At 64.2% G+C, this 90559-nt stretch carries 85 protein-coding genes, 4 tRNA genes, 2 pseudogenes and 1 riboswitch; of the genes and pseudogenes, 52 read left to right on the top strand and 39 right to left on the bottom strand.

Translation table 11 applies throughout. The annotated features are described in order from the left end of the window. From MJ602_RS14780 to MJ602_RS14765, 4 genes and pseudogenes are all read left to right on the top strand, one after another. Positions 1-166, top strand: a pseudogene (locus MJ602_RS14780) (aminotransferase class I/II-fold pyridoxal phosphate-dependent enzyme); the annotation flags it as partial. A gap of 61 nt (positions 167-227) precedes the next feature. After that, positions 228-731, top strand: coding sequence for a DnaA ATPase domain-containing protein (locus tag MJ602_RS14775; RefSeq protein ID WP_162016628.1), 504 nt, complete (start codon positions 228-230; stop codon positions 729-731). Between the two features lie 285 nt (positions 732-1016). Beyond that, a complete protein-coding gene (locus tag MJ602_RS14770; RefSeq protein WP_243021577.1) occupies positions 1017-1811 on the top strand; it encodes a PP2C family protein-serine/threonine phosphatase in 795 nt (264 codons plus the stop codon). Beyond that, the gene (locus tag MJ602_RS14765) at positions 1808-2248 is read left to right on the top strand and encodes a tunnelling fold family protein (protein WP_243021576.1); all 441 of its coding nucleotides are present in this window, start codon (positions 1808-1810) and stop codon (positions 2246-2248) included. Before MJ602_RS14770 ends, MJ602_RS14765 begins: the two co-directional genes overlap by 4 nt. A gap of 87 nt (positions 2249-2335) precedes the next feature. Here the strand turns inward: MJ602_RS14765 and MJ602_RS14760 are convergent, their stop codons facing one another. Further along, a complete protein-coding gene (locus MJ602_RS14760; RefSeq protein WP_243021575.1) occupies positions 2336-2644 on the bottom strand; it encodes a cyclic-phosphate processing receiver domain-containing protein in 309 nt (102 codons plus the stop codon). Between the two features lie 230 nt (positions 2645-2874). On the opposite strand from MJ602_RS14760, the gene MJ602_RS14755 reads away from it, so the two are divergent. The 3 genes from MJ602_RS14755 to cobT all read left to right on the top strand — a co-directional run bounded on the left by MJ602_RS14755 (position 2875) and on the right by cobT (position 6589). Continuing rightward, a complete protein-coding gene (locus tag MJ602_RS14755) occupies positions 2875-4410 on the top strand; it encodes a cobyric acid synthase (RefSeq protein ID WP_243021579.1) in 1536 nt (511 codons plus the stop codon). 21 nt (positions 4411-4431) lie between these two features. Continuing rightward, a riboswitch (cobalamin riboswitch) is annotated at positions 4432-4622 on the top strand. 46 nt (positions 4623-4668) lie between these two features. Then, positions 4669-5430, top strand: coding sequence for a 5,6-dimethylbenzimidazole synthase (gene bluB, locus MJ602_RS14750; RefSeq protein ID WP_243021574.1), 762 nt, complete (start codon positions 4669-4671; stop codon positions 5428-5430). Positions 5431-5527: 97 nt separating this feature from the next. Then, on the top strand, positions 5528-6589 hold the full coding sequence (gene cobT / locus MJ602_RS14745; RefSeq protein ID WP_243021573.1) for a nicotinate-nucleotide--dimethylbenzimidazole phosphoribosyltransferase: 1062 nt from the start codon (positions 5528-5530) through the stop codon (positions 6587-6589). A gap of 252 nt (positions 6590-6841) precedes the next feature. Here the strand turns inward: cobT and MJ602_RS16845 are convergent, their stop codons facing one another. The 3 genes from MJ602_RS16845 to MJ602_RS14735 all read right to left on the bottom strand — a co-directional run bounded on the left by MJ602_RS16845 (position 6842) and on the right by MJ602_RS14735 (position 8337). Then, positions 6842-7162: a DUF4160 domain-containing protein gene (locus MJ602_RS16845; protein WP_423246717.1), complete on the bottom strand. Its 321-nt coding sequence runs from the start codon at positions 7160-7162 to the stop codon at positions 6842-6844. 157 nt (positions 7163-7319) lie between these two features. Further along, entirely contained in the window at positions 7320-7919 is a 600-nt protein-coding gene (locus MJ602_RS14740) for a DUF6988 family protein (RefSeq protein ID WP_243021572.1), read from the bottom strand. A 73-nt stretch (positions 7920-7992) separates the two neighbouring features. Continuing rightward, positions 7993-8337, bottom strand: a complete 345-nt coding sequence (locus tag MJ602_RS14735) for a hypothetical protein (RefSeq protein WP_243021571.1) — start codon at positions 8335-8337, stop codon at positions 7993-7995. 158 nt (positions 8338-8495) lie between these two features. Here MJ602_RS14735 and MJ602_RS14730 point away from each other — a divergent pair. Next, positions 8496-8723: pseudogene (locus MJ602_RS14730) on the top strand (IS110 family transposase); the annotation flags it as partial. 259 nt (positions 8724-8982) lie between these two features. Here MJ602_RS14730 and MJ602_RS14725 read toward each other — a convergent pair. The 3 genes from MJ602_RS14725 to nth form a co-directional block, all read right to left on the bottom strand. Continuing rightward, complete coding sequence (locus MJ602_RS14725; RefSeq protein WP_243021570.1) at positions 8983-9396, bottom strand: VOC family protein; 414 nt, start codon at positions 9394-9396, stop codon at positions 8983-8985. Between the two features lie 110 nt (positions 9397-9506). Then, complete coding sequence (locus MJ602_RS14720; protein ID WP_243021569.1) at positions 9507-10640, bottom strand: GGDEF domain-containing protein; 1134 nt, start codon at positions 10638-10640, stop codon at positions 9507-9509. A 132-nt stretch (positions 10641-10772) separates the two neighbouring features. Further along, the gene (gene nth / locus MJ602_RS14715; RefSeq protein WP_243021568.1) at positions 10773-11423 is read right to left on the bottom strand and encodes an endonuclease III; all 651 of its coding nucleotides are present in this window, start codon (positions 11421-11423) and stop codon (positions 10773-10775) included. Positions 11424-11538: 115 nt separating this feature from the next. On the opposite strand from nth, the gene MJ602_RS14710 reads away from it, so the two are divergent. Then, positions 11539-12729: an aminotransferase-like domain-containing protein gene (locus MJ602_RS14710; RefSeq protein ID WP_243021567.1), complete on the top strand. Its 1191-nt coding sequence runs from the start codon at positions 11539-11541 to the stop codon at positions 12727-12729. Positions 12730-12740: 11 nt separating this feature from the next. On the opposite strand, the gene MJ602_RS14705 is transcribed toward MJ602_RS14710, so the two are convergent. Next, entirely contained in the window at positions 12741-13991 is a 1251-nt protein-coding gene (locus MJ602_RS14705; protein WP_243021566.1) for a sensor domain-containing diguanylate cyclase, read from the bottom strand. A gap of 145 nt (positions 13992-14136) precedes the next feature. Between MJ602_RS14705 and MJ602_RS14700 the strand changes: the two genes are divergently transcribed. After that, on the top strand, positions 14137-14610 hold the full coding sequence (locus MJ602_RS14700; protein WP_162016617.1) for a DUF2721 domain-containing protein: 474 nt from the start codon (positions 14137-14139) through the stop codon (positions 14608-14610). Between the two features lie 32 nt (positions 14611-14642). Here MJ602_RS14700 and ytfE read toward each other — a convergent pair whose 3' ends face one another. Beyond that, positions 14643-15380: an iron-sulfur cluster repair protein YtfE gene (gene ytfE / locus MJ602_RS14695; RefSeq protein WP_243021565.1), complete on the bottom strand. Its 738-nt coding sequence runs from the start codon at positions 15378-15380 to the stop codon at positions 14643-14645. Positions 15381-15474: 94 nt separating this feature from the next. Here ytfE and MJ602_RS14690 point away from each other — a divergent pair, with 94 nt between their 5' ends. Next, on the top strand, positions 15475-15954 hold the full coding sequence (locus tag MJ602_RS14690; protein WP_162016615.1) for an RrF2 family transcriptional regulator: 480 nt from the start codon (positions 15475-15477) through the stop codon (positions 15952-15954). A 28-nt stretch (positions 15955-15982) separates the two neighbouring features. Here the strand turns inward: MJ602_RS14690 and MJ602_RS14685 are convergent, their stop codons facing one another. Beyond that, positions 15983-16519 (bottom strand): redoxin domain-containing protein, encoded by a 537-nt coding sequence (locus MJ602_RS14685; protein WP_243021564.1) that lies wholly within the window; start codon positions 16517-16519, stop codon positions 15983-15985. Position 16520: 1 nt separating this feature from the next. After that, positions 16521-17237, bottom strand: a complete 717-nt coding sequence (gene serB, locus MJ602_RS14680) for a phosphoserine phosphatase SerB (protein ID WP_243021563.1) — start codon at positions 17235-17237, stop codon at positions 16521-16523. 261 nt (positions 17238-17498) lie between these two features. Between serB and MJ602_RS14675 the strand changes: the two genes are divergently transcribed. Then, the gene (locus MJ602_RS14675; RefSeq protein ID WP_243021562.1) at positions 17499-18326 is read left to right on the top strand and encodes a type IV pili methyl-accepting chemotaxis transducer N-terminal domain-containing protein; all 828 of its coding nucleotides are present in this window, start codon (positions 17499-17501) and stop codon (positions 18324-18326) included. A 117-nt stretch (positions 18327-18443) separates the two neighbouring features. Further along, positions 18444-19037, top strand: coding sequence for a c-type cytochrome (locus MJ602_RS14670; protein WP_243021561.1), 594 nt, complete (start codon positions 18444-18446; stop codon positions 19035-19037). Positions 19038-19051: 14 nt separating this feature from the next. Here the strand turns inward: MJ602_RS14670 and MJ602_RS14665 are convergent, their stop codons facing one another. Further along, positions 19052-19717: a hypothetical protein gene (locus MJ602_RS14665; protein ID WP_243021560.1), complete on the bottom strand. Its 666-nt coding sequence runs from the start codon at positions 19715-19717 to the stop codon at positions 19052-19054. Between the two features lie 77 nt (positions 19718-19794). Continuing rightward, the gene (gene mfd / locus MJ602_RS14660) at positions 19795-23271 is read right to left on the bottom strand and encodes a transcription-repair coupling factor (protein WP_243021559.1); all 3477 of its coding nucleotides are present in this window, start codon (positions 23269-23271) and stop codon (positions 19795-19797) included. Between the two features lie 76 nt (positions 23272-23347). On the opposite strand from mfd, the gene ispD reads away from it, so the two are divergent. Further along, a complete protein-coding gene (gene ispD, locus MJ602_RS14655; RefSeq protein ID WP_243021558.1) occupies positions 23348-24181 on the top strand; it encodes a 2-C-methyl-D-erythritol 4-phosphate cytidylyltransferase in 834 nt (277 codons plus the stop codon). Continuing rightward, positions 24178-24657, top strand: coding sequence for a 2-C-methyl-D-erythritol 2,4-cyclodiphosphate synthase (gene ispF / locus MJ602_RS14650; protein ID WP_243021557.1), 480 nt, complete (start codon positions 24178-24180; stop codon positions 24655-24657). The genes ispD and ispF overlap by 4 nt, the downstream gene beginning before the upstream one ends. Before the next feature lie 183 nt (positions 24658-24840). Here ispF and MJ602_RS14645 read toward each other — a convergent pair whose 3' ends face one another. Continuing rightward, a complete protein-coding gene (locus tag MJ602_RS14645) occupies positions 24841-26322 on the bottom strand; it encodes an ATP-binding protein (RefSeq protein WP_162016606.1) in 1482 nt (493 codons plus the stop codon). 28 nt (positions 26323-26350) lie between these two features. Next, positions 26351-27145, bottom strand: coding sequence for an osmolarity response regulator transcription factor OmpR (gene ompR / locus MJ602_RS14640; RefSeq protein WP_243021556.1), 795 nt, complete (start codon positions 27143-27145; stop codon positions 26351-26353). 219 nt (positions 27146-27364) lie between these two features. Here ompR and MJ602_RS14635 point away from each other — a divergent pair, with 219 nt between their 5' ends. Continuing rightward, on the top strand, positions 27365-28078 hold the full coding sequence (locus MJ602_RS14635; RefSeq protein ID WP_243021555.1) for an SIMPL domain-containing protein: 714 nt from the start codon (positions 27365-27367) through the stop codon (positions 28076-28078). A gap of 286 nt (positions 28079-28364) precedes the next feature. On the opposite strand, the gene MJ602_RS14630 is transcribed toward MJ602_RS14635, so the two are convergent. Beyond that, positions 28365-29153: a 3-hydroxybutyrate dehydrogenase gene (locus MJ602_RS14630; protein WP_162016603.1), complete on the bottom strand. Its 789-nt coding sequence runs from the start codon at positions 29151-29153 to the stop codon at positions 28365-28367. Between the two features lie 71 nt (positions 29154-29224). Between MJ602_RS14630 and MJ602_RS14625 the strand changes: the two genes are divergently transcribed. The 3 genes from MJ602_RS14625 to MJ602_RS14615 all read left to right on the top strand — a co-directional run bounded on the left by MJ602_RS14625 (position 29225) and on the right by MJ602_RS14615 (position 32550). Then, a complete protein-coding gene (locus tag MJ602_RS14625; protein ID WP_243021554.1) occupies positions 29225-30151 on the top strand; it encodes an alpha/beta fold hydrolase in 927 nt (308 codons plus the stop codon). 29 nt (positions 30152-30180) lie between these two features. Continuing rightward, a complete protein-coding gene (locus MJ602_RS14620) occupies positions 30181-32397 on the top strand; it encodes a RelA/SpoT family protein (protein WP_423246716.1) in 2217 nt (738 codons plus the stop codon). A 76-nt stretch (positions 32398-32473) separates the two neighbouring features. Further along, positions 32474-32550 (top strand) — tRNA-Val (locus tag MJ602_RS14615). Between the two features lie 89 nt (positions 32551-32639). Here the strand turns inward: MJ602_RS14615 and MJ602_RS14610 are convergent. Together MJ602_RS14610 and MJ602_RS14605 are read right to left on the bottom strand one after the other, a co-directional pair. Next, a complete protein-coding gene (locus tag MJ602_RS14610) occupies positions 32640-33824 on the bottom strand; it encodes an acetate/propionate family kinase (protein WP_243021552.1) in 1185 nt (394 codons plus the stop codon). An 11-nt stretch (positions 33825-33835) separates the two neighbouring features. Beyond that, complete coding sequence (locus MJ602_RS14605) at positions 33836-35257, bottom strand: bifunctional enoyl-CoA hydratase/phosphate acetyltransferase (protein ID WP_243021551.1); 1422 nt, start codon at positions 35255-35257, stop codon at positions 33836-33838. Between the two features lie 177 nt (positions 35258-35434). Here MJ602_RS14605 and phaR point away from each other — a divergent pair, with 177 nt between their 5' ends. Both phaR and rimO read left to right on the top strand, forming a co-directional pair. After that, positions 35435-35971: a polyhydroxyalkanoate synthesis repressor PhaR gene (gene phaR / locus MJ602_RS14600; RefSeq protein WP_162016598.1), complete on the top strand. Its 537-nt coding sequence runs from the start codon at positions 35435-35437 to the stop codon at positions 35969-35971. Between the two features lie 49 nt (positions 35972-36020). Continuing rightward, the gene (rimO, locus tag MJ602_RS14595) at positions 36021-37412 is read left to right on the top strand and encodes a 30S ribosomal protein S12 methylthiotransferase RimO (RefSeq protein WP_243021550.1); all 1392 of its coding nucleotides are present in this window, start codon (positions 36021-36023) and stop codon (positions 37410-37412) included. Between the two features lie 111 nt (positions 37413-37523). Here the strand turns inward: rimO and efp are convergent, their stop codons facing one another. Then, positions 37524-38078: an elongation factor P gene (gene efp, locus MJ602_RS14590; RefSeq protein ID WP_162016596.1), complete on the bottom strand. Its 555-nt coding sequence runs from the start codon at positions 38076-38078 to the stop codon at positions 37524-37526. Positions 38079-38219: 141 nt separating this feature from the next. After that, complete coding sequence (gene earP, locus MJ602_RS14585) at positions 38220-39347, bottom strand: elongation factor P maturation arginine rhamnosyltransferase EarP (RefSeq protein WP_243021549.1); 1128 nt, start codon at positions 39345-39347, stop codon at positions 38220-38222. A gap of 29 nt (positions 39348-39376) precedes the next feature. Between earP and uvrC the strand changes: the two genes are divergently transcribed. The 6 genes from uvrC to MJ602_RS14555 all read left to right on the top strand — a co-directional run bounded on the left by uvrC (position 39377) and on the right by MJ602_RS14555 (position 44696). Further along, positions 39377-41317, top strand: a complete 1941-nt coding sequence (gene uvrC / locus MJ602_RS14580; RefSeq protein ID WP_243021548.1) for an excinuclease ABC subunit UvrC — start codon at positions 39377-39379, stop codon at positions 41315-41317. A gap of 59 nt (positions 41318-41376) precedes the next feature. Continuing rightward, entirely contained in the window at positions 41377-41946 is a 570-nt protein-coding gene (gene pgsA / locus MJ602_RS14575; protein ID WP_243021547.1) for a CDP-diacylglycerol--glycerol-3-phosphate 3-phosphatidyltransferase, read from the top strand. 289 nt (positions 41947-42235) lie between these two features. Further along, on the top strand, positions 42236-42508 hold the full coding sequence (locus MJ602_RS14570) for an HU family DNA-binding protein (RefSeq protein ID WP_005793966.1): 273 nt from the start codon (positions 42236-42238) through the stop codon (positions 42506-42508). Positions 42509-42524: 16 nt separating this feature from the next. Beyond that, positions 42525-42600 (top strand) — tRNA-Val (locus MJ602_RS14565). A 57-nt stretch (positions 42601-42657) separates the two neighbouring features. Then, positions 42658-44580 carry a SurA N-terminal domain-containing protein gene (locus tag MJ602_RS14560; RefSeq protein ID WP_243021546.1) on the top strand — a complete coding sequence of 641 codons (1923 nt, stop codon included), beginning with the start codon at positions 42658-42660 and terminating at the stop codon, positions 44578-44580. Positions 44581-44620: 40 nt separating this feature from the next. Further along, positions 44621-44696, top strand: a tRNA-His gene (locus tag MJ602_RS14555). A 111-nt stretch (positions 44697-44807) separates the two neighbouring features. Here the strand turns inward: MJ602_RS14555 and MJ602_RS14550 are convergent. The 10 genes from MJ602_RS14550 to MJ602_RS14505 all read right to left on the bottom strand — a co-directional run bounded on the left by MJ602_RS14550 (position 44808) and on the right by MJ602_RS14505 (position 54502). Further along, positions 44808-45443 carry a riboflavin synthase gene (locus tag MJ602_RS14550; RefSeq protein ID WP_243021545.1) on the bottom strand — a complete coding sequence of 212 codons (636 nt, stop codon included), beginning with the start codon at positions 45441-45443 and terminating at the stop codon, positions 44808-44810. Between the two features lie 26 nt (positions 45444-45469). Further along, positions 45470-46603: a bifunctional diaminohydroxyphosphoribosylaminopyrimidine deaminase/5-amino-6-(5-phosphoribosylamino)uracil reductase RibD gene (gene ribD / locus MJ602_RS14545; RefSeq protein ID WP_243021544.1), complete on the bottom strand. Its 1134-nt coding sequence runs from the start codon at positions 46601-46603 to the stop codon at positions 45470-45472. A gap of 31 nt (positions 46604-46634) precedes the next feature. Beyond that, complete coding sequence (locus tag MJ602_RS14540) at positions 46635-47045, bottom strand: type IV pilin protein (RefSeq protein WP_243021543.1); 411 nt, start codon at positions 47043-47045, stop codon at positions 46635-46637. A 29-nt stretch (positions 47046-47074) separates the two neighbouring features. Continuing rightward, on the bottom strand, positions 47075-50611 hold the full coding sequence (locus MJ602_RS14535; protein ID WP_243021542.1) for a pilus assembly protein: 3537 nt from the start codon (positions 50609-50611) through the stop codon (positions 47075-47077). An 11-nt stretch (positions 50612-50622) separates the two neighbouring features. Further along, positions 50623-51354 carry a pilus assembly PilX family protein gene (locus tag MJ602_RS14530; RefSeq protein ID WP_243021541.1) on the bottom strand — a complete coding sequence of 244 codons (732 nt, stop codon included), beginning with the start codon at positions 51352-51354 and terminating at the stop codon, positions 50623-50625. 17 nt (positions 51355-51371) lie between these two features. Next, complete coding sequence (locus tag MJ602_RS14525; RefSeq protein ID WP_243021540.1) at positions 51372-52226, bottom strand: PilW family protein; 855 nt, start codon at positions 52224-52226, stop codon at positions 51372-51374. Between the two features lie 48 nt (positions 52227-52274). After that, positions 52275-52910, bottom strand: a complete 636-nt coding sequence (gene pilV, locus MJ602_RS14520) for a type IV pilus modification protein PilV (protein WP_243021539.1) — start codon at positions 52908-52910, stop codon at positions 52275-52277. Further along, positions 52901-53479, bottom strand: coding sequence for a GspH/FimT family pseudopilin (locus MJ602_RS14515; protein ID WP_243021538.1), 579 nt, complete (start codon positions 53477-53479; stop codon positions 52901-52903). Before MJ602_RS14515 ends, pilV begins: the two co-directional genes overlap by 10 nt. A gap of 15 nt (positions 53480-53494) precedes the next feature. Further along, positions 53495-54127 (bottom strand): GspH/FimT family pseudopilin, encoded by a 633-nt coding sequence (locus MJ602_RS14510; protein ID WP_279236336.1) that lies wholly within the window; start codon positions 54125-54127, stop codon positions 53495-53497. Positions 54128-54232: 105 nt separating this feature from the next. Beyond that, positions 54233-54502: a hypothetical protein gene (locus MJ602_RS14505; RefSeq protein WP_162014696.1), complete on the bottom strand. Its 270-nt coding sequence runs from the start codon at positions 54500-54502 to the stop codon at positions 54233-54235. Between the two features lie 168 nt (positions 54503-54670). Here MJ602_RS14505 and rpsO point away from each other — a divergent pair, with 168 nt between their 5' ends. From rpsO to MJ602_RS14395, 22 genes are all read left to right on the top strand, one after another. Further along, complete coding sequence (rpsO, locus tag MJ602_RS14500; protein ID WP_162016583.1) at positions 54671-54937, top strand: 30S ribosomal protein S15; 267 nt, start codon at positions 54671-54673, stop codon at positions 54935-54937. Positions 54938-55133: 196 nt separating this feature from the next. Next, positions 55134-57374, top strand: coding sequence for a polyribonucleotide nucleotidyltransferase (gene pnp / locus MJ602_RS14495; RefSeq protein WP_243021537.1), 2241 nt, complete (start codon positions 55134-55136; stop codon positions 57372-57374). Positions 57375-57464: 90 nt separating this feature from the next. Then, positions 57465-58451 carry an NAD(P)H-quinone oxidoreductase gene (locus MJ602_RS14490; RefSeq protein WP_243021536.1) on the top strand — a complete coding sequence of 329 codons (987 nt, stop codon included), beginning with the start codon at positions 57465-57467 and terminating at the stop codon, positions 58449-58451. Between the two features lie 2 nt (positions 58452-58453). Further along, positions 58454-59200 (top strand): triose-phosphate isomerase, encoded by a 747-nt coding sequence (gene tpiA, locus MJ602_RS14485; RefSeq protein ID WP_243021535.1) that lies wholly within the window; start codon positions 58454-58456, stop codon positions 59198-59200. A 41-nt stretch (positions 59201-59241) separates the two neighbouring features. After that, positions 59242-59637, top strand: coding sequence for a preprotein translocase subunit SecG (secG, locus tag MJ602_RS14480; RefSeq protein ID WP_243021534.1), 396 nt, complete (start codon positions 59242-59244; stop codon positions 59635-59637). Between the two features lie 112 nt (positions 59638-59749). Continuing rightward, positions 59750-59834 (top strand) — tRNA-Leu (locus tag MJ602_RS14475). A gap of 81 nt (positions 59835-59915) precedes the next feature. Next, complete coding sequence (locus tag MJ602_RS14470; protein ID WP_162016578.1) at positions 59916-60275, top strand: NADH-quinone oxidoreductase subunit A; 360 nt, start codon at positions 59916-59918, stop codon at positions 60273-60275. Between the two features lie 24 nt (positions 60276-60299). Beyond that, positions 60300-60779 (top strand): NuoB/complex I 20 kDa subunit family protein, encoded by a 480-nt coding sequence (locus MJ602_RS14465; RefSeq protein ID WP_005793239.1) that lies wholly within the window; start codon positions 60300-60302, stop codon positions 60777-60779. 10 nt (positions 60780-60789) lie between these two features. Further along, positions 60790-61398, top strand: coding sequence for an NADH-quinone oxidoreductase subunit C (locus tag MJ602_RS14460; RefSeq protein WP_243021533.1), 609 nt, complete (start codon positions 60790-60792; stop codon positions 61396-61398). Positions 61399-61425: 27 nt separating this feature from the next. After that, the gene (locus tag MJ602_RS14455; protein ID WP_162016576.1) at positions 61426-62679 is read left to right on the top strand and encodes an NADH-quinone oxidoreductase subunit D; all 1254 of its coding nucleotides are present in this window, start codon (positions 61426-61428) and stop codon (positions 62677-62679) included. Next, positions 62676-63164, top strand: a complete 489-nt coding sequence (nuoE, locus tag MJ602_RS14450; protein ID WP_162016575.1) for an NADH-quinone oxidoreductase subunit NuoE — start codon at positions 62676-62678, stop codon at positions 63162-63164. Before MJ602_RS14455 ends, nuoE begins: the two co-directional genes overlap by 4 nt. Continuing rightward, on the top strand, positions 63164-64519 hold the full coding sequence (gene nuoF, locus MJ602_RS14445) for an NADH-quinone oxidoreductase subunit NuoF (protein WP_243021532.1): 1356 nt from the start codon (positions 63164-63166) through the stop codon (positions 64517-64519). Before nuoE ends, nuoF begins: the two co-directional genes overlap by 1 nt. 15 nt (positions 64520-64534) lie before the next feature. Further along, the gene (nuoG, locus tag MJ602_RS14440; RefSeq protein ID WP_243021531.1) at positions 64535-66679 is read left to right on the top strand and encodes an NADH-quinone oxidoreductase subunit NuoG; all 2145 of its coding nucleotides are present in this window, start codon (positions 64535-64537) and stop codon (positions 66677-66679) included. Next, positions 66676-67752 carry an NADH-quinone oxidoreductase subunit NuoH gene (gene nuoH / locus MJ602_RS14435; protein WP_162016572.1) on the top strand — a complete coding sequence of 359 codons (1077 nt, stop codon included), beginning with the start codon at positions 66676-66678 and terminating at the stop codon, positions 67750-67752. Before nuoG ends, nuoH begins: the two co-directional genes overlap by 4 nt. Before the next feature lie 15 nt (positions 67753-67767). Continuing rightward, entirely contained in the window at positions 67768-68277 is a 510-nt protein-coding gene (nuoI, locus tag MJ602_RS14430; RefSeq protein WP_162016571.1) for an NADH-quinone oxidoreductase subunit NuoI, read from the top strand. A 29-nt stretch (positions 68278-68306) separates the two neighbouring features. Next, positions 68307-68972: an NADH-quinone oxidoreductase subunit J gene (locus tag MJ602_RS14425; RefSeq protein WP_243021530.1), complete on the top strand. Its 666-nt coding sequence runs from the start codon at positions 68307-68309 to the stop codon at positions 68970-68972. Next, positions 68969-69277 carry an NADH-quinone oxidoreductase subunit NuoK gene (nuoK, locus tag MJ602_RS14420; protein WP_162016569.1) on the top strand — a complete coding sequence of 103 codons (309 nt, stop codon included), beginning with the start codon at positions 68969-68971 and terminating at the stop codon, positions 69275-69277. The genes MJ602_RS14425 and nuoK overlap by 4 nt, the downstream gene beginning before the upstream one ends. A 26-nt stretch (positions 69278-69303) precedes the next feature. Beyond that, positions 69304-71340 carry an NADH-quinone oxidoreductase subunit L gene (gene nuoL, locus MJ602_RS14415; protein ID WP_243021529.1) on the top strand — a complete coding sequence of 679 codons (2037 nt, stop codon included), beginning with the start codon at positions 69304-69306 and terminating at the stop codon, positions 71338-71340. 13 nt (positions 71341-71353) lie between these two features. Further along, positions 71354-72829: an NADH-quinone oxidoreductase subunit M gene (locus MJ602_RS14410; protein WP_243021528.1), complete on the top strand. Its 1476-nt coding sequence runs from the start codon at positions 71354-71356 to the stop codon at positions 72827-72829. A 24-nt stretch (positions 72830-72853) separates the two neighbouring features. Further along, positions 72854-74347: an NADH-quinone oxidoreductase subunit NuoN gene (gene nuoN / locus MJ602_RS14405; RefSeq protein WP_243021527.1), complete on the top strand. Its 1494-nt coding sequence runs from the start codon at positions 72854-72856 to the stop codon at positions 74345-74347. Between the two features lie 16 nt (positions 74348-74363). Beyond that, positions 74364-74663: a DUF2818 family protein gene (locus MJ602_RS14400; protein ID WP_243021526.1), complete on the top strand. Its 300-nt coding sequence runs from the start codon at positions 74364-74366 to the stop codon at positions 74661-74663. A 24-nt stretch (positions 74664-74687) separates the two neighbouring features. After that, positions 74688-75161 carry a DUF1178 family protein gene (locus tag MJ602_RS14395; RefSeq protein ID WP_243021525.1) on the top strand — a complete coding sequence of 158 codons (474 nt, stop codon included), beginning with the start codon at positions 74688-74690 and terminating at the stop codon, positions 75159-75161. 28 nt (positions 75162-75189) lie between these two features. On the opposite strand, the gene MJ602_RS14390 is transcribed toward MJ602_RS14395, so the two are convergent. From MJ602_RS14390 to MJ602_RS14370, 5 genes are all read right to left on the bottom strand, one after another. Beyond that, complete coding sequence (locus tag MJ602_RS14390; RefSeq protein ID WP_243021524.1) at positions 75190-77013, bottom strand: ABC transporter transmembrane domain-containing protein; 1824 nt, start codon at positions 77011-77013, stop codon at positions 75190-75192. Positions 77014-77055: 42 nt separating this feature from the next. Further along, on the bottom strand, positions 77056-78162 hold the full coding sequence (locus MJ602_RS14385) for a lipocalin-like domain-containing protein (RefSeq protein WP_243021523.1): 1107 nt from the start codon (positions 78160-78162) through the stop codon (positions 77056-77058). A 7-nt stretch (positions 78163-78169) separates the two neighbouring features. Continuing rightward, positions 78170-79267, bottom strand: a complete 1098-nt coding sequence (locus MJ602_RS14380) for a PLP-dependent cysteine synthase family protein (protein ID WP_243021522.1) — start codon at positions 79265-79267, stop codon at positions 78170-78172. A 74-nt stretch (positions 79268-79341) separates the two neighbouring features. Continuing rightward, entirely contained in the window at positions 79342-79698 is a 357-nt protein-coding gene (locus MJ602_RS14375) for a hypothetical protein (RefSeq protein WP_162016560.1), read from the bottom strand. An 85-nt stretch (positions 79699-79783) separates the two neighbouring features. Beyond that, positions 79784-82369, bottom strand: a complete 2586-nt coding sequence (locus tag MJ602_RS14370; protein WP_423246715.1) for an FtsX-like permease family protein — start codon at positions 82367-82369, stop codon at positions 79784-79786. Positions 82370-82522: 153 nt separating this feature from the next. On the opposite strand from MJ602_RS14370, the gene MJ602_RS14365 reads away from it, so the two are divergent. Both MJ602_RS14365 and MJ602_RS14360 read left to right on the top strand, forming a co-directional pair. Beyond that, complete coding sequence (locus MJ602_RS14365) at positions 82523-82951, top strand: Hsp20/alpha crystallin family protein (RefSeq protein WP_162016558.1); 429 nt, start codon at positions 82523-82525, stop codon at positions 82949-82951. Between the two features lie 62 nt (positions 82952-83013). After that, positions 83014-84714, top strand: coding sequence for a serine hydrolase (locus tag MJ602_RS14360; protein ID WP_243021520.1), 1701 nt, complete (start codon positions 83014-83016; stop codon positions 84712-84714). 12 nt (positions 84715-84726) lie between these two features. On the opposite strand, the gene MJ602_RS14355 is transcribed toward MJ602_RS14360, so the two are convergent. The 4 genes from MJ602_RS14355 to gdhA all read right to left on the bottom strand — a co-directional run bounded on the left by MJ602_RS14355 (position 84727) and on the right by gdhA (position 89041). Beyond that, the gene (locus tag MJ602_RS14355) at positions 84727-85374 is read right to left on the bottom strand and encodes an ABC transporter ATP-binding protein (protein ID WP_243021519.1); all 648 of its coding nucleotides are present in this window, start codon (positions 85372-85374) and stop codon (positions 84727-84729) included. Next, positions 85371-86378, bottom strand: a complete 1008-nt coding sequence (gene miaA / locus MJ602_RS14350; RefSeq protein ID WP_243021518.1) for a tRNA (adenosine(37)-N6)-dimethylallyltransferase MiaA — start codon at positions 86376-86378, stop codon at positions 85371-85373. Before miaA ends, MJ602_RS14355 begins: the two co-directional genes overlap by 4 nt. Beyond that, positions 86356-87609, bottom strand: coding sequence for a multidrug effflux MFS transporter (locus tag MJ602_RS14345; RefSeq protein WP_162016555.1), 1254 nt, complete (start codon positions 87607-87609; stop codon positions 86356-86358). Before MJ602_RS14345 ends, miaA begins: the two co-directional genes overlap by 23 nt. Before the next feature lie 88 nt (positions 87610-87697). Next, a complete protein-coding gene (gene gdhA / locus MJ602_RS14340) occupies positions 87698-89041 on the bottom strand; it encodes an NADP-specific glutamate dehydrogenase (RefSeq protein WP_243021517.1) in 1344 nt (447 codons plus the stop codon). A gap of 239 nt (positions 89042-89280) precedes the next feature. On the opposite strand from gdhA, the gene MJ602_RS14335 reads away from it, so the two are divergent. After that, positions 89281-90450, top strand: a complete 1170-nt coding sequence (locus tag MJ602_RS14335; protein WP_243021516.1) for a glycerophosphodiester phosphodiesterase — start codon at positions 89281-89283, stop codon at positions 90448-90450. Positions 90451-90559 lie beyond the last annotated feature (109 nt).

The following is a 90559-nucleotide window of genomic DNA, read 5'->3' as shown; positions in this document are numbered from 1 at the left end:
GGCCGATCTGCCCTCGCTGCTGCACGCCCTGCGCGCGCAGGGCATCAAGCTGCGCGACTGCGCCTCGTTCGGCCTACCGGGCGTGGTGCGTATGGGCGTGCTGGCGCTGGAGTCGCAGGATGCGCTGCACCAGGCCTGGGAGCGATTCGCCGCAGTGGCTGCTTAGCGGCGCAATTTGTCGCAGGCCGCGCCTAAGCTGCGCATTTGAGCAGCAGGAGGATCGCACCATGCTTTACCACCCCCGGCGCCAGTGGACGCTGGCCAGCTTTGTACCCCGGCGTAGCAGCCAGCATGCGCGTGCGGCAGGCATCCGCTTTGTGGCGCAAGAGCGCCCCGCACTCCGCACCCTGGTGTTGGCAGGGCCGCCGGGCAGCGGCAAAACCCACTTGCTCCATGCCCTGGCGCAGCATGCGCGTTGCAACGGGGCCATTGACAGCATTGCCTGCCTGTCGGCCACGCAATGGGCGCAGGAAGTGGCCGCCGGGCTGCACTTTGCAGACATGGGCCGCGTACTGCAGCACTTTGCCGGTCAGGACTTGCTTGCACTGGACGACGCCGACCGCCTGTGGGGCTTGCCCCAAGCACGGCAGGCTTTTGCCGAGCTGTTGCGCGAGCGCCAGGCGCTAGGCTTGCGCACCTTGCTGACCGCCACGCTGTACCCGGCATCGCCCCGCAACCCGCAGCCGCTGTGCGACCTGCTGGCCCAGCAAACTGCTGTGCGCCTGCATTGATGGCTTGGCCTCTCAGGCGGATGCAGACGGTGGCAAGGCGGTCCATGAGCCCCTCTTGATTTCGAACACCGAGGCAGATTCGGGTGCCATGGACACCAAAGCGCAGGCCTGTTGCACATCGCCAGGGGTGTGGGCCATCACGCGCAGCCTGTCGCACGCGGCGATGACTCTGCGTGCTCGTGGCCAGTGGTCGTCTTTGTGCGACACATTTTGTCGTACCCATCGCGATAATGGCAACGAGCGACTCTCGGGCCGTTTCCGGTCGCCACCACAGAAAGGATTGCGATGATTCTGGACATTGCCTACACCCAGCACCAAGGCACAGACTGGCGCTACCCCGTGCAGCAGGATGCGCTTTGGAACAGTGTGGAAGTCATTCAGTCACGCAACCTGCATCCCGCTGGCTTGCAAACACAGGCCGACGTAGTCTCCCTGGCCGTGGCCGATGGCTTGGGTGGTACCCCCCAGGCAGAGCGTGCCAGCCGTGCGGTGTTGGCGGAATTGGCCGCAGCAATACAAGGCGGCGTAACGTTTGATAAAGGCCTGGTGCGGCGTATTCACGGCCGCCTGTGTGATCGGCTGGCCTTTGGCGAAACCATCGGATCGGCTACCACGCTGGCGGCGGTACAAATCCAGGGTGAGCAATGCTCGGTCATGAACGTGGGTGACAGCCGGGTGTACCGCCTTTCCTCACAGGGCGAGTGGCAGCAACTGTCACGCGACCACACCGTCCTCAACGGCATGATTGCGCGTGGCGAGGCCGAAGAAGACGAGGAATACGCCACCGTCTACAACACGCTGGACTCTTGCCTGGCGGCAGACAGCGAGGATGCCGACTTTGACATCCACCAATGCGCTGCCCCCTTTTTGCCGGGTGATGCCTTGCTGCTGTGTACCGATGGCGTGCACGACACCTTGGACAGTGCATCGCTGCAGCAACTGATCGTGCCGGGCACCTCTGCGCTGGCGCAAGCCCAGATACTGCGCAAAGCGGTGCTCAGGGCCGGGGCGCCGGACAATTTCTCGTTGATTTTTTGTCAGTCACAATCATCTTCAAACCGACCATTCTTTGCACCATGAGCTATTCGCACTCCAATCCCCATCCAGTAAACGAAGGGCGCAAGCGCAGGCTGTATCGGCTTGCGCAGTTGATCCACGATCTTTGGGAAGAAGGGGCGAGCTTGGATACGCGCTTTTTCAAGCATCCCTACATTCACAACAGCTATGCGATCAAAGGACAGACAAGCGACATTGCTTCCTACCATGAGCATCTCGTCCCCTGCGTGTATTTGCGCGATGAATGCACCGAACGCTTTCGGCAAGGGTGGACTGTGGAGAGGGTGGCGGAATTTCTGGACGAGTATTTGTGGATAGCCAAGATAGAAAAACCAGCGCAGGTTGCTCTTGTCAATGAAAAATACAAAACAACGATGCCTGATGGTTGGAAGTTCGGGCCTGATGACGATGTGTGCGCAAGATTGACGGCCGTCGGTCTTGCCCTTCAGAAGATGATTTGACTGCCAAGCTGCTGTCGCAGTGACGCAGAGCAATCCCAGCATTTTTGCACCTCGCACCACATACGAATCTGTGCTCTCTTGAAGGGGTCAAGAGTTCACCGCATCGGTGTATTTGAAGTTCAGGCCGTCTGCACTGGTGTATCCGGCAGCATGCAGCGCGGCGGACATTTTGCTGCGGGCCGTCAGGTTGGTCGTGACAAGCTGCACACGCTGGGGCAAGCAGTCATGCCCTATGGCCCAGTGCAGCACGTCCAGGCCCGTTTGTTCAGTGCCCAGGTCATGGTCCAGGCACAGGCATGCCCAGGGGCCACTGGCCAGCAGGCGCTGCCCCGCCTCGGGCGTGCGGGCAATGGCGTCGGTGTTGAGATCGCGCACGTCGTCAATCAGTAGCCACATGGTTCGCTCCGTTTCTGCTGGGCCCAGTCTGGACTGGGGTGGCTCCAGCGTGGAAGGGGAATGCAGGAAACATTTTCTTCAGTGCTGCGACAAAAGGTGTCGTTACCATGGCTGCGCCGCAACGTAACAGAGAGCCTGATGGCGAAAGAACCTTGTGCGCAGCGGGTATCGTTGCGCCCATGGCAACAATCACCCACTCCACTGCAAACACACGACGGGCCCGCTGCGTGATGGTGCTGGGCACCACCAGCGGCGCCGGCAAAAGCTGGCTCACCACCGCGCTGTGCCGCTACTACAGCAACCTGGGCCTGAAGGTGGCGCCGTTCAAGGCGCAGAACATGAGCAACAACGCGCGCGTGGTCGAGGGCATCGACGGCGCCTGGGGCGAGATCGGCAGCGCGCAGTACTTCCAGGCCCTGGCCGCGCGCGCCGTGCCCGGCGTGCGCATGAACCCGCTCTTGCTCAAGCCCGAGGCCGACACGCACAGCCAGGTCGTGCTGCTGGGGCAGGTGAATGCCGAGCTCACCGCGCTGCCTTGGCGTGGCCGCAGCGCCGTGGTGTGGCCGCAGATTGCCGCCGCGCTGGACGAACTGCGCGCCGAGAACGACGTGGTGGTGATCGAAGGTGCTGGTTCGCCTGCCGAGACCAACCTGCACGCCAGCGACATCGTGAACATGCGCGTGGCGCGCCATGCCGGTGCCCGTTGCCTGCTCGTCACCGACATCGACCGGGGCGGCGCCTTTGCCCACCTCTACGGCACCTGGGCGCTGCTGCCCGAGGACGAGCGCGCGCTGATCCACGGCTTCGTGCTCAACAAGTTCCGGGGCGACGCCAGCCTGCTCGCGCCCGCGCCGCAGCACCTGCAGGAGCGCACCGGCGTGCCCACCGTGGCCACCATCCCCATGCAGTGGCACCACGGCCTGCCCGAAGAGGATGGCGTGTTTGATATGACCCCCACGCTCGGCACTGGCGTGTCCTCGCTGCCCCCCGAGGGGGCTCTCGCGGCTAGGGGCGGCCCGTCGCCGCTCAATCGACCGCACACCACGCCCGGCGCCGTGCACACCACCGTGGCCGTGGTGGCCTATCCGCGCATCAGCAACCTCGACGAATTCCAGCCGCTCAAGAACGTGCCCGGCCTGCGCCTGCAATGGGTGCGCAGCCCGGCCGACGTGGTGGGCCTGCGGCCAACGGACTGGATCGTGCTGCCCGGCTCCAAGGCCACCGCCGCCGACCTGGCCTGGCTGCGCGCGCAGGGGCTGGACCAATCCATCGCCGCGCACGCGAGGCAGGGTGGCACCGTGCTGGGCGTGTGCGGCGGCCTGCAGATGCTGGGCGAGGCGCTGATCGACCCCGCAGGCATCGACGGCAACGGCCCCGGCCTGGGCCTGCTGCCGCTGGTCACCGTGTTCGAGCCCGCCAAGACCGTGCAGCGCACCAGCGCGGCCTTCGGGCAGCTTACCGGCGCCTGGGCGCCTCTCTCGGGCGTGCGTGCTGAGGGCTACGAAATCCACCACGGCCAGACCGCACAGCACCCCGCCATGGCCGCCAAGGGCGACGTGGCGCGCGAGGTCATGCCCGGCATCGCCTGGCAGAGCCCGGCGGGCAATGTGCTGGGCGTGTACCTGCACGGTTTGTTCGAGGACGCCGCCGTGCTGCACGCCCTGTTTGGCGCCCAGGCACCCACGCTCGATGCCGTGTTCGACGGCCTGGCCGATGGCGTGGCCCGGCACTTTGCCCCGGGCGTGCTGGATGCGCTGATCGCGTAAGCCTTGCGCAGTGGGCGGCTGCTATCATCCCGCCCCTCAGGTGCCCAATGCCATGATGGCAAAGGGAGAATCGGGAAGGCGGTGCAAATCCGCCGCGTGCCCAACGCTGTAAGGACGATGCCGCGCACAAACGCCACTGGCTGCCCAGCCGGGAAGGTGTGCCAAGGCAGACGACTCCAAGCCAGAAGACCGGCCTGAGCACTTCTTGGCGCTGCAAGGCCGGGCAGCGCTGCCACTATTCACGCACAGGGGACTGCCATGAATACCAGCGCAGTGGCGCAAGCCACGCCCAGCGCGCACGCCTTCACGCAAGAAGCGCGCGACGCCATCTACCACGCCATCTTTTCACGCCGCGATGTGCGCGGGCAGTTTCTGCCCACGCCCGTGCCCGACGAGGTGCTGAGCCGCATCCTCACCGCCGCGCACCACGCGCCCTCGGTGGGCTTCATGCAGCCCTGGAACTTCCTGGTGGTGCGCTCGCCCGACACCAAGCGCCGCGTGCACGCGGCCTTCGCCAAGGCCCACGCCGAGGCCGCCGGCATGTTCGAGGGCGACAGGCGCGCCACCTACCAAAAGCTCAAGCTCGAAGGCATCGTCGAGTCGCCCATCGGCATCTGCATCACCTGCGACCGCGAGCGCACTGGCCCGGTGGTGGTGGGGCGCACCCACATGAAGACCATGGACCTGTACAGCAGCGTCTGCGCCGTGCAAAACCTGTGGCTGGCCGCGCGCGCCGAAGGGCTGGGCGTGGGCTGGGTCAGCATCTTCCACCAGGCCGATCTGCAAGAGGCGCTGGGCATTCCCAAGGGCATCACGCCCATCGCCTACCTGTGCGTCGGCTACGTGAGCCACTTCCACGCCAAGCCCGAGCTGGAAACCGCTGGCTGGCTGCCGCGCCTGCCCATGGAAGACCTCGTGTACTTCGACCAATGGGGCCAGCGCGACGACCAGCAGCCCCTCATCGCCCACCTGCAGCGCGACCAGGCCGCCGCCCAGCGCGGGCGCGAAGCCATAGCCTGACCCCGCCGCGCCGGGCTGCCTCGGCGCGTACCGCCCTTCCATGCGTGGCCCTCTGTGTACGGGCCGCGCCAAACCCTCCTAAAAAGTGGAACACGCCATGACCGCCCCTTTGCCCCTGATTGCCGACATCGCCAACGCATCCCTCACCCAGGCCCTGCAACACAAGCTCAACAACAAGACCAAGCCGCTCGGCTCGCTCGGGCGCCTGGAAAGCCTGGCGCTCACGCTGGGCCAGATCCAGGGCACCGAGTCGCCCCGGCTGGAGCAGCCGCAGATGGTCGTCTTCGCCGGTGACCACGGCCTGGCCGCGCGCGGCGTGTCGGCTTTCCCGAGCGACGTGACCTGGCAGATGGTGGAAAACTTCCTCGCCGGCGGCGCCGCTGTCAGCGTGCTGGCGCGCCAGCACGGCCTGGCGCTCACCGTGGTGGACTGCGGCGTGGCGCGCGACATCGCCCCGCGCGAAGCCGCCACTGGCCAGCCGCGCCTGCTGCTGCGCAAGGTGGCCCCCGGCACGAACGACGCCAGCCAAGGCCCGGCCATGAGCGCCGCGCAATGCGCCCAGGCGCTGAACCACGGTATCGAACTGGTGCGCGACCTGCCGGGCAATGTGCTGCTGCTGGGCGAAATGGGCATCGCCAACACCTCGGTGGCTTCGCTGCTGCTGGCGCGCCTGTGCGGCCTGTCGCTGGCCGAATGCACGGGCGCCGGCACCGGGCTGGACGCCGCAGGCATTGAACGCAAGCGCGCCGTGCTGCAGCAGGCGCTGGACGCCAACGCCGCCGCCACCACGCCGCTCGACGCCCTGGCCGCCCTCGGTGGCTACGAGGTGGCCACCATGGTCGGCGCCGTGCTGCAGGCCGCGCAAGAGCGCCGCGTGATCCTGGTGGACGGTTTCATCACCAGCGCCGCCGTGCTCGTCGCCAGCCGCCTGCAGCCCCATGTGCTGCAACGCTGCGTGTTCGCCCACCGCGCGGGCGAGCGCGGCCACCAGCTCATGCTGGCGCAGATGCAGGCCGAGCCGCTGCTCGACCTGGGCCTGCGTCTGGGCGAAGGCTCCGGCGCCGCGCTGGCCTGGCCGCTGCTGTCATCGGCCTGCGCCATCCTGCGCGAGATGGCGAGTTTTGAGGCGGCGGGGGTGTCGGGGCAGACCGTGGCGTGATGGGCGGACCTGGCGTTGCCCCCAAGTGGAGGCAACGGAAAGCGCTAACAGCTATTGAATCAATAGCTGTTAGCGCTTGTGGGATATGCCCTGCAGGGTGATTTGACTCTAGATCTGCGCGATGTGTTTGGGCCCGAAAAGGAGTGAAGCGGCGTCGTTTGTGGGGCAGCTTTCGGCCAGGAGCAGCCACTCAACGCCTGATTTCAACGGACGCCGAAGGCACTCCGCTGCAAAGAACTGTTAAACCGCGCATCACTCATTGATGGGGCCTACAGGGCAATTTGTCGGGCGAGTGTCGTTCCACGCGGTAACCAGCAGGGGGCGGCTTCGGTCGTACCACCACTTAACGAGACGCTGTTCTCTCCCGTCTATGTTGCCGCGGAGGAACTGGCACTGGTCGATCGTGAACACTGCCTCGACGTCAGGACTCTTCACATGGAAGTGAGGTGGAGCATGTTCGTCGGCATAAACGTGAATTTGCAGCGCGCCGGCACGCGCAACGAGTTGGCGAATGTTGTAGAGAGAGCCATCAGTCCAGATTGAGTACCCGCCACAAAGCAACTCGGAAAGCACCTTCGCTGATTGGTCGAGAGATTCCGCTTCTCTCGCCCCCCGTTCAAGCTCTTCGTATGGGTTCACAGCGATTTAACGTAAAAATGACTGGACCACCAACATTGGCGGCGAAGCCGCATCCTGCTGTTGTGGCTCCGTGCGATTGACAAGTTAAGACTCATTTCCCGGTACGCTCCTTGAACTTCGCGAGCACGTCCTCCGCGACTTTGTCATTGTTCGCGAGATAGGCGACACCCACTACTGCCAATGCACCGAAGGTCTCGGCGAAGGAGAGTACCTCCTGAATCTCACAGGGTTCGTAGTTCGGCTCAATCGCCTCATCCGTTCCCCATCGTTGTACATGCAGCCCGCCAGTGTGCGTGTACGCGCACATTGCGTCCCAAGAATTGGCTTTGACGCGAGAGAGAATTTTCTCTGCGAACGCAGGTGTCTTCTCCAGGGATTCCAGCAGCCTTCCCATCTTGGGCGGCTCTTCACCCTTCGAGAAGGCTTCCACTTCCTCGTCCGTTGCGCACAACGCGAGCCACTCTCCACGCACATAAGCCTCGAACTCGCAGCGCAGAAGGGCGAAGCTGGAAGCAAACAGCGAGTGATCTAGCAAGACCACGATGGCGTGATGATGATCCTGTGCAATGGCCAGGCAACTCGCCGCCACCCGTACTCGAAGATTGCCGGGCATCTCGCATTCGTCAATGGAACGCCCAAGCCAGTTCAGATAGTCAGCCGCACTGCTGTCGAGTTTGAAGGTGGTGGCCATGAGTCATAACGTTTGACATGAGAGGCCAGGCCCGGCTTGCCGGGACTGGTCCTCTCGATGGAAGGGTTGGGCGTCATTGTGTGGGAGCCTCCGGCCCTGCTATTGCCTTTTCGAATTTGCCTTGCGCATTGAACTTCAAGCCCAGCTGGCCCACCCAGACATAGCCTTCCTTCTCGTACGGTTCGGTTCGATCGTTCGGCATGCGGGCGGCTGCGACTATTTGCTCCCGCGAAGCTCCCGCTTCGGCGACAACAGGTAGGACGGCGAGTGTTTGAGTAAGCAACTCGGAAGTCACTTCTTGGGATGCTCGTGCATAGGTTTGCGTGATGCCTGCGTCGAGTACCCGCGATGCCCACCAGAGGTTTGAGCCAACCAAGACAAACGCGAGAGCGCTGATGGTGATAGCTGCTTTGCTCACTCTGGGGTGCCTCCTGCGCGTGCGTTCATGACGCCCAACGAATGAAAGGGACTTCCCCGTCCCGAGTGATCCGCACAGTTGCGAAGTACGGCATCAAAGTGCCACGATGGGAAGTTCGATCTCTCATCAATTCACTCGTTTTTTGGAAGGGGAAGTCCATGTCTGCCATTGTCACCATCGGTATCGATCTCGCCAAGAACGTCTTTGCTGTTCATGGCGTTGATGTCACAGGCAAGCCAGCGCTGGTGTGTCCCAGTGTGCCGCGTGCCAAGCTGCTCGAACTCATCGCGACATTGCCGCCGTGCTTCATCGGCATGGAGGCGTGCTCCTGTGGCTACCATTGGGCGCGTGAGTTCCAGAAGTTTGGCCACACCGTGCGCCTGATGGTAGCGGGCAGCGGCTGAACTGCCGCTTTTGGGCGTGTTGCCCAATGTCGGCTCAGGGTTCTTGCAGACCCCCATGCCCAGCTCAGTCCTTGCTATTGCGTGAGGAGAGGCACCAAACGCGTCGGAGGCCACTGCCTACGGAAATGAAATGCGCCAGTAGCTATGAAATCAATAGCGTCCGGCGCAATGAGAACGGCTGCTACGGGTCAATTTGAATCAAAATTCTGCTGCTCATTGCAGCCGAGACATGTAGTCCCGCCTACCCCGGCAAATGGCACACCGCCTCGATGTTGTTGCCTTCCGGATCGATGACAAAAGTGCCGTAGTAGTGCGCGTGGTACTCGGGGCGCAGGCCGGGGGCGCCGTTGTCCTTGCCGCCGGCGGCGATGGCGGCGGCGTAGAAGGCGTCCACCTGGGCGCGGGTCTGGGCCTTCCAGGCCAGGTGGCAGCCGGTGGTGGCTGGTGGGCCGCCATAGGGGGAGGGGCCGTCGATGAACCACACGTCGGCCTTCTTGCCGTCGGGTTCGGCGGGGTCGGGGTAGGCGAAGCCGAGGATGTTCATGCCGTAGTTGCCTTCAAAGCAAACGCTGTAGCCCAGGGGCGCAAGGGCGGCGCTGTAGAACGCTTTGGCGCGCTGGATGTCGGTGACGCGGAAGGTCATGTGGTCAAGCATGGGATGCTCCTTTGGGATGGGCGTGCGCGATTCGCACCATCAATACTGTAATTGCATACAGTATTGATTGGCAAGCGGCTTGTGGCCTCGGGCTGGCGGCGTAGGCCGCCTCAGGCCGTGCAGGTCTGGTTGCGTCCCTGCGCCTTGGCCTGGTAGAGGGCTTTGTCGGCGCGGGCCAGCATGGCGTCAAGCGTGTCGCCGGGGCCATGCCAGGTGGTCACGCCGATGCTGAGCTGGCAGTCCAGTGCGTGGCCCGAGGCGGTGGCGGTGTGGATGCGCTGGGCCACGCTGCGGGCGTCGTCGATGTCGGTTTCGGGCAGCAGCACCATGAATTCCTCGCCGCCGTAGCGGCCCAGCCGGTCGGCGCGGCGCAGCACGGCCTGGGTGCGCTCGACGAAGTGCACCAGCACCGCGTCGCCGTGCTGGTGGCCCAGGGTGTCGTTTACGGTCTTGAAGTGGTCCAGGTCCAGCATCATGATGGCCGGGCCCCGACCGGTGCGCTGGCTGCGCGCCAGTTCTTCCTCGAAGCGCTCAAGCAGCGCGCGGCGGTTGAGCGTGTGGGTCAGGGCGTCGTGCGTGGCCAGGTGATTCAGCTCGGTGGTCAGGCGGTCGGTGGCCATGAGCACGGCGCCAATGGACAGCATCAGCACGGTGAGCACATAGGCGCCGATGTACAGGGTTTGGTAGAGCGAAGGCTCCATCAGGTCGCTGCCGGCACGGCCAACCAAGGTGGTGGAGAGCCGTACGGCCAGCACCGCGATGTGCAGCGCCAGCACCACCTCCACCAGCCGCACCGGAAAGCGTTTGCCGCCATGGTGCAGCAGAAAGCGCAGGTTGGCGGCATAGATGCAGATCATCAGCGCGGTGAAGCTCCCGAGCCGCAGGGGGTAGCTGGGGTGGCCATAGGTGAGCCAGGTGAACAGCAGCGCCGAGAGGGCCGCAACGGTGCCCCACAGGCGCCAGCCGCCCCCGTGGCCAAGGAAGCGGCGGCAGCCGACGTAGAAGGCCGTGGTGCCCAGCAGCAGCAGGGTGTTGGCGATCACCATGGAGAACAGGTCGGGGAACACGCCGCGCCCGCTGAACATCACGGTGGCCAAGAGCCATGTCATGGGGGCGCTGGCCCAGTAGCCTATGCCCTGGATGCTGGGTGGGTAGTAGCGCCGCATGAAATACAGCACCACGGCCATCAGCGAGGCCATGAGGCCCGCCATGGCGATCAGCGAGCGCGGGTCGAGGTTTGTCATCGGGCGGGATCGGTGCGCTTGGTGTGGCTTTTCGATCTCAGTATAGCCAGCGCCGCCGCTGGCCGCTGCGCAAGGACATCTGGGCCAATTTGGCTTGCAGCGCCCGTATCGCTGGCGCCACAAGCTATGGTTTCAATAGCGCACAGGCGCGGCTGGCGTCTTGGGCTGAAAGTCACAGAACGGGGCCACCAGGCATTCCCAGCAGCGCGGCTTGCGCGCCTGGCAGACGTAGCGGCCCAGCAGGATGAGCCAGTGGTGCGAGTCCACCGCATAGGCAGCGGGCACGCGCGCGAGCAACTGCTTCTCGACTTCCAGCGGGTTCTTGCCGGGCGCCAGGCCGGTGCGGTTGCTGACGCGGAAGATGTGCGTGTCCACCGCCATGGTGGGCTGGCCGAAGGCGACGTTGAGCACCACGTTGGCCGTCTTGCGGCCCACGCCGGGCAAGGCTTCGAGCGCCTCGCGCGTGCGCGGCACCTCGCCGCCGTGCTGCTGCACCAGGATGCGGCAGGTCTCCATCAGGTGGCGGGCCTTGCTCTTGTACAGGCCAATGGTCTTGATGTAGCCCTCCAGCCCTTCGAGGCCCAGGTCCAGGATGGCCTGTGGCGTGTTTGCCACCGGGAACAGCTTGCGCGTGGCCTTGTTCACTCCCACGTCGGTGGCCTGGGCCGACAGCAGCACGGCGGCCAGCAGCTCGAACACGCTGGTGTATTCCAGCTCGGTGTTGGGTTGCGGGTTGGCGGCCTTGAGGGCGGCGAAGAAGGGTTCGATCTGCGCGGTTTTCATGGCGTGCAGTGTAGGGGCTGGGCGCCTGACAAAGCGGGCGGTGCACGGTTGCAGGAAACCTGCGCTTCGATTGGCGACAATGCGGGATTCGTCGCCAACTCCGCTCCAACACGCCATGCAATTCGCCGACCGCCTGAACAACGTCGAAACCTCCGCCATCCGCGAACTCTTCAAGCTGCTGGGCAAGCCCGGCATCATCAGCTTTGCCGGGGGCTTCCCCGACAGCGCCATGTTCGACGTGGACGGCATCCAGGGCGCCGTGAACCAGGCCCTGGCCGAGGAGCCCGGCGCCGCGCTGCAGTACGGCGCCACCGAGGGCTACCAGCCGCTGCGCGAGCAGCTCAGCGCGTTCATGGCCAGCAAGGGCGCGCAGGGCGTGGCGCCCGAGAACCTCATCGTCACCACCGGCAGCCAGCAGGCGCTGGACCTGCTGGGCAAGACGCTCATCAGCCCCGGCGACAAGGTGATCGTCGAAGGCCCGACCTTCCTGGCCACCATCCAGTGCTTCCGCTTGTATGGCGCGCAGCTCATCAGCGCGCCCATCGACGGCAACGGCGTGAAGACCGACGAGCTGGAAAAGCTCATCGCCGAGCACCGGCCCAAGTTCGTCTACCTCATCCCCACCTTCGGCAACCCCAGCGGCGCCATGCTGAGCCTGGAGCGCCGCAAGAAGGTGCTGGAACTGGCCGTGAAATACCAGACCCTGGTGGTCGAGGACGACCCCTACGGCGACCTGTACTTTGGCGAGGCGCCGCCGCCCAGCCTGCTGGCCCTGTCGGCCACCGTGCCGGGCAGCCGCGAGCTGCTGGTGCACTGCGGCAGCCTGAGCAAGGTGCTGTCGCCCGGCCTGCGCGTGGGCTGGATGATCGCCCCGGCCGAGCTGCTGGCCAAGGCCACCATGTGCAAGCAGTTCAGCGACGCGCACACCAGTACCTTCGCCCAGGCCACGGCCGCGCAGTACCTCAAGGCCGGCCGCATGCCCGCCACGTTGGCCCATGTGCGCAAGGTGTACGCCGAGCGTGCCCAGGCCATGGGCGACGCGCTACGCAAGGATTTGGGCGACGCCATCGCGTTCGTGCAGCCCCAGGGCGGCCTGTTCGTGTGGGCGCGCCTGACGGGGGCGGGCGGCAAGGTGGCGGACGGCAATGTGTTCGCCAAGGCCGCCATCGACAAGGGCGTGGCCTTCGTGCCCGGCACGCCGTTCTTCTGCGCCCAGCCCGACCACGCCACGCTGCGACTGTCGTTCGCCACGGTCGGCGTGGACAAGATCCGCGAGGGCGTGGCGCGCCTGGCGCAAGCTTTGTAAATCGCCTGGGCTCAGGCGCAGGCGCAGCGGTCGCGCCCCTGGCGTTTGGCTTGGTAAAGCGCCTGGTCTGCGCGGTCCAGCAGGTCGCGCAGGCTGCGGTCCGTGGGCAGCTGGCAGGCCAGCCCGATGCTGGTGGTGACCTGCACTGGCTGGCCGTGCGGGCCGGGCAGGGACAGGTCGCGGATGTGTTGCAGGATGCGCTCGGCAATGGCCAGCGCGCCGTCATGGCCTGAACCCGGCAACAACACCCCGAACTCCTCGCCGCCGAGGCGGCCCACGGTGTCGTCGGCGCGCAGCAGCAGCTGTACCGCTTGCGCAAACGCGATCAGCACACGGTCGCCTTCGAGGTGACCCAGGCGGTCGTTGATCTGTTTGAAGTGGTCCAGATCCAGCATCAGCAGGGCCAGCGGCTGGCTCTCGGTGCTGGCGAGCTGAAAGGCGGCTTCGGCGCGCTCCAGGAAGACACGGCGGTTGGCCATGCCCGTCAGGGTGTCGGTGCTGGCCATACGGTGCAATTCGCGCTCCAGGTTCTTGCGCTGGGTGATGTCGCGGTAAATGCCCTCGACACCTGCGAAATTCCCGTCGTCATCGAACACCGCCTGGCTGCTGATGGAAATGTCGATCACGCGCCCATCCTTGCGCACCATCTGGCCAGGAAAATCGGACACGGCACCATGTGCCTGGATGGCGGCCTTGAACGCGTCGCGGTCCGAGCTTTGTGGGTAGTAGGACTCGGCTGTGCGGCCAATGATCTCTTGCGGGTCGTAGCCCAGCACCTGGCGCACGCCAGGGCCCACATGCAGCACCACACCCTGGGCGTTGGTGCGGTAGTACACGTCTCGCATGTTCTCGAACAGGCGCCGGAAATGCTGCTCGCTCTCGCGCAACTGGGCCTGGATTTCGCTCTGGTGCGTCATGTCGGTGCCGCAGATCAGTACCGAGGGCAGGCCGTCCACCTCCGCCGCCACGCTGGTGAACAGCGCCATGCGCAACTGACCCTTGCAGGTGCGGATGCGGATTTCGGTGGACTTGTTGGGAATGCCGCTCTCGGGTGCGCTGGCCACCCTCTGGATGCGCCCGCTGGAGCGCTGCTGATCGACCGGGTGGACGAACTCGGTGGTCGGGTGGCCCACCATCTGCTCCGCGGAGTCGGCTTCGAACAGCACCTGGCACGCCTGGTTGACATGCTGGATCACGCCATCGCGCACCACCATCACGGCGACTGGCAGCATGTGCCACAGCGGGTTGTGGGTGATGTCCATGGCGCAACGGTGGTAAGAGTGTGCGCCTTCATTGTGGCATCGCATGTCTGGTGTTGGGGTGGGCGCATGCCTTCAGAAGGGCAGGGATTTCCCGATGTGGGTGCCGCAACGATAATGCAGCGCTTGCCCACTCGTTGCCTTGCCCATGCCTCTTGCGCTTGATACCTCTGCCATCACCCATGGCATTCAACTGGCGGTGGCGCCGGTGTTTCTGCTCACGGCGGTGTCCGGCATGATCGGCGTGGTGGCGGGGCGACTGGCCCGCATCATCGACCGCGCGCGGGTCGTGGAAGAACGGGCCCGGCGCGATCCCGATTCGTCAGAACAGGCAGTGCAGGAATTGCTGACGCTGCGCCGCAGGGGCTACCTGGCCAATGCGGCGATTGCGCTGCTGACGGCATGTGCCTTCTTCATCGGCATCACCATCATCCTGCTGTTTCTGGGCGAAACGGCGGGGCTGCAGGCCAGCCGCATGGCTGTGGCCGGGTTCTTGCTGGGGGTGGGCTCGTTTTTGCTCGCGCTGACCTGCTTCATGACCGAGACGGTGCTGGCGACCCGGTTGTTCAACTTCCATCTGCTGCTGGAACTCGAAAAGACAAAAAAAAGCACCCAGGCTTGACGCTCTGGGTGCCTTGCCTGCCGGCCGCAGGATCAGCTGCAGGAGCAGCCGCCTGAACCACCGCAGCCACCGCCGCCCATGGCCTGGCGGGCCTTGGCCTCAAACTGCGGGAAGAGCACGTTGTTTTCCAGGTGGATGTGGTTGTAGAGGTCGTCGCAGAGTTGGCCGATGCCGGCGTACAGCGCGCGCCAGGTGTTGCAGGCGCCTTCGGGTGGCGTGGCATCGTTGGTCATGGATGCCAGCTTTTCCAGTGTGGCGATGTGGTCCACGTGCTCGGCGCGCATCACGCTGATGGGTTGGTTCACAAACGGGTTGCCGCCGGATTTGAGCATGGGGAACAGGATGGCCTCTTCCTTGTGCATGTGCGAGAGAAGGTCTTGTTGCACCGCTTCAAGCAGGCTGGCAAGGCCCGCGGGGACGTTCGGGTTGGCGCGGTGCACCGATTCCACGCGTTGCGCCATGCGGATCAGCTCGGGCAACTGTGCCTTGTGAACCTGGTGGTAGCGCGCCACGATATGGTCGATGAGCGGGTTGGGCTCGGTGATACCCGTCGCGGTGCTGGGGCGCTGCAACTGTGCCAGCTCGGCCAGCACGGCCTGCAAGTCCAGGCCTTTCTCGGCCGTGGCGCTGGTCAGGCTCAGGTGGCCGCCGCAGCAAAAATCCAGCTTCAGGCGGCGGAACACTGCGGTGGCGCCGGGCAAGTCCACGGCGATTTGCCCGATCGACATGGCGGGATTCAGGGCCTGGATTTCGGGGGAGGTGGTACTCATGGGGTATGTCCTAGAAAATGGGTATTTCTACTTCTCATTTTATCTAATAAAATGCAAGTTACATGCCTGTTTTTATCTATGAGCGGCTGTTGCCATGCGACTGACCCAATGGACCGACTTCACACTGCGGGTACTGATGTACTGCGCGGCCTGCTATGAGCGGGCGCTTCCCGTCACCATCACTGAAGTGGCTGAGGCGTATGGCATCTCACGCAGTCACCTGACCAAGATCGTGCAGGACCTGTCTGCGCGCGGTTATCTGGAAACCACCAGGGGGCGTGGCGGTGGCATGCGCCTGATGCGCCCCGCTAAGGAGATCAACGTGGGCGCGGTCGTGCGTGCCACGGAATCCGATTTTGTGGTGGTGGAATGCTTTGACCCCGAGAACAACCAGTGCCGCCTGAGCAGCCACTGCCGCTTGCAAAGCGTGCTGGGGCAGGCCATGCTCGCCTTCTTTGCGGTGCTGGACGCGCTGACGCTGGAAGACCTGATGGCGCCCGTGGGGCAGGCGGCACCATCGGCCGGTGTGATTCCCATCGCCCTGGTGCCTGGCTTGCCACGGCCGGTGGACTGAGAGACTGAGTGCCTGTGTGGGTGGGTGACTACCAGTTCGCCCACCACAGCCGCAAGCGCATGCCCCAGGCGCTGGTGTAGCCGACCGACGAACCGGTCACGTTGCCTTCTGCATCCATCACCAGGATGGTGGGAACGGCATGCACGCCCAGGGCGCCAGCAATATTCCCATCGGGGTCCACGGCGGTGGTCCAGGGCAGGCGGCGTTCCTGCAGCAGGCGGGCGACCTGCGCAGTCTGGCCCGATTGCATGGCCACGGTCAGCACCGGGTGGTCTTGCTGCAGGCCCGTGATGGTGGGTTCCTGCACGCGGCAGATGGGGCACCATTGGGCCCAGACGTACAGCGCAGTGGCCTGGCCTGGATGGCGCGAGCGCCACTGCTCCAGGCTGAGGCGCTCGCCGCTGGCCAACTCCAATGGCAACGCGGGCAGCGGGCCGGAGGGCAGGTTGCGTGTTTGCCACCAGTGGGTGCCTGCAAACACGCCCAACAGCATCAGCAGGTTGAGCGCGTGCGCGCGCCAGCGCTTGCGCAGGTGCTGGCCCAGCCAGCGCAGGGCGGTGGGCATGTCAAGGCTGCAGGACTTCGAGCAGGCGGTCCAGCCCGCCGCTGTTGATGGCCACCAGGGCCTGTGCGCGCACCGAAGGCTTGGCATGGAAGGCGACCGATAGGCCGGCGGCCTCCATCATGGGCAGGTCGTTGGCGCCATCGCCCACGGCAATGGTTTGCTCCGGCGCCAGGCCCAGCAGGGAGGCCACCTCCAGCAGGGTGCGGCGTTTTTCCGCGCCGTCGCAGATGTCTCCCCACACCTGATCCACCATGCGGCCGGTGAGAAGGCCGTTCTCGATGTCCAGCACGTTGGCGCGTGCGAACTGGATGCCCAGCTGCGCCTTCACGCGGTCGGCAAAAAAGGTAAAGCCCCCGGAGACCAGCAGCGTGGCCAGCCCGGCATTGCGGCAGGCATGGATCAGCTCGCGCACGCCGGGGTTGAAGCGCATGCGGTGCAGCACCACCTGCTCCATGTGCGACACCGGCACGCCGCGCAGCAATGCCACACGCTGGCGCAGACTCTCCTTGTAGTCGGTGATCACGCCCTGCATGGCCGCTTCGGTGATGGCGGCCACCTCGGCCTTGCGGCCGGCGGCGTCGGCAATCTCGTCCACGCACTCGATGTTGATGAGCGTGGAGTCCATGTCAAACGCAATGAGCTTGTAGTCGGTCAGCTTGCGGGCCGTGGGCAGATTCTGAACAACCAGGCCGGGCGAGAGTTCTCTGGGGGGGGTCATGATGACTGCTATGTATTCAATAGCGATCAACGCTGGATGGACGAGCGTTGGATCGTGATTGTGGGTGTTGCTTTGGTGGGTTGGGCTCGGGCGCGGTCGGGTCGGCGGCGCGCCCGGCACTGACAACGTGAGTGTATCGGGGTTGCTGCACGCGAAGACGGGGGTAGCCTACGCCAGCCGTTCCCATACATTGCTGTAGTGCGGGAGGAGCGCTTTCCCTGGAGCGCTGGAGGCGTCCCCGCCCATTCTGAAAGGTGTTTCATGGACAGATTCGACTTCTGCATGTGGCTCCTGGGCGGCGCATTGGGCCCCCCCTTGCTAGCAAGCTCGGCACACGCCCAGGTGGCGGGCGCCGCCAAGCTGGATGTGCCTGCGGCCGTGGACTTGTCCGGCCGTCTGCGCATGCTCACGCAGCGCACCACCAAAGCCTATCTGCAGTGGGGCCAGTCGATCGTGGCGGAGGAGGCCCGCCATTTGTTGCACGATTCCGTGGCGCGTTTTGCTTCGCACCTTGCGGCGCTCAAGGGCTTTGCACCCCAGGTGGTGGTGCAGGAACGGCTTGCGGCCCTGGAGGCGCGCTGGAGCGACTTCCAATCCCTGCTGCTTGCGGGGGAGCCCCACCGCCACGGTGCGACGGCGCTCTACGACGCCAGCGAGTTGCTGCAAACGGCCGCTCACCGGACCACGCTGGCCTACGAGCACCTGACCGGCTCGCCATTCAACCAGTGGATAGGCATTGCCGGGCGCCAGCGCATGCTGTCGCAGCGCATGGCCAAGTTCTATCTTTTTCGCACCTGGGACATCCACGACAGCGCGGCGGGCATGGAGCTGCACCTGAGCCGCGCGCATTTCACGGCCGTGTTGAAGCAGCTGGAGGGCGCCCGCCTGCTGGACCCGCAGGTGCGCAGTGCGGCCACGCGCTTGCGAAGCGTCTGGAAGCCTTGCGAGGAAGCACTGTTTGCCGAGGGCACGCCGGCCCAGCTGCGCCTGCGTGCCGAACGCGTGGCCGGGGACAGCGAGCGTGTGCTGGCAGCCACGGAGGAGGTGGTGGCTTTGCTCGTGGCGCAGGCCCGGGAGCAGCAAGGGTAGCCCGTCTTGGGCCTTGGATTGCGGCATGACGCAAGTCAAGAAAAACCCATGCCAGCACACTTGGATAAATGCAGGAAAAATACGCAGATCCACAACCACGCACAGCCGTCCCATCCCATGAAACTGCGCACCCTGGCGCTTGTCGGCGCCTTCCTTGCTTCCTCTGCCGTCTGGGCCGCCGATGCAGCGGTCGATAACCTGATCAGCAGCCGCTGCGCCACCTGCCACGGCGCGGAGGGCCACGCCACGTCGCCGATTTTCCCGTCCCTCGCGGGCCAGAATCGCCAGTATCTGATCAAGCAGTTGCAGGACTTCCGCTCGAAAAAGCGGGTGAGCGAAACCATGGCGCCGCAGGTGGCGGACCTTTCCGATGAGACCATTGCTGCACTGGCCGACTTCTATGCCGCCAAGAAGCCGCGCACGCACCGTGTGTCCGATGCCGATCTGATTCCGGTGGGGCGCTACATCTTCACCAAGGGCAACAGTTGGTCCGGCGTGCCGGCCTGCGCCAGCTGCCATGGCGAGAATGCGGCCGGCACGGCCACATTGCCGCGCCTGGCGGGTCAGAACGCGCGCTACCTGATGTCCCAGCTCAAGGACTTCAACCTGCGCACCCGCAACAACGACAACGAAGCCATGCACCTGGTGGCCTCGCGCCTGACGGAGCTGGAAACCAAGGCCGTGGCGGACTATCTGTCCCAACTGCCCTGAACCCGGCGCTGCGCTCAGCGCCCGTGGGGAGGCGAGCGCAGGTACAGCCGGTCGGACCAGGTGGCCAGCCATTCAGGCTTGAAGGCCACGAACACCGCCGCCAGCATGCCGGTGACGATGGCATCGCCCCAGGCCATGAGCCAGTGCGCCACCAGCGACAGGCCCGAGCCCACGCCGGGCAGGCTCTGCCCCAGGGCCTGCGCCAGCACCGAGGCGGCAAAGCCACACAGCGCCGTGCCCAGGAAGGCGCGGCCCAGGATGTACACAAACATGCGCTCGCCGGTGAGGCGGCGCAGCAAGGCGCCCAGCAGCAGCGCCAGGCTGGCCGGTGCCAGCCCCAGCCACACGGTGAGCGCCAGGGCTTCGTCCCAGCCCATACCGGCGATCAGGCCTGCCAGCGCGCCCACGGCCAGCAACACCGGCACCGCCAGCGGCCAGCCCAGCATCAGCACCACCAGGCAGGCGCCAGACCATTGCAATTGCAGCGGCATGGCATGCAAGGAGGGCAGCGCCCACAGCCAGGGCAGCAGCACCAGCGTGGCCAGCAGCGGCGTCCACAGTGCGGAGGGGGTGCCGTGACTCTCGTGCACCAGCGGCTTGCGGCTGGCCAGCAGGCGCCAGGGCTGCGCCGCCAGGGCAGCGCCCAGGGCCACCAGGAGGAAGGCAAGTTCGAGCCACATGGTTGTTTGCTATTATGTTAATAGCTGATGGCGCTTGCTGGATAAGCGCTGTCGGCCAATTTTGCTTGAAGCTCTTCTCATGCCGCAGCCATTGGTTGCCCCAGGCTGCGCAGCACGTCGCGCACCATTTGGGCGCGGGCCTGGGGGTCGGGCAGCTCGCGCTCGATGCGCAGTTTTTCATTGCCCGCCAGCTTGATGTGCTTGTTCTTCTGGATCAGCCCGATGATGGCCATGGGCTCCACCGGCGGCTGGGGCTTGAAGGTGATGTGGATGACGCCGGGCGCCGCGTCCACCTTGACCACGCCGTAGGGCTGGCTCAGGGTGCGCAGGCGGTGCACGTCGATCAGCGTCTGTGCCTGCGGCGGCAGCTTGCCGAAGCGGTCCACGATCTCCTCCAGCAGGCCGTCGATTTGCTCGCTGGTACGCGCCGTGGCCAGCTTTTTGTAGAACGACAGGCGCAGGTGCACGTCGCCGCAGTAGTCGTCGGGCAGCAGGGCGGGGGCGTGCAGGTTGATGTCGGTGGTGACGGACAGCGGTGCCAGCAGGTCGGGCTCCTTGCCCGCCTTGAGGCAGCGCACCGCCTCGGACAGCATCTCGTTGTAGAGCTGGAAGCCGATCTCCATCATGTTGCCGCTCTGGTTCTCGCCCAGCACCTCGCCGGCGCCGCGGATCTCCAGGTCGTGCATGGCCAGGTAGAAACCACTGCCCAGCTCCTCCATCTGCTGGATGGCTTCGAGCCGCTGCTGGGCCTGCTTGGTCAGGCCTTCGATGTCGGGCACCATCAGGTAGGCGTAGGCCTGGTGGTGGCTGCGGCCCACGCGCCCGCGCAGCTGGTGCAACTGCGCCAGGCCGAACTTGTCGGCGCGGCTCATGAGGATGGTGTTGGCCGTGGGCACGTCGATGCCGGTCTCGATGATGGTCGAGCACAGCAGGATGTTGAAGCGCTGGGCCACAAAGTCGCGCATCACGCGCTCCAGCTCGCGCTCGGGCATCTGGCCGTGGGCCACGGCGATGCGGGCTTCGGGCAATATCTCTTCGAGCTTCTGGCGCCGGTTCTCGATGGTCTCCACCTCGTTGTGCAGAAAGTAGCACTGGCCGCCGCGCTTCAATTCACGCAGCACGGCCTCGCGGATCACGCCTGTGCCCTCGTTGCGCACAAAGGTCTTGATCGCCAGGCGGCGCTGCGGCGCGGTGGCGATGACCGACAGGTCGCGCAACCCTTCGAGCGCCATGCCCAGCGTGCGCGGGATGGGGGTGGCGGTGAGCGTGAGCACGTCCACCTCGGCGCGCAACTGCTTCATCTGCTCCTTGTGGCGCACGCCGAAGCGGTGTTCCTCGTCGATGATGAGCAGGCCCAGGTTGTGGAATTTGGTGGATTCGGACAGCAGCTTGTGCGTGCCGACCACGATGTCCACCGTGCCATCGGCAATGCCCTTGATGGCGGCGGTGATCTCCTTGCCTGAGCGAAAGCGCGAGACTTCGGCAATCTTCACCGGCCACTTGCTGAAGCGGTCCACCAGCGTCTGGTAGTGCTGCTCGGCCAGCAGCGTGGTGGGTGCGAGAAAGGCGACCTGCTTGCCGCCCGTGACGGCCACGAAGGCCGCGCGCAGGGCGACCTCGGTCTTGCCAAAACCGACGTCGCCGCAGACCAGGCGGTCCATGGGGCGGGGCGAGATCATGTCCTGGATGACGGCGTGGATGGCGGCGTTCTGGTCGGCCGTCTCCTCGAAGCCGAAGTCGTTGGCGAACTGCTCGTAGTCCTGAGGTTGAAAGCGGAAGGCATGGCCCTCGCGCGCGGCACGGCGGGCGTAGATGTTGAGCAGCTCGGCTGCGCTGTCGCGCACCTGCTCGGCGGCCTTGCGCTTGGCCTTTTCCCACTGGCCGCTGCCCAGCTTGTGCAGAGGCGCCTCGTCGGCACTCACGCCGGTGTAGCGGCTGATGAGCTGCAACTGGCTCACGGGCACGTAGAGCGCCGCTTCGCCCGCGTACTCCAGGTGCAGGAATTCCTGCAGCGCGGGCGTGCCGTCGGCGTTGAGGTTGCCCACGTCCATGTTCACCAGGCCCCGGTAGCGGCCAATGCCGTGCTGGCTGTGCACCACCGGGTCGCCCACGTTGAGTTCGGCCAGGTCCTTGATCAGCGCTTCGACATCGCTGACCTGTTCCTGCTTCTTGCGCCTGCGCGTGGTGGGGCCTGCGGCGAACAGCTCGGTCTCGGTGACGAAGTCCAGGCCTTCTTCCACCCACCGAAAGCCTGTGGCAAGCGCGGCGGTGGCGATGCCGACCTTTTCCTCCGTGCTGGCCTGGAACTCGGCCAGCGAATCGAAGGCGGGCGGATTGAGCTGCGAGGCGCGCAGAAAGTCCAGCAGGCTTTCGCGCCGGCCATCGCTTTCGGCCAGCAGCAGCACACGCTGTGCGGTGCTGCGGATGTGCGCGTGCAGTCGGGCCAGCGGGTCTTCTGCACCGCGCACCACGGCAAGGTCGGCCAGGGGCTGGAACAGCGCACTGTCGGGCACATCCTCCACCCCCGAGCGCAGCGCGAGCTGGGCGTGCGGCTTGCCCAGGGTATAGAACTGCTCGGCGCTCAGGAACAGCGCTTCGGGCGGCAGGATGGGGCGGTCTGGGTCGCCCTGCAGCAGGCGGTGGCGCTCGCGCGTGTCCTGCCAGAAGCGCTGGAACGCGGCCTCCAGGTCGCCGTGCAGCACCACCGTGGCGTCGCTCCCCAGGTAGTCGAACACCGTGGCGGTGTCTTCAAAGAACAGGGGCAGGTAGTACTCGATGCCCGCGGTGGCCACGCCGTTGCCCATGTCCTTGTAAATGCGGCTGCGCGTGGGGTCGCCTTCGAGCAGCTCGCGCCAGCGGCTGCGAAAGCGCGCACGGGCCGCGTCGTCCATGGGGAACTCGCGGCCCGGCAGCAGGCGCACCTCGGGCACGGGGTAGAGGCTGCGCTGGCTGTCGGGGTCAAAGGTGCGGATGCTGTCGATCTCGTCGTCGAACAAATCCACGCGGTAGGGCTGCAGCGAGCCCATGGGGAAGAGGTCGATCAGCCCGCCACGCACCGCGTACTCGCCAGGGCTCACCACCTGCGTCACATGCTGGTAGCCCGCCAGCGTGAGCTGGGCACGCAATTGCGCCTCGTCCAGCTTTTGCTTGACCTTGAAGTGAAAGGTGTAGCCCGCCAGAAAGGCGGGCGGCGCCAGGCGGTACAGCGCCGTGGTGGCGGGCACCAGTACCACGTCGGCGCCTTGGGCGGCATCCTTCTGGCCAATGCGCCACAGCGTGGCCAGGCGCTCGCTGATCAGGTCCTGGTGCGGCGAGAACTGGTCGTAGGGCAGCGTTTCCCAGTCGGGAAACAGCGCGCAGCGCAGCTCGGGCGCAAAAAAGGCCATCTCATCGATCAGGCGCTGCGCGTCGCTCGCGTCGGCGGTGACGATGGCGGTGCGGCGCTGCCCGGCCTTTTCACGCTCGGCCAGGCGGGCGAGCAGCAGCGCATCGGCGCTACCAGGAGGGCGGGGCAGGGTGAAACGTTTGCCGGGGGAGAGTTTGGGGAGATCCATGCGCAAGGGGAGGGCAAGGGCTGCCCATCATGCGCCAAGCGAAGGCGGCGCAGGGATCGGATTCTAGAATGCCCCCATGACTGACCCACAGATTCCCCCCCTGGCCTCGGCCCTGGGCCTGTCGCCTGCCACGCCCGGCGACTACTGGGCGCTGCTGCCCTGCGCGGGTACGGGGTCGCGCGCCGTGGTGGGGCCGGCCACGGTGGCTGCGCTGCCCAAGCAGTACCAGAGCGTGGCGGGCCATCCCATGGTGCTGCACACGCTGGCGGCGTTTGCCGGGGTGTCGCGCCTGCGCGGCACGCTGGTGGCGGTGGCGCCGGGCGACCATTTTCTGGACGCCTACCCCAGTGCTGCCTACTTCACGGTCGATTGTGGCGGCCCCACACGGGCTGACACGGTGCTGGGCGGTTTGCGTGCCCTGCAGGCCCGTGGAGCGCGCGCGCAGGACTGGGTGCTGGTGCACGACGCCGCGCGCTGCCTGGTCACGCCCGAGCAGATCGATGCGCTGATCGACGCCTGCGCGCACGACAGCGTGGGTGGCCTGCTGGCCCACAAGTTGGCCGATACGCTCAAGACCGCCACCGCCGGGCCGGGCGGCGTGCGCGTGGCGTCCACGGTGGACCGCAGCGACAAATGGCTGGCGCAGACGCCGCAGATGTTCCGCATCGGTGCCCTCATGGCCGCACTGGAGCATGTGGGCAGCGCCGTGACCGACGAGGCAAGCGCCATGGAGGCCATGGGCCTGCATCCGCGTCTGGTGGCGGGCAGTGCACTCAATTTCAAGGTGACCTACCCCGAAGACTTTGCGCTGGCACAGGCCGTGTTGGCGCAACGCGGGCACGGCGCCACGCTGGAACGTTTTGGGGGTGTGCGCCTGCACACCGACCCTGCAAAGGAACAGGACACATGAATTTCAGGATCGGAGAAGGCTGGGACGTGCATGCGCTGGTGCCGGGGCGGCGCCTGGTGATTGGCGGGGTGGTGATTCCCCACACCCTGGGGCTGCTGGGTCATTCGGATGCTGACGTGCTGCTGCACGCCATCACCGACGCGCTGCTGGGTGCGGCCGGGCTGGGCGACATCGGTGCGCATTTCCCCGACACGGACGCGCAGTTCCGCGGCGCCGACTCTGCCGTGTTGCTGCAGGAGGCTGCGCGCCGTGTGCGTGCGCAGGGCTGGGCGCTGGGCAACATCGACACCACCGTGGTGGCCCAGGCCCCGCGCCTGGCAGCGCACATTCCCGCCATGCGCGCACGCATCGCGCAGGTGCTGGATCTGGCGCCCGAGCAGGTGAACATCAAGGCCAAGACCGCCGAACGCCTGGGCCCCGTGGGTCAGTGCCTGGCCATCGAAGCGCGGGCCGTGGCCTTGTTGCTCAAGGCCTGATTCCGGCCCGTGGGCTCTTGGTGGCCAAGGGGGGCTTTGCACTGTTCTTGGTCTTTGAAACTGGCGCGTCCCAGGCCAGGGCCGCCGTGCAAGGGCCGCCTCGCCGCACCGGCGGCGTCCCCCTTCCCGGCTCGCGTAGCGAGAAGAGAGAAGGGGGAAGCGGCGCAGCCGCACAGGGGGATATCACCCCATTTTTCGGGGCAGGTTGCGCTTGACCTGTGGGCGCTGCAGGCGTTGTGGCGCTTCGGTGCCGGGGGGCTGGTTGCTGGTGCGCTGCAACTGCACATGGGCCACCAGGCCGCCTGAGCTGGAGTTGGCCAGCGCGAAGATGCCGCCCATGCGCTGGATGGTCTTGTCCACGATGGACAACCCCAGGCCCGCGCCCGCCGCGGCGGTGCGGGCGGCGTCGCCCCGGAAGAAGGGCTTGGTCAGGTTGGCCAATTGCTCGGGGGGCACGCCGGTGCCGTGGTCGCGCAGCTTGATGAGCACCCAGTCCTCGCGCGCCTTGGCGGCAATCTCCACGCGGGTGCTGGCGGTGTCGGGGGTCTTGCCGTAGCGGCGTGCATTCTCCAGCAGGTTGGAGATCACGCGCGCCAGTTCCACCTCGTCGGCCAGCACGTTCAGGTCTTCGGGCACCTGCATGGTGATCTGCAGTTCGCGGTGGTCCTGCACGGCGTACACGCACGAGGAGATGACGGCGTGCAGGTTCACCGGGGTGAGCGTCACGTGGTCGGGGCGTGCGTAGTCCAGAAACTTGTCGATGGTGGCGTCCAGCTGCACGATGTCGGCCACCATGTGCTCGCGCGCGACTTCATCGTTCACGCTCATTTCGGTTTCCAGGCGCAGGCGGGCCAGCGGGGTACGCAGGTCGTGCGAGATGCCGGCCAGCATCACGGCGCGGTCCTGTTCCAGCTTGGCGAGCTTTTGTGCCATGCGGTTGAAGCCGATGTTCACCTCGCGGATCTCGCTGGTGACCACTTCCTCGTCCAGGTGGCTGGCGGCAAAGTCGCCGTCGCGCACGCGGTTGGCGGCGTAGGAGAGTTGCTTGAGCGGCTGGTTGATGAGCCGTGCGATGACGGCAGCGCCTGCCAGCGACAGGGCGCCTGCGGTGACCAGCCAGATCAGCCAGGTCTTGCCGCCTGCCGGGCTGAAGCGCGAGCGGTCCATCAGCAGCCAGTTGGGGTCGCCGTTGATCGAGAAACCCACCCACAGGCCTTTCTCGCCGTTCACGCTCTGCGCCACGATGGTGTCGGGCCCCAGGCGCTGGGTGAGCTGCTCGGCCAGGCGCAGGCCCAGGGCCGAGCGCTCCAGCGGCTCGTAGCGGTCACCGGGCTCGCGCGGCACGATGCGCACGCCTTCCTGGTCGGCCATGGTCTTGATGAGCGAGACGCGGGCAATGCCATCGGCGTGCAGCAGCGCCGCGCGGCTGAGGTTGACGAGCGAGGCGATCTGCTGCGCCGTGTGCAGTGCACGCGGCTCGAACTCCAGCGCCCGCAGCGTCTGCAACCAGGCCAGGATGCTGCCCACCAGCAGCACGCCCAGCAGGAAGAAGGTGCGCCAGAACAGGTTCAGGCCCACGCGCTTGCGTGGCTCGCGCCGCCGCTCGGTGGCTTCCAGCGGCGCGGGGCTGGTGGCGTCGGGGTCCGCGCGACGCGGCTTCGGCATGGAAAGGGCTACCACAGGTGCCGGCGTCTCAGCTCGTGCCGTCCGGCACGAAGACGTAGCCCACACCCCACACGGTCTGGATGTAGCGTGGCGAAGCAGCGTCGTCCTCGATCAGCTTGCGCAGGCGCGAGACCTGCACGTCCAGGCTGCGGTCGAAAGGCTCGAACTCGCGCCCGCGGGCCAGCAGCGCGAGTTTTTCGCGCGACAGCGGTTGGCGTGGGTGGCGCACCAAGGCCTTGAGCATGGCGAACTCGCCCGTGGTCAGCGGCAGTTCTTCGCCGTTCTTCTGCAGCACGCGCGTGCCGAGGTCGAAAGTGAAGGGGCCAAAGCTCACCACCTCGTTCTCGCCCGAGGGGGCGCCGGGGGCTTCTTGCGGCGGACGACGGCGCAGCACGGCGTTGATGCGGGCCAGCAGTTCGCGTGGGTTGAAGGGCTTGCCCAGGTAGTCGTCGGCGCCCACTTCCAGGCCCACGATGCGGTCCACGTCCTCGCCCTTGGCGGTGAGCATGACGATGGGTGTCCGGTCGTTGGCGGCACGCAGGCGGCGGCAGATCGAGAGGCCGTCTTCGCCGGGCATCATCAGGTCCAGCACGATCAGATCGACCGTGTCGCGCAGCAGGATGCGGTTGAGCGCCTTGCCGTCTTCGGCCAGGATGACTTCCAGCCCCTCTTGGGTGAGGTAGCGGCGCAGCAGGTCGCGGATGCGGGCATCGTCGTCCACGATCAGGATCTTGTCCGGACGGCTGCCCACCGGGCGCTTGGGTGCAGGTACCTCGGTGTCGGTGGAGCTGCCGGGCGGGGGAGGGGCGGTCAGGGTGGCCATGTCAATCCTCGGTCCAATTTGTAACAGGCGCCATTGTTACCACTTTGCGGACAAAAAACCGGGGCAAGGCCTGTGGTTTGACCAATGGTTACAAGTTTTGCGGACTGTTGGCAGGTTGGCGCCGGGGCTCAGCCGCACTTGCGGCCTTGGCTGACATGCGCAGTGCGCCGCTTTGCGCTATGTTGGGTCTGCTTTCCATCCACACCAGGAACATCGAACATGCAAAATGCTATAAAAATAATAGCTACTAGCGCTTTATTGGTAAGCGCTTTGCCGGTTTTTTCTCAAAATGCACCTGCCGCCGATCCGCGCAACGTGGTGCAACTGTCGGCCAGTGGGGCCGTGGAAGTTCAGCAGGATGAGCTGATCCTCACCCTTGGGGCCGGTGCCGACGGCAGAGATGCCAGCTCGGTGCAGGCACAGTTGCGCCAGGTGGTCGATGCTGCGCTGACGGTGGCGCGCAGCCAGGTGGCCGCGCCGCAGATGGAGGTACGCACCGGCCAGTTCAGCCTGTACCCGCGCCACGGAAAGAACGGTGAGATCACCGGCTGGCAGGGCCGCGCCGAACTGGTGCTGCACGGGCGGGACTTTGCCCGCATCACCGCGACGGCGGCGCGCATCCAGGGCATGCCCATCGCCCAGGTGGGCTTTGGCCTGAGTCGCAGCGAAAGCGAGCGTGCCGAGCGCGAGGCCCAGTCACAGGCGATTGAAGCCTTCAAGGTGCGCGCGGCCACGCTGACCCAGGCCTTTGGCTTTGCGGGCTACACGTTGCGCGAGGTGTCGGTCAGCAGCCAGGGGCAGATGCCTGTGCCCCGGCCACGCATGATGGCCATGGAAGCCAAGATGGCGCCCATGGCCGACAGCCCGCTGCCAGTGGAATCGGGCAAGAGCACGGTGGAAGTGACGGTGTCCGGCTCGGTGCAGATGCGCTGAAGCCCTGCTGAAGGCTTAGAACTTGTCCGTAAATTATTTGGTGCCACGCAGCTCTCTTTTCGGGATGGGATGCAAGACGCGGTGCGCAGCCCATAGCCCGGCTATGGGCAAGCATCGCAACGCCGCAGACCGCCCGAAAAGTGCACTGCCCTTCGGGTTGGGGCGAAATCGGGCGATTTCGCGCCCTTGCCGCTTGCATGGGCAACCAGCCCATGCGACGCGCCAAGACCTCGAACTCATCCCGATTGCGCTCCAACGTGGCACCAAATAATTTCCGGACAAGTTCTTACTGCGCCATCCAGCCGCCATCCATGTTCCAGGCCACACCACGCACGTTGTTGGCGGCGCTGGAGCAGAAGAACACGGCCAGTTCGGCCAGTTCTTCGGGTGTGGTGAACTGCATCGACGGCTCCTTTTCGCCCAGCAGTTGCCGCGTGGCCGCCTCGATCGAGATACCCTGGGCCGCCGCCTTGGCGTCCACTTGCTTTTGCACCAGCGGTGTGAGCACCCAGCCGGGGCAGATGGCGTTGCAGGTCACGCCGGTGGTGGCCGTCTCCAGTGCCACCACCTTGGTCAGGCCGACCACTCCGTGCTTGGCGGCCACATAGGCGGCCTTTTGCGCGGACGCCACGAGCCCGTGCACCGAGGCCACGTTGATGATGCGCCCCCAGTTGGCTGCCTTCATGGCGGGCAGGGCCAGGCGCGTGGTGTGGAAGGCGCTGGACAGGTTGATGGCCAAGATGCTGTCCCAGCGCTCGACCGGGAAGTCCTCGGTGCTGGCCACATGCTGGATACCTGCGTTGTTGACCAGAATGTCCACACGGCCCAGTTCGCGGGCGGCAAAGGCCATCATTTCCTCGATGTCCGCAGGGCGGCTCATGTCGGCGCCGTGGTACTCCACGCGCACCTCATGCCCGGCCTGGGCTGCGGCAGCGCGCACTTCGGCGCAGGGGCCTTGTGCATCGCCAAAGCCATTGAGCACCACATGGGCGCCCTGGCGCGCCAGTCCCTTGGCGATTCCCAGGCCGATGCCGCTGGTGGAACCGGTAACGAGGGCCGTCTTGCCTTTGAGCATGAGTCAATCTCCGAATGAATTACGATGCGACAAACAAGAATTATCGAGCACCGATATTGCAAGGCGCATCCATGATTGAACCTAGGCTGAACTACGTATCCTGCCCCGGCCCCGCCGCTGTGCGCCAAGGCCAGAGTCCCACGCAGGAACACCGCATGGCCTGGTGGGAGTGGAATGCCACCGGCAACCCGCAGCACCCGCATGTGGTGGTCTGCGCACACGGCCTGTCGCGCCAGGGGCGCGACTTCGATACCCTGGCCCGGGCCCTGTGCCACCGCGTGCGCGTGGTCTGCCCCGACGTGGTGGGCCGCGGCCACAGCGATTGGCTGGCCGACCCCATGGGCTACCACGTGGGCCAGTACGCTGCCGACATGCTGGCCTTGTTGCAACACCTGCACCAGCAGTCCCCGTTGGACGCGCTGGACTGGGTCGGCACCAGCATGGGCGGTCTCATCGGCATGGCCTTGTGCGGTCAGCCAGGTCTGCCGTTGCCGGTGCCTGTGCGCCGCTTGGTGCTCAACGATGTGGGGCCGGCCATCCAGTGGGAGGCACTGGTGCGCATTGGCCAGTACCTGGGGCAGCCGGTGCGGTTTGCGTCGGAGCAGCAGGCGGCCGACATGCTGTGGACGCTGTCCACCGGCTTCGGGCCGCACACGCCGCAGCAGTGGATGGATCTCACCCGTCCCCTGTTGCGTGCGCTGCCCGAGGGGGGCTGGGGGCTGCACTATGACCCGGCCATCGCTGTGCCTTTCCGTGCGCTCACCCAGGAGGCTGCAGCTGCGGGCGAATCCGCGCTGTGGCAGTGGTACGACCAGATCCAGGCGCGCACGCTGCTGCTGCGTGGCGCGCAGTCCGATCTGCTCTCGCGTGCCACGGCACAGGCCATGGGCCAGCGCGGGCCGCGTGCGATGCTGGTGGAGTTCGAGGGGGTGGGCCATGCGCCCACGCTGGTAGCGGACGACCAGGTGGCGGCGGTCACGTCCTTTTTGTTGAGCTGAGCCGGGACTGCTGCATGAAAAGTCAGACGATGCTCCCGGTGGCACCGCCCTCCGGTGGGCCCGGTATGGAGAGCGTGCCCCAACTGATCGCCGCCACCGCGCACACCCTGCCCGAGCAGCGCCACGCACTGGAGCGCGCGCGCAGCTTTGCCGAGCCATTGATCGGGGGCGAGTGCCTGGATTCCGGTGAAAACACCCTGGCCCACGCCGATGCGGTGGCGACCATCCTCAAGTCCATTGGCGGCTCCGAGGCCATGCAGGCCGCCAGCTACCTGGTGCACGCCTGTGAGCACCTGAACAAGCCGCAGGAGGTGATCGCCAAGGCCTTTGGCGACAACTTCGCCACGCTGGCGGTGGAGACCACACAGCTCATGCGCGTGCAGTACCAGACGCGCATGGCCCAGGCCGCGGGCCAGCAGGTGGACGATGTGGCCGCGCAGACCGAAACCGTGCGCAAGATGCTGCTCGCGTTCTCGCGCGATCTGCGCGTGGTCATGCTGCGCCTGGCCTCGCGCCTGCAAACCTTGCGTTACTACGCGGCCAGCAAAAAGCCTGTGCCGCCAGCGCTGGCGCGTGAGTCGCTGCACGTGTTTGCACCCCTGGCCAACCGCCTGGGCATCTGGCAGATCAAGTGGGAGATGGAGGACCTCTCCTTCCGCTTTCTGGAGCCCGACACCTACCGCGAGGTGGCCCGCCTGCTGGACGAAAAGCGCACCGAGCGCGAAGTCAACATGGCGCAACTGCGTGAGCGCGTGGAATCGCAGTTGCGTGCCCAGAGCATCAGTGCCACGGTCACGGGGCGGCCCAAGCACATCTACAGCATCGTCAAGAAGATGCGCGGCAAGTCGCTCAACTTCGATCAGGTGTTTGATGTGCGCGCGCTGCGTGTCATCGTGCCCAGCGTCAAGGATTGCTACTCTGCGCTGAGCTGGGTGCATTCGCGCTTCACGCCGCTGGTGGAGGAGTTCGACGACTACATTGCCAAGCCCAAGCCCAACGGCTACCAGTCGCTGCACACCATCGTGCGCGACGACTCGGGCCGCCCGGTGGAAATCCAGATCCGCACCCAGGCCATGCACGACCACGCCGAGCACGGCGTGGCTGCGCACTGGGCCTACAAGGAGGCCGGAAGCAAGGGCTATGCGGGCGTAACGGCCGGCGGCGACTACGACTCCAAGATCGCCGTGCTGCGCCAGTTGTTGGCCTGGGAGCGTGACCTGGCGGGTGCGCCCCAGCATGCCGGTCTGTTCGACGACCGCATCTATGTACTGACCCCCAACGCCGCCATCGTCGAACTGCCCAAGGGCTCCACGCCCGTGGACTTTGCCTACACCGTGCACACCAGCGTGGGCCACCGCTGCCGTGGTGCGCGCATCGACGGCGTCATGGTGCCGCTCAACACCCCGTTGCAAAACGGCCAGACGGTGGAAGTCACCACGGCCAAGGAAGGCGGCCCCTCGCGCGACTGGCTCAACACCGAGCTGGGCTACCTGGGCAGCCACCGTGCGCGTGCCAAGGTGCGTGCCTGGTTCAATGCGCAGCAGCAGCACGAAACCATTGCGCGCGGCCGCGAGGCAGTGGAAAAACTCCTGCAGCGCGAAGGCAAGACCGCCATGCGCCTGGAAGACCTGGCCAGCCAGCTCGGCTTCAAGTCGGCCGATGCGCTGTTCGAGGTGGTGGGCAAGGACGAGTTCTCGCTGCGCAACATTGAAAACCTGCTGCGTCCGCCCGAGCCCTCGCTGCCGCCCGACGACTTCCTGCTGCTCAAGAAGTCGCGCAATACCGGCAGCACCCCCAAGGGCGGGGTTCTGGTGGTGGGCGTTGAATCGCTCATGACGCAGTTGGCCAAGTGCTGCAAGCCTGCACCGCCCGACGATATCCGGGGCTTTGTCACACGCGGCAAGGGCGTCAGCATCCACCGTGCGGATTGCAGCAACTTCCGCGAAATGGCTGCACGCAGCGCCGAGCGTGTCATTGACGTGGAGTGGGGCGTGCCCAAGGGCGCCGTGGGTTCGGTGTACCCGGTGGATGTGGCCATCGAGGCAGCCGACCGCCAGGGCCTGCTGCGCGACATTTCGGAAGTGTTCGCCAAGGAAAAGATGAACGTGATCGGCGTGCAGACGCAATCGGTCAAGGGCACGGCCTGGATGACCTTCACCGTCGAGGTGGCCGATTCTGGCCGTCTGAACAAGGTGCTGGGCACCGTGGCCAGCGTGGCCGGTGTGCGCTCGGCGCGCAGGCGTTGATCAGAAATCGGGTTTTTTGCAATTTGGCCAAGACGGGCCAAATTTGCTGCTACAATCCCATCTCTCGAACAAACACAGGCGCGTAGCTCAGCTGGTTAGAGCACCACCTTGACATGGTGGGGGTCGTTGGTTCGAGTCCAATCGCGCCTACCAACACCGGGGTCTGCATTCGTGCAGACCCCGTTTTTGTTTGGGCTTTTGGGGTGGGCCTGTTCACACCCCACAGGTCCTGAATCACCGCATCACAGCACCAGCGCAGCCGCTTCGGCTGCGGCCACGCGGCCTTCGTCGGTGGGTACAACCCAGACTTCCACGGCGCTGTCCGGTGCGTGGATGGCCCAGGCTGCATGGCCATGCGCGGGCCGTGCGTTCAGTGTGGCATCCACCCGCACGCCCAGGTAGGCCAGGCGCTGGGCCACGTCGGCGCGCAGCAGGCTGTCGTTCTCGCCAATGCCGCCACTGAAGGCCAGCACATCCAGTCCGCCAATGCAGGCGCTGAGTTCACCCGTGGCACGCACCACGCGCCGTGTGAACAGTTCAATGGCGAACTGCGCTGCAGGCGCGGTGCTGGCGCGCAGGGTGCGCATGTCGGCGGCAATGCCGGAAACGCCCAGCAGGCCGCTCTGGCGGTACAGCAGGGCCTGAATGCGGTCGTGGTCCCAGCCTTGCTCCAGCAGGTACAGCAGTACGCCGGGGTCAATGGATCCGCAGCGTGTGCCCATCACCAGCCCGTCGAGTGCCGAGAACCCCATGGTCGTTGCCTGGCTGCGCCCTTGTAGGGTGGCGCACAGGCTGGCGCCGTTGCCCAGGTGGGCCATGAGGGTGCGCCCGTGGGCCCGTGCGCTGCACGATTGCAGCGTGCCCATGATGGACTGGTACGACAACCCGTGGAAGCCGTACCTGCGCACGCCCTGGTCCGCCAGTGTCTGGGGCAGTGCGTAGTGGGATTCCTCGCGCGGCAGCGTGGCGTGAAAGGCCGTGTCAAAGCAGGCCACCTGGGGCAGTTCCGGAAAGGCCGCGGTGAAGGCCCGGATGCCGGCCAGATTGTGCGGCTGGTGCAGCGGGGCCAGCGAGTTGAGCTGCTCCAGTGCACGCAGTACCTCGGGTGTGATGCGTACGCTGTGCTGGTACTGGTGGCCGCCATGCACCACGCGGTGCGCCACGGCGCGCAGCGGGGGCAGGGCGGGCAGTTCGGCCAGCAACCCGTGCAGCGCGTGCAGCGCTCTCTCGAAGGAGGTTCCTTCCACGGTGGGCAGTGCGCGTTGGTGGCGTTGGCCCTGCCAGATCCAGTCCATGCGGGGCTGGCCTGCGGGTTCCAGACCCTGGATGTTGCCGATCAGAACGGGGTCGAGGACCCCCTGGTTCTGCAAGGGGTGAACCGAAAACTTGAGCGTGGAAGAGCCGGCGTTGACTGCGAGAATGGCCATGCTGCTGCCCTTCAGCCCACCGAGGATTCACTGGCCGCCGTGCGGGAGCGGTGGTGTGCCACCAGCCGCGACAGCAGTGCGGACGCCACTCTGGCCTGGGGGCCTTCGGCGCGGCTCGTCAGGGCAATGGGTACGCGGGCGCCCAGCACGATGCCGGAACTCGAAGCGCCAGCCAGGTAGTCCAGTTGCTTGGCCAACATGTTGCCGCTCTCCAGGTCGGGTACGGCCAGAATGTCTGCCTGACCCGCCACCGGTGAGTTGATGTCCTTGATCTGTGCGGCCTGCATCGAGATGGCGTTGTCGAAGGCCAGTGGGCCGTCGAGGATGCCGCCTGAGATCTGGCGCCGATCGGCCATCTTGCACAGGGCTGCAGCATCCAGGGTCGAGGGAATGCTGGGATTGACGGTCTCCACCGCAGAGAGGATGGCCACGCGCGGTACTTCCACGCCCAGGATGCGGGCAAAGTCGATCGCGTTGCTGATGATGTCGGCTTTTTCCGCGAGGGTGGGGCGGATGTTGAGTGCAGCGTCGGTGATCAGCAGCTGCTTGGGATACAGCGGAACGTCAAACCGGAACACATGCGACATGCGGCGCCCGGTGCGCAATGCACGCTGCCCGAGCACCGCCTGCATCAACTCATCGGTGTGCAGGCTGCCTTTCATCAACATGCCCACCTGTCCCAGTGCCGCCAGCTCGGCGGCCTTGGCGGCTGCGGCGTGGCTGTGCTCCACGGCCAGGATCTCGGCACCGTGCAGGTTGATGCCTGCCTGTTCGGCTATGGCGCGCAGGCGGGCTTCGGGGGCGATCAACACCGGTGCGATCAGGCCGTGGGCTGCCGCATCCATGGCGCCGCGCAGGGACTCGGGGTCGCAGGGGTGCACCACTGCACAGCGCTCTGGCGCCAGTCCCTGGCCCATGGCCAGCAGGTCGCGCAGTCGCGCCTGCGGGTCGAAGAGCTGGATCTGCGGCGCGTGCGATTGGGGCAGGCGCACCTTCTTCTGCGGCGCCAGCACCCGGGCCAAGCCGTGCAGCACGGGTTCGCCTTTCTGGTTCACGGCCTTGCAATCGAGTTCCACCTGTTTGCGGTCCTCGATCTTGCGCAGCACGGTGGCGGTCACGGTCAGGGTGTCGCCCACGCGCACCGGGCGGGTGAAATGCAGGTCCTGCGACACATAGATGGTGCCCGGCCCGGGAAACTGTGTGCCCAGCAGGGCGGAGATCAGTGCGCCGCCCCACATGCCGTGCGCGATCACCCCGTGGAACAAGGTGTCGTTGGCGTAGTCGCTGTTGAGGTGGGCGGGGTTGGTGTCGCCAGAAACGGCTGCAAAGGCCTGGATGTCGGCCATGCTCAGGGTGCGCAAGAGTCTTGCGCTCTGGCCTACCTGCAGCTCGTCGTAAGTGATGTTCTCAAGCCATTCGGTGGTGGGTGTCATGTTCAGGTGCGTTGTGAGCAATAAACAGACCCAACGGTAGCACGATATGGCTGCACTGATGCTGCGTTGCAGCAAGGGTTCTCAGGGTATTCCTCTGCATGGAGCCTTGAGTGCTCCCTCTAAAATCTGCTGCACTGCAAAACACTGCTGCCCAGTCATCCCCGAGGAGCCTCTTCCGTGCCAGAAACCCAAGCCGCATCCGCCGCCAAGTCGGCGCAGCGCGTGATCAAGAAATACCCCAACCGGCGCCTCTACGACACCACCACGTCCACCTACATCACACTGGCCGAGGTCAAGCAACTGGTGATGGCGAGCGAGAACCTGGTGGTGCGCGACGCCAAGACGGGCGAGGACATCACGCGCAGCATCCTGCTGCAGATCATCCTGGAAGAAGAGGCGGGCGGCGCGCCCATGTTCAGCGAGGCGGTGCTGGCCAACATCATCCGTTTTTACGGCCATGCCATGCAGGGCTTCATGGGCAGCTACCTGGAGAAGAACATCCAGATGTTCACCGACATGCAGGCGCGCCTGGCCGAGCAGTCGCCGGGCATGACGCCCGAGGCCTGGGCCAAGTTCATGGGGGCGCAGTCGCCCATGGTGCAGGGGCTGATGGGCAACTACACCGAGCAGTCGCGCACCCTGTTCACGCAGATGCAGGAGCAGATGCAGAAACAGACCGAGCAGATGCTCGGCGCCTTTGGCCTCAAGCGCTGAAATCAGGGGGGCGGCGCCCCGAAGTTCCAATGCTGGGACAATACGGGGGATGAGCGAAGCACTCTCCCCCACCCAACCCCCCAAGGTCGGCTTCGTCAGCCTCGGCTGCCCGAAGAATCTGACCGACTCCGAACTCATCCTCACGCAACTCAGCGCCGAGGGCTACCAGACCGCCAAGTCCTTCGAGGGCGCGGACCTGGTTATCGTCAACACTTGCGGCTTCATCGACGACGCCGTCAAGGAAAGCCTGGACACCATCGGTGACGCGCTGGCCGAAAACGGCAAGGTCATTGTCACCGGCTGCCTGGGCGCGCGTTCGGGCGATGGCGGCGGCAATTTCGTGCAGCAGATGCACCCCAGCGTGCTGGCCGTGACCGGCCCGCAGGCCACGCAGGATGTGATGGATGCCGTGCACCGCCACCTGCCCAAGCCGCACGATCCGTTCATCGACCTGGTGCCCGGCGCCTTCGGCGAGGCGGGCATCAAGCTCACGCCGCGCCACTACGCCTACCTCAAGATCAGCGAGGGCTGCAACCACCGTTGCACCTTCTGCATCATCCCCTCGATGCGCGGCGACCTCGTGTCGCGCCCCATCGGCGACGTGCTGAAAGAGGCCAAGGCCTTGTTCGAGGGCGGCGTGAAGGAGCTGCTGGTCATCAGCCAGGACACCTCGGCCTATGGCGTGGACGTGAAGTACCGCACGGGCTTCTGGGACGGCAAGCCCGTCAAGACGCGCTTGCTGGAGCTGGTGCAGTCGCTGGGAGAAATGGCCGCACCCTACGGCGCCTGGGTGCGCCTGCACTACGTGTACCCCTACCCCAGCGTGGACGAGATCATTCCGCTGATGGCGCAAGGCCTGGTGTTGCCGTACCTGGACGTGCCCTTCCAGCACAGCCACCCGGACGTGCTCAAGCGCATGAAGCGCCCGGCCAGCGGCGAGAAGAACCTGGAGCGCATCCAGCGCTGGCGTGAGGCCTGCCCCGACATCGTGATCCGCAGCACCTTCATCGCCGGCTTCCCCGGCGAGACGGAAGAAGAGTTCCAGCACCTGCTCGACTTCATGCGCGAGGCGCAGATCGACCGCGCCGGCTGCTTCGCCTACAGCGATGTGACCGGTGCCGAGGCCAACAACCTGCCCGGCATGCTGCCGCTGGAGGAACGCGAGGAGCGCCGCGCGCGCTTCATGGCCGTGGCCGAGGACGTGTCGGTGGCCAAGCTGCAGCGCCGCGTGGGCGCGACCATGCAGGTGCTGGTGGACCATGCCCCCGCCATGGGCCGCAAGGGCGGCGTGGGCCGCAGCTATGCCGATGCGCCCGAGATCGACGGCACCGTGCAGTTGCTGCCGCCCGAGAAGATCAGCAAGCAGCTGAAGGTGGGCGAATTCACCAAGGCGCGCATCGTTGGCGTGCAGGGCCACGATCTGGTGGCGCAGCCCATCTGATGCTATTGAATTGATAGCTTATGGCGCCCGCTGGACGGGCGCCAGAGCCACAAAAGGCTCAAAAACAAAAAGGCTTCCCTCGGGAAGCCTTTTTGCTGGGGCCAAGCTGCTTCAGACACGCTTGCGGTACTCGCCGGTGCGGGTGTCGATTTCGATCTTGTCGCCCTGGTCCACGAACAGGGGCACGGGCACTTCGAAGCCGGTGGCGATCTTGGCGGGCTTCATCACCTTGCCGGACGTGTCGCCCTTGACGGCGGGTTCGGTCCAAGTGATTTCGCGCTCGACGCTGGTGGGCAGTTCGACCGAGATGGCCTTGCCGTCGTAGAACACCACTTCGGCGGCCATGCCGTCTTCGAGGTAGTTCAGGGCGTCGCCCATGTTTTCGGCTTCGACTTCGTACTGGTTGTAGTCGGCGTCCATCCAGACGTACAGCGGGTCGGCGAAGTAGGAGTAAGTGCACTCCTTCTTGTCCAGAATGATCTGGTCCATCTTGTCGTCGGCCTTGAACACCACTTCGGTACCGAAGTTGGCGATCAGGCTCTTGAGCTTCATGCGCACGGTGGCGGCGTTGCGGCCACCGCGTGCGTATTCGGTCTTGAGCACGACCATGGGATCCTTGCCGTGCATGATGACGTTGCCGGCGCGGATTTCTTGAGCGATTTTCATAGCATGTTGCCTGGGGTTGGGGCCGCTCAATGCGCGGGCCTGTAGCCCAGGGGGCTGCCGTGCCGATGCATGTTCCGCGGCGGGAATGCGCTGTGGCGGCCGCTGTAAAAGCGCCTGCCGATTTGCGCAAAGCCTTGGATTTTACCGTTTTTCCTGCACGAACCCCAAAATTTGTGTCACCAGGTCGTCCTGTGCCAGCAGGCGCGCGCGCGCAGCCTGCACGCAGGCTGCCCATTGTGCGAGCAGGGTTTTGTCGGGCAGCACCAGGGGCGCGTTGTCCAGGCCGTTCCAGGTGGCGTGGAAGCGGCGCAGCGATTCGGGCGCCTGCAGCCAGTCCAGAAAGGCGTGCAACTTGTCGTGGTGCGCGTTGTCGTGCTGCGGGTAAATCTGCCAGGCCAGCGGCCGGCCGGCCCACAGCGCGCGCACCAGCGAATCTTCACCGCGCACCAGGTTCAGGTCGCAGGCCCAGAGCATCTCGTCAAAGGCCGCTTGGGGGCAGGTTTTGCGGTATGAAATCGATGGCTGCCCGCGCTTATCTGGTGAGCCCTGCGGGTCATTTTGATCCAAAGTTTTCAACGCGGCCTGCGTGGCGGCCGTGGCCCGGCCCGGTGTGACGAGCAGCCGCGTGGGGCGCTGCATGCACTGCTGCAACAACGCAGGCAGGGCGGGGGGCTCGTAACAGAACAGCGAGATCCAGCAAGCGTTGGCGGCATCGCCGTGCGTGCCGGGAACCTGGGCCGCGCGCCAGGTGGCGGTGTCAAAGGCGGCCTGGCGTTCCAACAGCCCGTTTTCGCGCAGCAAGCCGCCAGTGGCCGGGGTGAAGCCAGGGTAGAAAAACCATTTCACCTCGCCCAGTGCCGCACCTTCGCGTACGGGCGAGGGCAGCCGGTGGCAGCGCTCCACATAGGCCTCGGCCGAAAGGTATTCGAGGTTGATCCACAGGTATTTTTCGCCTTTGGCGCTTGAAATACGGGCGCTGTTAGCTATGAATTCAGGAGCAATCTCGCAGCCGAAGGCTTCCACCAGCACCTGTGTGGGGGGCTCGTGCGCAGCGGGCAGGCTGCCCCAGGCGCGCACCTGCACGCCGGGGTGGCCTTGCGGCGCCAGCCAGGCCAGGGCCGAAGCGTCGTCCACCCACAGGCGCACCTGCTGGCCGCGTGCTGCCAGGTCGGCGGACAGGCGCCAGCACACGCCGATGTCGCCAAAGTTGTCGATCACGCGGCAGAAGATGTCCCATTGCAGCGGGGTGGGAAGGGTTTGCAAGCGCATGGCCCGCATTGTCTGCGCACAATAGCGCCATGCAAGAAGGGCATTCCGAAGAACTGCTGGCGCAGGTGGCCGCGCTGCCACCCCTGCCTGGCGTGTACCGCTATTTCGACGCCGAGGGCGCGCTGCTCTACGTGGGCAAGGCGCGCAACCTCAAGAAGCGCGTTTCGAGCTATTTCACCAAGCAGCACGGGGGCACGCGCATCGGCCACATGGTGGGCAAGATCGTGCGCCTGGAGACCACGGTGGTGCGCTCCGAGGCCGAGGCGTTGCTGCTGGAGAACAACCTCATCAAGTCGCAGAACCCCAAGTACAACATCCTGTTCCGCGACGACAAGAGCTACCCTTTCCTCAAGATCACCGGCGTGGCTGCCAAGGACGGGCAGGGCGAGGCGGCACTCCAGCGCTTTCCGCGCATGGCCTACTACCGGGGCAGCATCGACAAGCGGCACCGCTACTTCGGGCCTTACCCGAACAGTTGGGCGGTGAAGGAAACCATCCAATTGCTGCAAAAGGTGTTCCGCCTGCGCACCTGCGAGGACACGGTGTTTGCCAACCGCACGCGGCCGTGCCTGCTTTACCAGATCAAGCGCTGCACCGCGCCCTGTGTGGGCCTGATCGCCCCCGAGGCCTATGCCCGCGACGTGGCGCACGCCGAGGCGCTTTTGCGCGGCGAAACCCAGGCGCTCTTGCAGGAGCTGGAGTCGCGCATGATGGCCCACGCCGAGCGGCTGGAGTTCGAGCAGGCGGCCGAGCTGCGCAACCAGATCACGGCGCTCTCGCGCGTGCTGCACCAGCAGGCGGTGGAAACCACCTCGGACAAGGACGTGGACATTCTTGCCGTGCGCGTGCAGGGTGGCCGCGCCTGCGTGAACCTGGCCATGGTGCGCGGCGGCCGCCACCTGGGCGACCGGGCCTACTTCCCGGTGCATGTGGAGGATGCCGCAGGTGTCTATGCCGCCGAGGATGCTGCGGCTGCGCCCCCGGCGGTGGAGCAGCAGGTGCTGGAGGCCTTCATCGCGCAGCACTACATCGGCGTGCCCGTTCCGCCCCTGCTGATCGCCAGCGAGCCGGTGGACAAGGCGCTGGCGCAGGCGCTGACGGAGCAGGCTGGCCAGCGCGTGGGCGTGGTGCACCAGCCGCGCGGGCAGCACCGCACCTGGCTCGACATGGCACGCCAGAATGCCGACCTGCAGCTCGCACGCCTGCTGGCCGAGGAGGGCTCGCAGCAGGCGCGCACGCGGGCGCTGGCCGAGGCACTGGACTTGCCGCAGGAAGACCTGGACGATCTCACGATCGAGTGCTTCGACATTTCGCACACGGCGGGCGAGGCCACGCAGGCCTCGTGCGTGGTGTTCCACCACCACAAGATGCAGGGCAGCGAGTACCGTCGGTACAAGATCGAAGGCATCACCGGCGGCGACGACTATGCCGCCATGCGCCAGGTGCTGCAGCGCCGCTACGCCAAGGTGGCGCAGGCCCTGCGCGAGGCTGGTGGCGCCGAGCCCGCTGCCGGCCAGGCGCGGCTCCCCGACCTGGTGCTGGTCGATGGTGGCAAGGGCCAGGTCGCCATGGCGCGCGACGTGTTTACCGAACTGGGTCTGGACCTGGCGCGCATCGTCGGCGTGGAGAAGGGCGAGGGGCGCAAGGTGGGGCTGGAGGAGTTGGTGTTTGCCGATGGGCGCGAGAAGGTCTATCTGGGCCGGGATTCGGCCGCACTCATGCTGGTGGCGCAGATCCGCGACGAGGCGCACCGCTTCGCCATCACCGGCATGCGCGCAGCGCGCGCCAAGGTACGCGTGGGCGGCAGTCGGCTGGAAGACATCCCCGGTATCGGCCCGAAAAAACGCGCGCGCTTGCTACAGCGCTTTGGCGGCGTGCGTGGCGTGCAGGACGCCAGCGTGGAGGACTTGGCCAGTGTGGAAGGCATCTCGCGCGAACTGGCCGAGGAAATCTACCGCGCTTTGCGCTGAGTGTGGATGGAGGAGGTCCGCAGGTGTCTGCCGCATCCAGGGCATGACACAATCGCGCCATGTTCTGGACCATTCCCACCCTCATGACCTGGACGCGCATTGTCGCGATCCCCTTGATCGTCGGGGTGTTCTACGCTCCGCTGGACGAACCCACGCGAAACCTCGTCGCCGCGCTGATGTTCGTTGTGTTTGCGGCCACGGACTGGCTCGACGGGTTCCTTGCGCGCAAGCTCAACCAGACCTCGTCGTTTGGTGCATTTCTGGACCCTGTGGCCGACAAGTTTCTGGTTTGTGCATCGCTGCTGGTGTTGGTGCACTTGCAGCGCGCCGATGTGTTCGTGGCGCTCATCATCATCGGCCGCGAAATCGCCATTTCGGCCCTGCGTGAATGGATGGCGCAGATCGGTGCCAGCAAGAGCGTGGCCGTGCACATGCTGGGCAAAGTCAAGACCACGGTCCAGATGGTGGCCATCCCCTTCCTGTTGTACGACGGGCACGTATGGGGGCTCGTCGATACAGGGGTGTGGGGCACTTGGCTGATCTGGCTTGCAGCTGTGCTCACGGTGTGGTCCATGGTGTACTACCTGCAAAAGGCGCTGCCGGAAATCCGTGCCCGCGTCAAAGACTGAGTGGGTTGTTGGTGCGTCTTTGCGGGTGCCTGTCAATCGGTAAAGATGCGTAAGGTCTGCAATGGCAAAAATGCGGCTGTTTGGTTCGTATGCAGGCGCAAATGCGACTAGAATCGCCTGTCGCGCCGTTGCAATCCGGCGTGTTGTATTGACACCCGGAGAGTCGATGGCTTTAATCGAGAGTGGCAGTGCCAGCTGCCAGCGCCAGCCACCCGCCCCCAGCGCATGCCGGGCTGGGCGAGTTGAATAAGCACAGAGACAACCCAACCACATTCCCGAGAGGCTTCTTGTGAACAAAACCGAACTGATTGAGCACATTGCAAACAATGCCGATATCTCCAAGGCAGCCGCTGCGCGGGCACTGGAATCCACGATCGAAGCGGTCAAGAAGACACTGAAAAAAGGCGGCACGGTGTCGCTCGTCGGTTTTGGCACGTTTGCTGTGGGCAAGCGCGCTGCACGCACTGGCCGCAACCCCCGCACGGGCGCTGCGATTAAAATCAAGGCTGCCAAGGTGCCAAAGTTCCGCCCGGGCAAAGCCCTCAAGGACGCCCTGAACTGACCATCGGATATTCAGTGGGTGCTTAGCTCAGTTGGTAGAGCGGCGCCCTTACAAGGCGTAGGTCGGCGGTTCGACCCCGTCAGCACCCACCACTGATGCAAAGGCGAACGGAAGTTCGCCTTTTGTTTTATGTCTCAGAAAGATTGACCATGTTCGAATCCATCCGCAAGAACACCAAGATCGCAATGCTCTTGCTGCTCTTGCTGATCATCCCCTCGTTCGTGCTGGTGGGTATTGATTCCAGCTACTTCTCTGGCAGCAGCCCCGTGGTGGCGCGGGTGGATGGCCAGGACATCACGCAAAACGATTGGGACAATGCCCACAAGGTTGAATCGGATCGCCAGCGCAGCGAGCAGCCCCAGATGGATGCCAAGCTGTTGGATACGCCCCAGGCCCGCTACGCCACGCTGGAAAAACTGGTGCGTGATCGGGTGCTTCAGGTGGCTGCACAAAAGATGCACCTGGTGACCACCGATGCTCGCCTCGCCCGCAGCCTGCAGGAGATTCCACAGATCGCAGCCTTGCGCAAGCCCGATGGCAGCCTTGATGCCGAGGGCTACCGTGCACTGGTGGCCACCCAGGGCATGACGCCCGAAGGCTTTGAGGCCTCGATGCGGCGCAACCTGTCCTTGAACCAGGTGCTCGGCGGCGTGGTGGGCAGCAGTTTTGCCACTTCATCGCAAGGAATGGCTGCGATCGATCCGCTGTTCCAACGACGTGAAGTGCAGGTGGCGCTCTTCAAGGCGGCAGATTACGAAGCCAAGGTGCGTCCCACCGACGAAGAGCTTCAGGCCTACTACCAGAAGCACAGCAGCTCTTTCCAGCTGCCCGAGCAGGTCAGCATCGAATACGTGGTGTTTGATATCGACTCGGTGCGAGCAGGCATCACCCTCAACGAAGACGATCTGCGGACCTACTACAAGGAAAATCTCTCGCGCCACATGGGCAGGGAAGAGCGTCGTGCGAGCCACATCCTGATTGCCGCTGCCAAGGACGCACCGGCTGCAGAGCGTGAGAAGGCCAAGGCCCGCGCTGCGGAACTGTTGGAGCAGTTGCGCAAGAGCCCTGCCGAATTTGCTGCGCTTGCCAAGAAGCACTCGCAGGATCCAGGTTCCGCGCCGCAAGGGGGAGACCTGGGGTTCTTTGCCCGGGGAGCCATGGTCAAGCCCTTTGAGGAAGCTGCATTTGGGCTGGCCAAGGGCGCCATCAGTGATGTGGTGGAAACCGATTTTGGCTACCACATCATCCAATTGGCAGATATCAAAGCGGCTCGTGAGCCCAGCTTCGAGGAACTGCGCCCCAAGCTGGAAGCAGAGCTCAAGCAGCAGCAAGCACAGCGCAAATACGCTGAAACGGCAGAGATTTTTGCCAACACCGTGTATGAACAAGCCGACAGCCTGCAGCCTGTGGCCGACAAGCTCAAGCTCAAGATCCAGACGGCACAAGGGGTGACCCGTATTCCTCAGCCGAATGTGGTGGGCGCGTTGGCCAACCCCAAATTACTGGAGGCACTGTTTGCGTCGGAATCTTTGCAGAGCAAACGCAATACCGAGGCGGTGGAACTGGGCTCCAACCAAATGGCCGCTGCCCGCGTCATCGAGCACCAAAGTGCACGAGTCCAGGCCTATGACGAAGTCAAGGCGCAGGTCCGTCAACGTTTTGTGGCCGACAAGGCTGCGGAGCTTGCCCGCCAGGAAGGTCAGGCCAAGCGTGATGCTTGGGCAGAAAAGCCAGCACAGGCAACTGGGCTTGCAGCACCCATCGTGCTCTCGCGTGACCAAGCGCAAGGCCAATCGCGGGCCATCGTTGATGCCGTACTTTCCGCCAAACCGGATGCGCTGCCCTTGTGGACGGGCGTGGATCTGGGGTCGGCGGGCTACGCTGTGCTCAAGGTCATTCGCATCATGCCAAGTGACGGCATCGATCAGCAACTCATTGCGCAGATGCGTCAGCAATACACCCAGTGGTGGTCTAGCGCAGAAGGGCTGGCCTACTATGAAACCCTGAAATCCCGCTACCAGGCGCAGATCAAGGTTCCTCGCCCATCATCACAAACAAGTACGGAGAATTGAAGCAAGGCCTGAAATTCGAGTTATAATTTCAGGCTCTACGGTGGCTGTAGCTCAGTTGGTAGAGTCCAGGATTGTGATTCCTGTCGTCGTGGGTTCGAGTCCCATCAGCCACCCCATAAACACTAGAACATTGGCTATCTAAAAAATAGCAATCAAAAATAAAAGGCCCCCGTGGGAAATCACGGGGGCCTTTCTGTTTCAAGAGACTTTTGTTTTGGGGTGCTGGCTCAGCGTGTTGGCTGGCGCGGCTCCAAATGCAGCATCCGTTCGCAATAGCGCGCGATCAGGTCGATCTCCAGATTCACTTTGGAACCGTTGCGTAGGTGACCCAGCGCGGTGTTCTGCACCGTATGGGGAATGAGGTTGATGCTCACCTCGCAGCCCTCGGGCAAATCAGCCACGCGGTTGACGGTCAGGCTCGCGCCGTTGACTGTGATGGAGCCTTTGGTCGCCAGGAAGCGTGCCAGGGCTTGCGGGGCCAGCACACGCAACTCCCAGCTCTCACCTACCTGCGCGAAGTGGGTCACCTCGCCGATACCGTCCACATGGCCAGACACCAGATGCCCGCCCAGGCGGTCATTGGCGCGCAGGGCTTTTTCCAGGTTGATGGGGCCACACTGATCCAGCCCGGTCGTCTTGTCCAGTGACTCGGCGGAAATGTCCACGGTGAAGGTGGTGCGTGCCGTGTCCATGCCGGTCACCGTCATGCAGGCGCCGTTGAGGGCGATGCTATCGCCCAAACCCACATCGTCCAGGTAGCCAGCGGGTGGGACCACGCTCAGCCGCTTGCCGTGGGTGGCAGATTCGCCCAAGGGTTGCACGGCGGCAATATGCCCCGTGCCGGTGATGATTCCAGTAAACATGGTGTGGATTGTGGCAGGCTTTTCGATCAAAACCGGTCGCGTCCGTTGACGCGGGCCAGCACGCGCAGGTCAGGCCCTACGGCTTGCACGGCCCCAAATTCCAGGGGGATGCCCTGGGCCAGATCGGCCAATGGCGCACGGTCCGCCATGCCGCGCCCTGGGCCGAGCAGGGTAGGCGCCAGGTACAGCAATAATTCGTCCACCAGCCCGGCGTCGAGCAAGGCGCCATTGAGCGTGTGCCCTGCCTCCACATGCAGCTCGTTCACGCCACGGCGAGCCAGGTCGTGTAAAACGGCCTTCAGGTTCACCCGTCCATCGGCACCAGGCAGCAGTGCCACCGCGGTGCCGCGTGCCTCCAGGGTCTGGCGGCGGGTGGCAAAGGCGGAACGGTCTGCGTCGGTATCAAATTGGCCTGCAGCGTATATCCAGCAAGCGCGACCAGATATAAAAATAGGAGCATCTGGCGGCGTCTGCAAGTGACTATCCAGCACCACCACATGGGGCTGGCGTGGCGTGGACACAGCGCGCACATCCAGTCGCGGGTGGTCTGCCAGCACCGTGCCTACACCCGTCAACACAGCACATGCACGGGCGCGCCAGGCATGTCCATCGGCCCGCGCCGCATCTGATGTAATCCATTGGCTGGCGCCGTTGTGCAGTGCCGTGGTGCCGTCCAGCGACGCTGCCACCTTGAGCCGCACCCAGGGTGTGCCCCGCACCATGCGGCTGAAAAAACCCAGGTTCAGCTCGCGCGACTGTGCAGCACCCTGGCCCACCTCCACGGTCACCCCAGCGGCACGCAGCCGGGCAAAGCCCTGGCCCGCTACCAGGGGGTTGGGGTCTTCCAGGCTGGCCATGACCTTGCCAATGCCTGCGGCAATCAGCGCATCGCAACATGGCCCGGTGCGCCCCTGGTGAGCGCACGGCTCCAGCGTGACCCAGGCCGTGGCACCTCGTACATTGTTGCCCCGTGCTTCGGCATCACGCAGCGCCATCACCTCGGCATGCGGGCCGCCAGCCTGCTGGGTAAAACCTTCACCCAGCACCTGCCCATCGGGCGCGGTGATGACGCAGCCTACACGGGGGTTGGGGTTGGAAAGAAAAAGCGCCTGGGCGGCTAGCCCAAGCGCTCGGGTCATGGGGGGCGCTGGTGTTGTCATGGCGCCCTGGATGGTAACGGATGGTTGAGGGCTATTTGCCCCAGCACTGAGTCACGATATCTCCAGTGGTTGTTCCATTGGCTCCACGCAGCCCGGTGTTGGTCAGCGTGTAGTTGCCACATTTGTCACCAGTTTGGCCTGCCTTGGGAGTCGCAGTCAGGGTGAATGTGGCACCGTCTGAAACGACGCTGATGTCGTATCGGTTGTTGGGAATGGCCTTTAGATTGGCGGGAAATGCTGCAGTCAGAGGATAGGTGCCAGTGGCCGTGGCGGCCCGTTCCAGCCATTGGGCCGCCTGAAGAAGACCTGCCCTGGCTTCTGCCCGGTGACCGCGGCGGATGTACTCGTTGTAGCTGGGATAGGCAATGGCAGTCAGGATGGCAACCACCGCCACCACGATCATCAACTCGATGAGCGTGAAACCCTGGTGTTTTTTTTGCATGAAATCTTGGCTCCTGATTCAGTTGCGGATCATTGCAGTTGGCGCCAGCTCGGGCGCATGGGCGACTCGGGCATGGGTGCAATGGGTGCATCCTTTGTCCCATCGGCATTGGTGATGTCGGTCTTTCCATCGGGCGTTTGCATGATGCTCTTGCTGCCTTTGGGGGTGGTCTGGCGCGACACTTTATCGTCCGAGTCGTTGTAGAACGTATCTCCATCCTTGTCCAGCAACTGCACGCTGGCGCGCTTGCCATCAACGATGTTCATAAGCGTCAGGAATTGCTTTTCTTCCTTGGGTGAGGGCTTGCAGGTTTCCTCCAGCGTGTTTCCGCCAGAAGCCGGAATCTGGGTCCATGCCATCAGCATGTTGCTGTTGTCATGAAAAATCATGGGTTTGAGCAGTCGCTCGCCTTCTTCAGGCAGGTGGAAGTACCAACCCTTCTTGGCACTGAAGTCCACGGCATTCTGGGTCATTTCCCAGAAAGAGCGGCCGGAGCTGATACCAGAGCCTACCTTGCTGCCACCGGTGATCTTCTGCTCCACCAACTGGGCAGTGCCGGTTCCCACCACAGTTGGCGTGACGGCAGTGTCTATTTCGATCTTGTCCTTGTTGGGGCCAGTTTTGATGAGCTTGTAACGTGTGTTGTCAAGCACGGAATAGATGGTTTGTTTGGACGTATCAGTACGATCACCCTCGGTGACGTTTCGACCGGTGCCGAATGCAACCATCATTCCCCCAACGGGGGTGCCATCCGACAGATAGCGGTCATTGGGTCGGACAGAAGGTACGGTGGTAATGGGCTGAGGAGAGGTGCTGCCGCCGGATGTGTATGCAGCGGTGTACAGGGGGCTGCCGCCGAAAGCCACGCCCCAATCACTGGTACTGGCCGACGAAAGGTCGAATTTCCAGAGGTTGCCTTTCAGGTCACCTGCATACGCAAGGTCAGGCATGCCGTCCGAGTTGATGTCCACCAGCCGTGGGGCTGACAGCCCGTTGGCAGTGGCATTGGTACCTGTGCTTGCTGCCACGATACGCTGTAGGGAAAAGTCACCTGTGGCTCCGTCCACAAACTGGATCAAAAGAACGGGCCTCTCATTCTTGCTGTTGTATCCGTTGCCCATGACTACTGCCCATTTGCCGTTGTTCATGCGCGTGATCTGGGTCACCTTGTAGGCATTGGTGTCATCCATCACGGGTTCACCAAAGATGTGCCCAATATCCGCTTCCGGGTTCGTTGGCGTGTTGGCGACCGTGTCGTCCTTGTGCCAGGTTTGATCCAGAACCACCAAACTAGCGGCATTGGCTTTGGTGAACGTGTTGACAATGCTCCCATCGGTGCTTCCAGGGCGAGTCACGTCGAGCATGAAGTAGCCTTTTCCGCCGGCACCAAGGCTGCCTACAAGCAGGGTACGCCAATCCGGCGAGCCAGTGATACCCCAGTTGACATCACCGGTGTAGGGGGATCCGTCCACGTAATAACGGTGGTTGTAGCCAGGCTTGCTCAGTTCTGGCAAATTGGCGATCACGCCTTTGGGTACAAAGGCCAGACGTTCCTGTCCATCCTTGGCTGAAAACCCGTGCAACATTCCATCGTTGCCGCCCACGTAGATCATGGGGTTGCGGTTCTTGAAGTTCTTGGTGAACAGTGAGTACCCTGGTAGGCTGAAACCACTGGAAGGCTCGGCGACATACCAGATACCGGAGTTCACGATGTCGCCCTGGCGTGAAGTGCGAACCCTGAAGGGCGCCGCAGCCGTGGTGCCCTCAAAAGTGCGGTCGCCGCGGATGAAGTTCACCCGCTTTTCGCCCCATTCGTCCGTGCCTCCGTCCTTCATGAGGTTCTTCTGAGTGGTGCTGAGTTTGGTGGTGCCTGCCTCCCATTCGAACACCACGCCCTTGTTGGTGCTGTCGTTGGTAGTGAGTATCACTCGGCTGGTGATGTCGGCGGCCGTCAGGGCGTCCAGCTTGTCGGCGGTGGTGACGCGGTCGTTGGGAGGGGCTGCTGGTTTGATGCCCCAATCCGGATTGGCGCTGCGCGTACCGGTGGTCTTGGCGATTCTGTCGGAGCGCACAAAACCCTTCCAGCCGTTGGCATCGTACCCGGAAACAAAGGCCCCGACGTCGGAGCGCGCAAACGTGGACGATGAACTTGCGAAGCCTGTAATGGGCGTCGAGGTGTCCTCAATGATCTGGTTCAGAATCTTTTTGAAGGCGGTTGCCAGTTCCGTGGAATTGGTTGCCGGCATGAACTTGCCGCGGCCATTGATGGCCATGTGCCACAGCTCGTACATGCGGGCCCGGCTGATCAAGCCATCGGTGTACTCGTTACGGGCTGTGGGGTTGTTGAGTCGGTTTTCTTCCAGCAGGCTGGTGTTGCGCTGGCTTTCGCAAGGCATGTTGCCACTGGTGCCACAGAACGGCGTAGGCCATTGCTTCTCTCCGGTCACAATCCGCCAGAAGTCTCCTGCATGGGTTCTTTCATCGATGGCGCCCGTGCTGGCAAATGCCGGCCAGTCGCCTGCGGTGCCCGATGGAATGGAAAGATTGGCCGCATTGTTGAAACCGATGCTGTAGGTCACCATGTTCTGCCATGTGGCCGGGTTGTTCTTGGGGTTCCAGTACTCTTGCAGGGTGGTGGCAGAAAGCCCGGAACCAAAGGTTTCATCCCCCGATTTGTTGATGATGGGCACCATTTCATTGGCAATGCCGGGTTGCAGGTCTGTGGCCCAGTCGCGGAAGGCCAGATCGGCCAAGGTGTTCATGCCGTTGTTGTCGGTGTAGTCGGTCCACGCAGTCCAGGCGCAGGAGCTGCAAGCGCGCGTTCTTCTTTGGGCAGTAAAGCTCGCATAGCCCCAATTGTCGCGGTACACCCGCGTTTGGTCTGAAGTGGGGCTGTAAGCCTTGCCGTCCGGCAATGTCCATGGGGAACCGTCCAGGTTGGCATTGGCACCGTTGAGAATACGCACTTGCGTCATGCGATCCGCATCGGCAAAGGCTGCAGTGCCGTTGGCGCCGTTCCACTCTCCGTCGGTCATGAAGATGTGGTAGGCCTTTCTGCAGGTCATGGGAGAAGGGTCTACCGTGCCGGGGGTCTTGTTCCAGGGGCTGTTGGCGCCGGTGGTACGCAGATACTCTCCTGCCGCTCTTACCATGGGAAAGGAGGGCGTCCAGCCGCTGGCGGTAAGGGTGTCCACCCAGGTCAAAAAATTGGTGCGGTGCGTGCCTCCCAGCGACTTCATGGTGTTGTTGCCTGAGCAGGGGCTTGATGCATTGGGAATGCCGCTGCAGCGGTTCATCGACTGCCAAGCCAATCGAATGCGCCCATCGGGCACGTTGCTGGCACTGAACGTGGTCTTAAGAGCGTCCTTCAGTGCTGTGATGCCCGCAGTGCCCATACTGCCGGAATCGTCCACGGACACGATGACATTGGGGGCCGGCTCCACGCTGGCAGAGCCAGCTGGGTACTGAACCAGATCGAGGGGGGCCGCCTGGAGGATGTGGGGCGAGCCCATCGTGCCTACCAGCAAGCTGAGGAAGGTGCGCTTGAATGCAACGGTTTTCTTCATGACTGGCTCCTTCAGTTCTTGAGTTTTTGACGGACATAGGTGGACTGCAAGACCACCTGTGTATTGGCTTTGAGCCCTCGGGCCACTGCGGTGATGCGGTAGGCCACATTGGGCTTGAGATTCAGCCCCAACTTGGTTGAACCACCCGACATCAGGCTGGAGTTTCCGGCGGAACTGTCGTAGGGAAGTACTTCGACCCAGTACCAGCCCCCTTGGCCTGCGGTGGTGTTCTTCAGAATGGGATGGCTGGCTTTGCTGGCACCTGTGCCCACTTCTGCGCCAGTGAACTGGCCGTACCTGGCACCTTCGGGCAACATGGCGTCCAGTGTGGTTTTGTCGTTCCAGAAGTCCTGCTTGTCGGTGCGCTTGGCGCAAATGCCTTTGATGCAGCCCTTGGTGCTGATGGCCGCTTCCAAGGTGGGTATCAGTGTGATGAAGGTTTCCTTATCCTCCACGGGATACCAAACGCTGGTGCCTGCTCGGCAGATGTCCGTGCTCCCCCCGGGAACGCAGGGTGATCCATCTGACCGGGTGCCCTGGATGTCGAACTCGGCGTCTTGCAACAGGGCCTGCGCTGCTTCATAGGCGCGCTGGTAATCGGCATCGTTGCCAACGATCAGTTCGTTGAAAAGCGCGGTGCGTGATCCCCACAACGCGAGAAGCATGGAGAGCATGACCAAAACGATGACCACCAATAGCGAGACGCCACTTTGCTTTGGTCTGGATGCGTTGATGTAGTGCATGGTATGTTCCATGAGGTTCAGCCAGCCAGGCCCTGGCTTCGCAGTTGATACACGTTGCGAAACGGCATGTGTAAACGGTTTTTTCTGTTTGCGGCGAGGGTGCCCGTATTGCTCATGTTGATCGGCCCCGCAGCGGGGTCGCACCCGTTGTAGGTGGCGCCATCCGGCAGAGAAATGGGCTCGTCGCCAAAAAGTACCAAGCAAACTTCCACTCCAAATACGCCGGACCAATCAGCCCCGGCGGTGGCGGCATCAACATATTGAATTGTCGGTTGACCCGTTGCGCCTCCGGTCTGAACAAGATATCGGACGTAGAAATCGGCAACGTTGCGCAGCACAGATTGCGCGGTGTTGTCTGCGCCTGCGCATCGCAGTTCATTGTTTTCAAGAACAAACTGGCTTACCACGACGGTTGGCGATGGATTGCTTCCCAGGCAATCACGAAACAGCGACACATCCGAAGCCGACGTAAAGCTGGCTTCCGTATAGTTTTGGTATGCAACCGATAGCTTGTATTCACCGGTTGTGGGGCTGTCTTTTCCACCAATAGGGGCAGTAATGCTTGGGTCTGGTGTAAATGCCACTACATCTGTGGCCTCGATGGGAGTTCCTGGCACCTTTTGCACCGCAAGGTTGAGTTGTATTGAGGCAGCCTGCCGAAGTTGTTGCCCGATCACGCGAAACGCGTACGACGCCTGCTGCTGAATCTGGCTGGCATCTGACACGGTTCCTGAAACACCCCTGGATACCATCAGTGCTCCGATGGCCACCGCAATGGTCAGGAGACCGATGGCGATGCCCACCATCAGTTCGATCAGTGTGACGCCAGCTTGCCTGCCCGGGCCAGGCGAGATGGGATTATGGTGAATCATAAAAACTACTCCGAACGCACTACTTCCGTGAATATTCCAAGAATCTGGTCACATGAGATCTGATTTGGCAGTGGGGCAAAAATACTTGTTCTGTCCCGGTCCGCCTGCGGTATATATCGTGCACCGCGAATTCAGTTGTATGTATTGCAAATGACAAATACGGTTGGCAGGGCAGGAGATGCCCGCGGCGCCGGTATTGTCGGGAGTGAAAACAGCAGCGGCTGCGGCATCACTTTCGTTTTCGCGCCAACTGATCATGACGCCCAGTTGCCTGCGGTTGGCAGGGGTGGCTTCGTCCGCAGACAGAAAGACCGCAGCATCGCCCAGCGGAAGGGTATCGGCTACTGCTTGTTTCCAGACAGCGATATCGTATTGGGCCAGTTGCTCTGAATTGCACACGCCCGACTTGCAATTGACGGGCGGTGCGCCTGGTGCGCCAAAGCCTTTGACATACTGCGCGATGTTGGCAAGTGCATTGGGGTTGACTTTGGCGCGTTCGCTCAGGTCTTCCACCAAGCGAATCGCCTGTGCGCGGCGAACGCCGGTTTGTGTGTCCGCCAGGGTGCGCATTTGTACACCCACGATGCCAAGGATGCCAAGGGCCATGATGACAATGGACACCAAGGATTCAATAAGACTGAAGCCTTTTTGGGCCCGACGCTGGAGATGAGATGTCATGTGCATGGAACTTCCTTGGAGACACGAATGCGGCCGCCGGAGCTCATGCAAAGTCCCTGCGTCGCGGATGAAGAAATGCCTTCAGGTTCTGGAGAAAAAATAAAGCCCTTTGCGTTGAGGCCGCTCATCATTCCGTAGCGATCGACCTTGATGCTTTGACCGCCACCCTTGTGGATCACGTTGGTGTTTGCAGGGGTTGCAACCGTGCGGAGGCGTTCTTCGGTGGCTTGCCATTTGCCGTCGCTGTTTTCATCGGCAAATACGAACCACCCGCAGCCCCATTCTTCGGCGGTGCTCGCCAGTGTGCAGCCTGGTGTTGTTTTGGGCAGCTTCTGTATGGCAATACGCCCCCCACGCCTGATGGCCTCGGAACGCGCAAGAAACAAGGTGGATTGCATAGCCTCCAGCGCGTCGCGTACCCGCCAGCGATCCACCAGTGGCTTGAAGCTGGGAATGGCCAATGCGGCCAGAATCGCCATGATGGCCACTGTGACTATCAGTTCAATCGCCGTGAATCCGCCCGCGCCCCTGGAGGTGTGGGCTGATGGGCCAGCGTTTGCAATGAGGGAGTTCATGGTGGGGCACTCTTGCTAGCAGCTTTCGCTGCCCTTCTTCCGAAGGGTTCGTCCACCTCTGCCGACGCACAACCGGGCGCTGCTGGGTTCGGTGAGCGCTTTGTCCTTGGGTTTCAGCTCAAACGTCATGTCCAGGGGGTTAGTGCTTCCACTTCCGGAGTGGGACATCATTCCCCAGCGATCCACAGCAATTTTTCCGGTGCTATCGGGTAGGCTGATGTCCAGCCGGGTTGGAGCTGCCGCGACCTGTAGATCACATTCGTTGGGAGTATTGGCAATGACGCAGGCATCCTGAGAGCCATTGCCATTGGCATCAAAAAAAACCGTCCAGCCGCAACCCCATTGCGTATCACCCGTGGCCGATGTGCAGGTTCCGCTGTTGGGGCGCTTTTCAATGATGATGTTGCCCCCTCGTTTGATGGCCTCTGAGCGTGCGAAAAAAAGCGTCGACGTCAAACTTTCCGCGGCGTCGCGTACACGCCAGCGTTCAATCAATGGAGTAAAGCTGGGTCCAGCCAATGCCGCCAGGATGGCCAATATGGACACCACCACCATTAATTCAATGGCAGTAAATCCACTTTGGTGCGCACCAGCAACTCGGGTGGGAGCCGGGATTGGAAACGCGCGCAATGGGGTCAAGGGTCGCATGGGGTCATCCTAGGTGCAGTGAGGGAGGGCGGCTGAGCGGTGCCGACGAATGGCATGTTGGTGCTGACAAGCGGTCAATCCCCGGTGATTGACTTGATCTATCGATCAGCGTGTGTATCCCAGGCAGGCGCCCGCATTGTGCATGCCCTTGCATTCCCGTTTCAGGCGTTTGTCGCGCTGGGCGGGTGTTTCTTCCGAGGGGCTGCGGTGGTAGGTGATCTTGCTGACACCCTTGCGGGGTTTTTCTGTCTGGGTGCTGTTCTGGTCATTGGCCTTGCGCTTGGCCCAGGTGTCTGCCGGATAGGTGACCAATGCCAGGCAAACGACAAGGGTGCAGGCGAACAAGGGGTGGTGGTTTCTGCGTGGTGTGGTCATGGCGTGCGGGGTGGGTGAGGGGCGGGTTGCCTTGTGCAGTTATAATCCACCTGTTTTGCATGGTGCAAGACGCACGTCAGGGCTTGTTCCGGCTCCTGGCGCAAGTAAAACCAAGGTGTGCACGCTTTTTTCAAGAGTGGGCCCGCCGTTCATTCAAGGACATTTCCAATGATCGCCTCTTCTGTCAAGGCCGAAGTCGTCAAGGCCAACCAACGTGCTGCCAATGATACCGGCAGCCCCGAAGTCCAGGTGGCGCTGCTGACTGCCCGCATCAACGAACTGATGCCTCACTTCAAGGAGCACGCCAAGGACCACCATGGTCGCCGTGGCCTGCTGCGCATGGTGAGCCGTCGCCGCAAGCTGCTGGATTACCTCAAGGCCAAGGACGCCGACCGTTACACCGCGCTGATCGCCAAACTGGGTCTGCGCAAGTAAGCCGCATTGCACGCATGAACGCCTGGGTTAGCACGCTAGCTCAGGCGTTTTTTACTTTTGCTGGTGTGCCGAGCAGATCGAAGCTGTGTCATTCCAATGAACTCCGCGGGCGGTTTCACTGGAATGGCATCGTTTGCTGAATTGGCCGCCAGAGCCCGCTGGTATTGCGTAACCAGCTATTAAATCAGGAGCAACTATGAGCATTTTCAACAAAGTTACCAAGTCTTTCCAGTGGGGCGACAAGACCGTCGTCATGGAAACGGGTGAAATCGCCCGCCAGGCCTCCGGCGCCGTGCTGGTGAACATCGACGACACCGTGGTGCTGGCCACCGTGGTGGCCTCCAAGTCGGCCAAGCCGGGCCAGGATTTCTTCCCGCTGACGGTGGACTACATCGAGAAGACCTACGCCGCCGGCAAGATCCCTGGCAGCTTCTTCAAGCGTGAAGCCAAGCCCAGCGAACTGGAAACGCTGACCAGCCGCCTGATCGACCGTCCGATCCGTCCGCTGTTCCCCGAAGGCTTCTTCAACGAAGTGCATGTGGTCATCCACACCCTGTCGCTCAACCCTGAGGTCGATGCCGACATTGCCGCCATGATCGCTTCGAGCGCTGCCCTGGCGGTCTCCGGCATTCCCTTCAGCGGTCCCATCGGCGCGGCCCGCGTGGGTTACATCAATGGGGAATACGTGCTCAACCCTGGCCAGACGGCGCGCAAGAACAGCCAGATGGATCTGGTCGTGGCAGGCACCGAGGCCGCCGTGCTGATGGTCGAATCCGAAGCGCAGCAGCTGCCCGAGGACGTGATGCTGGGCGCCGTGGTGTTTGGCCACGAGCAGGGCAAGATCGCCATCAACGCCATCCACGAGCTGGTGCGTGACGCTGGCAAGCCCGCCTGGGAATGGCAAGCCCCTGCCAAGGACGAGGCGCTGATCGCCAAGGTCACCCAACTGGCCGAGGACAAGCTGCGCGCCGCCTACCAGATCCGCAACAAGCAGGCCCGCACGCACGCTTGCCGCGAAGCCTATGCCGTGGTCATGGCTGACCTGAAGGAAGCCGGTGTCGAGTTCGACGCCGTCAAGGTCGAAGGCATGCTGTTCGACATCGAAGCGCGCATCGTGCGCAGCCAGATTCTGGCGGGCGAACCCCGTATCGACGGCCGCGACACGCGCACCGTGCGCCCCATCGAAATCCGTGGCAGCGTGCTGCCGCGTGCGCATGGCTCGTCGCTGTTCACACGGGGTGAAACCCAGGCGCTAGTGGTGACCACGCTGGGCACCGAGCGCGATGCGCAGCGCATCGATGCGCTGGCCGGCGAGTACGAAGACCGCTTCATGATGCACTACAACATGCCTCCCTTTGCCACTGGCGAAGTGGGCCGCATGGGCAGCACCAAGCGCCGCGAGATCGGTCACGGCCGCTTGGCCAAGCGCGCTCTGGTGGCCTGCCTGCCGAGCAAGGAAGAATTCCCCTACACCATGCGCGTGGTGTCGGAAATCACCGAATCCAACGGCTCCTCGTCGATGGCTTCCGTCTGCGGCGGTTGCCTGTCTCTGATGGACGCCGGCGTGCCCATGAAGGCGCACGTGGCCGGCATCGCCATGGGCCTGATCAAGGACGGCAACCGTTTCGCCGTGCTGACCGACATCCTGGGTGATGAGGACCACTTGGGCGACATGGACTTCAAGGTGGCCGGTACGACCAACGGCATCACCGCCCTGCAGATGGACATCAAGATCCAGGGCATCACCAAGGAAATCATGCAGGTCGCACTGGCCCAAGCCAAGGAAGCGCGCATGCACATCCTGGGCAAGATGCAAGAAGCCATGGGTGAAGCCAAGACCGAAGTGTCCAACTTCGCGCCCAAGCTCTACACCATGAAGATCAACCCCGAGAAGATCCGCGACGTGATCGGCAAGGGCGGCGCCGTGATCCGTGCGCTGACCGAAGAAACGGGCTGCCAGATCAACATCGAGGAAGACGGCACCATCACCATCGCCGCCACCGAAGCCGCCAAGGCCGATGAAGCCAAGCGCCGCATCGAGCAGATCACGGCCGAAGTGGAAATCGGCAAGGTCTATGAAGGCCCGGTCACCAAGATCCTGGACTTCGGTGCCCTCATCAATCTGCTGCCCGGCAAGGATGGTCTGCTGCACATCAGCCAGATCGCCCACGAGCGCGTGGAAAAGGTCACCGATTACCTGAGCGAAGGCCAGATCGTCAAGGTCAAGGTGCTGGAGACCGACGAGAAGGGCCGTGTCAAGCTGTCCATGAAGGCTCTGGCCGAGCGCCCTGCAGGCTTCAGCGACCGCCCGGCCCCCGCAGAGCGCCGTGAGCGCGAGCCGCGCGCACCGCGCGAGGTGCGCGAGCCCCGCGATCCGGGTGCCGATCAGCAGCAACAGCAGCAAACGGTCGGCAACCAGGACCAGATGCAGTCCTGATCCATTGATAGAATGCTATTATTTTGATAGCTACTTGCGCTCTATCCACGGGCGCTAGTGGCAAAAAATAGCATCAAGTCTGAGCCCTCCATGCAGGCCATCGAAATCTCCGCCTTTGGCGCCCCTGAGGTGCTGCGCGTGTGCGAACGCGCGCAGCCCGTGCCGGGCGTGGGCGAGGTGCTGATCCGCGTGGCGGCCAGCGGGGTGAATCGCCCCGATGTGCTGCAACGCAAGGGCCACTATCCCGCCCCGCCGGGCGCGAGCGATCTGCCGGGATTGGAGGCGGCGGGTGTGATCGAGTCCGGGGATGTGCAGGCCATGGCGGCGCACGGCTTGCAGCCGGGGGATCGTGTCTGTGCCCTGTTGGCTGGTGGTGGCTATGCCCAGTGGTGCGTGGCGCCGGTGGAGCAGTGCCTTCCGGTCCCTGCGGGCTTGACCGATGCCGAAGCGGCCTCGTTGCCTGAAACATTTTTCACCGTCTGGAGCAATGTTTTTGACCGCGCACGTTTGCAGGCGGGCGAAGCCTTGCTGGTGCAGGGTGGGAGCAGCGGCATTGGCGTGGTGGCCATCCAGCTCGGGCGTGCATTCGGTGCCACCGTCATCGCGACGGCGGGGAGCGAGGACAAATGCGCTGCCTGTCTGGCCTTGGGGGCGCATCACGCGATCGCTTACCGCAGCCAGGACTTCGTGGCCGAGGTGATGCGCATCACGCAGGGCAGGGGGGCTGATGTGGTGCTGGACATGGTGGCAGGCGATTACGTAGCGCGCGAGGTCGATTGCCTTGCCGAAGACGGGCGCATTGCCATCATCGCGGTGCAGGGCGGGGTGCAGGCTGCATTTGATGCAGGCAAGCTGCTGCGCAGGCGTATGACCATTACCGGCTCCACGCTGCGGGCACGCTCCACGGCCTTCAAGGGTGCCATCGCCCGCGCCTTGCGCGAGCGTGTGTGGCCCTTGCTTGCATCGGGCGCCGTGCGTCCGGTGGTGTACCGCAGCTTTGCTGCCCATGAGGCGGCACAGGCCCATGCGCTGATGGAGTCCAACCGGCATATCGGCAAGATTGTTTTGACCTGGTGACCATGATGAAAAAACTCATTGCAGGCAACTGGAAGATGAACGGCAGCCTGGCTGCCAACGAGGCGCTGGTGCATGCGCTGCGCGATGGCGTGGGCGCAGCCCCCGCCTGTGATGTGGCGCTGGCCGTGCCTGCGCCCTACCTGGCGCAGGTGCAGGCGCTGGCAGCGGGCTCTGGCCTGGCTTTGGCGGCGCAGGATGTATCGCAACACGAGTCCGGCGCTTACACGGGCGAGTTCTCGGCAGCCATGCTGCGCGACTTTGCGGTACGTTATGTGTTGGTGGGGCATTCGGAGCGCCGCCAGTACCATGGCGAGACCGATGTGCATGTGGCTGTGAAAGCCCAGCGCGCCCTGGCCGCAGGTATCACCCCCATCGTGTGTGTGGGTGAAACGCTGGAAGAACGCGAAGCAGGGCAAACCGAAGCGGTGGTGCGTCGCCAACTGGCGGCGGTGATTCACCTCAACGGCCATTGCATCAGCGAGGTGGTGGTGGCCTACGAGCCGGTCTGGGCCATTGGCACGGGCAAGACCGCCACGCCCGAGCAGGCGCAGCAGGTGCATGCCGTGTTGCGTGCGCAGCTTGCAGCGGCCAGTCCCCATGCGGCCAAGATTCGCTTGCTGTACGGCGGCAGCATGAATGCCGCGAATGCGGCGCAGTTGCTGGCCCAGCCCGATATCGACGGCGGTCTGGTGGGCGGTGCTTCGCTCAAGGCTGCAGACTTTTTGCAAATTATTGCCGCAGCCCAATAACGGCGGGTGGTACACGCTATTCAATCAGGAGTATTTCAAGAATGAACTTGCTAGTGAACTTGTTGTTGACGGTCCAGATCCTGGCCGCTTTGGGCATGATTGGGCTGATCCTCATTCAGCACGGCAAAGGTGCCGATATGGGTGCTGCGTTTGGCAGCGGCAGCTCGGGCAGTCTGTTCGGTGCGTCGGGTGGTGCCAACTTCCTGTCGCGCACCACGGGGGTGTTGGCGGCGGTGTTTTTTGTCTGCACGCTGATGCTGGCCTACTTTGGCAATGCACGTCCGGCCAGCACGGGAAGTGTGCTGGAGACGCCGGCTGCCGTTGCTCCTGCGGCGGCGCCCGATGCGGGCTCTGCGGCGGCCATTCCAGGTGCCGCAGCACCAGCTACCGCACCTGTGGTTCCGGCTTCTGGTGCAGGTCAAATTCCTGTGAAATAAAAACACAAGAAATGCGACGCCGGACACCGTAACAGGGTTTTTCCGGGGTAGAATTTGAGTCTGTCTGGGAAGCCAAAGCCAAGTGGTTCCTCATGCCACCCAGACACGATAAGCCGTCGTGGTGAAATTGGTAGACACGCTATCTTGAGGGGGTAGTGGCGAAAGCTGTGCGAGTTCGAGTCTCGCCGACGGCACCAAACAACATACAAACAGGCCTGTCCGCGTGTTCCGTCCTGCGGACATGACGGGCGAGGCTCCACGGTGAGCGCATCCACAAGATGAACCTCGATCAATATCTCCCCGTCCTCCTGTTCATCTTGATTGGCATTGCGGTGGGTATCGTGCCCCTGGTTCTGGGGTACATCCTCGGCCCCAACCGCCCTGATCCTGCCAAAAACTCCCCCTACGAGTGTGGCTTCGAAGCCTTCGAAGATGCGCGCATGAAATTCGATGTGCGCTACTACCTCGTCGCCATTCTTTTCATTCTTTTCGATCTGGAAATTGCCTTTCTGTTCCCCTGGGCGGTCTCGCTGCAGGAGGTGGGCGTGACCGGCTTTGTGGCCGTGGTGATTTTTCTGGCCGTTCTGGTCGTGGGTTTTGCCTACGAGTGGAAAAAAGGCGCCCTGGATTGGGAATGATCGGCTAGCACGAGGAACGACGCAATGATTGAAGGCGTGATGAAGGAAGGCTTCATCACCACGAGCTATGACTCCGTGGTGAACTGGGCCAAGACGGGTTCGCTCTGGCCCATGACGTTTGGCTTGGCGTGCTGTGCGGTCGAGATGATGCACGCAGCCGCAGCGCGCTACGACATTGGTCGCTTTGGCGCCGAGGTGTTCCGCGCCAGCCCTCGTCAGTCCGATCTGATGATTGTGGCCGGCACGCTGTGCAACAAGATGGCGCCTGCACTGCGCAAGGTGTACGACCAGATGAGCGAGCCGCGCTGGGTGCTCTCCATGGGCTCTTGCGCCAACGGTGGTGGCTACTACCACTACAGCTATTCCGTGGTGCGTGGCTGCGATCGCATCGTGCCGGTGGATGTGTACGTGCCGGGCTGCCCGCCCACGGCCGAGGCGCTGATCTACGGCATCATCCAGCTGCAGCAGAAGATCCGCCGCACCAACACCATTGCACGCGCCTGAGGGGAGGGCTATGACATCTGTTGCCATTCGACCCGAGGAACTCAGGGATCACATTGCCCAGGCGCTGGGTGCGCTGGCCCGTTCTGTGACCCTCGCCCGTGGTGAAGTCACCGTGGTGGTTGCCGCCGACCAGTATTTGCACGCCATGCAGTTGCTGCGCGATGCGCCCACCTGCCGCTTCGAACAGCTCATTGACCTGTGCGGCCTCGACTATTCTGCGTATGCGGATCGCGTGAACGAGGGTCCGCGCTACGCCGTGGTATCGCACCTGTTGTCTGTTTCCCTCAACCAGCGTGTGCGGGTGCGCGTGTTCTGTCCTCAGGACGATATGCCGGTGGTGGCGTCGGTCACGGGCCTGTGGGCTTCTGCGGCATGGTTTGAGCGCGAGGCGTTCGACCTGTTCGGTATCGTGTTCGAAGGGCACAACGACCTGCGCCGTATCCTCACGGACTATGGTTTCATCGGCCACCCGTTCCGCAAGGACTTCCCGCTGTCGGGTCATGTGGAAATGCGCTACGACGCCGATCAACGCCGCGTGATGTATGAGCCAGTCAGCATCGAGCCGCGTGAGATCACGCCACGCATCATCCGCGAAGAAAACTACGGAGGCCTGCACTGAGGCCTGAGTGCTTTTCAGTGATCCATCATGGCTGAAATCAAGAACTACTCTCTCAACCTCGGTCCGCAGCACCCTGCAGCCCACGGCGTGCTGCGCTTGGTGCTGGAACTCGACGGCGAGGTCGTCCAGCGCGCCGACCCGCACATCGGTCTGCTGCACCGCGGCACCGAAAAGCTGGCCGAGCACAAGACTTTCCTGCAATCGCTGCCTTACATGGACCGCTTGGACTACGTGTCCATGATGTGCAACGAGCATGCCTACTGCCTGGCCATTGAAAAGTTGCTGGGCATCGAAGTGCCGCTGCGCGCGCAGTACATCCGTGTGATGTTCTCGGAAATCACGCGATTGCTCAACCACCTGATGTGGCTGGGTTCGCACGGCAACGACTGCGGCAGTTCCACCATCCTGATTTACACCTTCCGCGAGCGTGAAGACCTGTTCGACATGTACGAAGCCGTGTCGGGCGCGCGCATGCACGCAGCGTATTTCCGGCCGGGCGGCGTGTACCGCGATCTTCCTGATTCCATGCCCCAGCACCAGGAAAGCCGTATCCGCAGTGCCAAAGCAGTGCAGGAGCGCAACGCCAACCGCCAGGGTTCGCTGCTGGACTTCATCGAGGATTTCACCCGCCGCTTCCCCGGCTATGTGGATGAGTATGAAACCCTGCTCACCGACAACCGCATCTGGAAGCAGCGAACCGTGGGCATTGGCGTGGTCACCCCCGAGCGCGCCCTGAACCTGGGCATGACCGGCCCCATGCTGCGCGGCTCCGGCATTGCCTGGGACCTGCGCAAGACCCAGCCCTACGAGGTTTACGACCGCGTCGATTTCGACATCCCCCTGGGCAAGACGGGCGACTGCTACGACCGCTACCTGGTGCGCGTGCAGGAGATGCGCGAGTCCAACCGCATCATCAAGCAGTGCGTGGACTGGCTGCGTGCCAATCCCGGTCCGGTCATCACCGACAACCACAAGGTGGCGCCGCCCGCACGGGATCGCATGAAGTTCGGCATGGAAGACCTGATCCACCACTTCAAGCTGTTCTCCGAAGGTTTCCATGTGCCCGAGGGTGAGGCCTACGCTGCCGTGGAGCACCCCAAGGGTGAGTTTGGTATTTATCTGGTCAGTGACGGTGCGAACAAGCCTTACCGCATGAAGATCCGCGCCCCCGGTTTCGCACACCTGGCCACCATGGACGAAATGGCGCGCGGCCACATGCTGGCCGACGTGATCGCCATCATCGGCACCATGGATATCGTGTTCGGGGAGATTGACCGATGATTTCTGAAGCGACCAAGGCGCGCTTTGCGCGTGAAGTGGCCAAGTACCCGGCAGAGCAGAAGCAGTCTGCCGTGATGGCCTGCCTGGCCATCGTGCAGCAAGAGCAGGGCTATGTGAGCCAGGAGAGCGAGGCGGGCATTGCCGAGTACCTGGGCATGCCCGAGATCGCCGTCCACGAGGTGACGACCTTCTACAACATGTACAACCAGCAGCCGGTGGGCAAGTACAAGCTCAACGTCTGTACCAACCTGCCTTGTCTGCTGCGCGATGGTGGCAAGGCCCTGGAACATCTGGAACACAAGCTCGGCATTGCGGCAGGCGAGACCACCGCCGACGGCATGTTCACCCTGCAAGAGTGCGAGTGCCTGGGCGCCTGCGCCGATGCGCCCGTCATGCTGGTCAATGACCGCAGCATGTGCAGTTTCATGAGTGGCGAGAAGCTCGATCAGTTGGTCGACAACCTGCGTACTGCGGAGGGCAAATAATGACCACGGCAGCACAGGTGCTCTCCCAGTTTCAGGCCACCGGTGTGGAAACCTGCTTCCACGATCGGCACATTGATCCGCAAATTTACGCTGGCCTGAATGGCTCCAACTGGCGTCTGCAGGACTATGAGGCGCGCGGTGGCTACCAGGCACTGAGGAAAATTCTGGGCAAGGATGGGGGCGAAGGTCTCAATCAGGATCAGGTGATTGCCACCGTCAAGGAGTCCGGCCTGCGCGGTCGGGGGGGCGCTGGATTTCCCACCGGGCTGAAGTGGAGCTTCATGCCGCGCCAGTTCCCGGGTCAGAAGTACCTGGTGTGCAACTCCGACGAGGGAGAGCCGGGGACCTGCAAGGACCGCGACATCCTGATGTTCAACCCCCACATCGTGATTGAAGGCATGATCATTGCCGGCTTTGCGATGGGTATTAGCGTGGGTTACAACTACATCCACGGCGAGATTTTCCAGGTGTACGAGCGCTTCGAGGCGGCACTGGAAGAGGCGCGCGCAGCGGGCTACCTGGGCAGCAACATCCTGGGCAGCAACTTCAGCTTCCAGTTGCATGCCCACCATGGTTTCGGTGCCTACATCTGCGGCGAGGAAACCGCTTTGCTCGAATCGCTGGAAGGCAAAAAGGGCCAGCCGCGCTTCAAGCCGCCGTTCCCTGCCAGCTTCGGTTTGTATGGCAAGCCCACCACCATCAACAACACCGAGACCTTTGCTGCGGTGCCCTGGATCATCCGCAACGGTGGCGCAGCCTACCTGGCCTGCGGCAAGCCCAACAACGGTGGCACCAAGATCTTCTCGGTCAGCGGCGATGTCGAGCGTCCAGGCAACTACGAAATTCCCTTGGGCACCCCGTTTGCCAAGCTGCTGGAACTTGCCGGTGGCGTGCGCAAGGGGCGCCAACTCAAGGCCGTGATTCCTGGCGGTTCTTCTTCGCCCGTGCTGCCTGCCTCCGTGATCATGGAGTGCACCATGGACTATGACTCCATCGCCAAGGCAGGTTCCATGCTGGGTTCGGGCGCTGTCATCGTCATGGACGACAGCCGCTGCATGGTGGAGTCGCTCAAGCGTCTTTCCTACTTCTACATGCACGAGTCCTGTGGCCAGTGCACGCCTTGCCGTGAAGGCACAGGCTGGCTCTGGCGCCTGGTGGACCGCATCCACCGTGGTGAGGGGCGTCCTGCCGACATGGACCTGCTCGACAACGTGGCCAGCAACATCATGGGCCGCACCATCTGCGCCCTGGGTGATGCAGCGGCCATGCCGGTGCGTGCGATGCTCAAGCATTACCGGCACGAATTTGCGGCAATGATCCGCACCACGAGTCCTCAGGCCACCACTTCTGCCTGATCGCGAGAAAAGCATATGGTTGAAATCGAACTGGACGGGCAGAAGGTGGAGGTTGCCGAAGGCAGCATGGTGATGCATGCGGCCGAAAAGGCGGGCACCTACATTCCGCACTTCTGCTACCACAAGAAACTTTCTATCGCCGCCAGCTGCCGCATGTGCCTGGTGGAGGTTGAAAAAGCCCCCAAGCCCATGCCGGCCTGCGCCACACCCGTGACGCAAGGCATGATCGTGCGCACCAAGAGCGACAAGGCCATCCATGCCCAGAAGTCGGTCATGGAATTCCTGCTCATCAATCACCCGCTGGACTGCCCCATTTGCGACCAAGGTGGTGAGTGTCAGCTGCAGGACCTTGCGGTGGGTTATGGTGCTTCGTCCACACGCTATGAAGAAGAAAAGCGCGTGGTCAAGCCCAAGGATGTGAGCCCGCTCATTTCCATGCAGGAAATGACCCGCTGCATCCATTGCACCCGTTGTGTGCGCTTCGGTCAGGAAATTGCCGGTGTCATGGAACTGGGCATGGTGCATCGCGGCGAGCATGCCGAAATCACCACCGTCAAGGACGACACGATCGACTCGGAGCTGTCGGGCAACATGATCGACATCTGTCCGGTCGGCGCGCTCACCAGCAAGCCCTTCCGCTACAGCGCCCGTACCTGGGAGTTGTCGCGCCGCAAGTCGGTCAGCCCGCACGACTCCACGGGTGCCAACCTGATCGTGCACGTCAAAAACCACAAGGTCATGCGCGTGCTGCCGTTCGAGAATGACGACGTCAACGAATGCTGGATTGCCGACCGAGACCGTTTCTCCTACGAGGCCCTGGACAGTGCCGAGCGACTGACCAAGCCCATGCTCAAGCAGGGTGGCCAGTGGGTCGAGGTCGATTGGCAGACCGCTCTGGAGTACATCGCCAATGGTGTGCAATGCATCACCAAGGAAAACGGTGCAGGCGCTCTGGGTGCGTTGGTCAGCCCGCACAGCACGGTCGAGGAGTTGTATCTTGCCGGCGCGCTGATGCGCGGACTGGGCAGCCCCAACCTGGATTACCGCCTGCGCCATGCTGATCTGCGCAAGCCGCAAGGCGTGCGCTGGCTGGGCCGATCGGTGGCCTCGCTGTCGCAGCTGCAATCGGTGCTGGTCGTGGGCTCCAACCTGCGCAAGGACCATCCGCTGTTTGCCCAGCGCATCCGCCAGGCGGCGCGCAAGGGTTGCACGGTGCTGTCCATCGACAACGCGGTACGTGACTGGGCCATGCCTGTGGCGCAGACCCTGGTGGCCAATCATGGTGCATGGCTGCAAGCACTGGCCGACGTGGCGGCTGCCTTGGCACAGGAAAAGGGTGTGAGCGCACCTGTGGCGCAAGGTCGTGCCGACGAGCCCACAGCCCGTGCCATCGCCCAGGCGTTGCTGCGCGGCGAACACAAGGCCGTGTTGCTCGGTAATGCAGCCGCTCACCATGCCCAGGCCAGCGAGCTGCTGGCCTTGGCCGGTTGGATTGCACAGCAGGCCGACGCCACCGTGGGCTTCCTGACCGAGGCGGCCAACACTGTGGGCGCACAATGGATGCAAGCATTGCCTGGCGAAGGCGGAATGGACGCTGCGCAAATGTTGCAAGGCAAGATCAAGGGTCTGTTCCTGTTGAACAACGAGCCGGAGTTTGACAGTGCTGCTGGTGCACAGGCAGTGGCTGCGTTGGGCAAGGTGGAAATGGTGGTGACACTGAGTCCCTTCAAGACCAACCTCGAATTCAGCGATGTGCTGTTGCCCATTGCACCGTTCACCGAAACATCGGGCAGCTTCGTGAATGCCGAAGGGCGTCTGCAAAGCTTCCACGCTGTGGTTCGTCCACTGGGCGAGACCCGCCCAGGTTGGAAGGTGCTGCGTGTGCTGGGCAATCTGCTGGGTCTGCAGGGTTTCGATTTCGAGACTTCGCAAGACGTGCTGGGGCGCGCCACCGGTGCGGCTGTCGGCTCGGTATCCCATGTTCCCCAAGGGTTGCTGAGCAATGCCGTGGCCGACGGCATGCCCCAGTCCGTGCAAGTGGTGGATGTTCCCGCTCCGGCGGTCGCTTCCCTCTACCAGCTCGATGGTCTGGTGCGCCGTGCGACCTCTCTGCAATTGACCACCGATGCCCGCCTGGCCCGTGAAGGAGTAGCAGCGTGATCGATGCAATCTACAACTTCGGCCTCAATCTGCTGGCCCAGGGATGGTGGACGGGTGCGGCCTGGCCGGTCATCTGGAACCTCATCAAGATTGTGGTGGTGCTTCTGCCCCTGATGGGTGCCGTGGCTTACATCACGCTGTGGGAGCGCAAGCTTCTGGGCTTCATGCAGGTGCGCCATGGCCCCAACCGCGTTGGCCCGTTCGGTCTGCTGCAGCCCATTGCCGATGCGCTCAAGCTGCTGACCAAGGAAATCATCCAGCCCAGTGCAGCCTCCAAGGGCCTGTTCATTCTCGGGCCCGTCATGGCCATCATGCCCGCTCTGGCGGCTTGGGTGGTCATCCCCTTCGGCCCTGAGCTGGCACTGGCCAACGTCAACGCGGGTCTGCTGCTGTTGATGGCCATCACCTCGATCGAGGTCTATGGTGTGATCATTGCAGGTTGGGCCTCCAACTCCAAGTACGCCTTCCTGGGTGCACTGCGTGCTTCGGCCCAGATGGTGAGCTATGAAATCGCCATGGGCTTCTGCTTCCTGGTGGTCATCATGGTCACGGGCAGCATGAACCTGACCGAGATTGTGCTGAGCCAGACGCGTGGCATGGCTGCCAACATGGGGCTGTCCTTCCTGTCCTGGAACTGGCTGCCGCTGCTGCCCATCTGCGTGGTGTACATGATTTCGGCAGTGGCGGAGACCAACCGCCATCCCTTCGACGTGGTGGAAGGCGAGGCCGAGATCGTCGCCGGTCACATGGTCGAGTATTCGGGCATGGGCTTTGCCATCTTCTTCCTGGCCGAGTACGCAAGCATGTGGCTGGTGTCGATTCTGGCCGTGCTGATGTTCTTTGGTGGCTGGCAGGCTCCTGTCGCAGCACTGGACTTCATCCCAGGCTGGATCTGGCTGGGCATCAAGACCTTTGTGATGATCTCCATGTTCATCTGGATCCGGGCCACCTTCCCCCGGTTCCGCTATGACCAGATCATGCGTCTGGGCTGGAAGATCTTCATTCCGGTCACCCTGGTGTGGCTGCTGATCGTCGGGGGCTGGTTGCTCTCGCCGTGGAATATCTGGAAATAAGGCGGGGACATACCCATGGCTTCCGTTGCTGCTGCTTCTTTTTCGCTCCGCGATTTCGTCAAGAGCTTTCTGCTGGTCGAGCTGGTCAAGGGCATGTCCCTGACCGGGCGCTACGCCCTGCGCCGCAAGGTTACCGTCCAGTACCCTGAGGAAAAAACACCGCTGTCGCCCCGTTTTCGGGGGTTGCACGCCCTGCGCCGCTATGAAAACGGCGAAGAGCGTTGCATCGCCTGCAAGCTGTGCGAGGCCGTGTGCCCCGCGATGGCCATCACCATCGAGTCGGATGTGCGCGAGGACGGCACACGTCGCACCACGCGCTATGACATCGACCTGACCAAGTGCATTTTCTGCGGTTTTTGCGAAGAAAGCTGCCCGGTGGACTCCATCGTGGAGACCTCCATCTTTGAATACCACGGCGAAAAGCGCGGCGACCTTTACTTCACCAAGGAAATGCTGCTGGCCGTGGGAGACCGCTTCGAAGGCGACATCGCTGCCGCCAAGGCTGCGGACGCCCAGTACCGCTGACGCGGCAGACCACTACAAAGAACCGATTCATGGACGCCAAGACTGGTTTTTTCTATCTGTTCTCGGTCGTGCTGCTGTACGCAGCCTTCCGGGTCATCAGCGCCCGCAACCCGGTGCACGCGGTGCTGCACCTCATGCTGGCTTTTTCCCAGGCTTCAGGCCTGTGGCTGCTGCTCAAGGCAGAGTTTCTTGCCATTGCCCTGGTGCTGGTGTACCTGGGTGCGGTGATGGTGCTGTTCCTCTTCGTGGTGATGATGCTTGACGTGGATGTCGAGGGCATGCGCCAGGGTTTCTGGAAGCATTTCCCGCTGGCCGCCACCATTGGTGCACTCGTTGCCCTGGAAATGGCGGCAGTGCTTATGGGCGGCTTCCGTGGCATGGAGGAGCCCAAGGCCGTGGCCGCTGTGCTGGATGCGGCGGGCCAACCGGTCGTGGTTTCCAATGCCAAGGCCCTGGGTGAGCTGATGTACACCAAGTACCTCTATCCGGTGGAAATCGCTGCCGTCATCCTTTTGGTGGCCATGATTGCTGCCATTGCCCTGACCCTGCGTACCCGCAAAGACACCAAGACCATCAATCCGTCGCAGCAGGTGCATGTGCGTGCCGCGGACCGTCTGACGGTCGTCAAGATGGCTGCCACACGCCAGGCTCCGGTACCTGAGCCAGCCGCCAATGCCGAGGAGAAGAAAGCATGACGCCCACACTGGGACATTTTCTGACGCTGGGCGCCATGCTGTTCGCCCTGGCCGTGGTCGGCATTTTCATGAATCGCCGCAACCTCATTGTGTTGCTGATGGCCATTGAACTGATGCTGTTGGCCGTCAACATGAACTTCGTAGCCTTCTCGCATTACCTGGGTGATATGCACGGACAGGTGTTCGTGTTCTTCATCCTGACCGTGGCGGCGGCTGAGTCGGCCATTGGTCTGGCCATCCTGGTGCTGCTGTTCCGCAACAAGGCCAACATCGACGCGGAATCCCTCGACACCCTCCAGGGTTGAGTCTCCGAAAGCCAAGGTTCTCCACAATGAGTCAAACCCTTTCTGCTTCAACGCTCCTGGCCGTTCCGCTCGCGCCACTGGTGGGCGCCGCGCTGGCGGGCATCTTCGGCACGACCTTCGGCGGCAACTGGATCGGTCGCCGCCTGAGCCACAGTCTTACCATCCTCGGGGTGCTGGTCGCCTTCATCCTGTCGGCAATGACGCTCAAGAGCGTGGCCGTGGATGGCGCGCGTTTCAACGAGACCATCTACACCTGGATGGTGGTCGGCGGACTCAAGATGGAGGTGGGCTTTTTGATCGACAGCCTTACCGCCATGATGATGTGCGTGGTCACCTTCGTGTCGCTCATGGTGCACATCTACACCATCGGCTACATGGAAGAGGACGAAGGCTACAACCGCTTCTTTGCCTACATCTCTCTGTTCACCTTCTCCATGCTCATGCTCGTCATGAGCAACAATCTGCTGCAGTTGTTCTTCGGCTGGGAGGCAGTGGGCTTGGTGTCCTATTTGCTGATCGGCTTCTGGTTCAACAAGCCCACGGCCATCTTCGCCAACATGAAGGCCTTTCTGGTCAACCGTGTAGGTGACTTCGGCTTCATCCTGGGCATCGGCCTGATTGCAGCCTACACTGGCACACTGAACTACGGCGAGGTCTTTGCCAAGGCCACGCAGTTGGGGATGATCGAGTTCCCTTGGTACGTGATGGGCCAGGACGTCATGCTCATCACCGTGATCTGCATCTGCCTGTTCATCGGCGCCATGGGCAAGTCGGCGCAGTTCCCGCTGCATGTCTGGCTGCCCGATTCGATGGAAGGCCCCACGCCTATTTCTGCGCTGATCCACGCCGCCACCATGGTGACGGCCGGCATCTTCATGGTGGCGCGCATGTCGCCGCTGTTTGAGCTGTCGGATGCTGCTCTGAACTTCATTCTGGTCATTGGTTCCATCACCGCGTTGTTCATGGGCTTTCTGGGCATCATCCAGAACGACATCAAGCGCGTGGTGGCGTACTCCACGCTCTCGCAGTTGGGTTACATGACGGTGGCTCTGGGTGCATCGGCCTACTCGGTGGCAGTGTTCCACCTGATGACCCACGCGTTCTTCAAGGCGCTGTTGTTCCTGGGCGCTGGCTCGGTGATCATGGGCATGCACCACAACCAGGACATCCGTTGGATGGGTGGGGTGCGCAAATACATGCCCATCACCTGGATCACGTCGCTGCTGGGTTCGCTGGCCCTGATCGGTACGCCGCTGTTCTCGGGCTTTTACTCCAAGGACAGCATCATCGAGGCTGTGCATTTCAGCCAGTTGCCGGCGGCCGGGTTTGCGCATTTTGCGGTGCTGGCAGGTGTGTTCATCACCGCCTTCTATTCGTTCCGCATGTACTTCCTGGTCTTCCATGGCAAGGAGCGCTATGACCAGAACCCCGATGCGCACCACCATGACGACCATGGCCACCACGGCCATGATGACCACCATGCTCCGCATGAGTCGCCCTGGGTGGTGACAGTGCCACTGGTCCTGTTGGCCATTCCCTCGGTCGTGATCGGCTACATGACCATCCAGCCCATGCTGTTTGGTGATTTCTTCAAGGACGTGATCTTTGTCGATGCGGTGCGGCATCCGGCCATGGCCAAGTTGGCAGAAATCTTCCACGGCCCGGTGGCCATGGCCTTGCATGGTCTGCAGACGCTGCCTTTCTGGCTTGCGGTCGCGGGCGTGGCTGCTTCGTACTACATGTACATGGTCAATCCAGCGTTGCCTGCGGCTATCCAGCGCATGTTCCAGCCGCTGCACACGTTGCTTGAAAACAAGTACTACATGGACTGGTTCAACGAGAACGTGATTGCCCGTGGTGCCCGTGCGCTGGGCGTGGGGCTCTGGAAGGGTGGCGACCAGGCCGTGATCGACGGCACGCTGGTCAATGGTTCCTGGAAGATCGTGGGCTGGGTTGCCGGTCTGGTGCGCAAGGTGCAGACGGGTTACGTCTTCCACTACGCGCTGGTGATGATCCTGGGCATCTTCGTGCTCATGACGTACTTCGTCTTGCTCAACAAGTAGGAGAACAACAAAAATGGGTTTGTTGAGTCTTGCTATCTGGACGCCTATCGCGTTCGGTGCGCTGTTGCTGGCCTTTGGCAGTGACAAGCATGCGGGCGCTGTCCGCTGGCTGGCCCTGATCGGTGCTCTGATCGGGTTTGCTGTGACCTTGCCGCTTTATGAAGGCTTCAAGCTGGGCACTGCGGCGATGCAGTTCGTCGAGAAGGCCGTGTGGATTGAGGGCTTCAATATCCACTATCACCTCGGTGTGGATGGCATCTCGTTCTGGTTCGTGCCGCTCACGGCATTTATCACGGTGATCGTGGTGATTGCGTCGTGGGAATCCATCACCGAGCGCGTGTATCAGTACATGGGCGCCTTCCTGATCCTGTCGGGGCTGATGATCGGTGTGTTCGCATCCCTCGACGGCATGCTGTTCTACGTGTTCTTCGAGGCCACCCTGATCCCCATGTACCTGATCATCGGTATCTGGGGGGGGCCGAACAAGATCTATGCCGCCTTCAAGTTCTTCCTCTACACCTTGCTGGGCTCGCTGCTCATGCTGGTGGCGTTGATCTACCTGTACAACCAGTCCAGCGGCAGTTTCGACATTGCCACCTGGCACCAGCTGCCACTGAGCCGCACGGCGCAAACGCTGCTGTTCTTTGCCTTCTTTGCGGCCTTTGCCGTCAAGGTGCCCATGTGGCCTGTGCACACGTGGCTGCCCGACGTGCACGTCGAAGCGCCCACGGGTGGTTCTGCGGTGCTGGCGGCCATCATGCTGAAGCTGGGTGCCTACGGCTTCCTGCGCTTCTCGCTGCCCATTGCACCCGACGCCTCGCGTGAATGGGCATGGCTGATGATTGCCCTGTCGCTCATCGCCGTGATCTACGTGGGCCTGGTCGCCATGGTCCAGAAGGACATGAAGAAGCTGGTGGCCTACTCGTCGGTGGCGCACATGGGTTTTGTGACCCTGGGCTTCTTCATCTTCAACGGCCTGGGTGTGTCCGGCGGCATCGTGCAGATGATTGCGCACGGCTTTGTCTCGGCGGCCATGTTCCTTTCCATCGGCGTGCTCTACGACCGCGTGCATTCGCGTGACATTGCTGCCTACGGTGGCGTGGTCAACACCATGCCCAAGTTCTCTGCCTACGTGTTGTTGTTCACCATGGCCAACTGCGGCCTGCCGGGAACGGCCGGTTTCGTGGGCGAGTGGATGGTGATCCTGGGTGCCGTGCAGGCCAACTTCTGGGTGGGCCTGCTGGCTTCCACGGCCTTGATCTGGGGCGCTGCCTACAGCCTGTGGATGTTCAAGCGCGTGTACCTGGGCCCGGTGGGCAACGCCAACGTCCGTGCCTTGCTCGACATCGGCAGCCGTGAATTCTTCGTCATGGCGCTGCTCGCCATTGCCGTGCTGTACATGGGCCTGTACCCACGCCCGTTCACGGACGTGATGGATGCATCCGTGGCCGAACTGCTGCGCCATGTGGCCTTGAGCAAGCTGAACTGACCTGACCGAACAGAGAGACCCGAGATGATTGACAACATCAGTTGGCTGGCGATTTACCCGGAGATCGTTCTGCTGGTCATGACCTGCGTGATCGCGCTGGTGGACCTGGGCGTGAAGAGCCCGCAGCGCACGGCAACCTACGTGCTGAGCATGCTCACACTGGCGGTGGTGGCCGTGCTGCAGGGCGTGTATGCCAGCAGTGGCAACACCTTCTACGGCTTTGGCAACATGGTGGTGAGCGATGCCATGGGCAACTGGCTCAAGTGCTTTGCCACGGTGGCCATGATGGTGACCCTGGTGTACAGCCGCCCCTATGCCGCCGATCGCAGCATGCTGCGCGGTGGCGAGATGTTTGTGCTGGCCATGTTCTCGCTGCTGGGCATGTTCATCATGATCGGTGGCAACAACTTCCTGATCATTTACCTGGGTCTGGAGCTGCTCACGCTCTCCGGCTATGCGCTGGTGGGCATGCGCCGAGACAATGCCGTGGCCACCGAGGCTGCCATGAAGTACTTTGTGCTGGGTGCCATGGCCAGCGGCTTCCTGCTGTATGGCCTGTCCATGTTATACGGTGCGACGGGCTCGCTGGATATCGGCGAAGTCTTCAAGGCCATCGATTCTGGCCAGCTGCGTCACCAGGTGCTGGTGTTCGGCGTGGTCTTCATCGTGGCCGGGCTTGCGTTCAAGCTGGGTGCAGTGCCTTTCCATATGTGGGTACCTGACGTGTACCAGGGCGCCCCCACGGCCGTTACGCTGATGATTGCTGGTGCGCCCAAGTTCGCCGCCTTTGCCATCGTGATTCGTCTGTTGGTCGATGGCCTGCTGCCGCTGGCCCGGGATTGGCAACAGATGCTGGCTGTGCTGGCCATTGGCTCGTTGCTGGTGGGCAACCTGGCGGCCATCGCACAGACCAATCTCAAGCGCATGCTGGCCTACTCCACCATTGCACAAATGGGTTTCGTGCTGCTGGGCCTGATGTCGGGTGTCGTCAGTGGGCACGTGGACGCTTCCACGGCTGAAGCCGCCTATGCCGCGTCGATGTTCTACATCGTCACCTATGTGCTGACGACGCTGGCCACCTTCGGCGTGATCCTGCTGCTGGCGCGCGAGGGCTTCGAGAGCGATGAGATTGCTGACATGGCTGGCCTGAACCAGCGCAGCCCGCTGTATGCCGGCGTGCTGGCGGTGTGCCTGTTCTCGCTGGCCGGCATCCCGCCCTTGGTGGGCTTCTATGCCAAGCTGGCGGTCCTGCAGGCCCTGCTGGCCTCGGGCCAGACGGCATATATCGCCATGGCCGTGTTTGCCGTACTGATGTCCTTGATTGGCGCCTTCTACTATCTGCGTGTGGTCAAGGTCATGTACTTTGATGAGCCACTGACCGCCACCACTGTGTCTGCGCCGCTGGACGTGCGGATGGTTCTCACGCTCAACGGTGCGCTGGTGCTCATTCTGGGCATCTTGCCCGGTGGTCTGATGTCGCTGTGCGCAGACGCCATCATGCGTTCGCTGGCTTCCTGAGCTTGCCCGCCAGAAGATGCAAGACAGCTTCATCTGGATTGTGATCGTGGCGGCCTGCGTGGCCGCCAATCTGCCTTTCTTCAATCAGCGCGTCCTGGCCTTGGGCCCGGTGCGCGTGCCCGGCAAGCCACTGTGGCTGCGTTTGGCCGAGTTGCTGGTCTTGTACTTCGCGGTGGGCGGGCTGGCCTATGTCCTGGAAGGACGGGTGGGGCAGGTGGCCCCTCAGGGCTGGGAGTTCTTTGCCATTACGGCGGCACTCTTCCTGACGCTGGCATTTCCCGGTTTCGTGTACCGCTACCTGCTTCGCAGGCGCTGATCGCATCTTTGGGGCAACACACCCATGAAAGTGCTGGACTTGCGTTGTGCGCATGACCATGCCTTTGAAGGCTGGTTTGCCAATGAAGAGGATTTTCAGGGGCAGCTGGTGCGCGGCTTGCTCCAGTGCCCCGTCTGTGGGGATGGCCAGATCCGCAAGACCTTGAGTGCGCCCCGCATCCAGCGCAGTGCGATGCAGGAGCGTCCTCCCACCGGTGTGACACCGCAAGAGTCCGCCCCAGCCCCCCATGCCCCCGATGTGCCCGACGGGCTGCTTGCCAGCGTGCAGGCTGCTTGGCTGAAATGGGCACGCCAGGTCGTTGCGAAGTCAGAGGACGTGGGCGAGCGCTTTGCCCAGGAAGCGCGCAGCATCCACCGTGGCGACAGCCCCGAACGGCCCATCCGTGGCCAGGCCAGCCCGGCCCAGACCCTGGAGTTGCTGGAAGAGGGCATCCCCGTGCTGGCGCTGCCTGCCACGGCGACCGACACCCTGCACTGAGCGGGCGGCGAGCAGCCCCTGGGGCCTTTCAAGCCGCAAACTGCAGCGCCGCCAGGCGCGCATACACTCCACCGCGCGCCAGCAGTTCGGCATGGGTGCCTTGTTCGACGATCCGGCCGTGCTCCATCACCACGATCCGGTCGGCGTTCTGCACGGTGGACAGACGGTGCGCAATGACCAGCGTCGTGCGCTGGCCCTTGTGGCTGTGCAGCGCGCTGTCGAGCGCCGCCTGCACCATGCGCTCGCTCTCGGCGTCCAGTGCGCTGGTGGCCTCGTCCAGCAAGAGCAATGGTGGGTTCTTGAGCAATGCCCGTGCAATGGCGATGCGCTGGCGCTGGCCGCCCGACAGGCGCACGCCGCGCTCGCCCAGAAAGGTGTTGTAGCCGTCGGGCAGCGCGCTGAGAAAGTCGTGTGCAAACGCAGCACGTGCTGCGGCCACCACCTCGTCGTCGCTCGCGTCCGGGCGGCCGTAACGGATGTTGTCCATGGCACTGGCTGAAAAGATCACCGGGTCCTGGGGCACCGTGCCGATGCGGCTACGCAGCGCCTGCAGAGAGAGGTGGCGCAGATCAATGCCCTCAACGCAGATGCGGCCGCTGCCCTCGGGCGCTTGGGGCGGTACAGCATCGACATCGTAAAAGCGCTGCAGCAACTGGAACACCGTCGTCTTGCCCGCCCCGCTGGCGCCCACCAGGGCCACGGTTTCGCCGGGCTGCAGTTCCAGATCGAAGCCCTGCAGCGCTGCCTGCGTGGGGCGTGAGGGGTAGTGGAAATCCACATGCTCAAACCGCACCGCCAGCCCCCGCCCGGTGTCGGGCAAGGCCAGCGGCTGGGCGGGCTCGCGCACGGGTGACTGGGTTGCCAGCAGTTCCATGAGCCGCTCGGTGGCCCCGGCGGCGCGCAGCAGGTCGCCGTACACCTCTCCCAGCACGGCGGCGGCACTGGCCAGCAGCATCACGTACACCACCGTTTGCCCCAGGTGGCCAGCGCTCATCTGGTCTGCCAGCACCGCCTGGGTGCCACGGTACAGGCCCCACAGCAGCAGCCCCGCATTGGCAATGATGATGAACGCCACCAGCATCGCGCGGGTGCGTGAGCGCCGTTCCGCCGTGTCAAAGGCATGTTGTGTGGCCTGCGTAAAGCGCTGCGTTTCGCGGTCCTCGGCGGTGTAGCTTTGCACCACCGGGGTGGCATTCAGGATTTCGCCCGCAATGGCGCTGGAGTCGGCCACCCGGTCCTGGCTGGCCCGCGAGAGCTTGCGCACCCGCCTGCCAATCCACAGCGCGGGCAATACCACCGCCACCAGCATGAGGATGACGATGCCCATCACGCGTGGATTGGTCCACACCAGCATGATGACGGCCCCGCCACCCACCACCGCATTGCGCAGGCCCATGGACAGTGACGAGCCCACCACCGTCTGCACCAGCGTGGTGTCGGTGGTCAGGCGTGAAAGCACCTCGCCCGTCTGCGTGGTCTCGAAAAACTGAGGGCTCTGGCGCAGCACATGGGCGTACACGGCGTTGCGCAGATCGGCGGTCACGCGCTCTCCCAGCCAGCTCACCAGGTAAAAGCGCACCGAGGTGAACAGCCCCAAGGCCACGGCCACGGCAAACAGCAGACCAAAGTTACCGCGCAAGGCCATGGCCTGGGCGCCCCGGTCGCTGGCGGCCAGGCTGCCGTCGATCAGGGTGCGCAGCGCCAGCGGAAACGCCAGCGTGGCCGCCGCTGCCAGCAGCAAAAAAGCCAAGGCCAACAGCATGCGCGTGCGGTAGGGGCGCAAAAAGGGCAGCAGGCCGCTGAGCGAGCGGGCCTTGCCTTGCACCTCGCGTGGGTTCGGAGAAGACGACATAGCCTGCCAGTGTAGGCCGCTCGGGCCGTCGGTGCAGGCTTCCTACAACCGCAATGCGCGGGCGTAGCCCGTCATCTCTAGGTACCCCCGGCCCACCGACTGGCCCGAGGCGTCGTGCAGATCCGACAGGCCCTCCCAATAAATGGCGCCGGTCGAAGCGCTGCTGTCCAGCTCCTGGTCGTCCACCAGGGCGCGCACCTCAAAGCGTCCGGCGGGCGTCTCCACCCGCCATTGCACCGGGTAGCGCGCACCGCTGTGCGGGCTGGTCCAGTGCCGCACCGCGGTGAAGGCCACGCTGCCTTCGTCAAACACCTGCACCGCACCCCCGGCAGGCCGCCAGGAGCCGCCCGCCCACAGCGCCGATCCATCGGCCCGGCGCAGCCGAAATACCGTGAGCGCCGCGCCGTCGTGCAGGTTCATGCCGATCCAGTCCCAGCCCACGGCCTGGGGGTGCATCAGGGCCTCGCTCCATTCGTGGTCCAGCCAGGCGCGGCCCTGGCCGGGGGCGATGCGCCAGCGCTGGCCGCCCAGCACCAACTCGCCCTGCACGGCCAATTGGGGCTGGCTGTAGTAGTGGCTGGCCTGCACTGCCTCGGGGCCCTTGCGCGAGAGGCCTTCGCGGCCCTGCAACAACACAGGCTGGGTGGTGTCGCATTCCAGGTGCAGGCCCAGCGTGTCGCCCTCTACCCGCGCCGTGTAGCGGCTGCCCTGGCCCAGTGCCCTGCGGGTGAGCGACCAGCCTTGCAGCCGCAGCCCAGTATCGGCCTCGCTGGCTTCGGCCAGGCCCGGCCAGGCGCGGGCAATGCGCTGGTCGTGGTGCAGCCTGGCATGGGCCACATCGGTGATGGCCGCGTGCGCAAACAGCAACTGCTTGGCCGCAAACGCCGAGCGCAGGCCCTGCGTGCCATCCACCCGCGAGCGGAAAAACGTGACCTGAAACCCCCACAGCCGCCCCGCCGTCTGGGCGTGCCCGGTCATGTACCACCACTCGGTACGCAGCTCGGGGTGGCTGCCATGGTCGCGCGGGAACTCCAGCCGTCGCGCGCTCAAGCCCGGCGCAGCGCCGGGCCACAGCCCCAGCGCACCCAAGCCCAGGGCCAGCGTCCTGCGGCGCAGGCTGGGCGGCGTGGCGGTGAGGGCGGGGGGCATGGCAGGATCAGGTCAGCAAAGCGTCGATCTTCTGCTGCGCCGCCGTGCAGTCGCCAAAACTGCGCTCCACCCAGTCCGCGTCGCAGTAGGTGGGCAGGTAGCGCTCGCCCGCATCACACAGCAGCGACAGGATGGAGCCCCGCTCGCTGCGCGCGCGCATCTCGTGCGCCAGCGCCAGCATGGCGACAAAGTTGGTACCCGTGGACGGCCCCACGCGCCGCCCCAGCAGTTGCGACAGCGCGCGCATGGCGGCCACCGACTCCACGTCGGGCACCTCCACCATGCGGTCCACCAGCGTGCGGATGAAGCTCGGCTCCACGCGCGGGCGGCCAATGCCCTCGATGCGCGAACCCGGCGCCGTGAGCGTGGCGTCGCCCGTGCGGTGGTAGGCGCTGAACACCGAGCCCGCCGGGTCGGCCACGCACACCTGCGTGGCGTGGCGCTGGTAGCGCACATAGCGACCTATGGTGGCGCTGGTGCCCCCCGTGCCCGCGCCCACCACAATCCAGCGCGGCACGGGGTGCCGCTCGCGCTGCATCTGCGTGAACATGCTCTCAGCAATGTTGTTGTTGCCGCGCCAGTCGGTGGCGCGCTCAGCGTAGGTGAACTGGTCCATGTAGTGCCCGCCGGTCTGCGCAGCCACTTCGCGGGCGGCGTCGTACACCGCGCCCGCGCCGTCCACGAAATGGCAGCGCCCGCCATGGAACTCGATCTGCGCCACCTTCTCGGGCGAGGTGCTGCGCGGCATCACCGCCACAAAGGGCAGGCCCAGCAGGCGCGCAAAGTACGCCTCGCTCACTGCCGTGGAGCCGCTTGATGCCTCGACGATGGTCGAGCCCTCGCGCACCCAGCCGTTGCACAGCGCATAGAGGAACAGCGAGCGCGCCAGCCGGTGCTTGAGGCTGCCCGTGGGGTGGGTGGATTCGTCCTTGAGGTACAGGTCGATCCCGCTGTGCTCAAAGGCCGGCAGGCGCAGCGGGATCAGGTGGGTATCGGCGCTGCGTTGGTAATCGGCTTCGATGCGGGCGATCGCTTCGTGGAGCCAATGGGAAGAAGTGCACGCATCCGAAGATGGGGCAAAGGGTGCGAGGGGCTGATGCTTCATGCGCCAGATTGTCGCAGCCCGCCGCAGCCCCTGACCCACCAGGTATCGGCGGCTGGGTGGGGTGGTGGGCGCCGTTACTGAGCGCTTTCCAGCCACCAGGCAACTTCGCCATTCGGCTCTGTGACGGCGTATTTTCCATCCTGCTTGACGAAGCTGACACAGCGATCGTCAAGTCTGCGTTTGTTCCAACGCACGCAGTACCCGGCATCGCCTTGGCGGCGCCAGGGACCGACGTCGTTGTAGCCTTGACTGGCAGTGGCGTAACCGTCAGCCTTCAAATGGATTTCAACAACCAGGCCACTCTTGATGTTGGTGACCTTGAAGGGAGCAGCAATGATCTTTTCGAATTCATCCTTGGACACAGAAGTATCCGCAGCGTAGCTGCTGCTCGCGAGCAGTGCAGCACAGAGGAGAGCACGGTGGAGGTACATCGCTGACCCTTTCTTTGTTGATGAATGTTGGACGCTAGCCGGTTGGCCAATAGCAGTCAATCGGAAAGACCCCGGCAGTCTGGACCTACCAATCCTCCTTCACCGCCAACACCGCATCCCGCCCCGCAGCCGCCCGCCCGGCCACCCAGGCCGTCACCGTGCCCGCCAGCACCACGGCAGCGCACAGCGCCAGCAGCCGCCCCAGCGGCACCCGCAAATCCATGGTCCAGTGGAAGCTCTGCGGGTTCACCACATGCACCAGCACCACCGATACGGCCAGGCCCAGCAGCAGGCCGGCGGCCGTGCCCACTCCTGTCCAGGCGGCGCCTTCGGCGGCCACCACGGCCAGAATCTGGCGGCGCGTGAGGCCCAGGTGGGCGAGCAGGCCGAATTCCTTGCGCCGCGCCAGCACCTGTGCGCCAAAGCTGGCCGCCACGCCGAAGAGGCCGATGCCAATGGCCACGGCCTGCAACCAGTAGGTGACGGCGAAGCTGCGGTCGAAGATGTGCAGCGATCGGGCGCGGATGGCATCGGCCGAGACGAATTCGAGCCGGGGTGTGCCGTCCTCGACGCCGGGCGCCAGTGCTTCGATGGCCTGGCGCAGCGCGGCGCTGTCGGTGCCGGGCTGGGGCCACAGGGCCAGGTCGGTGGGGCGGGCGTCGCCGGTCAGGCGCTCGTAGTCGGCCTGGTCCAGCGCCACGGCGCCGCTTTGGCGGGCATAGTCGCGCCACACGCCTGCTATAGAAAAAGGAGCTGCTTGCGCTTTTCCCTCTTGCCCTGGAGCCCTAAAAGACCTTGAAAGTGCAGGCCAGTCCATGCCAGGCTGCAGGCCGTACAGGTCCACCACCGCCTCGCTGATGTAGATGCCCACGCGCCCCGGCGGTACGGGGAGCGCGGCGTCCACCAGCGGCAGGCGCTGGGCGGGGTCGCTGCCCAGGGGGCGGGCCAGCAGCGTGAGGGCGGGGCGTGCCGGATCCAGTTGCACCGGGCTGGCGCGCAGGGGCTCCACACGCTGCACGCCGCTCAGGCGGGCGACGTCTTGCGCCAGTGTGGCGGGCAGCAGGGCGGCATCGCCCCCGGCAACTTGTAGCGACGAGCGCAGGTACAGCGGCGCGGGCAGCACGGCGTCCAGCCATTGCATGACCGAGCCGCGAAAGCTGGCCACCATCACGGTGAGCGCCACGGCCAGGCTCAGGCTGGCCACCACGCCGCCAATGGCGATGGCCGCGCTGCCGCGCATGCGCCGCGCGCGTTCCAGTGCCAACAGGGGCAAGGCGCGGGATGCCGCCAACGGGTGCAACAAACGCAGCAGCAGGGCCACGGCCCAGGGCAGCAGCGCCATGCCACCCACCAGCAGCAGCCCCACCGACAGGTAGGCTGCTACCGGCACGCCCGCAATCGGTGGGGCCAGTGCCAGCAGTGTGGCGGCAGCCAGCAGCGCCAGGCCAGCGGTGGCCCGGTTGGGCGCGCTGGCCGCCTGGCCCAGGCCCTTGAGGGTTTGCGCTGGGGGCAGGGCTTGCGCGTTGCGTGCGGGCCACCAGCCGCCCGCCAGCGCCGCCACCAGGCCCAGGCTGCCGTACAGCAGGGCGGTGGCGGTGCTCCAGCGCAGCGCGGGCTGCACACCGGCAAAGTAGCCTCCGCCCAGGTCGCCGCCCAGCAGGTGCAGCGCGGCCTGGGCCAGCAGCGTGCCCAGGGCGATGCCTGCCACGCTGCCCGCCAGCCCCAGCAGGCCCGATTCGAGCAGCACCAGCGCCAGCCGCTGCCCTGGCGTGGCACCCAGCACCGCCAGCAGCGCAAACTGCGGCGCGCGCTGTGCCACGCTCAGCGCCAGCACCGAAAACACCAGAAACGCCCCTGTGAACAAGGCCACCAGCGCCAGCACCGTGAGGTTGACGCGGTACGCGCGCGACAGCAGGCTGATGCGCTCGGCGGCATCCCCCGGCTGCACCGCCATGGCGTGGGCGGGCCACCAGGGCTGGCTGCGCAGCGCCTGCGCGAAGGCGCTGCGGTCGGTGCCGGGCTGCAGGCGCAGGTCGATGCGGCTGAGCGCGCCGCCGCGCCCGAACAGGTCTTGCGCGGCGCCCAGGTCCATCACGGCCAGGGCGCTGCCACCGGCTGCCACACTGCCAGCCACGCGCACCACATGGCTCTGGCTGCCTGCCTGCAGCACCAGTGTGGGGGCGGGCTGTGCCGCCTGCGTGGGCAGGCCCAGCGCCTGGAATGCCGCCGCGTTGAGGAACACGGTGGCGGGCTCGAACAGCGCAAACCGCTGGCTGCCATCCCAGGGCCGGGGCATGAGGGCGGGGGCCATGCCGGGCAGCACCAGGGCGTCGGCACCCAGCACGCGCAGCGGGGTAGCGGTGCCGCCGCTGGCGCTGCGCGCCATGGCGGTGAGCTCCAGCACCGGGCTGGCCTGGCGCACCTGGGGGTGCGTGGCCAAGGGGGTGTACAGGGCCTCATCCAGCGCGCCCTGCATGGCGCGCACCTCCAGGTCGGGCTGGCCGTTGACGCTGCGCACCGCCTGGGCAAATTCATCGAGCGCCGAGCTGTTGATGAGCTGCACGGCAAACGCCAGCGCAACGCCCAGCATCACCGCCACCACGGCCGCCGCACTGCGCCAGGGGTGGTGGCGCAGTTCCTGCCAGGAGAAGGTGCGCAGCAAGGTCCACATCGGGCGCATTGTGCGGGCGGAATGTGCCCTGTGCAGTCCGTGGGGTTGGCCCTTGAAAACAGGCACCACCGATCCCACACTGGAAACCAGAAGCCGCTGCACCAGCGGCCCCTTCGCAAACCCTCCCAACCTGTAGTGACAAGGAGCTTGACCATGAACTCTCTCGTATCGCGCGGCAGCCTGTTCGATGACTTTTTCAAGGACATTGCGCCCGGCTTCTACGTGCGCCCGCTGCATGGCGACAGCCTGCCTGCGCCCTCGCAGATCAAGGTGGACGTGAAGGAAACCGAGGGCGGCTACACCGTGCAGGCCGAGGTGCCAGGCGTGCCCAAGGAAGACATCCATGTGTCCGTCGAAGGCAATGTGGTGAGCCTGCGCGCCGAGGTGCGCCAGCTCGACCAGAAGACCGAGGGCGAGAAGGTGCTGCGCTCCGAGCGCTACTACGGTTCGGTGGCCCGCAGCTTCCAGCTGCCCGCCGACATCGACGCCGCCCAGGCCAAGGCCAAGTACGACAACGGCATCCTCACGCTCACCCTGCCCAAGAAGTTGAACAACAGCTCACAGCGGCTCAACATCGAGTAAGCCACAGCCCTGTGGCACCATGCTGCCCACGGCGCCCGCTGCGGTGCTGACAGGGGCCGCGCATGGACAGATGGAGCTTGACGGGGCGCTGGGCATGGGTTGCCGTGCTGGGGTGCTGCTCGGTTTGGGCGCTCCCAGCTTTCTCGCAAACCGATGCGCCCGATGCCGCCACATCGATTCGGGATGGCCTGGATTGGGCCAGCCCTGCCGATGCCCTGGCCGTTGCAGGGCTTGGGCGCCAGAGGGGTGTCGCCGAAGTGGGCGTGTTGCGCCAGGGGCAGGCGCGCTATGGCATCGCCCGCAACCGTGTGGAGGCCGCGCCTGCACAGGCTTTGTTTGAGGTGGGATCGATCAGCAAGGTCTTTACCGGACTGCTTCTGGCTCAGGCCGTGGAGCGCGGCGAGCTGTCTCTGGACGACACCGTGGGCCGTCTGTTGCAGGGCCAGGCCTTACCCGATCTGCCACCGCGCGTTGCGGCCATCACGCTTGGCCAGCTGGTCACGCATACGTCGTGTCTGGCCAGGTTGCCAGGCGATTTCTTTCGTGCAGGCTACGACGCCGCCAACCCCTACCAACGCTATGACCGCGTGCGGCTGTGGGCGTCCTTGGCCCAGGCGCGGCTGGTCCAGGCGCCACCCTGCCAGAGCAGCTACAGCAACTGGGGCTTTGGCGTGCTGGGCGAGCTGCTGTCCGTGCGCTACGGCAGGCCGTGGGCCGAACTGGTGCGCGAGCGCATTACCGCGCCGCTTGGCATGTACGACACGGTGCAGGAACTGGGTGACAAGGCGTCGCGCCTTGCGGTGCCGCATGAAGGCGAGCAGGTCGTCTCGTCTTGGGACTTTGACGCTTTGGCCGGAGCGGGAGCACTGCGGTCCACCACGGCAGACATGCTGTTGTTCAGCCGCGCTCTGTTGGCGGGGCGCGAAGGGCCGCTCGGCCCTGCGGCAGAGCGCATGTTCACGGTTCTGGCGGAGCATGAGGGTGCGCCGATAGGCTATGCGTTGATGCTGCGCGACCAGGGCGGCAAGCAGACCTGGCTGCATGGCGGTGGCACCGGGGGATACCGTGCGGTATGGTTGCTGGCGCTCGACAGTGGGGAGGCAGTCATCGCCTTGATGAGCAATGCGCGTGCACTGCAATCGGACGTGATGGCGCCCCTGCTGCGCATGCGCCACCCCGCACCCGAGGGGCGGCCTGCTGTGCCGGGCGATGCCATTGACCAGCATGTGGGCACGAACCGCGCTTCGCCACAACTGACCTTCGGATTTGTGGTGCGTGACGGCCAGTTGCACAGCCGCGCCAGCGGCGGCCGTTTCGAGCCGCTGCAGGTGTGGGGCGCGCCTGGTGAGGGCCGTTTCACCCAGCCCGCGACGGGGCGGCAGTTCCGCTTTGTTCGCGATGGTGCCGGGCCTGCCACGGTGCACTACGAGCGCTTTGGTGTGCGGCTGAAGGCCGTGCAGGTGCAGGAGTCGCTGCTGGCGCTGGATGCGCCCGTGTCCGACGAGGCCTTGGCGCCCTATGGGGGGCGCTATCGTCTGGCGGGTGGCGCGGTGTTCGATGTGCAGGTTCAGGATGGGCGTCTGCAGGTGCGCCTGGGATCTCAGCCACGGTTCACCGTGTACCCCGTGCTTGGCCAGCCCGATCGCTTTGGCTACGACAGCATTCGCGCCGAACTGCAGTTTGAGCGCTACCCCAGTGGCGAGGTGCGTGCCGTGGTGCTGCACCAAAACGGGGTGCAGCGGGCCCTACGCCTGGAGCCTTGAGCCGCTGGGCGGTCAGCCGATCCCGTCGCTGCGCAGCCGCAGCACCCGGTCGGCGCGTGCTGCGGCGCTGGCGGAGTGGGTGACCAGCACCAGCGCCGCGCCCTGTTCGCGCGTCTGCGCCACCAGCACCTCCATTGCGCGCGCCGCCGTGCTGGGGTCGAGGTTGCCGGTGGGCTCGTCGGCCAGCAGCAGGCCGGGTCGGTGCACCAGGGCGCGGGCGATGGCCACGCGCTGCAACTGCCCGCCGCTGAGCTGCTGCGGCAGCCGTGGGCCCAGGCCCTGCAGGCCCACGGCGTCCAGCATGGCTTGCACCCGTGCGGCATCGGGGCGGCCCAGCAGCATCAGCGGCAGGGCCACGTTCTGCGCCACGTCCAGGTGCGGCAGCACGTGAAAGGCCTGGAACACAAAGCCCACCTGCGCACGGCGCCACAGGGCGCGCTGGGCGTCGTCCAGCAAGCCCAGGTCGGTGCCGCCGTGCACGATGCGCCCGGCATCCCAGTGGTCCAGCCCCGCCATGCAGTTGAGCAGGGTGGACTTGCCCACGCCCGAATCACCCACGATGGCGACAAATTCACCCGGCGCAACGGTGAGGTGCACGTTCTCGAACACCGTGGCCTCGCCGTAGCGCTTGGCCAGGCCGTCCACCACCAGCAGGCTCATGGTGTGCTGCCGTCCAGCCGTGCCAGCACGGCGTGCACCAGGTCGGCCACAGCGGTGGGCCGGTCGCAGGCGATGGTGTGGCGCTGGGGCATGCCGCGCAGCCAGGTGATCTGGCGCTTGGCGAGTTGCCGCGTGGCGGCAATGCCGCGCTCGCGCAGCAGGGCGGTGTTCAATGGTGTGCCCTCGGGGCGCGTGGCCTGAAAGTCCAGTTCCTCCCACACTTGGCGGTAGCCCACGCAGCGCATCGATGGCAGGTCGGCGTGCAGGTCACCGCGCGCGCGCAGGGCACGCACCTCGTCCACAAAGCCTGCGGCCAGCATGGCGTCAAAGCGCTGGGCGATGCGCTCGTGCAGCCAGGTCCGGTTGTCGGGTTCCAATGAAAAAAGGGCTCCAGCGCTTATGGGACTTGCGCTGTCAGCTATTGTTTTGATAGTGTGAAAGCTCGACAGCGGGCGGCCCGACACCTGCCACACCTCCAGTGCGCGCTGGATGCGCTGGCTGTCGCCGGGCGCCAGGCGGGCGGCGGTGACCGGGTCCACGCGCGCCAGCTCGGCGTGCATGCCGGGCCAGCCGATCGCGGCGGCCTGGGCTTCGAGCTGGGCGCGCACAGCGGGGTCGGCAGCGGGCATGTCGTCGATGCCGTCCAGCAGCGCCTTGAAGTACAGCATGGTGCCGCCCACCAACAGCGGCAGCGCGCCGCGCGCGCGGATGTCGGCAATGAGCCGGGTGGCGTCCTGCACGAACTCGGCGGCGCTGTAGGCCTGCAGCGGGTCGCGGATGTCGATCAGGTGGTGGGGCACGCAGGCCAGTTCCTGCGCTGTGGGCTTGGCGGTGCCGATGTCCATGCCCCGGTACACCAGGGCGGAATCGACGCTGATGATCTCCACCGGCATGCGCTTGCCGATCACGGCGGCCAGGGCCAGGGCCCCAGCGGTCTTGCCCGAGGCCGTGGGGCCTGCCAGGGCAATGGCTTGCGGGGCATCAACGGGGTTCACGCGGCTCACGCGGTTCTCCAAATTTCTGTACCAATGTCCAGGCGATGGCGGCCAGCAGCACGGACCAGAACCACACCCCATGCACCAGCGGCCACACCGTGCCGTCCAGGTGCGTACCTACCCAGCCGCCAATGGCAAAGGCGGCCAGCATCATCATGAAACCATTGAGTGCAGAGGCCACGCCCGCCGCCTGCGGAAACGGCCCCACGGCGCCCGTCTGCCCACAGGGCTGGTGGATGCCGTGCCCCAGCATGAACAGGTAGAACGGCGCCAGCAACGCCCAGGGCTGGTGCCAGCCCATCCAGGCCACCAGCGCCATCAACGTGCAGCCGCCCAGGCTCAGGCCACCTGCCAGTGCCACCGTGCGGCGCAGGCCGTGGCGTGCCAGCAGGCGGCGGCAGACGAAGGTGCCCACAAAGTACGCCAGCGCGGTGGACAGCAGCACCCAGCCGTATTGCGTGCGCGACAGGCCCAGCACCTCGATGAACACGAATGAGGACGCCGCCAGGAAGGTGAACAGCCCGCCATAGGCCGCCGTGGTCAGCAGCGAGAACGCCCAGAACGTGGGGTGGCGCAGCACGGTGCCCCAGGTGCGCAGCAGCATGCCGGGCTGCAGGGCCTGCGGGTTGGGCCGGGCCAGCGTCTCGGGCATGCGCAGCGCCACCAGGGCCAGCGTGGCCACGGCGTAGGCGGTGAGCGCCAGCAGCGCCGCGCGCCAGCCCAGCCATACCGTCAGCAGCCCGCCCAGTGGCGCGCACAGGCAGGCCACCAGGCCCAGGCCGGTGAGCGCCTTGGACATGGCGCGTGCCCCGGCCAGCGGGGTGTACAGGTCGCGGACGATGGCGCGCGCGCACATCACCACCGCGCCCATGGCCGCGCCCTGCGCGGCGCGCCAGGCGATCAGCAGCGCCATGGACGGCGCGAAGGCGCTGGCGAGGGACGCAGCGGTGTAGATGCACAGCCCCGCCAGCAGCACTGGGCGGCGGCCAAAGCGGTCGGACAGCGGCCCCCACACCAGTTGCGAGCAGCCAAACGCCAGCAGCAGCGCGCTGAGCGTGAGCTGCCCCGTCGCCACGCTGGCGCCCAGGTCGCGCGTGAGCGCGGGCAGGGCGGGCAGGTACAGATCGGTGGTGACGGGCTGGATGGACAGCAGCAGCGCGAGCACCACGATGGCCAGTCCCTGGGACACGGCCACGGGCGGGGCGGCTGCGGGAGGGGCGGAATCGGAGCGGGCAGACATATCCGTTTGAGCGTACCAGATGCGGGCGCGCAAGCCGGGCGCAAAAAAAGGGGCCGAAGCCCCTTTGCCGTTGGTGCGTGCGGGACGCTCAGATCACGCCCTGGGCGATCATGGCGTCGGCCACCTTCACGAAACCGGCCACGTTGGCACCGTCGATGTAGCTGATCGAGCCATCGGCACGCTTGCCATACTTCAGGCAGGCGGCATGGATGCCTTGCATGATCATCAGCAGGCGGTTGTCCACTTCTTCAGCCGTCCAGCTCAGGCGCATGGCGTTCTGGCTCATTTCCAGGCCCGAGGTGGCCACGCCACCGGCGTTGGATGCCTTGCCGGGCGCATACAGCACGCCTGCGGCCTCGAAGGCCTTGGCGGCTTCGATGGTCGAGGGCATGTTGGCGCCTTCGGCCACGCACAGCACGCCGTTCTGGATGAGCGTCTTGGCGTCGTTCTCGTCCAGTTCGTTCTGCGTGGCGCAGGGCAGGGCCACGTCCACCTTGACATGCCAGGGGCGCACGCCGGCCTCGAACTTCACGCCGGTGCGCTGGGCATAGTCGCTCACGCGGCCGTAGTGGTGGTTCTTCACGTCCATCAGGACGGCCAGCTTCTCGGGGGTGAAGCCGTCCTCGTCGATGATGGTGCCGCTCGAATCCGACACGGTGATGACCTTGGCGCCCAGTTGCATGGCCTTTTCCACGGCGTACTGCGCCACGTTGCCCGAGCCGGAGACCGACACGCGCAGGCCGTCAAAGCTGCGGCCGCGGGTCTTGAGCATTTCGTCAGCGAAGTACACCGTGCCGTAGCCAGTGGCTTCGGGGCGGATCAGCGAGCCGCCGAACGACAGACCCTTGCCCGTGAACACGCAGTCGGCGCGGTTGCTGAGCTTCTTGACCATGCCGGCGATGAAGCCCACCTCACGGCCGCCCACGCCGATGTCGCCTGCGGGCACGTCGGTGTCGGCGCCCACGTGGCGGAACAGCTCGCTGGCGAAGGCCTGGCAGAAGCGCATGATTTCAGCGGGGCTCTTGCCCTTGGGGTCGAAGTCCGAGCCGCCCTTGCCGCCGCCCATGGGCAGCGTGGTCAGCGCGTTCTTGAAGGTCTGCTCGAAGGCCAGGAACTTGAGCACCGACAGGTTGACCGAGGGGTGGAAGCGCAGGCCGCCCTTGTAAGGGCCGATGGCCATGCTGTGCTGGATGCGGTAGCCACGGTTGACTTGCACCGTGCCGTGGTCGTCCACCCAGGACACGCGGAACATGACGATGCGCTCGGGCTCCACCAGGCGCTCCAGCAGGCCGTGATCGGCATAGCGCGGGTGCTTTTCGATGAAGGGCCACAGGCTCTCCATCACTTCGGTGACCGCCTGGAGGAATTCAGGCTGGCCGGGGTTGCGCTGTGCTACCTGCTCCAGGAAGCTGCCTACGGACTCGTACTTCATATCAGGGCCTATGTGGGTGGAAAAACGCGGGCGATGCGGCACCGCAGCACGAAATTATGCCAAAAGAACATGGGAAAATGCACCAAAGCTATGCACGAATACCTGATACGGTGCAAAGAACGCACGAAAAATGTGCGTTGGTACGGGTATGCGATCTGTTTTGGTGCGGTGGCGCGGGGTCACGCCGCTGTCACGGGGCGGCGGCAGAGTGGGCGATTTTGATCGGAGGAAAACCCCCTATGTCCCCATTCCATACCAAGGCCGGCCTGCTGGCGCTGGCCTCCATCGCGCTGCTGACCGCCTGCGGCGGCGATGGTGACGACGCGTATCCCACCCTCACCGGCGACAAGCCCCTGGTGCTGGGCCACCGTGGTGCCAGCGGCTACCTGCCAGACCACACGCTGGAAGGCTACAAAAAGGCGATCGAACTGGGGGCCGACTTCATCGAGCCCGACCTGGTCGCCACCAAGGACGGCGCGCTGATCGCCCGCCACGAGCCCAACATCACAAGCACCACCGACGTGGCCCAACGCCCCGAATTTGCCGCGCGCAAGACCAAGAAGGTGGTTGATGGCGTCGAGGAGGAGGGCTGGTTTGCTTCTGACTTCACCTTGGCAGAGATCAAGACCCTGCGCGCCGTTCAGCCGCTGGCCGAGCGTGACCAGAGCCACAACGGCAAGTACCCCATCCCCACGCTCGAAGAAGTGCTGGACCTGGCCAAGACCGAGGGCGCGCGCGTGGGTCGCACCGTGGGTGTGTACCCCGAAACCAAGCACCCCACCTACCACGGGAACCTGGGGCTCAAGCTCGAAGACCGCCTGCTGGCCGTGCTGGCCAAGTACGGCTACACCAGCAAGACCTCGCCCGTGATCGTGCAGTCGTTCGAGGTGTCCAACCTCAAGTACCTGCGCACCAAGACGCAGGTGCGCCTGGTGCAACTGGTGGATGCCGACGACGTCAAGCCCGACGGCAGCATGTCGCTCGTGGCGCCCTACGACAAGCCCTACGACTTCGCCCTGGCGGGCGACCCGCGCACCTTCGCCAGCCTGCTCACGCCGGAGGGGTTGAAGGAGGTGAAGACCTACGCCGACGGCATCGGCCCCTGGAAGCCCTACCTGATCCCCTCGAAGCAGGTGGACGCCAACAACGACGGCAAGCCCGACGACCTGAACGGCGACGGCAAGATCGACGAGCGCGACCGCGTGATGCTGCCCCCCACCGCCGTGGTGAAAAACGCCCACGCCGCCGGCCTGTTCGTGCACGCCTACACCTTCCGCAGCGAGGCACGTCGCCTGGCCTCGGATTTCAAGGGCGACCCCAAGGCCGAATACAAGCTGTTCTACGACCTGGGGGTGGACGGCGTGTTCAGCGACTTCCCGGACCACGCCAAGGCGGCGAGGGACCATTGATTCGAGGCAGTCCCAGGACGACGTCAGGCAATGAGGTTGCCCCTGAAAAGTGGAGTTCTTAACCCTTGTTGAAAATACCGACAAGGAGTTCAGAGATGAGTGACAAGCA

This window comes from Simplicispira sedimenti (assembly GCF_022760965.1).
Taxonomy (GTDB): Bacteria; Pseudomonadota; Gammaproteobacteria; order Burkholderiales; family Burkholderiaceae_C; genus Simplicispira; species Simplicispira sedimenti.
The sequence above is the reverse complement of the archived record's forward strand: the minus strand, read 5'-3'. Positions and strand labels throughout refer to the sequence as shown.

Bases quoted from the DNA above. Each gene is read 5' to 3' on its own strand.
- earP (WP_243021549.1), bottom strand. From the start codon at position 39,347: ATGCGCTTGCAAACCCTTCCCACCCCGCTGCAATGGGACATCTTCTGC.
- MJ602_RS14540 (WP_243021543.1), bottom strand. From the start codon at position 47,045: ATGCAAAAAAAACACCAGGGTTTCACGCTCATCGAGTTGATGATCGTG.
- MJ602_RS14425 (WP_243021530.1), top strand. From the start codon at position 68,307: ATGGACGCCAAGACTGGTTTTTTCTATCTGTTCTCGGTCGTGCTGCTG.
- MJ602_RS14410 (WP_243021528.1), top strand. From the start codon at position 71,354: ATGGGTTTGTTGAGTCTTGCTATCTGGACGCCTATCGCGTTCGGTGCG.
- rimO (WP_243021550.1), top strand. From the start codon at position 36,021: ATGAGCGAAGCACTCTCCCCCACCCAACCCCCCAAGGTCGGCTTCGTC.
- ytfE (WP_243021565.1), bottom strand. From the start codon at position 15,380: ATGAGTACCACCTCCCCCGAAATCCAGGCCCTGAATCCCGCCATGTCG.
- MJ602_RS14370 (WP_423246715.1), bottom strand. From the start codon at position 82,369: ATGTGGACCTTGCTGCGCACCTTCTCCTGGCAGGAACTGCGCCACCAC.
- ispF (WP_243021557.1), top strand. From the start codon at position 24,178: ATGAATTTCAGGATCGGAGAAGGCTGGGACGTGCATGCGCTGGTGCCG.
- MJ602_RS14670 (WP_243021561.1), top strand. From the start codon at position 18,444: ATGAAACTGCGCACCCTGGCGCTTGTCGGCGCCTTCCTTGCTTCCTCT.
- MJ602_RS14645 (WP_162016606.1), bottom strand. From the start codon at position 26,322: ATGCCGAAGCCGCGTCGCGCGGACCCCGACGCCACCAGCCCCGCGCCG.
- MJ602_RS14345 (WP_162016555.1), bottom strand. From the start codon at position 87,609: ATGTCTGCCCGCTCCGATTCCGCCCCTCCCGCAGCCGCCCCGCCCGTG.
- MJ602_RS14365 (WP_162016558.1), top strand. From the start codon at position 82,523: ATGAACTCTCTCGTATCGCGCGGCAGCCTGTTCGATGACTTTTTCAAG.
- MJ602_RS14505 (WP_162014696.1), bottom strand. From the start codon at position 54,502: ATGACCACACCACGCAGAAACCACCACCCCTTGTTCGCCTGCACCCTT.
- MJ602_RS14360 (WP_243021520.1), top strand. From the start codon at position 83,014: ATGGACAGATGGAGCTTGACGGGGCGCTGGGCATGGGTTGCCGTGCTG.
- MJ602_RS14460 (WP_243021533.1), top strand. From the start codon at position 60,790: ATGACATCTGTTGCCATTCGACCCGAGGAACTCAGGGATCACATTGCC.
- cobT (WP_243021573.1), top strand. From the start codon at position 5,528: ATGACCGCCCCTTTGCCCCTGATTGCCGACATCGCCAACGCATCCCTC.
- pnp (WP_243021537.1), top strand. From the start codon at position 55,134: ATGAGCATTTTCAACAAAGTTACCAAGTCTTTCCAGTGGGGCGACAAG.
- MJ602_RS14665 (WP_243021560.1), bottom strand. From the start codon at position 19,717: ATGTGGCTCGAACTTGCCTTCCTCCTGGTGGCCCTGGGCGCTGCCCTG.
- serB (WP_243021563.1), bottom strand. From the start codon at position 17,237: ATGACCCCCCCCAGAGAACTCTCGCCCGGCCTGGTTGTTCAGAATCTG.
- MJ602_RS14470 (WP_162016578.1), top strand. From the start codon at position 59,916: ATGAACCTCGATCAATATCTCCCCGTCCTCCTGTTCATCTTGATTGGC.
- nuoN (WP_243021527.1), top strand. From the start codon at position 72,854: ATGATTGACAACATCAGTTGGCTGGCGATTTACCCGGAGATCGTTCTG.
- MJ602_RS14535 (WP_243021542.1), bottom strand. From the start codon at position 50,611: ATGAAGAAAACCGTTGCATTCAAGCGCACCTTCCTCAGCTTGCTGGTA.
- MJ602_RS14490 (WP_243021536.1), top strand. From the start codon at position 57,465: ATGCAGGCCATCGAAATCTCCGCCTTTGGCGCCCCTGAGGTGCTGCGC.
- MJ602_RS14620 (WP_423246716.1), top strand. From the start codon at position 30,181: ATGCTCCCGGTGGCACCGCCCTCCGGTGGGCCCGGTATGGAGAGCGTG.
- bluB (WP_243021574.1), top strand. From the start codon at position 4,669: ATGAATACCAGCGCAGTGGCGCAAGCCACGCCCAGCGCGCACGCCTTC.
- nuoG (WP_243021531.1), top strand. From the start codon at position 64,535: ATGGTTGAAATCGAACTGGACGGGCAGAAGGTGGAGGTTGCCGAAGGC.
- MJ602_RS14760 (WP_243021575.1), bottom strand. From the start codon at position 2,644: ATGTGGCTACTGATTGACGACGTGCGCGATCTCAACACCGACGCCATT.
- MJ602_RS14700 (WP_162016617.1), top strand. From the start codon at position 14,137: ATGCCTCTTGCGCTTGATACCTCTGCCATCACCCATGGCATTCAACTG.
- MJ602_RS14755 (WP_243021579.1), top strand. From the start codon at position 2,875: ATGGTGCTGGGCACCACCAGCGGCGCCGGCAAAAGCTGGCTCACCACC.
- nuoI (WP_162016571.1), top strand. From the start codon at position 67,768: ATGGCTTCCGTTGCTGCTGCTTCTTTTTCGCTCCGCGATTTCGTCAAG.
- MJ602_RS14560 (WP_243021546.1), top strand. From the start codon at position 42,658: ATGTTCGAATCCATCCGCAAGAACACCAAGATCGCAATGCTCTTGCTG.
- MJ602_RS14530 (WP_243021541.1), bottom strand. From the start codon at position 51,354: ATGCACTACATCAACGCATCCAGACCAAAGCAAAGTGGCGTCTCGCTA.
- nuoL (WP_243021529.1), top strand. From the start codon at position 69,304: ATGAGTCAAACCCTTTCTGCTTCAACGCTCCTGGCCGTTCCGCTCGCG.
- MJ602_RS14550 (WP_243021545.1), bottom strand. From the start codon at position 45,443: ATGTTTACTGGAATCATCACCGGCACGGGGCATATTGCCGCCGTGCAA.
- pilV (WP_243021539.1), bottom strand. From the start codon at position 52,910: ATGCACATGACATCTCATCTCCAGCGTCGGGCCCAAAAAGGCTTCAGT.
- MJ602_RS14335 (WP_243021516.1), top strand. From the start codon at position 89,281: ATGTCCCCATTCCATACCAAGGCCGGCCTGCTGGCGCTGGCCTCCATC.
- ribD (WP_243021544.1), bottom strand. From the start codon at position 46,603: ATGACAACACCAGCGCCCCCCATGACCCGAGCGCTTGGGCTAGCCGCC.
- MJ602_RS14515 (WP_243021538.1), bottom strand. From the start codon at position 53,479: ATGAACTCCCTCATTGCAAACGCTGGCCCATCAGCCCACACCTCCAGG.
- tpiA (WP_243021535.1), top strand. From the start codon at position 58,454: ATGATGAAAAAACTCATTGCAGGCAACTGGAAGATGAACGGCAGCCTG.
- gdhA (WP_243021517.1), bottom strand. From the start codon at position 89,041: ATGAAGTACGAGTCCGTAGGCAGCTTCCTGGAGCAGGTAGCACAGCGC.
- MJ602_RS14400 (WP_243021526.1), top strand. From the start codon at position 74,364: ATGCAAGACAGCTTCATCTGGATTGTGATCGTGGCGGCCTGCGTGGCC.
- mfd (WP_243021559.1), bottom strand. From the start codon at position 23,271: ATGGATCTCCCCAAACTCTCCCCCGGCAAACGTTTCACCCTGCCCCGC.
- MJ602_RS14610 (WP_243021552.1), bottom strand. From the start codon at position 33,824: ATGGCCATTCTCGCAGTCAACGCCGGCTCTTCCACGCTCAAGTTTTCG.
- ispD (WP_243021558.1), top strand. From the start codon at position 23,348: ATGACTGACCCACAGATTCCCCCCCTGGCCTCGGCCCTGGGCCTGTCG.
- nuoF (WP_243021532.1), top strand. From the start codon at position 63,164: ATGACCACGGCAGCACAGGTGCTCTCCCAGTTTCAGGCCACCGGTGTG.
- MJ602_RS14625 (WP_243021554.1), top strand. From the start codon at position 29,225: ATGATTGAACCTAGGCTGAACTACGTATCCTGCCCCGGCCCCGCCGCT.
- MJ602_RS14675 (WP_243021562.1), top strand. From the start codon at position 17,499: ATGGACAGATTCGACTTCTGCATGTGGCTCCTGGGCGGCGCATTGGGC.
- MJ602_RS14710 (WP_243021567.1), top strand. From the start codon at position 11,539: ATGCAATTCGCCGACCGCCTGAACAACGTCGAAACCTCCGCCATCCGC.
- MJ602_RS14770 (WP_243021577.1), top strand. From the start codon at position 1,017: ATGATTCTGGACATTGCCTACACCCAGCACCAAGGCACAGACTGGCGC.
- MJ602_RS14375 (WP_162016560.1), bottom strand. From the start codon at position 79,698: ATGTACCTCCACCGTGCTCTCCTCTGTGCTGCACTGCTCGCGAGCAGC.
- nuoE (WP_162016575.1), top strand. From the start codon at position 62,676: ATGATTTCTGAAGCGACCAAGGCGCGCTTTGCGCGTGAAGTGGCCAAG.
- MJ602_RS14705 (WP_243021566.1), bottom strand. From the start codon at position 13,991: ATGGACATCACCCACAACCCGCTGTGGCACATGCTGCCAGTCGCCGTG.
- MJ602_RS14635 (WP_243021555.1), top strand. From the start codon at position 27,365: ATGCAAAATGCTATAAAAATAATAGCTACTAGCGCTTTATTGGTAAGC.
- efp (WP_162016596.1), bottom strand. From the start codon at position 38,078: ATGAAAATCGCTCAAGAAATCCGCGCCGGCAACGTCATCATGCACGGC.
- MJ602_RS14740 (WP_243021572.1), bottom strand. From the start codon at position 7,919: ATGGCCACCACCTTCAAACTCGACAGCAGTGCGGCTGACTATCTGAAC.
- uvrC (WP_243021548.1), top strand. From the start codon at position 39,377: ATGCAAGAAGGGCATTCCGAAGAACTGCTGGCGCAGGTGGCCGCGCTG.
- MJ602_RS14455 (WP_162016576.1), top strand. From the start codon at position 61,426: ATGGCTGAAATCAAGAACTACTCTCTCAACCTCGGTCCGCAGCACCCT.
- MJ602_RS14380 (WP_243021522.1), bottom strand. From the start codon at position 79,267: ATGAAGCATCAGCCCCTCGCACCCTTTGCCCCATCTTCGGATGCGTGC.
- MJ602_RS14395 (WP_243021525.1), top strand. From the start codon at position 74,688: ATGAAAGTGCTGGACTTGCGTTGTGCGCATGACCATGCCTTTGAAGGC.
- MJ602_RS14720 (WP_243021569.1), bottom strand. From the start codon at position 10,640: ATGACAAACCTCGACCCGCGCTCGCTGATCGCCATGGCGGGCCTCATG.
- MJ602_RS14385 (WP_243021523.1), bottom strand. From the start codon at position 78,162: ATGCCCCCCGCCCTCACCGCCACGCCGCCCAGCCTGCGCCGCAGGACG.
- secG (WP_243021534.1), top strand. From the start codon at position 59,242: ATGAACTTGCTAGTGAACTTGTTGTTGACGGTCCAGATCCTGGCCGCT.
- MJ602_RS14690 (WP_162016615.1), top strand. From the start codon at position 15,475: ATGCGACTGACCCAATGGACCGACTTCACACTGCGGGTACTGATGTAC.
- MJ602_RS14525 (WP_243021540.1), bottom strand. From the start codon at position 52,226: ATGATTCACCATAATCCCATCTCGCCTGGCCCGGGCAGGCAAGCTGGC.
- MJ602_RS14775 (WP_162016628.1), top strand. From the start codon at position 228: ATGCTTTACCACCCCCGGCGCCAGTGGACGCTGGCCAGCTTTGTACCC.
- MJ602_RS14390 (WP_243021524.1), bottom strand. From the start codon at position 77,013: ATGTCGTCTTCTCCGAACCCACGCGAGGTGCAAGGCAAGGCCCGCTCG.
- MJ602_RS14355 (WP_243021519.1), bottom strand. From the start codon at position 85,374: ATGAGCCTGCTGGTGGTGGACGGCCTGGCCAAGCGCTACGGCGAGGCC.
- MJ602_RS14765 (WP_243021576.1), top strand. From the start codon at position 1,808: ATGAGCTATTCGCACTCCAATCCCCATCCAGTAAACGAAGGGCGCAAG.
- MJ602_RS14685 (WP_243021564.1), bottom strand. From the start codon at position 16,519: ATGCCCACCGCCCTGCGCTGGCTGGGCCAGCACCTGCGCAAGCGCTGG.
- ompR (WP_243021556.1), bottom strand. From the start codon at position 27,145: ATGGCCACCCTGACCGCCCCTCCCCCGCCCGGCAGCTCCACCGACACC.
- nth (WP_243021568.1), bottom strand. From the start codon at position 11,423: ATGAAAACCGCGCAGATCGAACCCTTCTTCGCCGCCCTCAAGGCCGCC.
- MJ602_RS14725 (WP_243021570.1), bottom strand. From the start codon at position 9,396: ATGCTTGACCACATGACCTTCCGCGTCACCGACATCCAGCGCGCCAAA.
- rpsO (WP_162016583.1), top strand. From the start codon at position 54,671: ATGATCGCCTCTTCTGTCAAGGCCGAAGTCGTCAAGGCCAACCAACGT.
- MJ602_RS14630 (WP_162016603.1), bottom strand. From the start codon at position 29,153: ATGCTCAAAGGCAAGACGGCCCTCGTTACCGGTTCCACCAGCGGCATC.
- pgsA (WP_243021547.1), top strand. From the start codon at position 41,377: ATGTTCTGGACCATTCCCACCCTCATGACCTGGACGCGCATTGTCGCG.
- MJ602_RS14605 (WP_243021551.1), bottom strand. From the start codon at position 35,257: ATGACACCCACCACCGAATGGCTTGAGAACATCACTTACGACGAGCTG.
- MJ602_RS14465 (WP_005793239.1), top strand. From the start codon at position 60,300: ATGATTGAAGGCGTGATGAAGGAAGGCTTCATCACCACGAGCTATGAC.
- MJ602_RS14510 (WP_279236336.1), bottom strand. From the start codon at position 54,127: ATGCGACCCTTGACCCCATTGCGCGCGTTTCCAATCCCGGCTCCCACC.
- nuoK (WP_162016569.1), top strand. From the start codon at position 68,969: ATGACGCCCACACTGGGACATTTTCTGACGCTGGGCGCCATGCTGTTC.